At 58.3% G+C, this 82,779-nt stretch carries 65 protein-coding genes and 3 tRNA genes (1 of these 68 running past the window's edge); 18 read left to right on the plus strand and 50 right to left on the minus strand.

Translation table 11 applies throughout. The features are described 5' to 3' along the window. The 8 genes in view from rpsC to rpsJ are tightly spaced (at most 60 nt apart) and all read right to left on the minus strand, a layout consistent with a single transcriptional unit that may run on beyond the window. Nucleotides 1–5, minus strand: the 5' end (the start) of a protein-coding gene (rpsC, locus tag HMPREF2971_RS01975; RefSeq protein WP_005504966.1) for a 30S ribosomal protein S3. The gene continues 793 nt to the left of window position 1, outside the view; only the first 5 of its 798 coding nucleotides appear in the window; its start codon is at nt 3–5; its stop codon lies beyond the left edge, outside the window. Continuing rightward, nucleotides 6–371: a 50S ribosomal protein L22 gene (gene rplV, locus HMPREF2971_RS01980; RefSeq protein WP_005504964.1), complete on the minus strand. Its 366-nt coding sequence runs from the start codon at nt 369–371 to the stop codon at nt 6–8. Nucleotides 372–431: 60 nt separating this feature from the next. Then, entirely contained in the window at nt 432–713 is a 282-nt protein-coding gene (gene rpsS / locus HMPREF2971_RS01985) for a 30S ribosomal protein S19 (RefSeq protein WP_004005282.1), read from the minus strand. Nucleotides 714–725: 12 nt separating this feature from the next. Beyond that, nucleotides 726–1,562: a 50S ribosomal protein L2 gene (gene rplB, locus HMPREF2971_RS01990; protein ID WP_005504961.1), complete on the minus strand. Its 837-nt coding sequence runs from the start codon at nt 1,560–1,562 to the stop codon at nt 726–728. 40 nt (nt 1,563–1,602) lie between these two features. Further along, on the minus strand, nt 1,603–1,905 hold the full coding sequence (gene rplW, locus HMPREF2971_RS01995) for a 50S ribosomal protein L23 (protein ID WP_005504959.1): 303 nt from the start codon (nt 1,903–1,905) through the stop codon (nt 1,603–1,605). After that, a complete protein-coding gene (gene rplD, locus HMPREF2971_RS02000) occupies nt 1,905–2,522 on the minus strand; it encodes a 50S ribosomal protein L4 (RefSeq protein WP_005504957.1) in 618 nt (205 codons plus the stop codon). The genes rplW and rplD overlap by 1 nt, the downstream gene beginning before the upstream one ends. 6 nt (nt 2,523–2,528) lie before the next feature. Further along, on the minus strand, nt 2,529–3,185 hold the full coding sequence (gene rplC, locus HMPREF2971_RS02005; RefSeq protein WP_005504955.1) for a 50S ribosomal protein L3: 657 nt from the start codon (nt 3,183–3,185) through the stop codon (nt 2,529–2,531). A gap of 13 nt (nt 3,186–3,198) precedes the next feature. Further along, nucleotides 3,199–3,507: a 30S ribosomal protein S10 gene (gene rpsJ, locus HMPREF2971_RS02010; RefSeq protein ID WP_004005287.1), complete on the minus strand. Its 309-nt coding sequence runs from the start codon at nt 3,505–3,507 to the stop codon at nt 3,199–3,201. Between the two features lie 576 nt (nt 3,508–4,083). Here rpsJ and HMPREF2971_RS02015 point away from each other — a divergent pair. Continuing rightward, complete coding sequence (locus HMPREF2971_RS02015; RefSeq protein WP_246825015.1) at nt 4,084–7,413, plus strand: Fe2+/Zn2+ uptake regulation protein; 3,330 nt, start codon at nt 4,084–4,086, stop codon at nt 7,411–7,413. A gap of 586 nt (nt 7,414–7,999) precedes the next feature. Here HMPREF2971_RS02015 and tuf read toward each other — a convergent pair. The 22 genes from tuf to modA form a co-directional block, all read right to left on the minus strand. Further along, the gene (tuf, locus tag HMPREF2971_RS02020; protein WP_005508397.1) at nt 8,000–9,190 is read right to left on the minus strand and encodes an elongation factor Tu; all 1,191 of its coding nucleotides are present in this window, start codon (nt 9,188–9,190) and stop codon (nt 8,000–8,002) included. Nucleotides 9,191–9,390: 200 nt separating this feature from the next. After that, a complete protein-coding gene (fusA, locus tag HMPREF2971_RS02025; protein ID WP_049349249.1) occupies nt 9,391–11,505 on the minus strand; it encodes an elongation factor G in 2,115 nt (704 codons plus the stop codon). A gap of 72 nt (nt 11,506–11,577) precedes the next feature. Beyond that, nucleotides 11,578–12,048, minus strand: coding sequence for a 30S ribosomal protein S7 (rpsG, locus tag HMPREF2971_RS02030; protein WP_005504941.1), 471 nt, complete (start codon nt 12,046–12,048; stop codon nt 11,578–11,580). Continuing rightward, nucleotides 12,048–12,422: a 30S ribosomal protein S12 gene (gene rpsL, locus HMPREF2971_RS02035; RefSeq protein WP_005504939.1), complete on the minus strand. Its 375-nt coding sequence runs from the start codon at nt 12,420–12,422 to the stop codon at nt 12,048–12,050. The genes rpsG and rpsL overlap by 1 nt, the downstream gene beginning before the upstream one ends. A gap of 689 nt (nt 12,423–13,111) precedes the next feature. After that, nucleotides 13,112–15,142, minus strand: coding sequence for a neutral/alkaline non-lysosomal ceramidase N-terminal domain-containing protein (locus tag HMPREF2971_RS02040; RefSeq protein WP_070690936.1), 2,031 nt, complete (start codon nt 15,140–15,142; stop codon nt 13,112–13,114). 591 nt (nt 15,143–15,733) lie between these two features. Continuing rightward, nucleotides 15,734–19,636, minus strand: coding sequence for a DNA-directed RNA polymerase subunit beta' (locus HMPREF2971_RS02045; RefSeq protein WP_070541440.1), 3,903 nt, complete (start codon nt 19,634–19,636; stop codon nt 15,734–15,736). A gap of 110 nt (nt 19,637–19,746) precedes the next feature. Then, nucleotides 19,747–23,253: a DNA-directed RNA polymerase subunit beta gene (gene rpoB, locus HMPREF2971_RS02050; RefSeq protein ID WP_070690940.1), complete on the minus strand. Its 3,507-nt coding sequence runs from the start codon at nt 23,251–23,253 to the stop codon at nt 19,747–19,749. Between the two features lie 257 nt (nt 23,254–23,510). Then, the gene (locus HMPREF2971_RS02055; protein WP_053091087.1) at nt 23,511–25,007 is read right to left on the minus strand and encodes an L-serine ammonia-lyase; all 1,497 of its coding nucleotides are present in this window, start codon (nt 25,005–25,007) and stop codon (nt 23,511–23,513) included. A 276-nt stretch (nt 25,008–25,283) separates the two neighbouring features. Next, nucleotides 25,284–26,402, minus strand: coding sequence for a glycine cleavage system aminomethyltransferase GcvT (gcvT, locus tag HMPREF2971_RS02060; protein ID WP_044150203.1), 1,119 nt, complete (start codon nt 26,400–26,402; stop codon nt 25,284–25,286). A 172-nt stretch (nt 26,403–26,574) separates the two neighbouring features. Further along, nucleotides 26,575–29,415 (minus strand): aminomethyl-transferring glycine dehydrogenase, encoded by a 2,841-nt coding sequence (gene gcvP, locus HMPREF2971_RS02065; protein WP_012903038.1) that lies wholly within the window; start codon nt 29,413–29,415, stop codon nt 26,575–26,577. Between the two features lie 284 nt (nt 29,416–29,699). Continuing rightward, a complete protein-coding gene (locus HMPREF2971_RS02070; RefSeq protein ID WP_070690944.1) occupies nt 29,700–30,920 on the minus strand; it encodes an MFS transporter in 1,221 nt (406 codons plus the stop codon). A 30-nt stretch (nt 30,921–30,950) separates the two neighbouring features. Next, nucleotides 30,951–31,784 (minus strand): respiratory nitrate reductase subunit gamma, encoded by an 834-nt coding sequence (gene narI / locus HMPREF2971_RS02075; RefSeq protein ID WP_070690948.1) that lies wholly within the window; start codon nt 31,782–31,784, stop codon nt 30,951–30,953. Nucleotides 31,785–31,810: 26 nt separating this feature from the next. Further along, nucleotides 31,811–32,551, minus strand: a complete 741-nt coding sequence (gene narJ, locus HMPREF2971_RS02080; protein WP_070690952.1) for a nitrate reductase molybdenum cofactor assembly chaperone — start codon at nt 32,549–32,551, stop codon at nt 31,811–31,813. Nucleotides 32,552–32,554: 3 nt separating this feature from the next. Further along, nucleotides 32,555–34,168: a nitrate reductase subunit beta gene (gene narH, locus HMPREF2971_RS02085; protein ID WP_012903032.1), complete on the minus strand. Its 1,614-nt coding sequence runs from the start codon at nt 34,166–34,168 to the stop codon at nt 32,555–32,557. Continuing rightward, the gene (locus HMPREF2971_RS02090) at nt 34,168–37,887 is read right to left on the minus strand and encodes a nitrate reductase subunit alpha (protein ID WP_049363174.1); all 3,720 of its coding nucleotides are present in this window, start codon (nt 37,885–37,887) and stop codon (nt 34,168–34,170) included. The genes narH and HMPREF2971_RS02090 overlap by 1 nt, the downstream gene beginning before the upstream one ends. Nucleotides 37,888–37,965: 78 nt before the next feature. Further along, complete coding sequence (locus HMPREF2971_RS02095) at nt 37,966–39,159, minus strand: ThiF family adenylyltransferase (protein WP_044150199.1); 1,194 nt, start codon at nt 39,157–39,159, stop codon at nt 37,966–37,968. 120 nt (nt 39,160–39,279) lie between these two features. Beyond that, on the minus strand, nt 39,280–39,786 hold the full coding sequence (locus tag HMPREF2971_RS02100) for a molybdenum cofactor biosynthesis protein MoaE (RefSeq protein WP_044150198.1): 507 nt from the start codon (nt 39,784–39,786) through the stop codon (nt 39,280–39,282). Then, the gene (locus HMPREF2971_RS02105) at nt 39,776–40,294 is read right to left on the minus strand and encodes a MogA/MoaB family molybdenum cofactor biosynthesis protein (protein WP_070541425.1); all 519 of its coding nucleotides are present in this window, start codon (nt 40,292–40,294) and stop codon (nt 39,776–39,778) included. Before HMPREF2971_RS02105 ends, HMPREF2971_RS02100 begins: the two co-directional genes overlap by 11 nt. A gap of 49 nt (nt 40,295–40,343) precedes the next feature. Further along, complete coding sequence (moaC, locus tag HMPREF2971_RS02110; protein ID WP_005508376.1) at nt 40,344–40,844, minus strand: cyclic pyranopterin monophosphate synthase MoaC; 501 nt, start codon at nt 40,842–40,844, stop codon at nt 40,344–40,346. A gap of 108 nt (nt 40,845–40,952) precedes the next feature. Further along, nucleotides 40,953–42,332 (minus strand): molybdopterin molybdotransferase MoeA, encoded by a 1,380-nt coding sequence (locus tag HMPREF2971_RS02115; protein WP_070690956.1) that lies wholly within the window; start codon nt 42,330–42,332, stop codon nt 40,953–40,955. Nucleotides 42,333–42,456: 124 nt separating this feature from the next. Further along, a complete protein-coding gene (locus HMPREF2971_RS02120; RefSeq protein ID WP_012903025.1) occupies nt 42,457–43,329 on the minus strand; it encodes an ABC transporter permease in 873 nt (290 codons plus the stop codon). 37 nt (nt 43,330–43,366) lie between these two features. After that, entirely contained in the window at nt 43,367–44,176 is an 810-nt protein-coding gene (modA, locus tag HMPREF2971_RS02125) for a molybdate ABC transporter substrate-binding protein (protein WP_044150191.1), read from the minus strand. Between the two features lie 229 nt (nt 44,177–44,405). Between modA and moaA the strand changes: the two genes are divergently transcribed. From moaA to HMPREF2971_RS02150, 5 genes are all read left to right on the plus strand, one after another. Beyond that, nucleotides 44,406–45,617 carry a GTP 3',8-cyclase MoaA gene (gene moaA, locus HMPREF2971_RS02130; RefSeq protein ID WP_070541421.1) on the plus strand — a complete coding sequence of 404 codons (1,212 nt, stop codon included), beginning with the start codon at nt 44,406–44,408 and terminating at the stop codon, nt 45,615–45,617. 104 nt (nt 45,618–45,721) lie between these two features. Next, the gene (locus tag HMPREF2971_RS02135; protein ID WP_049338071.1) at nt 45,722–45,988 is read left to right on the plus strand and encodes a MoaD/ThiS family protein; all 267 of its coding nucleotides are present in this window, start codon (nt 45,722–45,724) and stop codon (nt 45,986–45,988) included. Continuing rightward, on the plus strand, nt 45,988–46,692 hold the full coding sequence (locus HMPREF2971_RS02140) for a molybdenum cofactor guanylyltransferase (RefSeq protein ID WP_049338070.1): 705 nt from the start codon (nt 45,988–45,990) through the stop codon (nt 46,690–46,692). The genes HMPREF2971_RS02135 and HMPREF2971_RS02140 overlap by 1 nt, the downstream gene beginning before the upstream one ends. A gap of 141 nt (nt 46,693–46,833) precedes the next feature. Beyond that, on the plus strand, nt 46,834–48,147 hold the full coding sequence (locus tag HMPREF2971_RS02145; protein WP_049347311.1) for a molybdopterin molybdotransferase MoeA: 1,314 nt from the start codon (nt 46,834–46,836) through the stop codon (nt 48,145–48,147). A 98-nt stretch (nt 48,148–48,245) separates the two neighbouring features. Continuing rightward, on the plus strand, nt 48,246–49,322 hold the full coding sequence (locus HMPREF2971_RS02150; protein ID WP_070690959.1) for a LacI family DNA-binding transcriptional regulator: 1,077 nt from the start codon (nt 48,246–48,248) through the stop codon (nt 49,320–49,322). Between the two features lie 108 nt (nt 49,323–49,430). Here HMPREF2971_RS02150 and HMPREF2971_RS02155 read toward each other — a convergent pair whose 3' ends face one another. The 12 genes from HMPREF2971_RS02155 to HMPREF2971_RS02210 form a co-directional block, all read right to left on the minus strand. Further along, on the minus strand, nt 49,431–50,084 hold the full coding sequence (locus HMPREF2971_RS02155; protein WP_070604068.1) for a GNAT family N-acetyltransferase: 654 nt from the start codon (nt 50,082–50,084) through the stop codon (nt 49,431–49,433). A gap of 274 nt (nt 50,085–50,358) precedes the next feature. After that, complete coding sequence (locus tag HMPREF2971_RS02160) at nt 50,359–52,356, minus strand: PTS sucrose transporter subunit IIABC (RefSeq protein ID WP_049349209.1); 1,998 nt, start codon at nt 52,354–52,356, stop codon at nt 50,359–50,361. 241 nt (nt 52,357–52,597) lie between these two features. Then, the gene (locus HMPREF2971_RS02165) at nt 52,598–54,139 is read right to left on the minus strand and encodes a glycoside hydrolase family 32 protein (RefSeq protein WP_070690962.1); all 1,542 of its coding nucleotides are present in this window, start codon (nt 54,137–54,139) and stop codon (nt 52,598–52,600) included. A 326-nt stretch (nt 54,140–54,465) separates the two neighbouring features. Continuing rightward, nucleotides 54,466–54,843: a 50S ribosomal protein L7/L12 gene (gene rplL / locus HMPREF2971_RS02170; RefSeq protein ID WP_060824400.1), complete on the minus strand. Its 378-nt coding sequence runs from the start codon at nt 54,841–54,843 to the stop codon at nt 54,466–54,468. A 156-nt stretch (nt 54,844–54,999) separates the two neighbouring features. Beyond that, nucleotides 55,000–55,530 (minus strand): 50S ribosomal protein L10, encoded by a 531-nt coding sequence (rplJ, locus tag HMPREF2971_RS02175; protein WP_070690966.1) that lies wholly within the window; start codon nt 55,528–55,530, stop codon nt 55,000–55,002. 399 nt (nt 55,531–55,929) lie between these two features. After that, a complete protein-coding gene (locus HMPREF2971_RS02180) occupies nt 55,930–57,057 on the minus strand; it encodes an ABC transporter ATP-binding protein (protein WP_070506967.1) in 1,128 nt (375 codons plus the stop codon). Between the two features lie 101 nt (nt 57,058–57,158). Continuing rightward, nucleotides 57,159–58,133: a TDT family transporter gene (locus HMPREF2971_RS02185; protein WP_012903013.1), complete on the minus strand. Its 975-nt coding sequence runs from the start codon at nt 58,131–58,133 to the stop codon at nt 57,159–57,161. Between the two features lie 240 nt (nt 58,134–58,373). Continuing rightward, nucleotides 58,374–59,069, minus strand: a complete 696-nt coding sequence (rplA, locus tag HMPREF2971_RS02190; RefSeq protein WP_005504876.1) for a 50S ribosomal protein L1 — start codon at nt 59,067–59,069, stop codon at nt 58,374–58,376. Between the two features lie 137 nt (nt 59,070–59,206). Further along, complete coding sequence (rplK, locus tag HMPREF2971_RS02195; protein ID WP_005504870.1) at nt 59,207–59,635, minus strand: 50S ribosomal protein L11; 429 nt, start codon at nt 59,633–59,635, stop codon at nt 59,207–59,209. 267 nt (nt 59,636–59,902) lie between these two features. Further along, entirely contained in the window at nt 59,903–60,649 is a 747-nt protein-coding gene (gene nusG / locus HMPREF2971_RS02200; protein ID WP_049338063.1) for a transcription termination/antitermination protein NusG, read from the minus strand. A gap of 104 nt (nt 60,650–60,753) precedes the next feature. Next, complete coding sequence (gene secE / locus HMPREF2971_RS02205) at nt 60,754–61,032, minus strand: preprotein translocase subunit SecE (protein ID WP_012903011.1); 279 nt, start codon at nt 61,030–61,032, stop codon at nt 60,754–60,756. Nucleotides 61,033–61,109: 77 nt separating this feature from the next. Further along, a tRNA-Trp gene (locus tag HMPREF2971_RS02210) sits at nt 61,110–61,182 on the minus strand. 354 nt (nt 61,183–61,536) lie between these two features. Here HMPREF2971_RS02210 and HMPREF2971_RS02215 point away from each other — a divergent pair. Together HMPREF2971_RS02215 and HMPREF2971_RS02220 are read left to right on the plus strand one after the other, a co-directional pair. Next, on the plus strand, nt 61,537–62,739 hold the full coding sequence (locus HMPREF2971_RS02215) for a pyridoxal phosphate-dependent aminotransferase (RefSeq protein WP_005508355.1): 1,203 nt from the start codon (nt 61,537–61,539) through the stop codon (nt 62,737–62,739). Nucleotides 62,740–63,199: 460 nt separating this feature from the next. Beyond that, nucleotides 63,200–64,231 carry a 6-phosphofructokinase gene (locus HMPREF2971_RS02220; RefSeq protein WP_005504866.1) on the plus strand — a complete coding sequence of 344 codons (1,032 nt, stop codon included), beginning with the start codon at nt 63,200–63,202 and terminating at the stop codon, nt 64,229–64,231. Nucleotides 64,232–64,372: 141 nt separating this feature from the next. On the opposite strand, the gene HMPREF2971_RS02225 is transcribed toward HMPREF2971_RS02220, so the two are convergent. After that, nucleotides 64,373–65,608 (minus strand): CAF17-like 4Fe-4S cluster assembly/insertion protein YgfZ, encoded by a 1,236-nt coding sequence (locus tag HMPREF2971_RS02225; RefSeq protein ID WP_070599003.1) that lies wholly within the window; start codon nt 65,606–65,608, stop codon nt 64,373–64,375. Between the two features lie 65 nt (nt 65,609–65,673). Continuing rightward, complete coding sequence (locus HMPREF2971_RS02230) at nt 65,674–66,363, minus strand: nitrobindin family protein (protein ID WP_049349557.1); 690 nt, start codon at nt 66,361–66,363, stop codon at nt 65,674–65,676. Between the two features lie 622 nt (nt 66,364–66,985). Here HMPREF2971_RS02230 and HMPREF2971_RS02235 point away from each other — a divergent pair. The 7 genes from HMPREF2971_RS02235 (at nt 66,986) to asd (ending at nt 75,602) form a co-directional block, all read left to right on the plus strand. Further along, nucleotides 66,986–67,663 (plus strand): winged helix-turn-helix transcriptional regulator, encoded by a 678-nt coding sequence (locus tag HMPREF2971_RS02235; RefSeq protein WP_080976894.1) that lies wholly within the window; start codon nt 66,986–66,988, stop codon nt 67,661–67,663. 180 nt (nt 67,664–67,843) lie between these two features. Further along, on the plus strand, nt 67,844–68,908 hold the full coding sequence (gene mshD, locus HMPREF2971_RS02240) for a mycothiol synthase (protein WP_049360528.1): 1,065 nt from the start codon (nt 67,844–67,846) through the stop codon (nt 68,906–68,908). Nucleotides 68,909–68,974: 66 nt separating this feature from the next. Beyond that, nucleotides 68,975–71,248, plus strand: a complete 2,274-nt coding sequence (locus tag HMPREF2971_RS02245) for an RNA degradosome polyphosphate kinase (RefSeq protein WP_083314070.1) — start codon at nt 68,975–68,977, stop codon at nt 71,246–71,248. 251 nt (nt 71,249–71,499) lie between these two features. Continuing rightward, the gene (locus tag HMPREF2971_RS02250; RefSeq protein ID WP_070690968.1) at nt 71,500–72,507 is read left to right on the plus strand and encodes an NUDIX hydrolase; all 1,008 of its coding nucleotides are present in this window, start codon (nt 71,500–71,502) and stop codon (nt 72,505–72,507) included. Between the two features lie 153 nt (nt 72,508–72,660). Then, the gene (locus HMPREF2971_RS02255; RefSeq protein WP_070690973.1) at nt 72,661–73,542 is read left to right on the plus strand and encodes a thymidylate synthase; all 882 of its coding nucleotides are present in this window, start codon (nt 72,661–72,663) and stop codon (nt 73,540–73,542) included. 22 nt (nt 73,543–73,564) lie between these two features. Then, nucleotides 73,565–74,215 carry a dihydrofolate reductase gene (locus HMPREF2971_RS02260; RefSeq protein ID WP_070690976.1) on the plus strand — a complete coding sequence of 217 codons (651 nt, stop codon included), beginning with the start codon at nt 73,565–73,567 and terminating at the stop codon, nt 74,213–74,215. Nucleotides 74,216–74,462: 247 nt separating this feature from the next. Then, a complete protein-coding gene (gene asd, locus HMPREF2971_RS02265) occupies nt 74,463–75,602 on the plus strand; it encodes an aspartate-semialdehyde dehydrogenase (RefSeq protein ID WP_049327531.1) in 1,140 nt (379 codons plus the stop codon). 91 nt (nt 75,603–75,693) lie between these two features. On the opposite strand, the gene HMPREF2971_RS02270 is transcribed toward asd, so the two are convergent. Further along, the gene (locus HMPREF2971_RS02270; protein ID WP_012902998.1) at nt 75,694–76,083 is read right to left on the minus strand and encodes a PGPGW domain-containing protein; all 390 of its coding nucleotides are present in this window, start codon (nt 76,081–76,083) and stop codon (nt 75,694–75,696) included. Nucleotides 76,084–76,298: 215 nt separating this feature from the next. Between HMPREF2971_RS02270 and HMPREF2971_RS02275 the strand changes: the two genes are divergently transcribed. Beyond that, a complete protein-coding gene (locus HMPREF2971_RS02275) occupies nt 76,299–77,726 on the plus strand; it encodes an MFS transporter (protein ID WP_070690980.1) in 1,428 nt (475 codons plus the stop codon). A gap of 132 nt (nt 77,727–77,858) precedes the next feature. Next, nucleotides 77,859–78,818, plus strand: coding sequence for a histidine kinase (locus HMPREF2971_RS02280; protein ID WP_070690986.1), 960 nt, complete (start codon nt 77,859–77,861; stop codon nt 78,816–78,818). 117 nt (nt 78,819–78,935) lie between these two features. Here the strand turns inward: HMPREF2971_RS02280 and HMPREF2971_RS02285 are convergent, their stop codons facing one another. From HMPREF2971_RS02285 to HMPREF2971_RS02295, 3 genes are all read right to left on the minus strand, one after another. After that, nucleotides 78,936–80,042, minus strand: coding sequence for a UDP-N-acetylmuramate dehydrogenase (locus HMPREF2971_RS02285; RefSeq protein ID WP_070690990.1), 1,107 nt, complete (start codon nt 80,040–80,042; stop codon nt 78,936–78,938). Nucleotides 80,043–80,289: 247 nt separating this feature from the next. Beyond that, nucleotides 80,290–80,751: a MaoC family dehydratase gene (locus HMPREF2971_RS02290; protein ID WP_005508334.1), complete on the minus strand. Its 462-nt coding sequence runs from the start codon at nt 80,749–80,751 to the stop codon at nt 80,290–80,292. After that, nucleotides 80,751–81,203: a MaoC family dehydratase N-terminal domain-containing protein gene (locus HMPREF2971_RS02295; RefSeq protein WP_005504824.1), complete on the minus strand. Its 453-nt coding sequence runs from the start codon at nt 81,201–81,203 to the stop codon at nt 80,751–80,753. The genes HMPREF2971_RS02290 and HMPREF2971_RS02295 overlap by 1 nt, the downstream gene beginning before the upstream one ends. Nucleotides 81,204–81,404: 201 nt before the next feature. Between HMPREF2971_RS02295 and HMPREF2971_RS02300 the strand changes: the two genes are divergently transcribed. Further along, entirely contained in the window at nt 81,405–82,406 is a 1,002-nt protein-coding gene (locus HMPREF2971_RS02300; protein WP_012902994.1) for an LLM class flavin-dependent oxidoreductase, read from the plus strand. Between the two features lie 159 nt (nt 82,407–82,565). Here the strand turns inward: HMPREF2971_RS02300 and HMPREF2971_RS02305 are convergent. Both HMPREF2971_RS02305 and HMPREF2971_RS02310 read right to left on the minus strand, forming a co-directional pair. After that, a tRNA-Thr gene (locus HMPREF2971_RS02305) sits at nt 82,566–82,637 on the minus strand. A 1-nt stretch (nt 82,638) separates the two neighbouring features. Further along, nucleotides 82,639–82,712 (minus strand) — tRNA-Met (locus HMPREF2971_RS02310). Between the last annotated feature and the right edge of the window lie 67 nt (nt 82,713–82,779).

Genomic DNA, 82,779 nt, shown 5'->3' on the forward strand with positions numbered 1-82,779 from the left:
CCCATTTAGCGGTCCTCCTCCTTCTCCGGGGTAGCAACTACCACGGTGATGTGGCTGGTGCGCTTGTTGATTCGGTATGCGCGACCCTGAGCGCGGGGCTGAATGCGCTTCATGGTCGGGCCCTCGTTCACGAATGCTTCGCTGATGAACAGCTCTTCCTCGCGGAAGGGCAGACCCTGCTGGGTTGCCTTCTGACGAGCGTTAGCTACTGCCGAAGCAACGATCTTGTATACCGGTTCCGAAGCTGCCTGGGGGGCGAACTTCAGAATCGCCAGAGCCTCTTCCGCCTGCTTACCACGGATCAGGTTGACGACACGGCGGGCCTTCATAGGCGTAACGCGAACGAAACGCGCTGATGCCTTGGCTTCCATTGCCTATCTCTCTTTCGTCTATTGCCGAAAGGGAAACGTTAGCTTATCGGTATGAACCGATTAGCGACGCTTACCCTTACGGTCGTCCTTCACGTGGCTGCGGAAAGTGCGGGTCGGAGCAAACTCACCGAGCTTGTGACCAACCATCGACTCGGTGATGAACACCGGCACGTGCTTGCGACCGTCGTACACTGCGATGGTGTGACCGAGCATGTCGGGGATAATCATCGAGCGACGCGACCAAGTCTTGATTACGTTCTTGGTGCCCTTCTCGTTCTGAGCTGCAACCTTCAGGTAGAGGTGCTGATCAACGAAAGGGCCCTTCTTCAAACTACGAGGCATGTTTCAGGCTCCTTAGCGCTTCTTGCCAGTACGACGGCGACGAACGATGAGCTTGTCGCTTTCCTTGTTGGGACGGCGGGTACGACCCTCGGGCTTACCGTTGGGGTTAACCGGGTGACGACCACCGGAGGTCTTACCTTCACCACCACCGTGCGGGTGGTCAACCGGGTTCATGACCACACCACGGACGGTCGGGCGGATGCCCTTCCAGCGGTTACGGCCTGCCTTACCCCAGTTGATGTTGGACTGCTCAGCGTTGCCAACTTCACCAACGGTTGCGCGGCAGCGAACATCCACGTTGCGGATTTCGCCGGAGGGCAGACGGAGCTGACCGTACTTGCCTTCCTTAGCAACCAGCTGTACAGAAGCACCTGCGGAACGAGCCAGCTTTGCGCCGCCACCGGGGCGGAGCTCGACACAGTGAATCACGGTACCAACGGGGATGTTGCGCAGGGGCAGGTTGTTACCGGGCTTGATGTCAGCTGCGGGGCCGGACTCGACGATGTCGCCCTGAGCGAGCTTGTTCGGAGCGATGATGTAGCGCTTGGAACCATCGAAGTAGTGCAGCAGCGCGATGCGAGCGGTACGGTTGGGATCGTACTCGATGTGCGCAACGCGTGCGTTAACGCCGTCCTTGTCGTGACGACGGAAGTCGATCAGACGGTACTGGCGCTTGTGGCCGCCACCCTTGTGACGGGTGGTGATGCGGCCGGTGTTGTTACGGCCGCCGGTCTTGTGAAGCGGACGAAGCAGGGACTTTTCCGGGGTGGAGCGGGTGATCTCGGAGAAATCAGCAACGCTCGAACCGCGGCGACCCGGGGTCGTCGGCTTGTACTTACGAATACCCATTTAGATATTTCTTCCTTCGTTAAAGTGGTCTCCGCGGGGCTTATGCCTGCGGACCGCCGAAGATGTCGATGGTGCCTTCCTTGAGGGTCACAATCGCACGCTTGGTGTTCTTGCGAGCGCCCCAACCGAAACGGGTGCGCTTGCGCTTGCCCTGACGGTTGATGGTGTTGACGGAAGCAACCTTGACGTCAAAGATCTTCTCGATGGCCTGCTTGATTTCCAGCTTGTTGGAATCGGTTGCGACCTCGAAGGTGTACTTACCTTCGTCGAGCTGACCGTAGCTCTTCTCGGAAACGACGGGAGCGATGATCACGTCGTATACAGACTTGGTGGAAACGCTCATTACTTAGCGCCCTCCTTCTTCTGAGCTGCAGCAACGAATGCATCGAATGCTGCCTTGGTGAAGACCACGTCGTCAGAAACCAGCACATCGTAGGTGTTGAGCTGATCTGCGTACAGAACGTGGACGTTCTCCAGGTTACGTGCGGACAGAGCCACAACGTCCTCTGCACGAGCAATCACAAGAAGGATGTTCTTGCGCTCGGTGATAGCTGCGAATGCAGCCTTTGCAGCCTTGGTCGAGGGGGTTTCACCGGAGATGAAGTTCTCGACAACGTGGACGCGGTCGTGACGAGCGCGATCGGAGAGAGCACCGCGCAGTGCAGCGGCGATCATCTTCTTGGGGGTGCGCTGTGCGTAGTTACGCGGGGTCGGACCGTGAACAACGCCACCGCCGGTCATGTGCGGTGCGCGGATGGAGCCCTGACGTGCGTTACCGGTGCCCTTCTGCTTGAAGGGCTTACGGCCTGCGCCGGAAACCTCGCCGCGGTTCTTGGTCTTGTGGGTGCCCTGGCGTGCAGCAGCGAGCTGTGCAACGACAACCTGGTGCAGCAGGGGCACGGATGCCTGCGCGTCGAAAATCTCTGCGGGCAGGTCTACCTTAAGGGTCTTAACAGCCATGATGTATTAGGCTCCCTTCACAGCGGTACGAACCAGAACAACGCCGCCCTTGGGACCAGGGATTGCACCCTTGATCAGCAGGACATTGTTCTCTGCGTCCACACCCTGGATAGTCAGGTTCAAGGTAGTGTGACGTGCTGCGCCCATACGGCCAGCCATGCGCATACCCTTGAACACGCGTGCGGGGTAGGATGCGCCACCGATGGAACCGGGCTTACGGTGGTTCTTGTGCTGACCGTGAGACGCGCCAACACCCTTGAAGCCGTGACGCTTCATAACACCTGCGAAGCCCTTACCCTTGGTCTTACCAACGACGTCGACCTTCTGGCCTGCTTCGAAGAGCTCAACGGTCAGTTCCTGACCGAGGGAATACTCAGAAGCATCTGCGGTACGCAGCTCGACGATGTGGCGACGGGGGGTAACACCGGCCTTCTCGAAGTGACCAGCCAGGGGCTTGGTAACCTTGCGAGAGTCGATTGCACCGAAACCAATCTGAACAGCTTCGTAGCCGTCAGTTTCCTGGTTACGGATCTGGGTAACAACGTTAGAATCAGCCTTGACGACGGTGACGGGCACAAACTTGCCGTCCTCGTCCCAGACCTGGGTCATGCCGAGCTTGGTGCCCAGCAGGCCCTTCACCTGGCGCTCGAATTTGTTAGTCATTAGATGCGATCCTCTACAGCTTGATCTCGATGTTTACGTCTGCCGGCAGGTCGAGACGCATGAGGGCATCAACAGCCTTGGGGGTCGGATCAACAACGTCGATCAGACGCTTGTGCGTACGCATCTCGAAGTGCTCGCGGCTGTCCTTGTACTTGTGGGGAGAACGGATAACACAGTAAACGTTCTTCTCGGTCGGCAGCGGCACGGGGCCAACTACAGTTGCGCCTGCGCCCTTTACCGTTTCGACGATTTTCCGTGCCGAAGAATCGATGACCTCGTGGTCATAGGACTTCAGACGGATGCGGATTTTCTGTCCCGCCATCTGTCGGACTCTCTTTCTTGATGTATTCCCTGTATCGGAGCTTTTGCCCCTTTGTTATAGCGCTTAAGGAACGCGATATATTCATCACGTGCGCCACTCAGAACGGACTGAATCCGGCTTTGCCGGGTTCCTCACCCCGCCTGAGTACCGACCCCCGAACTCGGGCGTGTCGTCTATTTTCTAGACAGACTCATCCCGTCATCCTTCGGACCGGGTCATACGTGGGCCTACCTTTAGTGCAGGTAGACGCTTTGACAACGTCGTCAATTCTCTCAGAGATAGAGCGCTTGCGCAATATAAACACGAGTTAAGTGCTTAAGAACACTTAACTATCTCTGTCAACCTGGGGGTACTCCCGCGATGTAACTCTCAGGGAGCTTTCAATCTACTTTCAGTAAGTTCCATGCGCTTTATTGCTCTTAATAAAGCTTTTAGATCTAAAGACTCTCGTATCGTAGAAGTATCACTACAGCCTAAGGAGAAACCATGTCTCAGCCGACACAACCTCATCAGGCATCCTCTAGCTCTCACTCTTCGTCTCAGAGCCCTCAGCATGTTCAGCCGCAAGGTCTCGGCTTGTACGTTCCCCCATCCCTGTCGGGTCCGTATCCTCAGCCTCCTGCGCAGCGACGCCGAGTCAATGAGGATATCTTCCTCAATATTGTTCTGTACATTGGTTCGCTCCTGCTCATTGGTGCTGCGGGCCTTTTTGTCACCTCGGTAACTTCTTCTCAGGATGAAACGGCTATCTTCCGTGTACTCGCAATGGCGCTTGGAGCAATTGTCTTCTACGGAGCCGGTCTGCTCACCTACCGTTTCGTAGAGCGCCTGCGTATTGCCTCCTACTCTTTTGCAGCAACGGGTCTTGCGTTTATTCCTCTGACCGGCGTTGCTATCTATGTCCTCAAGATTTGGACTGAAGGACGCTACATTTGGCTCCTCACGTCTCTGGTTGGCACTGCAGCCATTATTGGAGCCTGCGCCCTCATGCGTAACCGTGTGATGGCGTACCTGCTGATTTCGTTCATCGTTTCGGACTCGTTGGCAGCTACGAAGGTGGCGGCTCTGCCTTTCGTCTGGTATTTCGTTTCTCTGACTGCCGTTGCCACTGTTCTGGGTTTGATTCTGCACTTTGCGCCGAATGCTGCTCCGAAGGGTATCCGCGAAGGTCTTGTTGATTCCTCGCGTATTTTTGTTCCGGCTACTGCCGTCGCTATTTTCTTCTTCACCAACGATTTGAGCTACACGGACGCGGGTATTGCTTTTGCGGTTATGTCTGTGCACGCCATTCTGTTCACCTGGCTGAACGGCACGGCAGATTACTACGCCCAGGCACGCATCTACCCGATTGCTTCCATTCTCTCCTTCATCATGGACTCGGATCACGGCCCGTGGTTCCCCAGCTTCTTCTTCGTCTCGGTCCTGGTTGTTAACCTGATTTCTGCGTACGTATTTATTCCTCGTCTGCAGAAGACTATTGCTGGTTCCGCTCCTGCTACTGATGAACAGCCCGAGCAGGTGCAAAGCACCCCGGCTATCCCCTGGGCGAAGGAAGCTCTTCACCAACCCGCTCGCAAGATAGAGTGGTTGCCGGCAATTGACGCATGCGTCGGCGTATTCTTCTCCTTCTTTGCTCTCCTTGATGCCTTCTACACTGCTCACGTCGCTGATAGCGTTACCTACGCAACGCGCTGGAGCGCCTTCCTTCCCTACGCAGAAGGCAATCAAGGTATCTTCCCCGCCCCCTGGGTTATCGGTGTCCTCTGCATCGTGAGCTTCTTGCTGTACCGCAAGGCAATTCAGCCTCTGGTGCTCATGAGTTTTGTAGCGCTCATTCCTGTTATTGGCATGTACGCCTCCCCTGGCAACCAGGGAACGTTCTACCTCTTCTTTGCCGCGGCTGTAGTCATCTATCTGGTCAGTGCTAAGGCTCCCGAGGCACGTACCGCTGGAGCGGTACTGAGCAACATCGGTTATGCCATTGGTATGATTCAGCTCTTCCTCGCTCTCATTCCTGAGATGCAGACTTCTGAGTCGCTTTTGATGTTTGCGTTGGTCTGCGCCGCTATTGCGCTGCTGACTTTTGTCCTCTCTCAGGGCGTTGCAGTACAGAACGCAAGCTACCGTCTTGTAGAGATGTCGGTCTACCTCTTCTTGGGCGTTTTTGCTCTCTTCGTTGGGTACGTAGCTAACCATGCTGATGGCGGAGCACATGGCCGATTCTGGGTTGGTTTCCCGCTCTTCTCGGGTGCCGTCCTCTTCTTGAGCGTCCTGAGCGCTCTTATTCTGGCCCGCGCGCTACGACTTTCGGATGTTGGTTCCTTCCGCTCCACGCTTGTCATGTTTGTCCGTATCGCGTTCTACGCGACTCTGCTTATCGCGACGATTGGCTCGCGACACTACCTGCTGTACGACTTGCAGAAGGAGTACATTGCTGTAGCACTGCCGGCGCTCCTAACCGTCGTTTATGGTGCGCTTGGTTTCTTTATGCCGGTTGGCTCTTCGATTCGTTCGGAGCTACTCACCGTTGCGCGATTCCCCATCTGCTGGTCGGTCATTCTGCTCGCGATTACCGGCAATATGAAGGAATCGCTCGTAGACTTCCTCGTACTTGCACTGCTGGCGGTTCAGGCGCTGTGCAGCGTGCTACTCTATGCGTACTCCAAGCGAAACTACGAAGCATACGCGGCGGCGATTTTCTTCACCCTTGGTTCTGTCCTGAGCGCAGGCCGTTTCATTGGCGATTTTGATAATCTTCTGTTCGCGGTAGCAACTCCTGCTATCTTCATCGCTGTATGGGTGCTTGCCCTTATCTTCAGGGTCTCCCGCATGCAGATTGGTGCCTCCATCAGCATCACGACTTTCTGCATCGGTGCTCTGTGGAATCTCTTCAACACGAGGGAAAGCACAATGGAGATGACTCTTCTGGGCTACTACGCTCTGATTGCCGTCATCATCCTGTTCGTCCTGAAGGTCACGCTCCCGATTGAGGTCTTCGGTGTGAACGCTAATGTTCGTCCGCGCATCGCTGTCCCGGTTGGTAATACGATGGTTGATTTGCCGATGCACGGCCCGTTGGGTGCCCCTTACGCGCGTTTCCTGTCTCGTCGTCCCCTGAGCCAGGGTATCTATGCACCGGTCAATACGCTGCTGATGATTCCCGCTCTGGCGACGCTGGGATTCTACACTTTCGTTGGGCTGGTTTTTGAGCCCAGGCAGGTGGAGCTCAACGCACTTCTCTGGGGTCTAGGCGCTCTGTCCTTCGTGTCTGTCACCAAGGCGAAGAACCTGCCGATCGTCTGCACCACGGCGTTCAGCCTCTTCATTGCCCGTCTGGTCATTGATTACTCGAAGTCCAATCCTCTGAGCGTCATTCTTGAGGTTGCTCTCCTGATTATGCTGGCTGTTGTGGCCGCCAAGGTCCTCAAGAACTTCATCGCAAAGAGGCCTGTAGATACGCAGGTATCGGATTCTCCTCTGTACTGGGCTTTGGGCCTGCAGGTATTCCTCACCCTGGTAACGTGGGCAGTTCCCGCTGACGGTCCGGATATCGTGGTGCTGGTACTCGGCATTGCCCTGACTCTCCTGAGCGCTCTGCTGCTCGACCGAGTCTGGACCTATATCGCAACTGCGCTAGTCACCCTCGACCTGGCAATTTTGCTCAACGGTCTGAACCCGCTGACTCTGCTGATTACCTCTATTCTGCTCATTGCCGGCGTTATCTGGCGTCTGTTGGTTCGACAGAACAAGCAGGATGCAGCAGCTCCGCACCAGGGTTCTGAGCAGCTTGAGGACTTCCCGCCGCCTCAGAATCAGCCGGTTATGTACCCTCAGAGCAATGTCCAGATGCAGCAGCCCCCGGCTCCTCAGCAAGGCTACGAGCCTCGCCACGAGGAAAACATCTAGCTATCAGCACGTATAGCTTCTATTCCTACGGCATTCTGTAGTAGGATTACCTATGTCCCTTCCGAGGGGCAGTCATTCGAATTGCGGTTCCCAGCCTTCGGGCTGGGAACCGTTTTTCTTTGGCCGCAAACCCTATTCGCATCTGCAACGTCTATCTCGCGTCCTTTTGCCAGCTCCTTGAAAGTGTGTGGGCGTTCAAGAACGGTAAGCCAATGACAGCGCATCTGTTCCCCTATGCCCTGCTACAGGTCTGAGGCACGGGTGTGCGATACTGCTACCGCTCTGAGGATTCCTCACCATTGGCTCCTCACCGCTGAGGATCCGATCTTCTCCCCTATCTTTTAGCGTGGGTTTCTGCCGCACAATAGCGCTGAGAGCTTGTTGAGGGGCGTCTATAGCGCCCAGGACGTGGTTACGAGGTTCTCCCAGCAGAGAGGGATATACCTGCCTCTTTGCTGCCTTCAGCAACCCACAAAAGGGCATAACAAAAGGACCCCCGCAGATGCGGGGGTCCTTGAGTATCGCTACCTGGTGGAGAGTTTCCCCTCCGGCAAATCTTTAGCGAATTGTCGTAAACTTACGGCAATTACTTGATGATCTTGGTAACGCGACCCGAACCAACGGTGCGGCCACCCTCACGGATAGCGAAGCCGAGGCCCTCTTCCATTGCGATGGGCTGGATCAGGGTAACGGTCATCTCGGTGTTGTCACCGGGCATAACCATCTCGGTGCCCTCGGGGAGGGTGATAACGCCGGTCACGTCAGTGGTACGGAAGTAGAACTGAGGACGGTAGTTGGAGTAGAAGGGGTTGTGACGGCCACCCTCATCCTTGGAGAGGATGTAGACGTTTGCCTCGAACTCGGTGTGGGGGGTGATAGAGCCCGGCTCCACGACAACCTGACCACGCTCAACATCGTCACGCTTCAGACCACGCAGCAGCAGACCACAGTTCTCGCCTGCCCATGCTTCGTCGAGCTGCTTGTGGAACATCTCGATACCGGTAACGGTGGTCTTCTGAATCGGGCGGATACCGACGATCTCGACCTCGGAGTTGATCTTCAGGGTACCGCGCTCTGCACGACCGGTAACAACGGTGCCACGACCGGTGATGGTGAAGACGTCCTCGATGGGCATGAGGAAGGGCTTGTCCTTCTCACGCACGGGGTCCGGAATGTAGGTGTCGACTGCGTCCATGAGCTCCTCGACCTTAGCAACCCACTCGGGGTCGCCTTCGAGAGCCTTCAGTGCGGAAACGCGAACAACGGGAGCGTTGTCGCCGTCGAACTCCTGCGAGGAGAGGAGGTCACGGACCTCCATCTCGACGAGATCGAGGAGCTCTTCGTCGTCAACCATGTCTGCCTTGTTCAGTGCAACCAGCAGGGTGGGGACGCCAACCTGGCGAGCGAGCAGAACGTGCTCGCGGGTCTGTGCCATGGGGCCGTCGGTAGCTGCAACCACGAGGATTGCGCCGTCCATCTGAGCCGCACCGGTAATCATGTTCTTGACGTAGTCAGCGTGGCCGGGAGCGTCAACGTGTGCGTAGTGGCGCTTCTCGGTCTGGTACTCGATGTGAGCAATGTTAATGGTAATACCGCGCTGGCGCTCCTCGGGAGCGGAGTCGATCATACCGAAGTCGCGCTTCTCGTTCAGGTCCGGGTACTTGTCAGCCAGAACCTTGGAGATTGCTGCGGTCAGGGTGGTCTTACCGTGGTCAACGTGACCAATGGTACCGACGTTAACGTGAGGCTTGGAGCGCTCGAACTTAGCCTTAGCCAAGAGTGTTCCTCCTAGAACGATTGAAAACATGCACGCGGATCTTCGCTCCGGCGCATCCCGTTATAAAACGGTCTAGCGTCTACAATAGCGGATTACGCCGCAGAGATGAAACTGTTCATGCTCTCAATAATGGATTTAATTGAAAATTTTAGCGTGGGCCACAGGTTTTTAGCCCGTGGCCCACGGGTGAGACGCGAAAATTACTCGCCGCGGCTCTTCTGAATGATCTCGTCAGCGACGTTCTTGGGAACCTCGCCGTAGCTATCGAATGCCATCGAGAACACTGCACGACCCTGGGTCTTGCCACGCAGGTCGCCAATGTAACCGAACATTTCGGTCAGGGGCACGATAGCCTTGATGATCTTAACGCCGGATGCGTCCTCCATGGAACGAACCTGGCCACGGCGGGAGTTCAGGTCGCCGATAACGTCGCCCATGTACTCCTCGGGGGTACGAACCTCAACGTCCATCAGCGGCTCGAGCAGGACCGGGTTAGCGCGCTTAGCGCCTTCCTTGAAGACCATCGAACCAGCGATCTTGAACGCCATTTCGGAGGAGTCGACGTCGTGGTAAGCACCGTCGATCAGGGTTGCCTTCACGCCCACCATCGGGTAGCCAGCGAGGACACCGAACTTCATAGCGTCCTGGATACCAGCGTCGACCGAGGGGATGTACTCGCGAGGAACGCGGCCACCGGTGACCTTGTCCTCGAACAGGTACAGCTCTTCGCCATCCAGGGGCAGGGGCTCGAAGGAGACCTGCACCTTTGCGAACTGACCGGAACCACCGGTCTGCTTCTTGTGGGTGTAGTCGACCTTCTCGACTGCCTTCTTGATGGTCTCGCGGTAAGCAACCTGAGGCTTACCAACGTTAGCCTCAACCTTGAACTCACGCTTCATACGGTCAACGATGATGTCCAGGTGCAGCTCACCCATACCACCAATTTCGGTCTGACCGGTTTCTTCGTTCAGCGAAACGGTGAAGGTGGGGTCCTCAGCGGAAAGCTTCTGGATAGCGGTGGACATCTTCTCCTGGTCACCCTTGGTCTTGGGCTCAATAGCCACGAAGATCACGGGATCGGGGAAGGTCATCGACTCGAGGACAATCGGGTGTGCGGGGTCGCACAGGGTGTCACCAGTGGTGGTGTCCTTCAGACCGATTGCTGCGTAAATGTGACCTGCGGTAATCTCCTCAACAGGGTTCTCCTTGTTGGAGTGCATCTGGAAGAGCTTACCGATACGCTCCTTCTTACCCTTGGTGGAGTTCAGAACCTGCTGGCCCTGAGCTGCGGTACCGGAGTACACACGGGTGTAGGTCAGCTGACCGTAGAACGGGTGAGCTGCAACCTTGAACGCCAGTGCTGCGAAGGGCTCGTCTGCGGATGCCTTACGGGTCAGCTTCTCTTCCTCGTTGGAGGGGTTGGAGCCGACAACGTCCGGAACGTCCAGCGGGGAGGGCAGGTACTCGATCACAGCGTCCAGCATGGGCTGAACACCGCGGTTCTTGAATGCAGAACCACAGAGAACGGGGAATGCCTCGCCGGAGATAACCAGCTGACGGATACCCGACTTGATCTCGGGGATGGTCAGCTCGCCCTCTTCGAGGTACTTCTCCATGAGCTCTTCGTTGGCCTCAGCAACAGCCTCAACCAGCTCAGCGCGGTACTGCTCAGCCTTCTCAACCAGGTCAGCAGGAATGTCCTGAACCTCGTAAGAAGCACCCATGCTCACGTCACCCTTGGCGTCGCCGGGCCAGACGTATGCCTTCATTTCGAGCAGGTCAACGACACCGATGAAGTCGCTCTCAGCACCGATGGGGAGCTGGACAACCAGCGGGCGTGCACCCAGGCGGTCGATGATGGTCTGAACGGTGAAGTAGAAGTCAGCACCCATCTTGTCCATCTTGTTGACGAAGCAGATACGGGGGACATCGTACTTGTCAGCCTGACGCCAAACGGTCTCAGACTGGGGCTCAACACCTTCCTTGCCGTCGAACACAGCAACTGCGCCATCGAGGACGCGCAGGGAGCGCTCAACCTCAACGGTGAAGTCAACGTGACCGGGGGTGTCGATGATGTTGATCTGGTTGTCCTTCCAGAAGCAGGTGGTTGCTGCGGAGGTAATGGTAATACCTCGCTCCTGCTCCTGAGCCATCCAGTCCATGGTGGAAGCGCCGTCGTGGGTCTCACCGATCTTGTGGTTAATACCGGTGTAGAACAGAATGCGCTCAGTGGTGGTGGTCTTACCGGCGTCGATGTGCGCCATAATACCGATGTTGCGGACCTTGTTAAGGTCGGTGAACACGTCAAGTGCCACGTTATTCTCCCTAAATGAGATACTCCGAAAGCCTGCCGACTCGAATCGACTCGGCAGGCTCTAAACGGAGAATTACCAGCGGTAGTGTGCGAAGGCCTTGTTGGACTCGGCCATCTTGTGAGTGTCCTCGCGACGCTTCACAGCGGCACCGAGACCATTGGATGCATCCAGGATCTCGTTCATCAGACGCTCAGTCATGGTCTTCTCGCGGCGCTGCTTGGAGAAGCCAACGAGCCAGCGGAGAGCCAGAGCGGTGGAACGGCCGGGGCGAACCTCAACCGGAACCTGGTAGGTTGCACCGCCAACGCGGCGGGAGCGAACCTCGAGAGAAGGCTTAATGTTGTCCATAGCCTTCTTCAGGGTTGCGACCGGGTCAGAACCGGTCTTCTTCTCGACGCCCTCGAGGGCACCGTAGACGATGCGCTCTGCGACGGACTTCTTGCCATCCAGCAGAACCTTGTTGATCAGCTGAGTGACCAGAGCAGAACCGTAAACAGGATCGTTTACGAGGGGACGCTTGGGAGCGGGACCCTTACGAGGCATTACTTCTTCTCCTTCTTAGCGCCGTAGCGGGAGCGAGCCTGGCCGCGACCCTTAACACCCTGGGTATCCAGAGCGCCACGAACGATCTTGTAGCGAACACCGGGGAGGTCCTTCACACGACCACCGCGAACGAGCACGATCGAGTGCTCCTGCAGGTTGTGACCCTCACCGGGGATGTATGCGGTAACCTCGACGCCGCCGTTGAGCTTGACACGAGCGACCTTACGCAGTGCCGAGTTCGGCTTCTTCGGGGTGGTGGTGTACACACGGGTGCACACGCCACGCTTCATGGGGTTGCCCTTCAGTGCGGGCGCCTTGGTCTTAACGACCTTGGGAGTCCGGCCCTTACGGACCAGCTGCTGAATAGTAGGCACGTTTTCTCCGTTGCTTGATCGGGTTCTTCGTTAGAAAATCCCGTATAAACTTACTGGCCCCCATCACGTTGGATGGGTGCTCTCGGTTATCAGAAACGCTCGGATGCATATCCGGTTGGTTTCTATAGGTTCCTCGACATCTCGGCGAGTTCTCAAGGCTAAAATTCCCCACCATCAGAGGTGAAAAAGTTTTTGGGCACGCTTAAAAATGGCATTTAGGCGTCAGCAAAAAGCAACGCCAAAGGACGGTATCCATACTGCCATTGATTCATCATGCCCGTGCCCTCGGGAAATATCCCGCGTAAACCCACCGGGGGTGGATCCTTGTGCACCGAGCTCAAGTACTTCGGATAAGACTATACAGGTTAAATCCCGCTTAATCTAGCGCCAGAGCAGGGATTCTTTGCTTTTAAGCCCCCATCTAAGGGTAAAAACTGATGATTTACCTCACTTAATTACATCTTTGGGATTTACCGCTCCCCCGCGGCCTCCTCCACCATCTCTGTTTCTTTTGCCTCTTTGACGCAATTTAAAGCAGAAGGCCGCCAAGAACCTCTCAATGATTCTTGGCGACCCCAACAGATACGGGAGGCGAGCGCATATCTACACCCGCCTCCCGCAATCCCGCAAGAGAATATTCAGTTATTGGTCTGCCACAGTAGCTACTGGGCTAGGCCACCTGGAAGAGACTACGCCACCTGGAAGACTCGAGTCTGACCCTCAAACGGGGTGATAGTCTTCGAATTCTTCTTAGCATTGCCGTAGTAGCGGATGCGGTACTGCCCCTTAGGAGTATTAGCCGGCACCTTCCAGCGAACCGTCACCTGAGACGCCGAAACGCCAATACGCTTCCATTCAAAGAAAGTATCCGGGTTGTTATCCGCAGTATAGTACTTCCAGGTATTACCCACACGACGCTCAATTACAAAGTAGCTACCGTCGTGATGCATGTTGTTATTCGGGTGAGCACCAGCAAAACGAGCCGTTACCTCTTCGCGGCCGGCAATAGCGTCCTGAGGCTGCTGAGTGACCTGACCGTAACGCATACCAAACATGGGGGTATCGTAGACGACCTTACCCTGCAGGCTGGCTACCGGGCGACGATCATTCGGACGGTCGCCAATACCCAGCGGAGTGCCGTTCTTCAGCGAAGTTCCAACAACATTAATGGTCTGACGGAACGCACTGGAGGTGTAACGACCGAAGAGGGTCGCACCACCTTCATACTGCTGAGAGTCGTACTCCTCAGGGGTCGTCACGTAGTGATCGTAGGCGTTGGTGTAGCCCTGCAGAATAATATGCGATTCGGGAACACCGAAAAGCTTGGCGGCATCCTGGCGGTATTGCACACCTACCGCACCGGTGAACTCACCGGGCATACCCAGCAGGTAGTAGTCACCGAAGCGCATAATCTGCACCGGATACTTTTCCTGAATGATTGTTCCATTTTTTGCAGAGAAGAGAATGCCCTTCGGCTGCTGGCAACGCGTCTGCGCTGCACTCGGAGTGAACACCAAAGTACCCAGAATAGAGGGGCGACCAGAGCCTTCCTTATAAACAGCCCAACCACCACCGCCGTCCTCAGTGGAACCGGCACCAAACGGAGTACCCAGGAAGCCCTGGCAGGTGCGCTCATTATGACCACTACCGGTGTACTTGGCATCCACAGTCATACCCGAGAAATTGAAGTACGAAATACGCGAATCCAGGCCCTTACCCACAGGGGTACCTGTGCTCTTCAATTGAGAACGCACAGCGTTAGCCTGCTTCTCACCCTGAATCTTCACGTTCTTGAACTGGTCATTAGTGGGACCCTGACCAGGCTTCAACCAAGTATTCGGGGAAACATCACCAGCATTAGCATTTGCAAACGCCGCAACGAAACCATCACCACTACCGGGAACATTGCGGTCAACGCCGTGATCCTGAGTCTCCAGCAGATACTCCGCATAACCCTTGTTATCACTCGAAATCAGAGTATTCTTCGAGGTCAAAGAAGTCGGGTGAATCGCATACCAGTTCAGCACCGCACGAGTCTTACCGTTGCGCTCCAGACGCAGAGTCATATTGGTCGGATCGGTACCGCCGGGCAACTTAGAACGCAACTGGGGAGAATCCAGATTAAACGCCTCGCGGGAACGGTTAGCACCAACACCGGTCAGCTTCGAAGACGAAATCGTCAGGTTACCCGGTGCCAGATCCTTGGTCGCCTGGCGGATTGCCTTCAGCGAACCGTCCACCTGGGCATTGAAGGTGTCCTGATGGAAACCCAGAGTCGTAATGTTGTACAGGCTCTGGTGCGTAATGCCACCCGGAGTCGCATGAGTGTGGGTCGCGGTAATCATAATGTTCGACTCGTCGTACGCGGAGCCAAACTCTGCACGGATGCGCTTCACCAGTTCATCACGCAGAGACTGCCAACCGGTCAGAGAGTCCAGAACAACGATGAGGTTGCGCTTACCCGAGGCGCGATCCACCGCAATAAAAGCACGAGCATACTGGCGAGTATGCACACCGCTACCCTTCTGGGAAGAGTCACCATAGCCCATGAAGCCGACTTCACCGGGCTCACCGGTAATATCCGCCGCACCCGCACCCACCAGGTAGGGGGTGGCGCTAGAGCTCTGAGAAGCAGGGGCTGCGGTCGCAACCTGACCGGCAGGAAGAACTGCGGAAGCCGCAATAAGGCATGCTGCACCAATACGAGTGAGAGAATGCACAGGCGCCTTAAAGCGCGAAAAAACAGAGGAGCGCTTTTGCTCCCCAGCAGTCGAGGAGGGATTCTGTTCAGATTCGTGAGGCTGTGCCGTTCCGGAAGACAGTTGGGTGCCACCAGTAGTCACCCGTCCGGAAGTGATTGGAGTGATATGCATGCCTTCAAGAATAGAACCTAGTCAAAAGGCTTTCCAGTTGAATTAGCACTGTTCAAATAAAGAACATTTATTCCATGTATACCCCAAAGAAAAACGAGTGAATATTCTATATATTGCAGTCCTAGTGCGGTTTCTAGGGAGATTTAGAATATTTGACCGCCATCTAATTTCTTGCCCAGTCAAGAAATTTTCCCAGTTTGAAAAAATAATGCACTCTAATGATTTTTTATAAATAGATTCGTCCACTAGGCAAAAAATATACAACCTTCCCCTGAAGGATAAAGAATATTAAAGTACCGCTTAAAAGAATGCCACCCTCCCCCACCTATTCGTTAAACACAGAACGCGGATACCCGAGACAAACTCGAGTATCCGCGTTCTTTATCAAGGACCAGGCCGGGAGCCTAAACCCCCAACCTGCCCCTCATGGCAGAAGCCTTAGTCCAGACCACGACCGTACTCATCCAGCGAAACAGCCATAAAGCCGCCGTTGCCGTAAGTGTACACCTCGTTATCCATCTGGAACGCGCTCTGGTAACCACCGAAAGTGTCCAGAGCCTGCATACGCTCAGCAGTAGCCTGGGGGCTGGGCTCAACCTCAATATCGTTGTAACGTGCCAGACCGGTACCGGCGGGAACCAGCTTACCGATGATCACGTTCTCCTTCAGGCCGAGCAGCGGGTCAGTCTTCGCCTCCATAGCAGCCTGAGTCAGGACGCGGGTGGTCTCCTGGAAGGAGGCCGCCGACAGCCAGGACTCGGTAGCCAGCGAAGCCTTGGTAATACCCATCATTTCCGGACGGCCAGCTGCGGGCTTCTTACCCTCAACCAGTGCCTTACGGTTAGCAGTCTGGAAAGCAATGTTATCAACCAGCTCACCAGGCAGCAGATCGGTATCACCAGACTCAATCACGGTCACGCGACGCAGCATCTGGCGAACAATAACCTCAACGTGCTTGTCGTGGATTTCCACACCCTGCGACTTGTACACGCCCTGAACCTCGCTCACCAGGTGCTTCTGAGCCTCACGAGGACCACGAATACGCAGAACCTCCTTCGGATCAACAGAACCGGTAGCCAGCTGATCGCCAACCTGAACGTGATCGCCGTTCTGCAGCTTAGAAGCTGCACGACGCAGAACAGTGTAGGACTGGGGCTCGGAACCATCGTCCGGGGTCACCACAATCTTGTAGGACTTCTCGGTATCCTCAATGGTCACGCGACCAGACACCTCAGAAATCGGGGCAACACCCTTGGGGGTACGAGCCTCGAACAGCTCCTGAATACGGGGCAGACCCTGAGTAATATCGTCAGCCGAAGCCACACCACCGGTGTGGAAGGTACGCATGGTCAGCTGGGTACCGGGCTCACCAATCGACTGAGCCGCAATAATACCAACAGCCTCACCAATGTCCACCAGCACGTTCGAAGCCATCGAACGACCGTAGCACAGTGCACACACACCAATAGCGGACTCACAGGTCAGAACCGAACGGACGCGAACATCCTTCACGCCTGCCTTGAAGAGCTTCTCGATGAGCTCATCAGAGACATCGGAGCCAGCAGCAGCCAGAACGTTGCCAGCCTCATCCTTCACGTCAACCGCAAGGGTACGACCGTGAATTGAAGTCTCAACATCCTGGTGCAGACCGCCATCCTCATCAATCAGAGGCAGAACCAAACCGCGGCGAGTGCCACAGTCGTGCTCGCGAACGATAACGTCCTGCGAAACGTCCACCAGACGACGAGTCAGGTAACCCGAGTTAGCGGTACGCAGCGCGGTATCAGCCAGACCCTTACGTGCACCGTGGGTCGCGATGAAGTACTCCAGAACCGACAGGCCCTCACGGTACGAGGACTTAATCGGGCGAGGCATAATCTCACCCTTCGGGTTCGACACCAGACCACGGATACCCGCAATCTGACGGACCTGCATCCAGTTACCACGTGCACCGGAGGTCACCATACGGTAAATGGTGTTCAGACCACCGTGAGAGCTCAAGTTCTCACGCATAGCCTCTGCAACCACGTCGGTAGCCTCGGTCCAAACCTTAATCAGCTCCTGACGACGCTCTTCGTCATCGATGGTACCAATCTCGAAGTCGTCCTCAATTGCAGCAGCCTGCTTCTCGTAGCGCTCCATAATTGCCGGCTTCTCAGAAGGAGTAGCAATATCGGAAACAGCCACGGTCACGCCCGAACGAGAAGCCCAGTAGAAACCGGAGTTCTTCAGGTTATCCAGGGCACGAGCCACAACATCCATCGGGTAACGCTCAGCCAGATCATTAATCAGGCTACCCAGACCCTTCTTATCTGCCACGCCAGAGAACCAGGGGTAATCCTTCGGCAGAGCCTGGTTGAACAGAACCTGACCAACAGTGCAGTCCAGCAGCACAGAATCGCCGGGCTGGTAACCCTCCGGTGCTTCCCAATCCTCGGGAGCAACAAACTGGTCACCATCAAGGCGAATCTTCACCTTGGTGTACAGCTCAATCTCATGACGATCCATCGCCATCAGAGCCTCAGACACCGAGGAGAATGCATGACCCTCGTTCTTCTGACCATCGCGAGGAGTAGTCAGGTGGTACAGACCAATAATCATATCCTGCGAAGGAACAGCCACAGGGCGGCCATCCGACGGCTTCAGGATGTTGTTCGAGGACAGCATGAGGATACGAGCCTCAGCCTGAGCCTCAGGAGACAGCGGCAGATGAACTGCCATCTGGTCACCATCGAAGTCAGCGTTGAACGCGGAGCAAACCAGCGGGTGCAGCTGAATAGCCTTACCCTCAACCAGCTTCGGCTCAAACGCCTGAATACCGAGGCGGTGCAGAGTAGGTGCACGGTTCAGCAGAACCGGGTGCTCAGCAATAACCTCTTCCAGCACGTCCCAAACCTGCGGGCGGAAACGCTCAACCATACGCTTAGCGCTCTTAATGTTCTGAGCGTGGCTCAGCTCCACCAGACGCTTCATAACGAAGGGCTTGAACAGCTCCAGCGCCATCTGCTTGGGCAGACCACACTGGTGCATCTGCAGCTGAGGACCAACCACAATCACGGAACGACCCGAGTAGTCAACACGCTTACCGAGCAGGTTCTGACGGAAACGACCCTGCTTACCCTTCAGCATGTCAGACAGAGACTTCAGGGGGCGGTTACCGGGGCCGGTCACCGGGCGACCGCGACGACCGTTATCGAAGAGCGAGTCCACAGCTTCCTGCAGCATACGCTTCTCGTTGTTCACGATAATCTCGGGAGCACCCAGCTCCAGCAGACGCTTCAAACGGTTGTTACGGTTGATCACACGACGGTACAGGTCGTTCAGGTCGGAGGTCGCGAAACGGCCACCATCCAGCTGAACCATCGGGCGCAGTTCCGGCGGAATAACCGGAACAACATCCAGGACCATACCCAGCGGGGAGTTGTTAGTGGTCAGGAAGGCGTTAACAACCTTCAGGCGCTTCAGGGCGCGGGTCTTCTTCTGGCCCTTACCGGTCTGAATAATCTCCTTGAGAGCCTCAGCCTCAGCCTCCAGGTCGAAGGACTCCAGACGCTTCTTAATAGCCTCTGCGCCCATCGCGCCCTCAAAGTACAGGCCGTACTTATCAATCATGGAACGGTACAGCGCCTCGTCACCCTCAAGGTCAGCGACCTTCAGGTTCTTGAAGCGATCCCACACACGATCCAGGTGCTCAGCCTCACGCTCGTAACGCTTACGTACCGACGCGAGCTGACGCTCAGCGTTATCACGCAGCTTACGCTTCTCAGCAGCCTTGCCGCCTTCTGCCTCAATACGAGCCAGCTCCGCCTCAACCTCACGGCTAATAGCGTTCACATCAGCGTTCAGAGCAGCCTCAAGCTCCTGCTTCTCACGGTCGTGAGCAGCCTGCAGCATGGGCAGATCCTCGTGACGAGCTTCCTCATCAACCTTAGTGATCATGTACGCAGCGAAGTAAATGACCTTCTCCAGGTCCTTCGGAGCCAGATCCAGCAGGTAACCCAGACGGGAAGGAACACCCTTGAAGTACCAAATGTGGGTAACAGGAGCAGCCAGCTCAATGTGACCCATACGCTCACGACGTACCTTAGAGCGGGTCACCTCAACACCACAGCGCTCACACACAATGCCCTTGAAGCGCACGCGCTTGTACTTACCGCAGTAGCACTCCCAGTCCTTGGTGGGGCCGAAGATACGCTCGTCGAAGAGACCGTCCTTCTCGGGCTTCAGGGTACGGTAGTTGATGGTCTCGGGCTTCTTAACCTCACCAAAAGACCAACGACGGATGTCGTCGGCGGTGGCGAGGCCAATTCGCATCAAACCAAGCGAAGATTCGTTGGACATATCGGTCCTAATCTCTTTCTGTAAGTTTCTGAAGACTTGGGTTAGCGGGCAGGAACCCCACAACGCACGCGAGCGCATGCGGGGTTCCCCACCCTAGAAGGAGGCGGTGCTTATGCCTCGTCGACGGAGCTAGGCTCGTCGTGGGTCAGGCTCACGCCCATATCTTCTGCTGCCCGGAAGCCTTCTTCCTCCGAGTCGCTCATCTCAATAATCTTGCCGTCGGTGGAGAGCACCTCGACGTTCAGGCACAGAGACTGCATTTCCTTGATAAGAACCTTGAAGGATTCGGGGATACCCGGCTCAGGGATGTTCTCGCCCTTCACGATAGCCTCGTAAACCTTCACACGGCCCGCCACGTCATCGGACTTGACGGTCAGGATTTCCTGCAGGGTGTATGCGGCGCCGTATGCTTCCAGCGCCCACACTTCCATCTCACCGAAGCGCTGACCACCGAACTGCGCCTTACCACCCAGGGGCTGCTGGGTAATCATCGAGTACGGACCGGTGGAACGAGCGTGAATCTTGTCATCCACCAGGTGGTGCAGCTTCAGGATGTACTGGTAACCAACCGAAATCGGGTCCGGGAACGGCTCACCGGAACGGCCGTCAATCAGACGTGCCTTACCGGAACGGTTGATCAGACGGTCGCCATCGCGGTTCGGGTTCGAGTGATCCATGAGGTCGAACAGCTCGTCCTCGTGGGCACCGTCGAACACCGGGGTTGCCAGGCGGGTCGGGCCGGATTCCTTCGGGAAGTTCGGCATGTGCTTGAGCCACTCGGGCTCGCCCTCAATCTTCCAACCCTGCTTAGCCAGCCAACCGGTGTGGACTTCCAGAACCTGACCAATGTTCATACGACCGGGCACGCCCAGCGGGTTCAGGATAACGTCCACGGGGGTACCGTCTTCCAGGAAGGGCATATCCTCGATCGGCAGGATCTTGGAAATAACACCCTTGTTACCGTGGCGGCCTGCGAGCTTGTCGCCGTCGGTAATCTTACGCTTCTGAGCCACGTACACGCGGACCAACTGGTTCACGCCCGGGGGCAGATCGTCCTCATCGTTGCTCTCGCGGTCGAAGATGCGGATACCGATGACGGTACCGGACTCACCGTGAGGAACCTTCAGGGAGGTGTCGCGAACCTCGCGAGACTTCTCACCGAAGATTGCGCGCAGCAGGCGCTCCTCGGGGGTCAGCTCGGTCTCACCCTTAGGGGTGACCTTACCAACCAGGATGTCGCCAGCCTCAACCTCAGCACCGATGTGGATGATGCCGCGCTCGTCCAGAGCCGAGAGAACATCCTCGGACACGTTCGGGATATCGCGGGTAATCTCCTCGGGGCCCAGCTTGGTGTCGCGGGCGTCAATCTCGTGCTCCTCAATGTGAATCGAGGTCAGCACGTCCTCAGACACCATGCGCTGGGAGAGGATGATCGCATCCTCGTAGTTCAGGCCTTCCCACGGCATGTATGCCACGAGCAGGTTCTTACCCAGTGCCAGCTCGCCGCCGTCGGTGGAGGGGCCGTCAGCAATAACGTCGCGGTATTCGACGCGCTGGCCTTCCTTCACCACAACGCGCTGGTTGTAGCAGTTACCCGGGTTCGAACGGGAGAACTTCATGATCGGGTAGGTGGAGACAGAACCGTCGTCATTACGGACGATAACAGTCTTAGCGTCCACGGAGGAAACCACACCGGGCTTCTTCGCGAGCACGGAGTCACCGGAATCCAGTGCTGCGTACTTCTCCATACCGGTACCAACCACGGGAGCCTCAGACTCCAGCAGGGGCACAGCCTGACGCTGCATGTTAGCACCCATCAGTGCTCGGTTAGCGTCGTCGTGCTCCAGGTAAGGAATCAGGGCGGTAGCCACAGACACCATCTGGCGCGGGGAAACGTCCATGTACTGTACGGCGCCGGGAGCAACCATAACAGCTTCACCAGAACCGTCACCCGCACGGCAGAGAACCTCGTTCTCAGCGAAGGTACGGTCAGCGTTCAGCGGCGCGTTTGCCTGCGCAATGACGACACCCTTCTCATCGTCAGCGGTCAGGTAGCGGACCTCATCGGTCACGCGGCCGTCAGTCACGACGCGGTAGGGGGTCTCAATGAAACCGAAGGAGTTGATGCGACCGTAGGTTGCCAGCGAACCAATCAGACCAATGTTCGGGCCTTCAGGGGTTTCAATGGGGCACATACGACCGTAGTGCGAGGGGTGGACGTCTCGAACTTCCATGCCTGCACGGTCACGAGACAGACCGCCCGGGCCCAGTGCGGACAGACGACGCTTGTGGGTCAGACCTGCCAGCGGGTTGTTCTGGTCCATGAACTGCGACAGCTGAGAAGTACCGAAGAACTCCTTGATAGCTGCCACGACGGGGCGGATGTTCACCAGGGACTGCGGGGTGATAGCGTCCACGTCCTGGGTGGTCATGCGCTCGCGAACCACGCGCTCCATACGGGACAGACCGGTACGGATCTGGTTCTCAATGAGCTCGCCCACGGTGCGGATACGACGGTTACCGAAGTGGTCGATGTCGTCGATGTCGATCTTGAGGGAGATCTCCTCGCCGTCACGAACACCGGGGATGGTGGTCTCGCCTGCGTGTAGAGCGCAGAGGTAACGAATCATCTGGGCGATGTCGTCCTGGCTCAGAACGGAAGCCTCGGGGGAATCCATGGGAACGTCCACGCCGAGCTTACGGTTCAGCTTGTAACGACCAACCTTCGCCAGGTCGTAGCGGCGCGGGGTGAAGTACATGTTGTCCAGCAGAGCCTGGGCAGCTTCAACCGTCGGGGGTTCGCCCGGACGCAACTTGCGGTAGATGTCCAGCAGAGCCTCGTCGCGGTCCTTGACGGAGTCCTTCTCCAGGGTTGCGCGGATGGAGTCGTACTGACCGAACTCAGCCAGAATCTTGGACTCGGTCCAGCCCAGAGCCTTCAGCAGAACAGTCACGGACTGCTTACGCTTGCGGTCCAGACGCACGCCAACCTGGTCGCGCTTATCAATCTCAAGCTCGAACCATGCACCGCGGGAAGGAATCACGCGGGCAGAGTAAATGTCCTTATCGGAGGTACGGTCCGGAGCCTTCTCGAAGTAAGCACCGGGGGAACGCACCAGCTGAGAAACGACCACACGCTCAGTACCGTTAATAACGAAGGTACCGGCCTCGGTCATCAGGGGGAAGTCACCCATGAACAGGGTCTGCTGCTTGACCTCGCCGGTAGCGAGGTTCATGAATTCAGCCTTAATGTACAGCGGAGCCGAGTAGGTTGCGTCGCGGTCCTTGCACTCCTCAACAGAGTACTTGGGGTCAGCAAACTCAGGCTCAGAGAAGGAGAGCTGCATAGTCTCCTGGAAGTCACGAATCGGGGAGATTTCTTCAAAAATCTCAGCCAGACCGGACTGAGCGGGGACAGAAGTGTCACCAGCAGCCTGCGCCTTCTCCAGACGCTCCGCCCAGCGCTCGTTACCAACGAGGCGGTCGAAGCTATCGGTCTGGATAGCAAGCAGGTTGGGAACCTTCAGCGGTTCGTTAATCTTCGCGAATGAAATTCGGCGCGAGACGTTCTCTGCGCCGTTAGCGGCGTCATGGTTAGAGGTGCTCGAAGCGACCAAAATGGGGATCCTTCCACAGACATGTCTGTTAGCAATCAGCCTCCCGGCGACATTACCGGCGACACGACAACCTCAGCCCCCGAATAAAACGGTGCTCGAAGCTATAGAGTCGGACGGAAAAACGTCACCTTCAGCCCGTGCCCACCGCTATATGAAGGCACAAAGGTTAGGGAAAGCGTAAATACTAACAATACAGGAAGAAAGCCTTTCTGTCTACCACACCCACATCAGGAGTGCAAACCTGCCACGGCATGCACCTAGCATTCCACCACATTCACAGCCAAACCGCCCATAGACGTCTCCTTATAGCGGTGAGACATATCCAAACCGGTCTGACGCATCGTCTCAATCACCTGATCCAACGACACACGGTGCGTACCATCACCACGCAACGCCATACGAGCAGCCGTCACAGCATTCGACGCCGCCATTGCATTACGCTCAATACACGGAATCTGCACCAAACCACCCACCGGGTCACACGTCAGACCCAGGTTGTGCTCCATCGCAATCTCAGCAGCATTCTCAACCTGCTCAGGAGTACCACCCATCACCTGCGCCAAACCGGCAGCAGCCATCGAGGAGGCACTACCCACCTCACCCTGGCAACCAACCTCAGCACCAGAAATCGACGCGCGCTTCTTATACAGCACGCCCACAGCAGAAGACGCCAAGAAGAAATCAACAACCGCCTGGTCACGGGCAGCCTGACCGCAATGGCGAATACCCTGCGTGTAGTTCATCGCATAATGCAACACCGCCGGGATAATACCCGCAGCACCATTCGTCGGAGCAGTCACCACGCGACCGCCAAAAGCGTTCTCCTCATTGACCGCCAAAGCAATCAGATTCACCCAGTCAATAGCGAACTCAGGAGACTTCGAAGGATCCTCCACCATCAAATCGCGATGCCACGCGCCCGCACGGCAACGCACCTTCAGCGGGCCCGGCAAATAACCCACACGTGCCAGAGAAGAGCCAATGCACTCCTTCATCACACGGTAGATATGCAAGATGCCATCACGGACCTCCTGCTCAGAACGCAGAGAACACTCATTCGCCATCTTCAACTGCGCAATCGACAACCCAGCCTCATTCGCCATCTCCAGCAGCTCAGTAGCCGAACCGAACGGATACGGAGGGTTCATCAGCGACGCGCCACCGGTCGCCTCCTCATCACCCTCAACAATGAAGCCACCACCAATCGAATAGTAAGTGCGCTCCAACAACAGCTGCTCACCCGCAAACGCCGCAATCTTCATACCGTTCGTATGGCGCGGAAGAACCGTCAACGGACGCAGAGTCATATCCAGCTCACGGTAATTCACCACCGGGCCGTACACCTTCTGCTCCTCACCACCGGGCGCAGTCACACCGTACGCAGAGGACGGGTAACCAGCAAGCGGCAAAGTACCATCCACGCTATTGCGCTCAATCATCGCCTCAGAATCAGCGATATTGATAGTCTCCGGAACAAAACCACACAGGCCCTTCAACGCAGCACTCATCGTACCGTGACCAGCACCCGTAGCCGCCAACGAACCATACAAATCAACATGCACACCCGTCACACGGTCCAGCAGACCCTCATCAATCAGCTCCGCCACAAAACGGTTCGAAGCGCGCATCGGCCCCACCGTATGCGAACTCGAAGGGCCCACACCAACGCTGAACATCTCAAAAACACTGATGTCATACGGCAGAGCCTCTGCCTTCTTCTGGGCGCTGCTGGGCGCGCTCTGGTTAATAGCCACATTCTGTCCTTCAAATAAATAATGTCTGTGCACCGCACCAAAAGATACGCGCCCCTGAATGGAGGAACCACACATCAATCTGCGGTCTATAAGTGCGGACAATCACCCTTGACTGGCCGCTCTAATCCTAACGCACTTCAGAACCATCACAAACTAAGGTTCAGAACACCTCACGCCCTCCCTCGCTATTCAACGCCCACCTCACGGCGCAGAAAAGGCGCCGTGCCCACACGGGACACGACGCCTCTACCCTACAGATTATCTGCAGAAAAACTCTTACTTCTCACGCTTGTAGAACGGCAGAGCCACAACATCAAACGGAGCACGCTTACCGCGGATATCAACATCCACAGTAGAGCCAACCTCAGAGAACTCACGGTTCACCAGCGCCATAGCAATCGGGAAGCCCAAAGTCGGGGAAGGAATACCGGAGGTAACCTCACCAATCTCATTACCTTCAGCATCCACCAGCTTAGAACCGGCACGAGCAGGACGCTTCGCCTGAGCCTTCAGACCAACCAGGATACGCTTCGATTCACTCTTAGCCAACTCAGTCAGAGCCTCACGACCCACAAAGTTAGCAGCCTTCTTCTCCAGAGCAATCTCAACCAGGCGACCCAAACCGGACTCAAACGGAGTAATCTCAAGACCCAGCTCGTTACCGTACAGCGGCATACCAGCTTCAAGACGCAGGGAGTCACGAGAAGCCAGACCGGCAGGAATCATACCGAAAGGCTCACCGGCAGCAGCCAGCTTATCCCACAGCTCAACAGCGTTCTCATTCGGAACGAACAGCTCGAAGCCATCCTCACCGGTGTAACCGGTACGAGCCAGCAAAACATCAACGCCGGCAACAGTCAGCGGTACCGAAGCGTAGTACTTCAGCTCACGGACAGCCTCTTCATCAGACACGCCAGCAACCAGCAGAATCTCCTCAGCACGAGGACCCTGAACAGCCACCAGAGAAGTCTGCTCCGACTCATTCACAAACTCAACGTTGAAATCACCCAGGCGCTCGCTCATCGCCGCGAAGTCAGTGTCAATGTTCGCAGCGTTCGGAACAACCATGAACTCTTCATCGCCCAGACGGTAAGTAATCAGGTCGTCAATCACGCCGCCCTTGTCGTTGACCAGGATCGAGTACTTTGCCTTACCGACCTTCAGGATGGACATGTTCGACACCAGAGCGTAATCCAGGAACGCACCCGCATCCGGGCCGGTCACACGGAACTCACCCATGTGAGACAGGTCGAAAATACCGGCACGAGTACGGACAGCCTCGTGCTCAGCAACGTCGTTAGCATACTTCAGGGGCATATCCCAGCCACCAAAGTCGGTGAAAGAAGCGCCCAGCTTCTCGTGAACCGGGTACAGGGAGGTCTTCTTGGGGGACATTAGGTTCTCCTCACGCACAGCCTTGTGCTGTTATCGTTCAATCGTCGTAGATTTAGTTCACCCCCACAGACACGAGATACGCTGCGGAGGCGACCCCCACCCGTCCCCAGAAATCTGAGGACGGGTGAGGCGGGTAGACCGCTACAGCCTACCCAGGAGCGTTATAGGCTCCTTATGCTTCCAGATCGAAAGCCTCCATCGGGGGGCATTCGCACACGAAGTTACGGTCACCGCCAGCGCCATCAATACGACCCACCGAAGTGAAGTACTTGTTAGCGCGCAGGCTCGGAACCGGGAAAGCTGCCTGGGTACGGCTGTAGGGGCGATCCCACTCATCAGCGCTTACCACATCAACGGTGTGCGGTGCGTTGCGCAGAACCGAATCCTCCACAGCGACCTTGCCCTCAGCCACCTCGATAATCTCGTCGTAGATGGTCTCCATTGCCTCAATGAAACGGTCCAGCTCTTCCTTCGACTCAGACTCAGTCGGCTCAACCATCAGGGTGCCCGGAACCGGGAACGCCAGAGTCGGAGCGTGGAAGCCGAAGTCCATCAGACGCTTGCAGACATCCTCAGCGGTCACATGAGACTGATCGGTCAGCTGACGCAGATCCAGGATGCACTCGTGAGCGACCAGACCGCCGGGGCCGGTGTACAGCACCGGGTACTTGTCGTTGAGCTTCTTCGCAATGTAGTTAGCGTTCAGCACCGCGTACTGCGAAGAGTCCTTCAGACCCTGAGCACCAGTCATCGCAATGTACATCCAGCTAATCGGCAGAACACCGGCAGAACCGAAGAACGCCTGAGAAATCGGCAGTGCAGCATCGTTGGGGAGCTTACCTTCAGCATCAGCGCGGTATGCGTCGCCGGGCAGGAACTTCGCCAAGTGCTCACGAACAGCCAGCGGGCCAACACCGGGGCCGCCACCACCGTGAGGAATGGAGAAGGTCTTGTGCAGGTTCAGGTGCGAAACGTCGCCGCCGAACTTACCGGGCTGAGCGAAGCCCATCTGAGCGTTCAGGTTCGCGCCATCCAGGTACACCTGGCCGCCAGCCTCGTGAACCAGCTGGCAAACCTCAGCAACCTGCTCCTCAAACACACCGTGAGTGGAAGGGTAGGTAATCATGATGCCGGCAACCTTGGGGCCGTACTTCTCAATCTTTGCCTTCAGGTCGTCAACATCAATCGAACCGTCAGCCGCAGTTGCCACACCGGCAACCTTCAGACCAGCCAGAGCAGCAGATGCCGCGTTGGTGCCGTGAGCAGACAGCGGAATCAGGACGGTATCGCGCTCGTGGTCACCGTTAGCCTCATGGAAGGAACGGATAGCGCGCAGACCAGCGTACTCACCGGTCGCACCCGAGTTCGGCTGCAGCGAGATAGCATCGTAACCGGTAATAGCAACCAGCCACTCGCTCAAATCCTTAATCAGCTCGTGCCAGCCCTCAGCCTGATTCTCCGGGACCAGCGGGTGGATGTTCGCGAACTCAGGCCAGGAGATGGGCTCCATCTCAGCGGCCGCGTTCAGCTTCATAGTGCACGAACCCAGCGGAATCATGGTGCGGTCAAGTGCCAGATCCTTGTCAGCGAGGTGACGCAGGTAGCGCATCATCTCGGTCTCGGAACGGTACTTGTGGAAAATCGGGTGCTGCATGTAGTCATCGGTACGCAGCAGCTCAGCGGGCAGATCGTACTGTGCATCTGCCTCACCCAGGGTGCCGCCCAGAGCCTCAACCAGGCCCTTGAGCAGCTCCTCACCGTGAGACTCACCCACGGAAATACCGATGCGGTTCTCGTCGAAGCGGCGGATGTTCACGCCAGCTTCCAGAGCCTTCGCAACCAGCTCGTCGGCACGGCCAGCAGCCTCCACCACGACGGTGTCGAAGAAAGTATCGTGAGCGATACCGTAGCCCGCAGACTTCAGCGCGGTAGCAACACGAGCGGCATTAGTGTGCAGGCGGTTCGCGATAGCGCGCAGACCCTCAGGACCGTGGTACATCGCGTAAGCACCAGCAACAATCGCCAGCAGAGCCTGAGCAGTACAAATATTGGAAGTAGCCTTCTCACGGCGAATGTGCTGCTCACGAGTCTGCAGAGCCAGACGGTACGCAGGCTTACCAGCCGAATCCTTAGAAACACCCACCAGACGGCCAGGCATGGTACGCTCCATGCCCTTGTGAACAGCCATGTACGCAGCGTGGGGGCCACCGAAGAAGAAGGGCAGACCGAAACGCTGAGTGTTACCAACTGCGATATCAGCACCCAGCTCACCCGGAGACTTCAGCAGGGTCAGAGCCAACAGGTCAGCGACCACAGTGACCAGGGCGTTACGCTCCTTAGCGGCCTTAATCAGCGGCTCAATATCGCGAATATCGCCTTCATTGCCGGGGTACGCCAGGACGATACCGTACAGGTCGCCCTCAGGCAGACCCTCAGAGAAATCAGTAATGACGAAGGGAATGCCGAGCATCTCTGCACGGCCGCGAGTCACCGAAATAACCTGAGGCAGGCAACGGGAGTCAATCGCGAAGAAGCCATTCTTCACCTTGCGGTTCGCACGGTGCATCATGACAGCTGCCTCAGCTACTGCGGATGCCTCATCCAGCAGGGAGGAGTTTGCAATCTCCAGGCCGGTCAGCTCCATCACGGTGTTCTGGAAGTTCAGCAGAGCCTCCAGACGGCCCTGAGAAATCTCAGCCTGGTACGGGGTGTAAGAAGTGTAGAAACCGGGGTTTTCCAGAATGTTACGGCGCAGAACCGCGGGAGTTACTGCATCGTAGTATCCGGCACCAATCATCTGGGCGAGAACCTTATTCTTCGCAGCATAGCCGGCAATCTTTGCCTGAGCCTCATGCTCCGACAGCGGAGCAGGCAACTGCAATTCGCCGTCAAGGCGAATCTGCGAGGGGACAACAGCGTCCATCAGCGCATCCAGGGAAGAGTATCCCAGGGTTTCGAGCATCTGCTCTGCGTCTGCGGAACGGGGGCCGAGATGACGATCAATAAAGGACATAGGATTCTCCTATTAGTCGGCGCAAACCGTAGAGGGGTCACGTCGCGCTATTGCGACGAGTCGAACATCTTAAGTGTCCCACATCTCCACAAAGTTTTGCTAGCTTTACCAACATTTGACATGCCTAAACATCAAAGTCTTTTGCCCCGCTAAGCTCCCTCCCTGTTAGAGGAAAAACAGCAGAAACGCACAAAGCCCGGCTCGTTCTCTCCGAAGAGAAAACGAGCCGGACTCAGTCAAAGCAAACTTCACATACATCCCGCAGAAGGATGTATTAGAAGACCCTACTTAGCGTGGTTGGGCTTGCCACCGTGCGGCACGAGGAATGCCGACAGAAAGGCGAGGAACGCGGTCACGGCCAGCAGCATCAGACCGATGAAGTAGTTGTTCTCAGCCTGGTTGTAGGTTGCACCCATCACCAGCGGCGGGAAGAAACCACCCAGAGCGCCAGCAGCAGCAACCACACCGGACACCGCACCAACGTTCTTCGGATCAGCCGCACGAGCCACCCAGCCGAAGACCGAGCCGTGGCCCAGACCCAGAAGAGCAGCCATCAGGATGAAAACAGCACCATACACGTGCTCAGCATCAGGCTGGAACGCGGTAATAACTGCCAGGATCACCACACCACCCAGGGAGATGAGGGTGATAATCTTCGGACCGAACTTATCAGCCAGCACACCACCGAAGGGACGAGCAATCACAGCAGCAACCGCAAAGCCAGCCGCACGCATACCAGCGTCGTTAGCGTTGAAGTTGTAGATGTTGCTCAGGTAAGTAGGCAGGTAGTTCGAGAATGCCACGAACGCACCGAACACAACAGCGTAGAGGAAGCACAGCTGCCAAGTGGTCTTCACCTTGAATGCCTGAACAATCTTCGGCATCAGCGGAGTAACCTCACGGCCGATGGTTGCCGGGGAATCCTTCAAGAAGAAGAAAGAGATAGCAGCGGTTACAGCACAGATAACAGCAATCAGAACGTGAGTCTGGAAGTAACCAATACCCTGCACCAGGCGGGGGGTAGCGAATGCAGAAATTGCAGTACCCACCATGCCGGCACCGAACACACCGGTCGCAAAACCCTTCTTGGAAGCGTCATACCATGCGGAACTGAAGGGAATACCCACAGCGAACACGGTACCCGCAATACCCAGGAAGAATGCCACAACAAGCAACATGGGCAGCGAGTTCATCTGACCAGCAACACCAACCAGGAAGACCAGGGGTGCGCTAATCGCCAGAACAGCGGTGAACATAATACGACCACCGTAGCGGTCAGTCAGACCACCAACGGGAATACGGCCGATAGCGCCGATGAAAATCGGCATAGCAACCAGAAGGCTGGTCATACCAGCGTCCAGGTGCATCTGCTTTGCGTACATCTTCGCCAGCGGGCCAACGATGGTCCATGCCCAGAAACCAATGGTAGAGACGAAGGTAGCCAGCAGAACGTTACGGAGCTGACCATTCTTTAGGTCGTAGCTCGGTGCAGCAGGGGTGCTCATATTTCCTCTTTTGCAATATGGATATGTGTATTAGCGGTCGGCGCGCTCACGTGGGAGAGTACCTACCGGATCCCAACCTCGACGTGCACCAACACGCTGGCCGCCACGAGTGCGGTACACGGTGTAGGGGCGGAAGAGGTAGTGCAGGGGCACAGTCAGTGCATGCACCAGGCGGGTAAAGGGCCAAATGATGAACAGAACCATAGCCACCACGATGTGAATCTTGAAAGCCACGGGAATATTCACCATCAAAGCTACCTCAGGGTGGAAGTAGAACAGCGAACGGAACCAAACAGCGATGGTCTCACGGTAGTTGAAGTGAACCTCGTGACCATTCACCGGAGGCAAACCGCCCGAGGGGTTCACAGCCGAAACCAGAGTAGCCGCAGTGCCAGCGAGAATCACCAGGACCAGAATGACGTACATGAAAACGTCATTACGGGTGGTAGCCGAACGAACACGAGAGTTCGAAGCACGGCGACCAATCAGAATGAACATACCAACAATGGTTGCAATCGCGGCTGCAGAACCTACAACCAGCGCCATCATGTGGTAAGCGTCCTCCGACAAGACCAGGTCGGTAAACGACTTGGGAACCACCAGGCCACCAACGTGACCAAGGAAAACGGCCGCAAGACCGTAGTGGAACAGGGGCGAAGCAATGCGCAGCAGCTTCGATTCATAGACCTGGGACGAGCGGGTAGTCCATCCGAACTGGTCAGTACGGTAACGCCAAATGGTGCCACCAATCAGAACGACCAGCGCAACATAGGGCAGAACGCCCCACAGCAGGATGTCCACAATACCCGGATCGGCTACAGCCTGTGCAGCATGTCCTGCGTTCTCAGAAGCAAGTACGTACACGTGTTGTCTCCTCACAAGGGATAAAACTAGTTAGAACGCGCCGAAGCCTGCTGGAGCAGCTGATGATCAGCGTAACCATCCAAGCCAACAGTCTCGACGGGAGGGCCGTAGCCAGCCATCTTCTGAACCTCCTCCTGAGTCTGCGGAGAGACGCCAGGAAGGGTATCGCAGATGCTCTGCAACAACCCGTAGTGGGGCAGATTTCCGTCCTTCATGGACAGACGAAGAAGCTCAAGGGACGGACGGTACGCCTGCAAAGCGGAACGGCCCTTACGGCGATCCACCAACGCACAGAACTCCAGCACCAGCGGCAGGTAGTCCGGAAGCTCGCCATTCAAAACAGTAAACATACCGGAGTCGCGGTACATCTGCTTAAAACGCAGAAGAGTCTCACCACGGCGGCGGGTATCGCCATCGGTCCAGTAGGACAGATGCAGAGAATGACGACGCGAAAGGTCATACTCCTGCACGTACTCGGACTGCACATCCTCCAGGTCCTTAGAAGTCAGCCACTGCTGAACCGCATCAACGGCAGCAATGAAAGCCTCATCCTGAGTGGAAGCGGTAATCTCAACCAGTTCAGGCAGAACCTTCAGAGTTTCCTCATCGGGGTAGCCCAGGAGCATAGCGCTCACCTGGTAGATTACCGAGTCCTTATCCTCGCCGGGACCGTAATCGATATCGAACGGGTTCTCCGGCTGAGCCGGCTCCGAGACAGCAGCCTCGGAACCGGCTTTGCCCATGAGCTTGGAAAAGAATCCAGCCACTTATTACTTCTTTCCGGTGGTGTTCGGGAAGAGGCCGTCAGGACGGGAAGAACCGTCCCAGCTGAACAAGCTGACCTTGTTGTTAGCCTCGTAGACACCGGTGGACACGGGGGTCGGGCGACCCTCCATGTCGTTGAACGCATCGCCGTACATGCCGGGTCCGCCATCCACGCTCAGGGAGCAACCCATTTCCTCAAGGTTGTGGGCGTCCTCCATGTGAGCCTTCGGAATGACGTAACGCTCGTTGTACTTAGCGATAGCCATCAGGCGGTACATCTCGTACACCTGCTGACCGGTCATACCAACAGCCTGAGCAATCTCTTCGTTGCCTTCGCCACCGAGGTTGATATCACGCATGTACGAACGCATCGCAGCCAGACGGCGCAGAACGTTAGTAACAACCTCAGTATCGCCTGCGGTGAACAGCTCAGCCAGGTACTCAACCGGAATACGGAGAGACTCAATAGCACCGAACAGGTTGTTGCTGTTCTCTGCATCGTGTCCCTGCTCCTTGAGCAGATCAACAATCGGAGACAGCGGCGGCACGTACCAAACCATGGGCATGGTGCGGTACTCGGGGTGCAGGGGCAGAGCAACCTTCCACTCCTTCGCCAGCTTGTACACGGGCGACTTCTGAGCTGCAGTAATCCACGCATCGGGGATGTCGTTCTTACGAGCCTGCTCAATCACAGCCGGATCCGAAGGATCAAGCATCAGCGACAGCTGAGCCTCGTAGAGGTCCTTCTCATCCTCGACCGAAGCAGCCTCAGTCACGCGGTCTGCATCGTAGAGGAAGATACCGATGTAGCGCATACGACCAACACAGGTCTCCGCACACACGGTCGGGATACCAGCCTCAATACGGGGGTAGCAGAAGGTACACTTCTCAGCCTTACCCGTCTTGTGGTTGAAGTACACCTTCTTGTAGGGGCAGCCGGTGATGCACTGACGCCAACCGCGGCAACGGTCCTGGTCAACCAGAACGATGCCGTCCTCAGCACGCTTGTAGATAGCGCCGGAGGGGCAGGAAGCCATGCAGGAGGGGTTCAAGCAGTGCTCACAAATACGAGGCAGGTAGAACATGAAGGTCTGCTCGAACTCGAACTTAATCTTGTCCTCAGCCTTCTTGCGAACCTTCTCCACCAGCGGGTCCAGGTGACCGTACTCGGTCGCACCAGCCAGGTTGTCGTCCCAGTTCATACCCCACTCAACCTTGGTGTCCTCACCGGTGATGAGGGAGATCGGCTTAGCAGCCGGGAAGTCATCACCCAGAGGAGCACTGGTCAGGTTCTGGTAATCGTAGGTCCAGGGCTCGTAGTAGTCGTTCAGCTCGGGCTGAATCGGGGAAGCGAAAATCGTGAAGAGCTTCTGGAAGCGGTTACCGCTCTTGAGCTCCAGACGACCGCGCTTGTTCAGCACCCAGCCGCCCTTCCACTTCTCCTGATCCTCGTAACGGCGGGGGTAACCCTGACCGGGACGAGTCTCAACGTTGTTGAACCAGACGTACTCGGTACCGGCTCGGTTCGTCCATGCCTGCTTACAGGTCACGGAGCAGGTGTGGCAGCCGATGCACTTATCGAGCGCCATCACCATAGCAACTTGTGCCATAACGCGCATTAGAAAGTTACCTCCTGGGACTTACGGCGACGGATGTACGAGACGATATCTCGCTGGTTACCGGTCGGTCCAAGATAGTTGAAGGCGAACGCCTGGTGAGCGTAGCCACCAATCATGTGGGTAGGCTTCAGAAGAATACGGGTCACCGAGTTGTGAATACCACCGCGCTTACCGGTGACTTCAGACTTCGGGCTAACCATACGCTCCTGAGCGTGGTAAACGTAGCAGACACCCTCGGGCATACGGTGCGAAACGACCGCGCGGCCGACGAAGACACCGTTGGTGTTCACACACTCAATCCACTCGCCGTCCTTGACGCCAATCTTCTCAGCGTCCTGCGGGCTCATCCACGCAACCGGACCGCCACGGAACATGCTGAGCATGTAGTGGTTGTCGAAGTACTGCGAGTGGATTGCCCACTTGTTGTGCGGGGTCAGGTAGCGAACAGCAACCGAAACACCATCGGTAGTACCGAGCTCGGGCTCGTTGTACAGGCCGGTCATGTCCAGCGGCGGACGGTAAATCGGCAGAGCCTCGCCCATTTCGTGCATCCAGTCGTGGTCGAGGAAGAAGTGCATACGGCCGGTCAGAGTGTGGAACGGCTTCTTCTTCTCGATGTTGACGGTGAACGGAGCGTAGCGGCGACCGCCGGTTTCCGAACCGGACCACTCGGGGGAAGTCATCACGGGCTGCGGTGCGGCCTGGGTCATGGGGAAGGTGATACGACGTTCCTCGTTACCTTCTGCCAGGTCCATCAGGTGCAGACCGGTCTGCTTCTCGAGCTCCTTGAAGCCCTTGACAGCGACCGCGCCGTTAGCGGTACCGGAAATCATGAGGATTGCTTCAGAAATCTTCACGTCGGTATCCAGTGCCGGACGGCCTGCGCCCTTACCGGAGTCCATCACACCGAATTCCTTAGCCATCTTCGCGACTTCGTCCTTCAGATCGTAAGTGATGAACTTAGTGGTGGCACCGAGCTTGTCGAACAGCGGGCCAACGGTGGTGTACATGTCGTACAGTGCGCCGTAGTCACGCTCGACAGTGACGAAGTTCGGCATGTTCTTGCCGGGCACGCCCACCATACCGGGGGTGTTCTTCCAGTCGGGTGCGTGACCGCCGGGCTGAGCAATCTGGCCGGGGGTGTCGTGCAGCAGCGGGACCGAAACGATGTCCTTGCGGACGCCGAGGTGCTTCTTAGCCAGGCGAGAGAACTCGTATGCCAGAGCCTTGAAGGTCTCGTGGTCGGTCTTTGCCTCCCACGGCGGGTCAATCGCCGGGGAGAACGCGTGCAGGAACGGGTGCATATCGGTCGAGGAGATATCGTGCTTCTCGTACCAGGTAGCAGTCGGCAGAACGATGTCAGACAGCAGGGTCGTGGTAGTCATACGGAAGTCCGAGGTGACCAGCAGATCCAGCTTGCCCTGAGGTGCGTCGTCGACCCACTTCACTTCGTTCGGGTGCTTCTCCGCGTCGGAACCCTGGACGTTGTCCATACTACCGACCAGGTGCTTCAGGAAGTAACTCTCACCCTTAGCGGAGGAACCGAACAGGTTCGAACGCCACAGGGTCAGGGTACGAGGCCAGTTGACGGGGTTGTCGACGTCCTCAACGGAGAACTCCAGGTCACCGGAGTTCAGGCGCTGTGCAATGTAGTCCGCGTTCGAGGAAGCCTCGCCGCGTGCCACTGCCTGCTCTGCCTTATCAGCCAGTTCCATCGGGTTCTCGGGGAACTGCGGGAAGAACGGCATCCAGCCCATGCGCACGGAGCGTGCCACAACGTCAGCAGTGTGCACATCGCGCAACTCACCCTTAGCCAGCGGGGACTGCAGGTAATCGGTGGAGTATGCATCCTGACGGAACTGGTCAGTGTGCATGTACCAGAAGCCGGTACCAATCATGTGACGCGGCGGGCGGCTCCAGTCCAGAGCGTTAGCAATGTTGGTCAGACCGGTCAGCGGACGTGCCTTCTCCTGGCCCACGTAGTGAGCCCAACCGCCACCGTTACGGCCCTGGGAACCGGTCAGGTTCAGCAGGGCGAGGATAGCGCGGTAGGTGGTGTCAGCGTGGTACCACTGGCAGATACCTGCACCGAAGATGATCATGGAGCGGCCGCCGGAATCCAGGGCGCTCTTAGCGAACTCGCGGGCAACGCGGATAACAGCCTCGGCGGGGACAGAAGTAATCTGTTCCTGCCATGCCGGGGTGTTCTGGACGTTCCAGTCCTCGTAGTCCTTAGCCCAGGTACCGGGCAGGCCCTCGCGGCCCACACCGTAGTGTGCCAGCATGATGTCGAAGACAGTGGTGACTTCGTGGCCTTCAACGTAGGCTACGGGCACACCGCGGGTAATGACGTCGCCGTGACCCTTCGGGTTATCGAAGGTCGGCATCTTGATTTCCACGGCTGCGGTCTGGCCCTGGGGCAGGTCGCGAATCGACAGAATCGGCTTACGACCCTGCAGGTCCAGGTTCCACTTGCCCTGGTCTTCCTGAGCGTAACGGTGACCCATGGTGCCGTTGGGCACGAAGACCTCACCGGTCTCGCGGTCCATCAGGACAGGCTTGAAGTCAGCGTTCTGCTGCTCAGCCTCACCAGCAAGCTTTGCAGCGGTCAGGAACTTGGAGGGGACCTTCACGCCGTCTTCGCGGGTTTCCAGGGTGACCAGGAAGGGAAGGTCGGTGTAGGTCAGGGAGAAGTCCTCAAAGAACTCGACACGCTGGTCGACATAGTTCTCCTTGAGGATGACGTGACCCATTGCCATAGCCAGTGCCGCGTCGGTACCTGCCTGTGCGGGCAGCCACTCGTCAGCAAACTTGGTGTTGTCGGCGTAGTCGGGGCTCACGGTGACAACCTTGGTACCGCGGTAGCGGACCTCGGAGACCCAGTGAGCATCCGGGGTACGGGTCAGCGGAACGTTTGCACCCCACATGATGAGGTATGCAGCGTCCCACCAGTCGCCGGACTCGGGAACGTCGGTCTGGTCGCCGAAGACCTGCGGGGAAGCCACGGGAAGGTCGGCATACCAGTCGTAGAAGCTGGTCATGACACCACCGGTCAGCTGGATGTAGCGAACACCCGCGCTGAAGGAGGTCATGGACATTGCCGGAATCGGGGTGAAGCCGGTGTTACGGTCGGGACCGTAGTACTTGATGGTGTGCACGTGAGCAGCAGCCATCAGCTCAAGAGCCTCAGCCCAGGTCGAGCGCACCAGACCACCCTTACCACGTGCGTTAACGTAGCGTGCACGCTTGGCGGGGTCGGACACGATGGAGTGGAAGGCGTCCACGGGATCGTTGTGGATTGCCTTCGCTTCGCGGTACATCTCCAGCAGGAGACCGCGAACGTAGGGGTACTTAACGCGAGTGGGAGAGTAGGTGTACCACGAGAACGCTGCACCGCGGGGGCAGCCGCGGGGCTCGTACTCGGGGCGGTCGGGACCAACCGTGGGGTAGTCGGTTTCCTGTGCTTCCCAGGTGATAATGCCATCCTTGACATACACCTTCCAGGAGCAGGAGCCGGTGCAGTTCACGCCGTGGGTAGAGCGAACTTCCTTATCGTGGCTCCAACGGTCGCGGTAGAAGGCGTCACCTTCACGGCCGCCTTCACGGAAGACGGCGCGGCCGTCTTCAGTCTCATCCCAGCGGGAGAAGAACTTACCGAACTTAATCAGCTGATCGGTAAGGGGGCCATCCGGGCCCTTAATCTGTGATGCTTGTTCCATACTGCCCAATATATCTGAAATTTGGCATGGAAAATACGAGATAAAAACCTTGCCTAATTCATGCGAAATAAGGGTGTTTTAGACCGTAAGCCAGGCAGAAATTCCGCCCTCCAACATATACACAGAACGCCCTACCAAAGGGGCAATTTCGCGAGCCGCCTCAACCGTTCTAGCGTATCCAGTGCAGTAAATAACGATTTTCTGGGCATTTGCGGGGATTTTACGCTCAATCAAGGCCTTTAAAACACTATTCCGACCGGCCTCCAGCAACTCAGTCAGAGGAAGATTAATAGCCCCATCAATAGCAAAAGCTTCGAATTCCACCTGCTCACGGACGTCCAAAAGGGCAATATTTTCATCCGATGACAGCTTTTTAAGGTCCTGGGCACTTATGGGACGAGGCGTCGAATCAGTAGAAGAGCTAGTAAAATCCTGAGAAATATTACGAATTGTTACATAATTTTTGGGCTTATAACTCGTTTCTTGAGGCAAAACGACACTTTTCTTAGGTACAGCTTGCACGCTAGCTACGAGAGGTATATATTCCCACCTCCCGCTTAACGCCGAATATAGGCCAACCTCACCCATGAGTGGCTCCCCCACCCCGGTCAACAGCTTCACGGCCTCCATAGCCATAGCAGCACCCACCACACCAGCCATAGCGCCCACCACGCCAGCAGTACTACACGAAGGCACACTACCGGCAGCAGGAGCATGAGGGTACAAATCCTCATACACCGGACCGTGTCCCGCCCAAAACACACTCAACTGCGCATCAAAGCCAAGAATCGCAGCCCACACATGCGCAATCCCAGCACGCGCCGCCGCCGCCGACACCATATAACGCGACTCAAAATTATCGCTACCATCCAGCACCAAATCAGCGCCAGACAGCAAATCATCAACATTCGCCTCCGTTAAACGCTCACGCACCGGCACAACCTCAATAAAAGGATTCAGCGAGCGCAAAGACTCAGCGGCAGAGTCAGCCTTAGAATTACCCACCCTGGCGTGCGTATGAATCACCTGGCGGTGCAGATTCGAAGCATCCACGACGTCATCATCAACCACCACAATCTGACCGACCCCGGCACCCGCCAGGTACAGCAGCGCGGGAGCACCCAAACCGCCAGCGCCAAGCACCACCACTCGCGCACGCTTGAGTGCCAGCTGAGCTTCGTACCCCATTTCGGGCAGAATCAGCTGACGAGAGTAGAACGCACGCTCAGCGGCAGAGAGCTCGCTCGTGCTACGAGAGGTGTGAGAAGACATAGGGGTTCCTCGCATCAAATAGTAGAGGTGGCTTGAACTTTAGGGATCCAAGCGTCAAGGAGAATAAGCCTGCCCGAGAGAAATCCCCCTGACAGGCTTATATTCAGAATATTCAGAAGGCTAAGCGGGCGAAGTATCCACGCCAACCCACTCGATGCTTCCATCGAGCAGTTCCTGTTCCTTCCAAATCGGTACACGAGCCTTCACCCGGTCAGCCACCAGCTCGCAAGCATCAAACGCACGGCCACGGTGAGCAGCCGCAGCCATCACGGTCAGAGCCGACTCGCCAATAGCAATCGGACCCACACGGTGCACGGCCCACAGACGCACGCCATCCAGCTCGGCGGCAACCTCAGCAGCAACCTCCGCAATATACTCTCGAGCCTGCGGATGCGCGCTATAAGACAGCCCGCGCACCGCGCTACCGTGATCATGGTTGCGCACAATGCCGTCAAAAATTACCAGGGCACCCATGGCGTCAGTCATGACCTCAGCCTTAGCCGCCGCGTACAGCGGTTCCAGGGGCGCCTCCGTAATATCGGTGAACACCACGGTCGAGCCGCTCGGCTCAGCACCGTGGGCGCCCGAGTGGTCCAGGGATTCTTCCTTCTGCGGCTTAGTGGTCATGGTAGTCCTCCATCTGACGGCAAATGTGCTCAACAAGCGGGTCTAGGGTCGCCACGCCGTCCTTCACGCCACCGCGCGAACCGGGCAGGGTCATCACGAAGGTACGGTCAATCACGCCCGCCACGCCGCGTGAAAGCACAGCCGCGGGAACGTTCTTCAGACCGTTCATCCAGAAGGCATGCATAACGCCGGGAACTTCCTTATCCAGGTGGGGGCGAACCGCCTCCACGGTCTGGTCGTCAGAGTTCAGGCCGGTACCGCCGCTGGTCAGGATGAACGTCGGCAGGTTACCGTTCTTCTTGCCCTCGGCCACCAAGGTGTTGAAGTACTCGACAATCTCACGGTCTTCAATGACCACGGCATCCGGGGTGTCAAAGCCGCGCGAGCGCAACCACTCCACGGCGATGGGGCCGGACTTATCCTCGTACACGCCGCGGGCTGCGCGGGTGGAGGCGACAATAACCAGGCCGGTGAGGTTCTCGGGCATGGTGTAGTCTTCGCTACTCATTGGCTTTCCTTTTCTGTATCTATCAGGTGACGGGGTGTGCCGCCGTAGCTTAGGAGTCCTCGCGGACGGACCAGTCGCCGGACTTGCCGCCACTCTTCTCCAGAACACGGATATCGGTAATGACGGCGTACTTATCGACTGCCTTGATCATGTCGAAAACGGTCAGTGCCGCCGAGGAGACGGCGGTGAGCGCCTCCATCTCTACGCCGGTGACGCCGCGGGTCTTCACGGACGCCTCAATACGCACGAAGTCGGTACCGCGCTCAAAGTCCACCGTGATCTTGCCCAGGGGCAGCGGGTGGCAGAGAGGAATGATTTCCGGGGTGCGCTTAGCACCCATAATGCCGGCAACACGTGCAACCGGAAGCGCGTCGCCCTTGGGCAGGTCTGCATCAAAAATCATGGCGATGACGTCTTCGCGGGTGCGCACGGTTGCCTCCGCCAGGGCGGTGCGGGTGGTGACCGACTTCTCCGTAACGTCCACCATGTGTGCTGAGCCGTCGGCGCGCACGTGGGTCAGTTCCTGGTTGGGCTGCGAGGTAGAGGTCATCGTTTCTCCTGGCTTCAGCGCGGTATTCTTCTGCCGCGAATCGTTACTTAGTATGAGTCTCAATTATTCCTTGTCGTTCACGCAAGGAACAACGCGGGTGTGTTTCGCTTAGTTATCGGTGAGGCGAATGCGGTGGTAGGGTACCGCTTCTCCCCCGGTGTAGGTGGTTCCGGGCGCCAGCTCGATGAGCACATCCGCCTGGGCGGCGCGGTGCAGCAGGTGCGAGCCTGAGAGGACGTCCGGGTAGAGCTCCACCCGGTAGGTTCCGGGTTCCACCTCGACCATGGCGAGGGTGCCGCGCAGGAACTGGCGTTTGGCCGCCGGTGCGGTGAGCGGGGTTTCGGTGACGAGCACGCCTCGCGGTGCGTTATTCAAGGTCGCTTGTTCGGAGGCGACCGCGTAGGGCACACCGTAGGGACCGCCAGCACGCAGGTAGGGGCGCAGAATCAGCGCGTACGAGATGAGCGTGCTCACTGGGTTTCCGGGGAAGGAGATCATGGGCACGCGGTGGCCCTTGAAGTCGAGCAGGTTCACGCCCTGGGGGCCGCCGGGCTGCTGGCTGACGTGGCCAAACCAGGAGACGGGCACCAGAATATCGGCTTCGTGTGCCTTGGCGATGGCGTTACGGACCACCTCGTATTTGCCGTGGCTAATACCACCCGAGGTGATGATGATGTCCGGTTTGAAGCTCTCGTACTCTGCTACGAGGCGGTGCACCAGCTCTACCGGGTCGTCACCGATAGCGATGCGGCGCACCTCCGCTCCGTCTTCGCGGAGCATGGCGGTGAGCATGGGTCCGTTGGCGTCAAAAATCTGGCCCTGGCCAAGTTCCTGAGTGGTGGCGCTTCCATCTTCTTCAACGCCGGAGAGGATCTCGTCGCCGCCGGTGCACACGAGCACGCGAGGACCAGCCGCAACGGTCAGGCGTGCGTAGCCCTGGGATGCGAGCGCACCAAGCATGGCGGGGGTGATGCGTTCACCGGCGCGTGCGAGGACCTGGCCGGTGACGACGTCTTCGCCGCGGCGGCGCACGAATTGTCCGGGCTTGCCGGGGGCGAGTTTGACCTTTTCGCTGGGGCTGCCGAAGGACTCGGGTAGGTCGGGATATTCGATGCGTTCAGACTGTTCGACGGGGATGACGGCGTCGTAGCCCTTAGGCATGGGCGCGCCGGTCATGATGGGGTAGGTCAGGTCGTCAGAGGAGCGGGAACGTTGGAGGGGGCGGCCAGCGGGGATTTCGCGTCCGACGGTGAAGATGCGGTCTTCGCGTTCTGCGGCTTCGGCGGTGAGGGCGTAGCCGTCCATTTGGGAGTTGTCGAAGCTGGGTACGTCCATGCGTGCGGTGACGTCTTGGGCGAGGATGCGTCCTGCCGCGTGGTAGAGGGGAACCGTTTCTGCGGTGCCGATGAAGACTTCGCGCAGCAGTAGCGCCAGGTAGGCGCGGTATTCCTCGGTGCTGGGGGTTCCGTTGAATTCGGGGGCAATCATGGCGGTTCCAATCGTGCGGCGGCGGTTATGACTAGTGTAGGTGTGTTTTTGTGGGCTGGTAAATGCAGTTTCGCCTAAGGACCGGTATGCTCCCGGTGGTGTGCGGGGCAAGCGACGGGGTGGTTTATCGGGTGCTTTCGCGTAGTTTTTTCAGAGCGCGGATCAGGCCGAGGACCCCGAAGATTCCTAGGTAGAGGCTGATGAGAATCAGGGCGCTTCCGAGGGCGCTGGGGATGTCGCTGCTGTTGATGGCCAGGTCGATGGCGAGGGGTATGGTTTGGGTTTTGCCTTGCACGTTGCCGGCGAAGGTGACGGTTGCGCCGTATTCGCCGAGGGCACGGGCGAAGGAGAGCAGGAAAGCGGTGGCAAGGCCGGGCGCAGCGAGGGGTAGCAGCACTTTGAAAGTAATTTCTGCGGGTTTAGCGCCTTCGACGAGGGCAATTTCTTCGTATTCGCGGGGAATAGCCTGCAGGGTGGTGACCGCAGTGGCAACGAAGAAGGGTAGGGCGACGAATACCTGGGCGATAATCACCGCGTTGGGGGTGAATGGAATAGAGATTCCCGACTGGTAGAGGTAGGTGCCAATCATGCCTTTGCGTCCCCAGAAGAAGAGTAGCCCGAGGCCGGAGACAACCGGAGAGAGAATCACCGGGGTGTAGATGATGGCGTAGAGGACCGACCCAAACCGGTGTAGCCGCGAGCGATTGAGCACTTTGGAGAGCACAAGCGCCAGGGGCGCGCCGAGAAGCCCGCAGATGAGGGTGGATGCGGCGGCGGTGCTGAGGGAGAGGTTCGCCGCCCCGAGCACCTGCGGGGTGAAGATACTGCCGAGCTGGCTCCAGGGGATGTTGAGGAAGAGCCCGAGGAGCGGTCCGGCAATGAGGAAAATACCCAGCGACGCCGGAACCAGGAAGAGCACGGGCACGGAGGCGAAGAGTCTGCTTCCGGGTGTGCTTGAGGTTCCGGCGTTGCGGCGGGTAGCGGTAGTGTCTGTCATGGGTGGTGAGACGTGGGTTGTTCCCTACTGTGTTGAATTACTGTGCGGTGTTGAAGCCGTACTCGGTGAGGATCTTCTTCGCCTCGTCGGAGTTCTTCAACCATTCGTTGAACTTCTTCGCGGTTTCGGAGGAGGAGCCGGTCTTGCTCAGCGCTGCGGGGTATTCGTTGCGTTCCACGTCGGTCAGTTCGACGGAGCCGAGGTTGACGCCCTTCTTCTTGGCTGCGGCGAGGTCGGTGGTGTAGATGAAGCCTGCATCGGCGTTACCGGTGGTGACCTTGGTTGCTACGTCGGTGACCTTGCTTTCGGTGGTTGCGTTCTTGAGGGTGATGTCGTGCTTCTTCAGTTCCTGGTGGGCGATGGTGCCGCAGGGGACGTCTTCTTTGCAGACTGCGACGACGCCGTCGGTGGTCTTGAGGTCGTCGAGGCTGTTGATCTTGCCGGGGTTGCCTTCAGCGGTGACGAGCACGAGCTTATTGGTGACCAGAACGTTGGTTTCGGAGCCGGAGAACTGGTCGAGTTTCTTTGCCTTGTCCATGTTCTTGGTGTCTGCGGTGATGAGCAGGTCGGGGGTTGCGCCCTGCTCAATCTGGTTGACGAGCTTTGCGGAGCCTTCGTAGACGAAGGTGACGTCCACGCCGGGGTTGGCGGCTTCGTATGCCTTTTCGAGGTCTGCGCCGGCGTTGTTCAGGGAGGCTGCGGCGAAGACTTCGACCTTGCCGGAGGCAGCCTGACTGCTTGCCGCAGACGAGGAGGAAGATGAGGAGGAGCTCTGGGGGGCGCCGCATCCGGTGAGAGCGAGGGTTGCGGCGGCGAGCGCGCTGAGGGCTGCGAGGGGGGTCTTCATGAAATTTGTTTCCTTGATGGTTTCGTACTCTTGCGGTGGTGAGGTGCGTCCATGTGTGGGCTCTGTATGACGTTTTGTGTACTTCCCTAGCTTGTACACGTTGTTTTCCTCGTGGTGGTCTGCGGTGGCGCAGTTGTAACTTACCCTGCACACACTATGTACGGGGCGCCGGAACATGGAATAATCATATTGTCACCTGAAATATGCAAATTTTCCACATAGGTTTTACATGGCGTACACGGCAAATTCGACCTCTTCTGAGCTCATTGCGGGCCCAACGTTAAGCACCTTATCTTCTGCGGAGGGTAACGGGGCTGCTTTTGTGACACCCCAAAAATCTGAGAATGGCGTAAATGTACAGCGTAAGCTCCCGAATATTACGAATAGCGGTCCGCTCTTGGACCGTTGGGGTCGTGTGGCGACTGATCTTCGTATCTCGCTGACCGATAAATGTAATCTTCGTTGCATTTATTGCATGCCGGCGGATGGTTTGCAGTGGCTCCCGAAGGAGAATCTGCTCTCCGCCGAGGAGATTGCGCGCCTTGCCGATATTGCGATTACTGAGCTGGGCGTTGAGGAGATCCGCTTTACCGGTGGCGAGCCGCTGGTGCGCGCCGATTTGGTGGATATTATTTCCCGCATCCACCAGGCGCATCCGGATGTTCCGCTTGCTATTACGACGAACGGTATTGGTTTGGAGAAGCGTGCCGCCGCGCTGGCGGAGGCTGGTCTGACCCGCATCAATGTTTCTCTGGATACGATTTGCCGTGAGACCTTTGCCGAGCTGACCCGCCGCGATAAGCTCGACGCCGTGCTCAAGGGCATCGATGGTGCAGCGGAGGCTGGCCTGTGGCCGATCAAGATTAATGCTGTGCTGATGCCGGGTCTGAATGATGATCAGGCTCCGGAGCTTCTGCGTTGGGCGTTGGCGGGCGGCTATCAGCTGCGTTTCATTGAGCAGATGCCGCTGGATGCTGATAACCGTTGGACCCGTGAGGGCACGATTACCGCCGCTGAGATTCGCGAGAAACTGTCGGCTGAGTATGTTCTGGGTTCGGTGGCGGAGGCGCGCGGCGACTCCCCCGCTCAGCTGTGGGAGGTGTACCCGCTCGGTACTGCCCTGGATGAGGCGGGCTTCCCTGCTGACGGTACCGAGTCGCTGGGCCGTGTGGGTATTATCGCCTCGGTCACGGAGTCGTTCTGCAATGCATGCACCCGCACCCGCCTGACGGCGGACGGTAAGATTCGTTCCTGCTTGTTCTCCGACACCGAGACTGATTTGATGCAGCTTCTGCGTTCCGGTGCCGACGATCAGCAGCTGGCTCTGCGCTGGCGTGAGGGCATGTGGTTTAAGCCGCGAGCTCACGGCAAAGAAGACGCTGACTTCGATATTGAGGAGTTCGCCAAGGCGAGCCGCTCGATGAGCGCTATTGGTGGCTAGGAAAGCCGCTGATTCATCAGCCGAAGGTGCGCGGATAAGGCTTTTTATTGGCATCTTGCGCCCGTGATTTTCGGCTGTCCCCTGACTTAGGATTGAGGAGCATTATGCAGGTTCATTTTTTCGCTGCCGCACGTTCTGCGGCGGGTACCACGCAGCTGTCGGTACCTTTGGCTGAGTTACCGTCGGCAACTCTTGGCGCGCTCGTTGAGCATCTGGGTCAGAGCTTGGAGGGTACGACCCCGTCGGGTCTGACTCTTGCGCAGGTGATGGAGCAGTGCTCGTTCCTGGTCAACGGCGCCCGCTCGGATGCGCAGGCACCTCTGCAGGATGCCGACCGTGTGGACGTTCTGCCTCCCTTTGCGGGTGGATAATGCGGGCGGATAAAATGCCCGGTTCTGTACTTCCCGCTGGGGGCGATTTTTCGTGCGCCGCGGTCGTTGTTGCCGGAGGTGCTTCTCGCCGCCTGAACCACGTGCCGAAGGCGTCCCTGTCTGATGGTACGAATACTCTGCTGGATTGTGCTCTGGAGGCGGTGGCCGCCGCATCCCCGCGCGTGGTGGTGGGTCCTGAGAGCCTACCCTTGCCGTCGGGGGTGTTGCGTACTCGTGAGGATCCGCCGTTTTCGGGTCCTGCCGCGGCGATTCATGCCGGTTTGGAGTGCATTGCGGCCGATTGCGAGCGCTCGCAGATTCCTGTGCCCGACTGGTGCCTGATTTTGGGTGTGGATACTCCGCGTATTGCCCCGGCGGTTCAACAGCTGATTACTGCGGCGCAAAGTGCTGAGCGCACGGCGGGCTTCTCCCCTACTGATTCGGAATCATTTGAGGGTGCTGAATCATCTGCAGGTTTCTGGGGTGTTTCTGAGGGTATCTATCAGCCGCTGGTTGGTATCTACCGTTTTGAGGCAATTCGTTCGGTCTTTTCGGCCGGCACCACCAACGCTTCTGTTCGTTCTTTTTTGCGCCGTTTGAACCCGGTGGCGGTTCAGATGTCTGCCGCTGATACCGCCGATGTTGATACGTGGGAGCAGGCGCAGGCGCTGGGTTATACGACTTCGCTTTGGTCAAGCTATTAGTAGCTGAGCTACCGCAGTGTGATATTAGGGCCTGACTACGAGTACCCTAGGTGATAAGTCTTGGCTTTAGATGCCGTGTACATGTAGCGTTTTTGAGCTCGCGCGCTGTTGCGCGTCCCGCACACACTTTTACGAGGTACGATGTCTCACCATATTCCTTCTGTTTCGTGGCAGCAGGCCCGCCAGATTTTGCATGAGCAGGGCCTGGAGATTGCACACCATGTGAAGACGGAGTCTTTGCCGCTGCTGGCGACAATTGACCACTATTTGGCGGATGATGTTTATTCGATGATGCCGGTGCCCCACTATAGCTCCTCGGCGATGGACGGTTACGCTGTGGCGGGTGCACCTCCGTGGCGTCTGGTGACTCCGGCGTATCCGGAGGATTCTCGCGCTAATATTCACCGTCTGACGGTGCCGATTGCTCCGGGTGAGGCGACCCCGATTTTGACGGGTGGTTTGCTCCCTGAGGGCGCTGAGGCGATTGTGCGCGAGGAGCATTCGCGCCTGTATGAGGGTGCGGAGGCTTCGTCTCGCCCTGGTGTAGCTGCTCATTTGGAGACTCAGTCCAGTATTCATTACCTGGATATGGCGGAGGGTTTTGAGCCTCCGGCGCCGGGTGCTGATATTCGCCATGCTGGTGTTGAGCTGGAGCGTGGCGAGTTGTTGGCGCGCCACGGTGACCGTATTTCTGCGCGTATGGCGGCGTTTTTGGGCATGAATGGTTTTGATGAGTTGCCGGTGTACGCCCCGATTCCGGTGCGTTGCGCGTTTACGGGTAATGAGGTCATTACGTTTGGTGTGCCTGCGCCTGGTCAGGTGCGTGATGCGTTTGGCGGCTTCATGGAGCATGCGATTATTTCTGCAGGCTGCGAGGCGCGCCCTTCGATTCGTTTGGCGGATGTTGAGTCTGAGTTCCGCACGTTCTTGTCCACGTCGACGGCTCGTGTGCTGGTGTTTACGGGCGGGTCGAGCACCTCGGGTGTTGATTTGGTGCGTAAGGTGCTCAACGACATGGGCGCAACCTATTTGTTTGAGTCGGTGGATGTGCGTCCGGGCCATCCGGCATTGGCTGCGCGTCTGCCGGTTCCGGAGACTGGCCCGAATTCGGGTCGTGAGCGTTTTGTGCTGGGTCTGCCGGGTAATCCTTTGGCGGCTTACACTGCCCTGTATTCGTATTTGCCGCCGCTTCTGGCTGGCATGAGGGACATGCCTCTGCCGGAGCTGGATTCGGCGGTTCTGGGTGAGCCTGTTGATACTTTGCGTAAGCCGGCGGGGGCTCGTCTGCTTCCTGTGTCGGTGCATGATGGTGTGGCGTATCCTCTGCCGAAGTCGGCGTCGCATATGCTGTCCTCGTTGGCGGCGGCTACTCACTGCGCGGTGTTGGATGATTCTTCGGTTCGGGGTTCTGCCCATGAGGTGGGAGCTCGGGTTCCGATTATTCCGGTGCTGTAGTAAGGCGCTATTTTCCGGCGTTGAAATGTTTATGCGGTATGCGGTCGGGGTATAGTAGAGAGATATGTCAATCGTTTAGCATACCGAAGGGAGCCCCCGTGGCTAAGCCCAAACTCAGCGACGTTGCAGCCCTGGCGGGAGTCTCCCCCACCACGGTCTCCCGCGTGCTCAACAACCGCGGCTACCTGAGCGAAAGCACCCGCACCAAGGTCCACGAGGCAATGCGGGAACTCGGCTACCGCCCCAACGCCATCGCCCGCAGCCTGCAGGGCCAGCGCTCGCAGATGGTGGGCCTCATCTTCCCCACGGTCGCAAACCCCTTCTACGGGGAGATGGTGTACCGCCTCGAAAGTTACCTTGCTGAAGCAGGCTACCGGGTCATTCTCTGCAATAGCGATGACCACCCCGAACAAGAGAAGCGCTACCTGGAGATGCTTTTCTCCAACCAGGTGGACGGCATTATCAGCGGCGCGCACTCTGACGCGCTGGTGAATATTCCGCACGCCCAGGCTCCCCTGGTGACCGTGGACCGCCTCGAAAGCGGCTTTTACCCGAATGTCCGCTCCGATAATTACGGAGGCGCTCGCGCCGCCACGGAGCACCTCATCGCCACGGGTGCGCAGAATATTGTGCACGTAACTTCTACCCTGGGTGAGCACAATGAGCGTCAGCGAGGCTACCGTGAGGCAATGCTTGAGGCTAATCTAGTGCCGGAGTTCGTGGAGCTGGGCTTCCGCCCCCCGCTGGGCATCAAGCGTGAGGTGCTCTACCGCTACCTGGATGAGCGTGCCGATAGCCCCGAGCCGGTGGACGCGGTCTTCGCCTCCAACGATAATTACGCCGCACTCACCCTGGGCTGGGCGCGTGCTCGAGGCATCCGTGTTCCTGAGGATTTCCAGGTGATTGGCTATGACGGCACGCAGAGCGTTCAGTTGCTCATGCCGGAGCTTGCGACGGTGGTTCAGCCGATTGAGGGCATGGCAGAGCGTACCGCGCAGCGTCTGCTGGAGCTCATTGAGCTACAGCAGCAGGATTCCCCCGCCGATCAGGTTCCTCCGATTACGCAGGCAGCTGATGTACTCCCCGTTGAGCTTCATTTGGGGACTACGGTGCGCACTATTCCAGCGTTGGACCAAATTCAGCCTGATACCTCTGCCCCGGACGAGCTGCAATAAGATTATTCAAGAATTATAGAAACATAAAAACCGCCCCACCGTGCGAGTGCTCACGGTGGGGCGGCTTTTGTATATACATTTATCGGTTTGTATTAGCGCCCGGAAGTTTTAGGAGTTGCGCTGCACAATTTCGGTGGGGCCGGTACCGGGGTAAACCATGCCAACGGCGTGCGCCTTGGAGAAGATACCGTGGAGCGGGCCGAGGGAGAAGAATCCGCGGCGCTCGTAGAGGCGAGCGCTGTCGTAGGTCGAGGCTTCAAGGTAGGCGGGGTAGTCGCCGATGCGTTCGGTGCCGTAGTCAAGTAGCTTCGAGCCGATGCCGCGACCGCGGTACTCTTCGAGAACACCGATATTGAAGAGGTACCAGTGCTTGTAGGCGGGGCGGTACTTGAGCAGATGCAGCTCCATCGTGATGGCTCGCATCAGGGTTTTACAGCCGAGAGCCTTGTAGTAGGCGCCTATCTGCTTGAGTTCGTTGAGGAAGGATCCTTCCTGGGATTCGGGGGTGCTCCAGAGGCAAACACCCACAATCTTTCCAGTGGATTCGTCGATGGCGATGTCGATACGTCCGCGATCCTGGAAGTTGCCGTAGACCTGCAGGGTCATAATGGCGCGGAGTTTGGCGAGCTCCTGTCGGCGGCTACCGCCCGCGATGATTGCCATCATGGCAGGGTCACCGTCGAATGCGGCAATCAGCACTTCGAGCGCGTCAGCATATTCATGAGGCTCGGCGGTGCGGACAGTATAGGAAGCTAAGGTCATATTCACCCTTTACAAAAGCTTGAAAGTATACATAAATATTAGCTGGATTATTCACTCCTGGCCAATAAATCATGCCTTATCAATACATTTTTCACAGTTATGCACTAAATGTGCATCGACTAATATTGCACCATTATGCATAATTTTTGCGCATATTTATTCATAACCATTTTTCACACTTTTGCAGGAAAAAATGTACACCCCGCACCAACTCTAGGAAGAGGGGTACGGGGTGTACATCACGTTGAGGTTATCTACTCATTAAGAGTGCAGACTATGCGTTAGCCTTTGCCTTCAGTGCAACCTTCAGCAGCGAATCTGCGCTGGTCACCGATGCGCCCGAAGCCTGAACATCTTCAACCGAAGCAGCCGCCTTCTTGGCGTTGGTAATCACCATGGGGGTTGCCAGCGGGTAGCCAGCAGCCTTGATGGCGGGGATATCGAACTCAGCGATGACGTCGCCGCGCTTGACGGTGTCACCCTTAGCAACCTTGGGCTCGAAGTGCTTGCCGTCGAGCTCAACGGTGTCCATGCCGATGTGCATCAGCAGATCCAGGCCGTCCTCGGTGCGCAGACCGTATGCGTGGCCGGTAGGGAATGCAACGGTGATCTTGCCGTCAGCCGGTGCGTAGAGCTTACCTTCGGTGGGCTCCACTGCGGTGCCTGCACCCAGTGCGCCGGAGGAGAAGGTGGGATCCTTGACGTCAGCCAGCAGAACCACGGAACCGACCATGTGGGAACCGATTTCGACGCTCTCGCCAGCCTCAGATGCTACAGCGGCGGCGGGAGCTGCGGCAGCAGCTACGGTGGCAACGGGAGCGGCAGCAGCGGGTGCAGCGGGTGCCTCAGTGTTGCCAGCCTCAACCTTCTTACCCCAGATAAAGGAGGCAACGAAAGCGATAACGGTGGTCAGGATGAGGCAGCCGAAGAAGCCAGCCCAGCCCGCGCCGGTAGTGGGGCTAATGGAGGGGAAGCCGATGTAACCAGCGGCGCCCAGAGCAATTGCCTTCACATTCAGGATGGAAGCGACCATTGCACCGATACCTGCGGAAACAATAGCAATGTAGAAGGGCCAGCGCAGAGCCAGGTTCACACCGAACATTGCGGGCTCAGTAATACCCAGGAATGCCGAGGGTGCAGATGCCGAAGCAATACCCTTAATCTTCTTGTTCTTGGTGGTCAGCGCAACACCGGCTGCAGCAGCACCCTGCGCCACGTTAGACATCGACGCGACAACAAAGATGAAGGAACCACCGGTAGCCCACAGGCTCATCTCGATGGGCGGGAATGCCTGGTGCATACCGGTCATCACGATGAATGCGTAGAAGGTACCGAAGACCAGACCGCCGAGCGGGCCGGCAACGGTGTAGAGCCAGTTCACGCCCTCGCCCAACCAGGTACCCAGCTGGAACATCGGGGGACCGACCAGAATAAAGGTCAGGAAGCCGGTGATGAGGATGGTCAGAGTGGGGGTGAAGATGAAGTCGATGGTGCCCTTGAGGACCTTGTGGAAGAACTTCTCGATATTCGCCAGGATGAAGGCGACCAGCATAATGGGCAGCACGGTACCCTGGTAACCCGCTTGCTGAACCTGCAGACCGAAGAGGTTCCAGTACTTCATCGGGTCGGTGCCTTCAGCACCCGCCAGGGATGCTGCGACACTGTAGCCGTTCATTAGGGCCGGGGAAACCATCGCGGCACCCATGGTCAGACCGAGGTAGGGGTTACCACCGAAGACCTTAGTAGCGGAGAAGCCGACCAGCACGGGCAGGAAGGCGAAGGGAGCTGCGGAGAGCAGGTTGATGATGTCTGCAAAGTCAGCCCACTCGGGGTGCATTGCGATGAAGCTCTCGGGACCAAAGATACCCTTGGAGGTCAGCACGCTGTTGATTGCCATCAGCATACCGCCACCGACCAGAACCGGAATCAGCGGGACGAAGATATCAGCAATGGTCTTAATGAAGCGGGAAACGATGTTGCCCTGCTTGGAGGCGATTTCCTTGAGATCATCCTTAGATGCTTCGGGTGCGCCAGCGGCGATAAGGTGCTTGTGTACCTCGTTAACGTCGCCGGGGCCGACGATGATCTGGAACTGGCCAGCGTTAAGGAAGCTACCCTTGAGGTCTTCGTCGTTGTCGATTGCCGCCTGGTCGACCTTGTCCTGGTTCTTCAAGACGAGGCGAAGGCGGGTTGCGCAGTGTGCGGCTGCAACGATGTTGCCGGCGCCACCGACGTCCTTCAGCACGCGCTGTGCCACTGACTTGTGGTCCACGCTCGCTCTCCTTTGTTTGGAGCACCACCGTATGATGCTTTGTAAATGGGGTGGGGTGACATGTCTGTGTGTGCATGTCATGCATATGTCATACGTTTGACATATCAGATGTAAAACATGGTATCACGGGAAAGTTCTTAAAAGCGAGGGCCCACCCTCCATGCGGAGAGTGAGCCCTCAGACATATTCAGAAATTACCGGAAAGCCCCGTGTAGGCATCTCCCCAGGTTTAGAAAACGGCTTAGAGACGGCCGTACTCCAGGGACAGCACCTCGCCACCGGTCAGGCGGACGCGGCGCTTATCGCCCTTGAAGAAGGTGCGAGCGGTCATGACCTCAGCGCCCATGGAGGCAACCAGCTTGCCACCCACGTACAGTTCGGTAGCCGAACCGTCCACAAGCAGGTCAAACTCGCGAATCTTCGAACGCTTCAGGGTTCGACGGCGCAGGCTGCCACCCTCGGTGTAGCGGGTACCGCCACGGTCCATCTGCACAAAGTCCTTATCCAGAACGATGCTCAGTGCCACGCCGTGAGTGTCCTTGATCTTCAGCTTCACGCACTCGTCAGAGACGTTCACGCGGCCGCGCAGACGGAAGGTCAGGGCATTCTTCAGCTCGACGAGCTTACCCTTCTCCTCCTCGCGGTACAGCGGGGTCATCTCCATCGCATCGTTGAGCTGCGGCACCGGGCGCTGGAAAATCTTGCCGTTGCGCAGGTGCAGTTCGCGCGGGTAGGTGAACATGTGCACCCAGCGGTGGCTCCACGAGGGCAGGTCGTCCTGGTCTGCATTGCCCAGCCAAGCAATCATTACCGGGGCGTCACCGCATACATCGTGCGGTACCTCCGGATCGGCGGTCAGGCCGGTACCGGAGATGGTCTGCGGTGCGTAGAACTCGAAACCTGCATCCAGCTCGGTGAAGGGGGTCTCCACGGTGAACTTGAGGGTCTTGTTATCCAGCGAACCAACAATGTAGCCGCTCTGGAAAATGTTGTTGTACTTCTCGCCGAGGGGATGCATGCCCTGCGGGCTGAAAATCAGCACGTCGCGGATTTCGCCAGTCAGCTCATCGCGCATGCGCAGCAACGAGGGGCATTCATACATGTAGGTGCCCTTGAGGCTCTTATCCTTGATGTCCAGCTCGCCGCGGAAGGCCCACTCGCGGCGGTCAGCGGAGGTGTACACGACCACGGCGCCGGTCTTGTCTTCACGCTGAGCACCAATAACCATCCACCACTCGCCGTTACGCTCAAAGACGTGCGGGTCGCGGTAGTGCGCGGTGTAGCCCTTCTCAGGACCGGAAATCAGCGGGGGCAACTGGCGGGTCGGCTTCGCGTCCTCACCCGCAGTTGCGAGAATCTGGTAGGTTTCGCGGTTGCCCTTCTCATCCTTCACGTTGCCGGTGTAGAAGAACTCAAAACCGCCGGGCACCTTAATGCCGGAGCCGGAGTAGCAGCCGTGCGAATCGTAGCGGCTATCGGGAACCAGTGCGGTCCCCTCATCGGTCCAGTGAGTCAGATTCTCACTCACGGCGTGACGCCAGTAAACCATACGCTCCGGATGCAGGGGCGAGTACTGGTAGAAGGCGTGGTAGCGCTTACCATCAAAGACCAGACCGTTCGGGTCGTTCAGGCGACCTACCGGAGGCGCCAGGTGCAGCGCCGGGTAGTCGCGGTCTTCACGAACACCAGCGCCGAAAGCATCCAGAACCTGCTGTGCTTCAGCCGCCAGATCGCGGTCGGGTCGCTGAGTTACGCTCTTCTTCTTTTTCTTCTGCTCGCTCATGTCTATCCGTTTTCGTGCAAGGGGAATGTCTGGGTTGTCTCATCCCATCATACGGCACCGCTCCCCCGTTACCGGGCTCTAGGAGAGAGGCGCCACAGTGCTCTCAGCCTCTCTCATCCGAGGCACAGAGCGGTCACAGCGGCTTATACCGCCGCCTGCCGAGTATATGGCATATACCCCGTTTGCTACAGGAGAAAAAGGGCTGATACGGCAAAACCCGCCACCTCGCCTAAGCATAGTGGGGCGAAGCGGCGGGTGCCGTTAAAAGCCGCGAGGCGGCGCATCCAATAGATGCACCGCCCGCGTAAGAATCGAGAAGAAGTCGATTACTTGAGGGTGATGGTTGCGCCAGCAGCCTCGAGCTGCTCCTTAGCCTTCTCAGCGTCTTCCTTGGAAACGCCCTCGAGCAGAGCCTTGGGAGCGCTGTCAACCAGGTCCTTTGCTTCCTTCAGGCCGAGGGAGGTCAGGGCACGAACTTCCTTGATCACTGCGATCTTCTTGTCGCCAGCGGACTCCAGGACAACGTCGAACTCGGACTTCTCTTCAGCAGCGTCGCCGCCTGCTGCGCCGCCTGCTACAACTGCAACGGGAGCAGCTGCGGTGACGTCGAACTCTTCCTCGAATGCCTTGACGAACTCGGAAACCTCAACGAGGGACAGTTCCTTGAATGCTGCAATGAGTTCTTCGATGGACAGCTTAGCCATTGTTTGGCTCCTTCACTATCTGGTGCGGGCTGACGCCCGCGGTGTAAATCTTCAGTACCTACCCCGAAAGGGTCGGTCAAATTTAGGGTGCGTTACACGCTATTCGCGTTCACGCTGCTGAGTATCTCAGCGCTGGTGCAGTAGCACGAAAGGGGCTTATGCCTCTTCCGAAGCCTCCTCGGCAGCAGCGGGAGCTGCGCTTTCCTGCTCCTCCAGCTTGACGCGCAGTGCGTCTGCAACCTGTGCGATGCGTGCGATGGCTGCCTTTGCGCCACCTGCAACCTTGGACAGCAGAACCTCGCGGGATTCCAGGTCAGCGTAGCGCTTGACGTCGTCCTCGGAAAGAGCGGCACCTTCGTAGTAACCGTTCTTCACAATCAGCTGGGGGTTAGCCTTGGCAAAGTCACGCAGGCCCTTAGCAGCATCAATCAGGTCGCCCTTGATGAATGCCAGTGCGGAGGGACCCTGGAGGTGGCCTTCGAATGCGTCGATGCCAGCTTCCTTAGCTGCAATAGCAGCCAGCGTGTTCTTCACCACGGCGTATTCGGTCTCTGCACCGAGTGCGCGACGCAGCTCCTTGAGCTGTGCAACAGTGAGACCGCGGTATTCGGTCAGGATGACTGCGTTCGAAGCTTCGAAGAGTTCCTTCAGCTCGGATACTGCAGCGATCTTTTCCTGAGTCGCCATGGTAGTTCCTTCTTCCGATTCTTGTAAGGTCGCCGGTAGAGCCTCGAAGCATTTATTGCAAGCAATAAAAAATGCCCCGACGCGTAGGCGTACGAGGCACGATAGACGGCACCCTGAATGAGGGCAACGGCTATTCACTTCGAGTTACCTACGCGGGCGGCGATTTCTAGTGAAATCTGCTCTTATCAGAACTCTGTTCTTCGTCTCCACCGAGGTGGCGATAGAGGACATAGTTCTAGACCGGCGGTCTTTGGTTCATTCATCATCTCAGGTTAAAGCCCGAGTCGCAAGTTAAAAACGTGATTAAGCGGGATTAATCACTTAAAGACCCCTTTTAAGCCAATTAACCGCTCTTTCTCCCGCCTAAAAGGCCCGATTGAAAGGCCCAGAAACCGTGTTCTAGAGGTAAAAGCGCTTTCCACCTGAGAACAAGAAGCAACGCTCCGCTGCCACACCCAGGTGCACCTGCTCCCCTACGCTGAGCGAGGCGCCAATCAGGGAGGTGCCCTGCGCATCCGAGATAAAGAACTCAAGCTCCTGACCGGCACGCACTCGGGCACTCAACTCAGAATCCACCGAAGCCCGTCGAGATTCCAGAGGTAGGGACACCGCCTCTAACAGACGCGCACTGTACAGCATGCCGCCCACCAGATGGCGGCTGCCAAGCACCTGCACCGGCAGAGCATGAGCAGCGTCTGCTGCCACAGGGCACAGCGCGGTCGCACGAATCGCCAGCTCACACCCGGCAGGAAGCGACTCAGAATCCTCAAGATTCAAAAGGTTCAGCGCGGGCGCCGCCAAAAGCTTAGCCACCTGCAGAGTATGCGGATGCGCCAGCAGCCGCTCCGGAGTATCCACCTGCACCAGGTAGCCAGCATCCATCACCGCCACCCGCTGACCCAGCATGAGCGCCTCATTCTGATCATGGGTCACGTACAGGCCCGTAAAACCGTAACGCTCATGCAAGCGCACAATATCGGCGCGGATACTCGCGCTCATCTGCTCATCCACACTCGCCAGCGGCTCATCAAAAAGAACCACCGGGGCACGACGAATCAAAGCACGCGCAATACCCACACGCTGAGCCTGACCACCCGACAGCTGCGAAGGCTTACGAGCCTCCAACCCTTCAAGCTTCAACGCCTCCAGCAGCTCACGGTAGTAGTCCATATCAACCCGACCGGCGAACGCACCCAGCCGGGTCGGGAACAGAATATTGTCCTTCACGCTCAGGTGCGGGTACAGAATAGGGCGCTGAAAAACCACACCCACCGAGCCGCGTTCCAGAGGCTGACCGGCGTAGGTCACCCGACCCGCGCTCGGTTCCTCCAAACCGGCAATAATACGCAGCAGAGTGGACTTACCGGTACCCGAAGAACCAACCAGAGAAATCAACTCGCCAGGGTGAACATCCAGGTCAATCTCATTCAGAACCGTCGTATCAGTGCCAAAGGTCTTAGCGACGCCTCGAATACGCAGGCCTTCAAAAGGCTCCGCCGCGGCAGAAGAGTAGGATGCAGAAGTCATTCCCCCATTATCGCCGAAACTTGTGCCCGGCACGCGTGCAGAAGATAAGCACCGTCATAAAACAGCGCGCGAACCTCGCACCAGAGTCTCATGTGAGCGCCCTAGCTCGGTCGTACCAGCAAACGCCCCTTCAACGCCAAATGCAGCGTACCCACCCACAGGAAAATGAGGAAAGCCGTACCCGCCACCGTTAGCGCAGGACCCACCAACCCCAGCGAGCCAGCAGCCGTCAAGCGAATACCGCTCGCCGCCATGGAAGCCATACCGAACGAGAAACCCCACATGCTCATCGAGAAACCACCCTCAAGAGTCCACGGGAGCAAACGCATCAAGAAGAACAACTGCAGAATGCCATAACCGGTCAGCACCAAAAAGAACCAGTCCACCATACCGCCATTAGCCGCCAGGTACGCGTTACCACCCACAAAAGGCGGCGCCATCTGAATACCAATAATGCCGCGCTCCCCCTGAGGTAGCGGGGCCAGGGTGCGCAGGCGGCTCAGAATCGCGGCCTCGACACTGAACCACGAAATCAGACCCGCACCGAAGAAGAGCATCGCCATATCGTGCCACCCCACAAAACCCATCGCCGTAGCGGTCGCAAAATTCGTCGCCACAGTCGGCAGATACAGCACCGGCGAGGCAGCCTCAGGCACATACCCACCACGCCACGTACCGGCAATGCGGTGAGAGGCAAAGTACAGCTGCCCCACAGCTCCCAGCACCACCAGAGTCAGCGCCGGAACCTCCGCATACGGGTAGAGAGCCGCACCCACCTGCGCCGTCGTCGCCGGAATCAGCGAAAAGAAGCAGGTACGCGCCGGATGCTCCCAAAAACTACGCACCCACGCACGGTACTTCACCACCGAATGAATCAAAAACCCCACAAGGAGCAGCCACACCACAGCGTTAAAAGCCAGGATACTCTCCCCTACCCAATCAGGTGCCATTCCCTTCGACGCACCGGTACGCCAGGCAGCGCCCAAAGCACCGGTGCCCAGCGCTACCGCAAAATAATTGACCGGCACGCTGAGACCGCGACGGGCGCTCTGCTCGCTCTGAAGGGAAGAAGGCATTAGGTTTTACCTCTCATGGTTGTAGGGCAGGTTGGGGACACGCAGCCCCAATATTGTCTCGAGAGCTCCGGGCAGAGATAACGTCAAAGCCAGCTAGAGTCAGAACTCGGGGCCAGAACTCAGAGCCAGAACCCGGGGGCTAAAAATCGCTCTATCGTTTCAATCCTATAAAAAATCGCCCCCGACGCCTAAACGTCGGGGGCGACTACTAGCTCATGCTAGAAGCTACAGGTGCATACCTTATGCAGCAACGGCAGCCGGATCAACGGGGATGCCGGGGCCGAAGGTGGTAGCAACGGTTGCCTTGGAGATGTAACGACCCTTAGCCGAAGAGGGCTTCAGGCGGTTAACCTCTTCCAGAGCTGCCTGGAAGTTCTCCTCCAGCTGCTCAGCGGTGAAGGAAGCCTTACCGATGATGAAGTGCAGGTTGGAGTTACGGTCAACGCGGAAGTCGATCTTACCGCCCTTGATGTCTGCAACAGCCTTTGCAACATCCATGGTCACGGTACCGGTCTTGGGGTTCGGCATCAGGTTACGGGGACCCAGGATCTTACCCAGGCGGCCGACCTTGCCCATCATGTCGGGGGTTGCAACCGCTGCGTCGAAGTCAGTCCAGCCGCCAGCGATCTTTGCGATCAGCTCGTCGGAACCAACGTAGTCAGCGCCAGCTGCCTCAGCCTCAGCAGCCTTGGGGCCTGCTGCGATAACGACCACGCGAGCGGTCTTACCGGTGCCGTGGGGCAGGTTCACGGTACCGCGAACCATCTGGTCTGCCTTACGGGGGTCAACGGACAGACGCATTGCAACCTCAACGGTTGCGTCGGTCTTGGTGGAAGAGGTTTCCTTCGCCAGGGCAACTGCCTCAGCGGGGGTGTAGAGCTTACCCTCTTCAATCTTGGCTACAGCTGCCTTGTACGCCTTGCTGCGCTTTGCCATCTGCTTTTCTCCTTATGCAGTTGTGGTCTCGTGAGCCGCGCTCGGCTCTGCCACATCCCGTCCATACGACGGGCATTTACAAGTTCTGTGTAGAAAAATCTACGGTGCCGATTACTCGGCTATTCGGCGAGCCGAAATTACTCGACGGTGATACCCATGGAACGAGCGGTACCTGCGATGATCTTGGATGCAGCATCCAGGTCGTTTGCGTTCAGGTCGGGCATCTTGGTCTCAGCGATCTCGCGCACCTGAGCCTCGGTCAGCGAACCAACCTTGGTGGTGTGAGGAACAGCGGAGCCCTTAGCAACGCCAGCAGCCTTCTTGATCAGCTGGGAAGCCGGAGGGGTCTTGGTGATGAAGGTGAAGGAGCGATCCTCGTAGACGGTAATCTCAACGGGGATGATGTTACCGCGCTGCGACTCGGTTGCAGCGTTGTATGCCTTGCAGAACTCCATGATGTTCACACCGTGCGAGCCCAGTGCGGGGCCGACGGGGGGAGCCGGGTTAGCGGCGCCTGCCTGGATCTGCAGCTTAATGAGGCCAGTGACCTTCTTCTTGGGAGCCAATGTAGGGTCCTTTTCTTAGCTGGGAACCGACGCACAGGAGCGTACGCCGGCAAGACGGTGACCGTGGCGCGGTCACCCGTGCATCCACATGAAAGCGTGACATGCGCATACACAAACCAACATTCTAGCGTTAATCAGCGACTTAATCCAGCCCCAGCTAACAGAAAGATTAAACCTCGTCTGCACAACTAATGCCGCTTACAAAGCCGACACAAAATATGAGCCCCGCACCAACAGTGCGAGGCTCATATTCACACGCTAGAAGCGTTAAATCTTTTCGATCTCGGTGAAGCTCAAGGTCACCGGGGTGTCGCGACCGAAGACGGAAATCATCACGACAATCTGCTGGGACTCGCCCTTGATCTCCGAAACGGTAGCATCCATGCCCTCGAAAGCACCGGACTTCACGCGGACGTTCTCGCCCACAGTGTAGTCGGACTCGATAACGGGCTTGGAAACGGGCAGGCCCTGGCTCTGCTGCTGCTCTTCGAAGACCGGCAGGAGCATGTCGAAAACCTCGTCCATGCGCAGCGGGACCGGGTTGTACGCATCCTGACCCACGAAGCCAGTCACACCGGGGGTGTGGCGAACAACGCCCCACGAGTGGTCGGTCAGTTCCATACGCACCAGAACGTAACCGGGAACACGCACGCGGCGGATGGTCTTCTTCACGGTGTTCTTGAACTCAACCACGGTCTCCATGGGAACCTGAACCTCGAAGATCTCATCTTCAGCTTCCAGGTTCTGGATACGGGTCTCGATACCGGTCTTCACCTTGTTCTCGTAACCGGAGTAGGTGTGCACCACGTACCAGTCGCCCATCTGACGGCGCAGCTTGGACTTGAATTCTTCCAGAGCGTCGACTTCCTCAGCAGCCTCAGCAGCTGCTTCAGCCACCTCGACAGCCTCGGTAGCTTCCTCAGCCTGCTGCTCAATAGCCGCAGACTCCTCAGTAGCCTCAGCAGCGGCTACCTCGACCTCTTCAATCTCGGATACCAGTTCCTGCTCGGACACGTCGCTCCTACTTTCTATCGTTAATCATCTAGAGGGGACTTCCACTCACCAATGCGCTGAGGGAAATCACTGATGGGGCACCCAGAATAAGGATGCAGCCAGTACTAGTTACGCTGAATGGTTCCGTTACCGAAAATCCAGAATGCTCCCTGGCCGAAAAGATAATCCAGACCAGAAATAAGAAGGAGCATCACCACGACGAAGAACAGAACTCCGAAGAAGTAACCAACCAGTTCACGTCCGGTGGGAGTAGTAACCTTCTTCAACTCCGCAATAACTTCACGGAGGAATGCAAAAATACGGCCGAAGAAACCGAGCTTCTTATCGCTCTTCGACGATGCGCCGGGCTTAACAACCTTCTCGGCGGTAGCAGACGATGCCATTTCTTCTGCCCCTTTCTGAGTCTAAAAAAGTACGCCCGGGGAACGGGCGTACGAAGATGTTATTGAGGCAATAAAAGCAGGGCGGACAGGACTCGAACCTGCAACCTGCGGTTTTGGAGACCGCTGCTCTACCAATTGAGCCACCACCCTTTGAAGCGTTAACTTCAGGTGTGAGAGTTGCTTCTCACTTGTCTACTCCTCCATTGCCTCCTAAGCCGTGGGCTTTAGAGGGGCAAACAATTACACCCTTGCGGGTGCAGAACTAACTGTAAACCATCTTTCGGGGCCGATGCAACTTCAGAATGTAATATTTTTCGAAAAACCTCTTGAGATACCTTGACGAAGGGTTCCGCATCACTACTAGTGGACCGTATCCTAATAAGAGGAATGCCGCACACACCCGCGCCCATCAGGCGCAGATTGGTCCCACACGTGCATTCCCATCACCTATTTCCTTGTCGACTTCACGCCGGCAGCGCACAAGAAGAAAGAGAAGAGAGCCCCATGGCGCGTATTTCAAGCCGCATCGGTGCCATCGCACCCTCCGCAACCCTTGCCGTCGACGCAAAGGCAAAAGCACTCAAGGCTCAGGGACGCCCCGTCATCGGTTTCGGCGCAGGCGAACCGGACTTCCCCACCCCCGCGCACATTGTGGACGCCGCACGCGAAGCGCTCAACGACCCCAAGAACTTCCGCTACTCCCCCGCCTCCGGTCTTCCCGAACTGAAGAAGGCAATCGCGGAAAAGACCCTGCGCGACTCCGGCGTAGAGATTGACCCCTCCCAGGTTGTCATCACCAACGGCGGCAAGCAGGCGGTCTACCAGGCATTCGCAACCGTCATCGACGAAGGCGACGACGTCCTGTTGCCCGCACCCTACTGGACCACCTACCCCGAGTGCATCCGCCTGGCCGGCGGCAACCCCATCGAGGTATTCGCCGGTAGCGACCAGCACTACAAGGTCACCGTCGAGCAGCTCGAAGCAGCCTACACCCCCGCCACCAAGGCGCTCATCTTCGTCTCCCCTTCCAACCCGACCGGTGCCGTCTACACCGAAGAGGAAACCCGCGCCATCGGCGAATGGGCTTTGTCTAAGGGTATTTTCGTGCTGACCGACGAGATTTACGAGCACCTCACCTATGACGGTGTTCAGGCAGTCTCCATCCTGAAGGCGGTGCCCGAGCTCGCTGACCTGTGCGTCATCCTCAACGGTGTGGCAAAGACCTACGCCATGACCGGTTGGCGTGTGGGCTGGATGATTGGCCCGCGCGACGTCATCGCCGCAGCCTCCAACCTGCAGTCCCACATGACCTCCAACGTCAACAACATCGCCCAGCGCGCAGCCCTTGCCGCACTGACCGGCCCGCAGGACGACGTAGAAATCATGCACGCCGCCTTCGACCGCCGCCGCCGCACCATCGTAGATGGCCTGAACGCTATTGAAGGCGTGCACTGCCCCGTACCCACCGGCGCGTTCTACGCCTACCCGGACGTACGCGAACTGCTCGGCAAGGAAATTGAAGGCGTACGCCCGCAGACCACCGCAGAGCTGGCTGAGCTCATCCTCGAAAAGGCTGAGGTCGCCGTAGTTCCCGGCGAGGCATTCGGTCCCAGCGGCTACCTGCGCCTCTCCTACGCCCTGAGCGACGAGGACCTGGCGGAGGGCCTGGCACGCCTGCAGAAGTTCCTCGGTCAGGCACGCGACTAGTTCGCAGCTCTCCGAACCGCGTCTCTTGCCCCGGCGGGAGGTGCGGTTTAGGTGTTGGGTGAACCGGCACAAAACAATCAAACACAGGGCTATTGACCGTTTTATGTCCTAAAAACCGGGAATCCCACAAAGATTTAAAAATATTTTTAAAACGTTCGAGGCCTCCCGCATCTTTTCGGATGCGCGGAGGCCTCGTTTGCCTCTTCGGTGCCATAGGTGGGAAGCGGCGGCTATTTGTACTTCAAACCCAAACATACAGGTTTCAAAAACCTGAACTTTTATGCCGCGATTTGGGCATTCCCACGCCTTTCCACCACTACCAACACAACCCAAACACCGCTAAAATAGAGACCAAGAGAACGACCTCCCGACCGGCACACATTCCCGTGCCAAAATCGCGGAGGTCATAGTTATATACGCGCGCACAACACCTAAAACGCGCAGACATTAGGAGCCAACCATGAAGATCGGTCTGCTTACTTCCGGCGGCGACTGCCCCGGCCTGAACGCTGTCATCCGCGGCGCCGTGCTCAACGGTGTCAAGAAGTACGGCTACGAATTCGTCGGCTTCCGCGATGGCTGGCGCGGCGTCGTTGAAGGCGACTACATGGACCTGCCCCGCCAGAAGGTCCGCGGCCTGGCAGCCCAGGGCGGCACCATCATCGGTACCTCCCGCACCAACCCCTTCGACGGCCCCAACGGTGGCCCCGAGAACATCGAAATCATGATGGAACGCCACGGCATCGACGCAATCGTCGCTATCGGCGGTGAAGGCACCCTCGCAGGCGCAAAGCGTCTGGCAGACGCAGGCCTGCCCGTCATCGGTGTCCCCAAGACCATTGACAACGACCTGCGCGCAACCGACTACACCTTCGGCTTCGACACCGCAGTGTCCATCGCAACCGAGGCTATGGACCGCATCCGCACCACCGGTGAATCGCACCACCGCTGCATGGTTGCAGAGGTCATGGGCCGCCACGTCGGCTGGATCGCACTGCACTCCGGTATGGCTGCAGGCGCACACGCAATCCTGATCCCCGAGGTCAAGGTCTCCATGGAGCAGGTTGCTGAATGGGTCAAGGAAGTACACGACCGCGGCCGCTCTCCCCTGGTTGTTGTTGCTGAGGGCTTCATCCCCGAAGGCTTCGACGACGTCATGGCAAACAAGGGTACCGAGAAGGACGGTCGTCCCCGCCTCGGTGGTATCGGTGAGTACATCACCCACGAAATCGAGAAGATGACCGGCGTCGAAACCCGTAACACCATCCTGGGCCACATCCAGCGCGGTGGCGCACCCACCGGCTACGACCGCGTGCTCGCAACCCGCCTGGGCATGGGCGCAGTCGACATGGTCGCTCAGAAGCAGTGGGGCAAGATGGTCTCCGTTCAGGGCACCGAGATCAAGTACGTACCCCTTGAAGAGGCACTGGACGGTCTGAAGTCCGTACCTCAGGAACGTTGGGAAGAAGCAGCCGTCCTCTTCGGCCGCTAAACCCCGCAAGCTCAGCAAGCTCAGCAAGCTCGCTGAGCACTCATACTAAAACCGCGGAGGCGGGCACTCGCAACGAGTGTCCGCCTCCGCGGTTCTAGTTGGGATGGGTTCTAGTTCAGGCGGTTTTGGGTCGGGGAGCGCCTAGCGCTTCAGGAAGTCCTGACCCGCCAAAGAACGACGCGCCACCTCACCGGACTCCGGCGAAACCACCGTCGTCTGAGCCACCGCGTACTCGGTCGCCGGCGCCGGCGAACCATCGGGCAGGAAATCGCCGCCATCAACCGCACGCAAAGGCGCCTGCGGGTCAACGCCGCGTTTAATCACAGCCAGAGCAATCGGGCCCGCCTCGTGATGCAACGCCACTGAGGTAATACGACCGACCGGGCGGGACTTGCCCTCCACGAACAGCTCACTACCTGCCGCCGGCAGGGTGTGCTCCGAACCGTCAATATCCAAGAACACCAGGCGGCGCGGCGGGCGGCCCAGGTTATGCACACGAGCCACCGTCTCCTGCCCCTTGTAGCAGCCCTTATCAAAATGCACCGCCGTACGGGTGTAATCCAGCTCCTGCGGGATGGTCTTATCGTCAGCCTCGGTGCCATAGCGGGGGCGCCACGCCTCAATACGCAGAGCCTCCGCAGCCCACAGACCCGCAAAACGCGCGTCCGAAGATTCAGCCAGGGCGGGCAGAACAGAGCGCGGCACGATGCTCAAGAAACGCACGTAGTCCGCGCCAGGGTGAGCGTCACCCGCCTCATCGTAACGGTAGCTGCCAGGTGCCGGAGTGTGCCAAGAGTCCTCCCACACCAGCGGCTTAGTCTCGGCGAGCGCCGGATGCACCGAACCGTCCTGCAGAATCGGGTTGCGGGCGCTCTCCAGCACGGCGTACTCGTCGCTGAGGTTCTGTACCTCAACACGCATCATGAACTTCATGCGGTTCAGGTAATCGGTCAGCGGCTGAGCCTGGTCGCCCTCCACGATGAGCCAGAGCGCCTCGCCATCTTCGATAGCAGCCGGGGCATACTCCACGCGGCCCTGAGGCGAAAGCAGCAGGAACTCGCGGCTCTCCCCGGCGGTCATGCCGGTCAGAATCTGAGAAGCGATGGAAGTCAGCCAAGTCTGGCGGTCCGGACCCGCAACACGCACTACGCCCAGGGAGGAGCGGTCCACTAACACTAGCGGCTCATCCGCACCGGCGGAGCGGTCGAAGCTGAGGGCGCGCTGCTCCAGCATGGGGTTGCCGTAGTGTGCGGCGACGCCGGCATCCAGCCCGGAGGCGGCAAAAGCGCCGTGCAGGCTCAGCAGGGGGCTCACCGGGCGGGAGGCATCGGGCTGGGGTGCCTCAGCCTGAGGCGCTTCAATCGAAGATTCAGTCACGGAAGGTGCACCTTTCACGCAAAGAGTCTGCCCCGCCGACCGGCGGGGCAGACACAAGTTAGTTATTAGGCGGTGGGCTCAGAGCCGGGCTCGCCGGTGGGCTCTTCGCCGTCCAGGGAACCGAACATCGAAGTGCCCAGGGAGTCGCCGGTCATCGAAGAGGTCTTACGCAGCTCAGCGGAAGCGTGCTTGTGCAGCTTGCCCTCGGCGTCTGCGACCTCCCAGTCCCACATGAGGTTGCCGTTGACCAGGCCCCACAGTCGCACGGAGCCTGCGTATTCGTGGGAAATGTCGTCGCGCAGTAGGTTGCCGGTCTGCATGCGGATGACCGGACCCTTAACCATGCCCACGTAGTTTTCGCTAATACCGCCGGGGTGCGCAATGGTTGCCAGCAGGGAGAAGCCGTCGTCGGCGTTGCGGAGAGTCTCTACGCTTGCCGCGTCAGCGAAGGCGGGAACAACGTCCTTGGGGACGATACCGAAGCCGCCGTCAGCGTCGGTGAGGGGGCGGTCAATCTGCCAGAAACCGGTTTCAACGGTGATGGGGCGCAGCTTCTGACCCTCGTCATCGAGCAGGAAAGACTCAGCGCGGTATTCAATGAAGGGCAGACCATCCTGCTCAAAAGTAATAATCTGGCCGAAGGGGGTGTTTTCCTGGCCTTCGTACCACATGGTTCCGGTGCCTTCCCAGGTGCCGAGCAACCATGCGAAGGGAACAAGTTCAGGGGTTAGGTTGGTAGGGATTTCAATAGCCATACCTTCCATTTTAGTATCCTGCGTACAACAGTAGCCTGTTCGTTCGCTCACGGCACGGGGTAGCACCGCCGTCTGCAGAGTAAACGGTACGGCGGGCAACATAAAGAAAACCCCCAACCGGAGGGGACCGGGTGGGGGTTCACGCCGCCATTGGCGAGGCGGTACGAACCGTACGACCGCCTAAAGCCCTGTGTGGGCGATGCTTCTGCTCTGTGCGGGAAGACTACTTCTGTCCGCTGAAGAGGCCACGCAACACTGCGAATGCACCGATACCGATGCACACGGAGATAATAGCCATCAGCGACATGAAGAGAGCTTCAAGAGCCATAAGATTGTTTTCCATGCCTTAAACCTACCACAGACCCACCCCGAAAGGGCGCAGAATCAACGGCTGAAACATAGTGAACAGCACGATTCTCAACAGGCATACGCCCCACCCGGCGCCAGCAAAATATTAGCCCCGCAGAATCCGGGTAGGTGCCCCATCATAGCCAGCTGAGAAGCCTGTACGAACAGTCCGGAATACGATATTAGGCCCGGTCTACACCGGCGCCCACAGCCGCGTCACAGCCTGGCGAGTACACTAGAAAGAGCCTAATATTTTACCGGGAAAGGAGAGGGTGTGTACCGTATTGCGCTTCTGAGCGATACCGCCGCGCAGGATATGATCCCCTCGCTGAGTCTACTCAGCCACAAGGTACACGTTTTCCCCCTCGACACCGCCCATACCACCCTTGAAACCGAGACATTCGACCTGCTCATGGTCGATGCCCGCACCGCCCTCGTCAAAGCACGCCACTGCGCCCAGCTACTGCGCGCCGCAGGTGTGCAACTGCCGCTCATCGCACTCCTGAACGAAGGTGGCATGGCGGCTGTTGCCGCCTCCTGGCAGGTGGACGATATTGTCTCTGACCAGGCCTCCCCTTCCGAAATGGATGCGCGTCTGCGTCTTGCCATCAAAAGGGAAGCAACCGCTGAAGAAGAAAACCAGCAGGAACGAGTGGTACGCGCAGGCAACCTCGTGATTGACACCCAGGCGTACTCCGCGCATCTTTCCGGTACCGCACTGAACCTGACCTTCAAAGAGTTTGAACTGCTCAAATTCATGGCGCTACACCCCGGACGGGTCTTCTCCCGCGCCCAACTGCTCTCCGAAGTGTGGGGTTACGACTCCTACTACGGCGGCACCCGCACCGTGGATGTGCACGTGCGTCGTCTGCGTTCCAAGCTCGGCACCGAGTACGAGCAGATGATTTCGACCGTGCGTAATGTGGGGTATTCCTTCAATAGCACCCGCTAAATTTCGCGGCGCCAACCCCTCATTTGGTGTACCCGCTCTGCGAGTTGCCCCGGTGCTGCGCCGAGTACCAGAATGCGTAAATGTTCCGGTTCTTGTCATATTCGCCCAGGACGGAGAACAAACTCTCCAAAGAGCAACTATCCCCGGTAGAGTTGAATCAGAAGGCTACGAAAGAAGGCGATGATGGTACACAACCAGACACCCGATTCCTCCACCCTGTCCACTGCAAGCACCCCGGTCTACGCAGAACCGCAGCTCACCGAAGAGCTGCTGGAACGCTTCGATTCCTTCGCGCAGAAGGTTGCCCGCCATGACGGCGTCTCGGCGTTCTCTGAGCAGACCCGCATTGAGCTGAGTAAGGCACTCCGCGAAAGCACCCTGACCCCTCCGCGTTTCTTTGTCGCCGAGGATAACGGCACCCTCGCTGCCGTCTTTGTGGCGCTCACCCCCGCCAACGACGAAGACACCGGCGTGATTGAGGCAGCCGTCGCCCCCGAATACCGCGGACAAGGCGTAGGTAGCGCATTCTTCGACCACGCCGTCCGCCAGCTGGGCGATGACGCGACCCGCTACCGCCTCTGGGTTCACGGTAGCGCCACCGACACCGGTATTGAAAGCCCCGCCCACGCGTTTGCAACCCTGCACGGTTTCGAGCCGGTGCGTGTGCTGTACAAGATGGTTCTGCCCCTGGACGCGCAGACCCGCGAAGAGCTTGTGGAACGCTCCGATGCGCGCACTCTGCCGGAGAACCTGCGCATGCGCACCTTCACCGGCGCGGACGAGTTCCCCTGGCTGCGCGTGAACGCCGCCGCTTTTGCGCACCACCCGGAGCAGGGCAAACTCACCCTTGCTGATTTGCGCGAGCGCACCGGCTCCCCCTGGTTCCGCCCCGAGGGTTTCTTCATCGCCTCCGAGGTGGATGATGATTCCGCTATTGCGGCGTTCACCTGGACGAAGATCCCGACCGGTCAGGAGCAGGGCGAGCTGTCCCCCTCCGGCGAGATTTACGTGGTGGGTGTGAACCCGCAGGCTCAGGGAGGCGGCCTGGGCCGAACCCTCACCCTGCGCGCGCTGGCGTACCTGGCGTGCGCTGAGGACGAGAACGGCGAGCCGCTGCGCGCCATCGACCTGTACGTGGATGCTGACAACACCGCCGCATACTCCCTCTACACGTCGTTGGGTTTCGGTGTGGCGACGGTTGACCGCATGTACGCCCCCGCCCAGCAGGCTGAGCCTGCCGCCTAGTTTTTGGTGCGCCACAGTTGGCGTGCCTCTTCACGACTTATCCCCGATCAGAAAGGCAAGTACAGTATGGTACCCGCCCCCAATGGCCTGAATAAGGCGCCTAAGCCTAAGCCGTCTGAGCCTGCGCCCATGACCGGTGTCATTCACATTGGCCACGATATTTCGAAGATTGAGCGTGCCGAGTCCCGCGGTGACCGCATTGAGAAGGGCGAGAAGCGCTCCTACTTCAGTCTGGAAGAGGAGTTCGGCCCGGAGCGTTTCTTCGACCGTGAGAGCAGCTGGCTGGACTTCAACACCCGCGTGCTGGAGCTGGCGGAGGACCCGAACCTGTTCCTGCTGGAGCGTCTGAACTTCCTGTCGATTGTGGCCTCTAACCTGGACGAGTTCTTCATGGTGCGTGTGGCGGGTCTGAAGCGTCGCATTGCGACCGGTCTGGCGGTTCCTTCGGCTGCCGGTCTGAGCCCCGAGGAGCAGATGGAAGAGATTGCTGAACGCGCTCACCAGCTGCAGGCTCGTCACGCTGATGTGTTCCACAACCAGGTGCTGCCGGCTCTGGAGGAGCAGAACATCCGCATTGTGGGTTGGAACGACCTGGATGCGGATGCTAAGCAGCGTCTGCGTCAGGATTTCATGCGCGACATTTTCCCGATTCTGACTCCGCTGGCGGTTGACCCGGCGCATCCCTTCCCCTACATTTCGGGTCTGTCGCTGAACCTTGCGGTGCTGGTGCGTAACCCGCAGACCGGCAAGGAGCTGTTCGCGCGCGTGAAGGTGCCCGATCAGCTGGACCGTATGGTCTCTGTGGATGGTTCGCGCGCCGCCAACACTGCGGGCCGCGAGAGCCGCTACATTGCTCTGGAAGACATCATTGCTGAGCACCTGGATACCCTCTTCCCGGGCATGGAGGTTGTGGAGCACCACGTCTTCCGCGTGACCCGTAACGAGGATCTTGAGGTGGAAGAGGACGATGCAGAGAACCTGCTGAAGGCTCTGGAGAAGGAGCTTCTGCGCCGTCGTTTCGGTCCGCCGGTCCGACTGGAGGTTGAGGACACCATCAACCCGACCATCCTGGATCTGCTGATTTCTGAGCTGAACATTGACGAGTCCGAGGTGTACCGCCTGCCGGCTCCGCTGGATTTGCGCGGCATGAGTGCGATTGTTCGCGCGAACCGCCCGGCTCTGCACTACCCCAAGCACATTGCGCACACTTCCCGCTGGCTCAATGCTACCGAGACTGCGAAGGCTGCAGACGTTTTCGCTGCCGCCCGCGACCACGACGTGTTGCTGCACCACCCGTACGATTCCTTCGCGACCAGTGTGCAGGCGTTCTTGGCGCAGGCTGCCGCTGACCCGCGTGTTCAGGCGATTAAGCAGACCCTGTACCGTACCAGTGGCGACTCCCCCATCGTGGATGCGCTGATTGAGGCGGCTGAGGCTGGCAAGCAGGTTGTGGCGCTGGTGGAGATTAAGGCTCGCTTTGATGAGGAAGCCAACATCTCCTGGGCTCGTAAGCTGGAGCGCGCTGGCGTGCACGTGGTGTACGGCATCGTGGGTTTGAAGACTCACTGCAAGCTGTCGCTGGTGGTGCGCCGCGAGGGTAACCACCTGCGTCGTTACGCTCATATTGGTACCGGTAACTACCACCCGTCGACCGCTCGTTTCTACGAGGATTTGGGTCTGATTACCTGTGACGAGCAGATTTGTGAGGATGTCTCCCGCCTGTTCAACCAGCTGTCCGGTTACGCGCCGAAGACCAACTACCAGTCGCTGCTGGTGGCGCCGCGTACTCTGCGTAGCGGCCTGATTGAGTGCATTGATCAGGAGATTGAGAACCACAAGGCTGGCCGCCCTGCGAAGATTCAGTTCAAGTGCAATTCCATGGTGGATGAGGCCATCATCGATTCGCTGTACCGCGCATCGCAGGCTGGTGTGCCGGTGGATGTGGTGGTTCGCGGTATTTGCGCTCTACGCCCGGGCGTTAAGGGTCTGAGCGAGAATATTCGCGTCCGTTCTGTGCTGGGTCGTTTCTTGGAGCACTCGCGCGTGTTTGCTTTTGAGAATGGTGGCGATCCGATTGTCTACATTGGCTCTGCCGACATGATGCACCGTAACCTTGACCGCCGTATTGAGGCTCTGGTACCGGTGAAGGATCCGCGCCACGTGAAGTATCTGCGTGATATGTTCACCATCTACATGAGTGATTCTTCGCGTACTTGGCACCTGGATTCTGAGGGTAACTGGACCCGCCACGACACCGACGATCAGGGCAACCCGCTGCAGGATGTGCAGTCGTACTACCTGAGCTCGCGTTCCCGTAAGAACGTGGTGGATAAGGTCTAAGGAAGTACCGCTGACCTACCGGTGATTTCTGGTTGTGAACCCCGTCTGTTCTCGCGCTTTATGGCGTGGGGCAGGCGGGGTTTTCCGCGTGTCGTGCAAAAACGTGCGGTGGACTAGTGCACTTAGCGCAAAAGTGAACAACAGGTTACGTTGAGATTACAACTTGACGCTTCTCTCCCCTACAATTAGACGCGGAGCATGGTGCCCTCTGGCATTGTGCACAAGCCTAGCGAAGAGGTTCAGAGAGAGATATGGCACCGCTGGATTCCCCCTCCATCTACTACTCGGCACGACGTTTTGACGCGGTCAACAGCATTGACCGTTCCCCCGCGAACACTGCGGATATTGTTGCTTCTGGCGCACTGATTTGGCGTATGCGCGATGGTGCGCTTGAGGTCCTGATCATTCACCGCCCTCGTTATGACGACTGGTCCTGGCCTAAGGGCAAGCAGGATCCGGGCGAGTCCCTTGCTGAGACCGCTATTCGTGAGATTCGCGAAGAGGTCGGTCTGCAGGTTGTTCTGGGTGTGCCCCTGGCGGTGACTTCCTACCCGGTGGGTGGCCGTCCGAAGGATGTTTTCTACTGGGCTGCTGAACTGCCCGACGGTGCCCGCGCCCTGGCTGATGAGGGTGAAGTGGATGAGCTGCGCTGGGTAACCACTGACGTGGCTCGCGCTCTGCTGACTAACGAGGATGATTTGGCGCCTCTGGAATCTCTGGAAGCCCTGGCTGAGGCGGATGCACTACGTACCCGCCCGATTCTCATTGCCCGCCACGCGAAGGCTAAGCCGCGTTCGAACTGGGCTGCTGCTGAGGATGACCGTCCGCTCGCGGCGACCGGCAAGCGTCAGGCGCTGGCTTCTAGCCGTCTCTTTGCGGCGTGGGCTCCGAGCCGTATTATTTCTTCCCCGTGGCTGCGTTGCGTTCAGACCGTGACCCCGTACTCGGTGGATTACGGTGTATCGGTGAAGGAGAAGAAGTCCCTGTCGGAGGCTGGCGCTCAGCGTCACCCGGCGCGTGTTGCCCGTGTGGTGGCGTCGCTGTTCGATAAGGATTCTTCCTCGCTGCTGTGCACTCACCGCCCGGTGCTGCCCCAGGTGATGGATGTTCTACGTGACTACCTGTTTGAGGGTTCCGCGGAGGTTCTTCCGACTGAGGACCCGTACCTGGAGCCTGGCGATGCCCTGGTTCTGCAGGTGACTGAGGGCGATAACCCGCGTATTGTCTCGGTGGAGCGTGTACGCGCGGCTCTGGACTAGCATCCATATACTTTGATCTTCTAACAGCGAGCGCGCTGGGCTTTATGCTCAGCGCGTTTGCTCTACCTGCGCCCATTCGGGGGTTTTACAATAGAGGGGCGGTTGATTTGTGACCGTCTCTCACGTCTACTGACAGGATTCAAGGTTTTTCTTATGACTCACGCAATCCCCACTCCCTATGAAGATCTTCTGCGCGAAATCCTCGAGGAGAACAAGGACGCCATCGCGGCGGATGCGCAGCGTTCCGACCGTACCGGCACCGGCACTTTCGGCGTGTTTGGCCGTCAGATGCGTTTTGACCTGCGTGAGTCGTTCCCGCTGATTACCACCAAGCGCGTACACTTCAAGTCTGTTGCCATTGAACTGTTGTGGTTCTTGCGCGGTTCGTCGAACGTGCGCTGGTTGCAGGAGCGCGGCGTGACCATTTGGGATGAGTGGGCTGATGAGAACGGCGATTTGGGCCCGGTGTACGGCGTGCAGTGGCGTTCCTGGCCGACCCCCGACGGTGGCACGATTGACCAGATTGCGAAGGTTATCGATTCGTTGAAGAATAACCCGAGCTCGCGCCGCCATATTGTTTCGGCGTGGAACCCTGCCGAGGTGGACAACATGGCGCTTCCGCCCTGCCACGCACTCTTCCAGTTCTACGTGCACGAGCGCCCGGACGGTGTGAAGGAGCTGTCCTGCCAGCTGTACCAGCGTAGCGCGGACATGTTCCTGGGCGTGCCCTTCAACATCGCCTCCTACGCCCTGCTGACCTACCTGATTGCCGAAGAGGTGGGCATGGAGCCGGGCGAGTTCGTGTGGACCGGCGGCGACTGCCACATCTACTCGAACCACCTGGAGCAGGTGAAGAAGCAGCTGGGCTACGGTACCGACCCGGAGGGTAACCCCTACCCGCCGCGCGAACCCTACCCCTACCCGAAGCTCGTCATTAAGACGAAGAAGCCTTCTATTTTCGATTACGAGTATGAAGACTTTGAGCTGGTGGATTACAAGCACCACCCCGGTATTGCCGCCCCGATTGCGGTCTAACTGCAGGTAACGAGGAGGCATGATGTTTCGTCTGGGCGCTATTTGGGCTCAAACTGATGCCGGCATCATTGGTCGTGACGGGGATATGCCCTGGTACGCGCCGGAGGATTTGGCGCACTTCAAGAAGGTGACGCTGGGCGCTCCGGTGATTATGGGTCGCCGCACCTGGGAGTCGTTCCCGCCGCGTTTTCGCCCCCTGCCGGGCCGTACGAATATTGTGATTAGCCGTTCGGTTACCGAGGCGGAAGAACGCGACGGTGCCCTGTGGGTTCCTTCGCTGGATGCGGCGCTGTACGCGGCTCGTGACGCTGCGGGCGCGCCGGTCGAAGCTACCCCCGCAGATACCGCCGCGGTTGATGCTTGGATTATTGGTGGCGGCTCCGTCTACGCGGAGGCGCTCTCCCGCACCGACCTGCCCGCCTTCGGTCGGGTGAAGACGGTGGAGCGGACCCTCTTCTACTGCCAGGAAGGTAACGAGATTACCGGCGATACGCGAGCGCCCGAACTGCAGCTTGCAAATTCTGCGGGTAGCTACGAAGGCGGCTCACCGAACGGGTGCTGGCGGGTCACCTCCGAGAGTGCATGGGAGAATAGCGAGAAGGGTTACCTGCTCGATGAGTCGGGCACGAAGAACCCCATGTACTTCTCGTTCCAGCGGCTCGAACGTATCTAGTTCAAGCTTCCCTCGTTCACTCGCTGATATAGACATGCATTTCAAGCCTGCGGCTACTCCCCTCCCGGAGTGCCGCGGGCTTGAGTGTTTAACGCACCCTATTGCGGCCCCCTGCTGACCCGTCTGTTCATCTCCATCTGAGCGCCCCTATTGCAGTGGGCACCTGCGCAGATTATTCCGTTCCGAATATCAAATTTTTTGTACGGTGTTAGTCCGCACCCGCCAGCCTGAGAGTACACTGGGAACCATGAACTTTAATCCCGGTGACTCTGTAGGTTTTGTTGGCTGGCGCGGCATGGTGGGCTCCGTCCTCATGAAGCGCATGGTTGAGGAAGGCGACTTCGAGGGCATTACCCCCGTCTTCTTCACTACCTCTAATGTTGGTGGCGCTGCGCCCACCTTCGACGGCGTAATTGAGCCGTCCGAACTGAAGGACGCATACGACATTGATGAGCTGCGTAAGCACTCGATTATTGTGACCGCTCAGGGCGGTGGCTACACCGAGGCTGTGCACCCAAAGCTGCGTGCAGCCGGCTGGGACGGCCTGTGGATTGATGCCGCTTCCACCCTGCGTATGAACGATGACTCCATCATCGTGCTGGACCCCATTAACCGCGACGTCATCGACCGCGGCCTGGCATCCGGCGTGAAGGACTTCGTCGGCGGTAACTGCACCGTCTCCTGCCTGCTGATGGGCCTGGGCGGCCTCTTCAAGAACGACCTGGTCGAGTGGGCTACCTCCATGACCTACCAGGCAGCGTCCGGCGGCGGTGCCCGCCACATGCGCGAGGTGCTCGCACAGTTCCGCGACCTGGGCAACGAGGTCTCCGAGGAGCTGAACGACCCCGCATCCGCAATTCTGGACATTGACCGCAAGATTCTTGCTAAGCAGCGCTCCGGTGAGCTGGATTCCTCCCAGTTCGGTGTGCCGCTCGCTGGCTCCCTGATTCCCTGGATCGACTCGGATCTGGGTAACGGCCAGTCCCGCGAAGAGTGGAAGGCTGAGGTTGAGACCAACAAGATCCTGGGCCGCTCCGAGGACGAGAAGATTACCATGGATGGTCTGTGCGTCCGCATCGCTGCGATGCGCTCGCACTCTCAGGCGCTGACCATCAAGCTTAAGAAGGACCTGCCGCTCGAGGAGATTGAGCGCATCATCGCTGAAGACAACCCCTGGGTTCGCTTCGTGCCGAACGAGCGTGAGGCTTCCATGGAGCAGCTGACCCCCGTGGCTGCTTCCGGTTCTCTGGAAATTCCGGTTGGTCGCGTGCGTAAGCTCGCGATGGGCCCCGAGTACATTAGCGCGTTCACCGTGGGTGACCAGCTGCTCTGGGGTGCTGCTGAGCCGATTCGCCGCATGCTGCAGATTGCTGTTGGCAAGCTCTAAAGCTCACTGACAAGCCATAAGAAAGCCCTCGCTACCGTTCTTTTCGGATGGGAGCGAGGGCTTTTTGTGCCTGCGTATAGCGCGTGTGGGGTTAGCGCTGGTTTGCGGCGGCGGCTTTGCGTTCTGCCTTGCGTGCGGCTTTGCGTTCCTTACGCTGCTGTCGCCAGGCGCGGTAGCGGTACCAGGCGGTGAGCACCACGTGCTTCATGAAAATATTGGCGCGGCGTGCCCAGGTGAATTCGGTACCCCAAATGCCCAGGCCGATGAAGATGAACAGCCAGCCGGGGCCGGGGGTGACGAGCATAATCAGTCCGGCGATGAAGCAGAAGGCGCCCACGCCGATGACGAGGGGCTTGTAGAGATGACGCATGACCGGATGCGCGTGCATACGCTCCTTGCGGGCTTCGAGCCAGCGGTGGAAGCGGCTGGTTTCGCTTTCCTTGACTTCATCTTCAATGGTTTTCAGGGGTGCTCCTTCCAAACGTGCCGTAGGTGAGTTTCACCGGGCGGCGGTGGTTAGAGAATAGCACCTACCGCTGGATGGGTGCTGTGAAAGATTTCTTCATGTTGAGATTTTTCCGTCATCTTCAAAATTTTTTCGTTTCAATAGTGTTCAAGTCGAAAGTACCTTTATACACTGTAAGGGAACAATTCGCCCGGCACTACGCCTAAACACTAAGGAAGCGACCCACTACCGTGTCCTCCTCACGTCCCGTATCAACGGACTCCCCCCGCACCAACGCTGCTGCGCCCGCTGGTAACTCTGCGCCGGCCGCTGAACGCAACGCCGCACCGACGCTCAACGAACGCCTTGAAAACCTGCCCTTCACCCACGCCCACGGCAAGCTCCTGGGTATCTCGGGTCTCGGCTGGGCGCTGGACGCCATGGACGTCGGCCTCATCTCCTTCGTTATGGCGGCGCTCATCAAGGAATGGCATCTCAGCCCCACCGAAGCCTCCTGGCTCGGATCCATCGGATTCGTCGGCATGGCACTGGGCGCAACCTTCGGCGGTCTACTCGCCGATAAGCTTGGCCGCCGCTACATCTTCGCCCTCACCCTGCTGGTGTACGGTCTGGCGACCGGCGCCTCCGCCCTGGCAACCTCCCTGGGCATGCTGCTCGTCTTCCGTTTCTTGGTCGGTCTAGGCCTGGGAGCGGAACTGCCCGTGGCATCCACCCTGATTTCTGAATTCTCGCCGCGCGCTATTCGCGGCCGCGTCGTGGTCGCTCTGGAGGCGTTCTGGGCACTGGGCTGGATCCTCGCCGCTCTCATCGGTACCTTCATCGTTCCGCAGGCGAACGGCTGGCGCTGGGCACTTGCTATCGGTCTGATTCCCGCCATCTACTCGCTCGTGGTCCGCATGGGTACCCCCGAGTCGGTGCGCTTCCTGGAGTCAGTCGGCAAGCACGACCAGGCACGCCAGGTTGTTGAACGTTTCGAGGCATCCCCCGCGCTCTTCTCCCGAACCGCCAAGAAGCAGACTGAAGATGCTTCCGCACACGGGGCGGTAGAAAGCGCCGACAACGCAGAATCCGCGAAGATTCACTCCATCTGGGCTGCAGGTCAGCGTCGCAAGACCATCGCCCTGTGCGTCATCTGGTTCTGCATCAACCTCTCCTACTACGGCGCGTTCATCTGGATTCCGGCGCTGCTGAACGCCCAGGGATTCAGCCTCGTGAAGTCCTTCGCGTTCACGCTCATCATGACCCTCGCCCAGCTGCCCGGCTACGCGGTCGCCGCCTACCTCATCGAAAAGTGGGGTCGACGCGCAACCCTGGCGGCCTTCCTGCTTGGCTCCGCGCTGGCGGCGGCTGGGTACGGCATGGCGCACGCCGAGGTATTCATCATCCTCGCCGGATGCATGCTCTCCTTCTTCAACCTGGGTGCGTGGGGTGCCCTCTACGCCCTGAGCCCGGAAATCTTCCCGACACACCTGCGCGGAACCGGAACCGGTGCCGCCGCCGGTATCGGCCGTATCGCCTCCATCGCGGCGCCGCTCATTGTGCCGCCGCTGGTCGCATTCGGTGGAACCCCGCTGCTCTTTACGCTCTTCTCCACCGCGTTCCTGGTAGCGGCAACCACCGTGTTCCTGCTGCCTGAACGCCGCGGCGAATCCCTCTAACGAGCCGCCCAGCCTACATGATGGGCTGTCCCTCCTGAACACTCTTTCCGAGCAACCAGAAGGGACAGCTCATTTGTCATTTAAGCCCCCTATCCATGCGCCACAACCTCAAACTATGAGAGGATACGTTCTATGCTCGATTCCTTCCTCTCCAGCCCCTACCGCACAGAGTTCAGCCCCTGGCCCGTAAGCGAACACTACGCCACCGAACGTGCCGGCGGCGTGCCCGAAGCCATGCTGCTGCCGGGCGAACTCACCGTGCACCGTGGCGACGGGGCAAAAATGAGCTACTACCTGGACTGGCCCGAGGACTTCAACGCATACACCCGTGCAATCATCCTGCGCCCGCGCACCAAAAACGGCTACCCGCAGGACTTTACGCTCAGCGTCGCCGTACGCGACGGTCAGGCTGTCTTCACCGCAACCGCCCTCAGCTTCTGGGAGCAGCGCGACGGCCGCCCCTATGACCGTGAGCCCATCGCCCGCGGCTACGTGGATGTCGCCTCCTACGAATCCTGCGAGGAATACGCCGGCATTTCCGCCGCGCCCACCCTCATCGGCTGGGATATCGCAGACCCCTACCCGGCACGCATGGCGCTCATCCGCGCCCTCTGCGAAGGAGTCGCCAGCAGCATCACGATGGGCACCCGAATCCTCGCGGACGGGCAGGTACAGATCGACCACAAGGACGGGGACCTACTCGCCCTGCACGTGAACGCGGTCAGCACCGTAGGCGGCATGGTCCGCGCCCTCATCATCGAGCAAGACCGCGTACCCAGCGGCGTATCTACCGGCACCTCCGAGCGTGCCGACCTGCAGACGCGCGCCTACTACGCCAACGTGCTCTCCCCCGTTCCCGGCGAGTTTGGAAATCTCGTCTGGTCCCACAGCGAGGACGCGGAATACTACCCGTACCGTCCCACGCGCCACAAGCCGATTTTCCACGCCCCCTGCCCGCCTCAGAAGCTTCCCCTGGCGATTCAGGTGCTGATGGAGCACCTGCCTGCCGCTCCGCTGGCTGCAACGCGCACAGCGCCCAAGCGCAGGCCCTACCTGCCGGGGCAGGCACGTATCTCCTCCCCTCGCCACTAGCTCAGCGGGTCAATACAACGCTTCGGGCGGCCTCTTTATCAGAGACCGCCCGAAGCGTTTATTCTGAAGCGTTTATTCTATGCGTCCTAGCGCTACGAAAGGCGAGAAGTTAAGCGTTTAGATTTCGCCGTTGACCACGACAGGCTCAGGCACCAGGGTCACGCCGAAACGTTCACGCACGCCGTCACGCACAGCGCGGGCGATAGCGAAGATATCCTCAGCGGATGCGCCGCCGCGGTTCGTAATCGCCAGGGTGTGCTTGGTCGACAGGCTCGCACGGCCCTGAGCAATCTCGCGAGACTCACCCTCCAGGCCAAAGCCCTTCTCGAAACCGGCGTGCTGAATCAGCCAAGCAGCCGAAAGCTTCACGTGATCGGGGTCCTCGACACCCGCGGTGAACGGGGAAGTCTTCACGACCACCGGGAAGTTCGGGGCGCCCTCCGGCAGGGAATCCAGGGTCGAGCGCGGAACGATCGGGTTGGTGAAGAAGGAACCGGTGGAGAAAGTGTCACGATCCTCGGGGTTGAGCACCATGCCCTTGGAGCCACGCAGCTGAAGCACCTTTTCGCGTACCAGTGCGGATTCGGCGCGCTGACCGGGCTCAACGCCCAGGCTCCTCGCCAGCTCAGCGTAACGAATCGGGGAAGACAGGCTACCGAGGGTGAACTGGAAATCAACGGTCAGCACCACGTAGCGGGGCGAGCCGTTGACGGTTGCGCGCTTGAGCACCGAGTCGCGGTAGCCGAAGCGCAGGTCTGCGCTCGCGAAGGTCTTCCGAGTGTTCTTTTCGCGGTCCCAGGTGCGTACGGAGGCGATGAACTCGCCCACCTCAACGCCGTATGCGCCGACGTTCTGCACGGGAGTTGCACCCACGGTGCCGGGAATGCCGGAGAGAGCCGCGGGGCCAACCCATTCATTCTCGATGCTGAGCTTCACGAAGTCGTCCCAGATGGTGCCTGCCTGCACGCGCACGTTCGCGCCGCCGCATGCGGGGATGGGCAGAACCTCTACGCCTTCGGAGGCGATGTGCACGACGGTTCCGTTGAAGCCTTCGTCGGAAACCAGCAGGTTGGAGCCGCCGCCCACGATGAGGACGGGTTCGCCTGCGGCGTCTGCAGCGGAGACTGCTTCGATAATTTCTGCTTCGGAGGTGGCGCGGACGTAGGTCTTAGCGGGGCCGCCTACCTGGGCGGTGGTCAGTTCGCTCAACAGCTTTTCAGTCATAGGTTAAGAATACCGGTCGTTGTGCGGGGTCAACACCCGCCACGCGTTAAAGTCACAAAAACCTTATGGTGATTTTGCCTTCATTTTCCGGCGCGCCTCCCACACAAAAGAAGCGCCACCACCCGCCGGCGAGCGCGCAGCCGAACACACAGCCGAGCATGCAAAAGCCCCGGCACCACCGCATCGCGGTAGCACCAGGGCTTTCACATAGCTACTTTCACGCGGTTATCTACCCGCACAGAAAAATCTATGCCGAGAGACGAACCACAGCCTGGCTCTTCATCAGAACCTTCTGTTCCTTGCCTTCCTCATCACGAGCGGTGACGGTCAGGTCAATGCGGGCGGTGCGCTCTTCCTCGTTCAGGGCACCCACCTTACCGCTGATGGTCAGGGCGTTCGTGGGGGTGTCGGGGTTTTCACCGCCGGGTGCATCCGCCACGGGAACGGGCTTGGTGAATCGAGTCTGGTAGTCCACAATCGCACCGGGGTCGCCTACCCAGTCGCTCACAAGCTGCACTGCGGTACCCATGGTCAGCATGCCGTGAGCGATTACGCCGGACAGGCCCACCGACTGAGCGAAGCGCTCGTTCCAGTGAATCGGGTTGAAGTCACCGGATGCGCCAGCGTAACGCACCAGCGAAGCGCGGGAGAGCTCCACGGTACGCGAACCGATGTCCTGGCCCTTTTCAAGATCTTCAAAACGCACCATTAGTTTTCCTCCTCAGCACGAACCAGCAGGGAAGAGATGCAGGTGGTGACCGGCTCGCCCTGCGCGTCAACGATTTCTTCGCGGGTGGTCAGCATTGCGCCGGCACCCATGACGCGTACGGAGTCCACGTGAACTTCGGTGCGCAGCTCATCACCGGCAACGATGGGGCGGTGGTGGGTGAAGCGCTGGTCGGCGTGCACCACGCGGGAGAAATCAATACCGGCGGAATCGTCGTTGATGAGTGCCGCGTCAGCTGCCTGCGCCAGGATAATGGCGAAGGTCGGCGGGGCAATCACATCTGCGTACCCTGCCGCGCGGGCTGCCTCAACGTCGTGGTGGAGGGGGTTTTCTGCGTGAACTGCTCGGGCAAATTCGCGGATCTTTTCACGGCCGACAACGTAGGTGTTCTCGGACGGGTAGACCCTGCCCACAATCTCAGGGTTAATGCTCATGGTTTCAGTCTACCGTTCTTATGCACAGTGTTCAGCTCGAACGCGCAGAGTGGACGCATCAGCAAACAGCCAGCATGGATGCACGCAGTATTTCTTAGCATTGTTTACCTTCTAGCGAAGGCGCCCGGCGCGCCCCTACCCCTACAGCCTGAGCAGGCGTAGACTGAATGGGTACCCGCAATCAATCAAGAAGGAAAAGTTGTGTCTTCCAACGTAAAAATTTCGGTGCTTGACCTGATGCCGCACCGCCCCGATCAGCGTCAGCACCAGACCATGCTCAACACCATCGATGCCGCCCGCGCGGCTGAGTCCTACGGCTACGAGCGTTTCTGGGTCGCTGAGCACCACAATGCCGGTTCCCTGCTGTCCTCGGCGACCGTCGTGGTCATGGCGGAGATTGCCGCCGCAACCGAGCGTATTCGCGTGGGTTCGGGAGGCATTATGCTCCCCAACCACGCACCTTACGTGGTAGCGGAGCAGTTCGGTACCCTCAACGCGTTCCATCCCGGTCGTATTGACCTGGGTGTGGGCCGTGCGCCCGGCACTGACCCGATGACCGCCGCCGCTCTACGCCGCGACGATTCTGCCGCCATGAGCTTCCCCGCCGAGGTGCAGCAGCTGCAGCGTTTCCTGGGCGAGCCCTCCCCCATGCACCGCGTGCACGCCATTCCCGGTCAGGGCTCGAAGGTGCCCCTGTACATTCTGGGTTCTTCCCTGTTCGGTGCGCAGCTTGCCGCACAGCTGGGTCTGCCCTACGCATTCGCTTCGCATTTTGCGCCCGCAATGCTGCAGGAGGCAGTGGACACCTACCGCGCGAGCTTCAAGCCCTCGGAGCATCTGGAACAGCCCTACGTCATGGTGGGTGCAACCGCGATGCTCGCCGATACCGACGAGCGAGCACGCTACCTGTACACGACGCAGCAGCAGCATTTCCTGGGTGTGGTGCGCGGCAATTTGTCTTTCGCACCTCCCGTGGAAGATATGGACGCCGTCTGGACCGACGCAGAGAAGATGCACGTTGAACGCATGACCGCTGAGGCAATCGTAGGCTCTCCCGCCACCGCGCAGGCTCGTATTGAGGACCTGGTGGCGCGCACGGGCGCTGACGAGCTTATCGTCATGACCGAGGCGTGGGAGCACGAGGACCGCCTGCGCTCCTACGAGCTGCTGTCCCAGCTGCCGGTGGTGCGCCGCGCCTCCTAACGCTTAGATCAGAGCATAAAGACGAAGCCCCCGAGTTTTTCTCGGGGGCTTTGCTATATCCGGTATAGAGCCCGTGCACTAAGCGCCTGCAGACCGGGCTTTAGGCAAACAAAATAGGTAAAACAAAAAAGCCTGCCTCCGAAGAGACAGGCTTATCTGAGCCCCGACCGGGAATCGATCCCGGGACCTCCATCTTACCAAGATGGCGCTCTACCACTGAGCTATCGGGGCGTAGCGGTGGACGGGCTCGATCCGTCGACCTCACGATTATGAGTCGTGCGCTCTAACCAGCTGAGCTACACCGCCACATCATTAATACGTGCTCTCGCATGAATTAATGAGAGAGCCCCGACCGGGAATCGATCCCGGGACC

Origin of the sequence: Rothia sp. HMSC066G07 (assembly GCF_001814485.1) — a bacterium.
GTDB lineage: Bacteria > Actinomycetota > Actinomycetes > Actinomycetales > Micrococcaceae > Rothia.

Bases quoted from the DNA above. Each gene is read 5' to 3' on its own strand.
- rplV (WP_005504964.1), bottom strand. From the start codon at position 371: ATGGAAGCCAAGGCATCAGCGCGTTTCGTTCGCGTTACGCCTATGAAG.
- rpsS (WP_004005282.1), bottom strand. From the start codon at position 713: ATGCCTCGTAGTTTGAAGAAGGGCCCTTTCGTTGATCAGCACCTCTAC.
- rplB (WP_005504961.1), bottom strand. From the start codon at position 1,562: ATGGGTATTCGTAAGTACAAGCCGACGACCCCGGGTCGCCGCGGTTCG.
- rplW (WP_005504959.1), bottom strand. From the start codon at position 1,905: ATGAGCGTTTCCACCAAGTCTGTATACGACGTGATCATCGCTCCCGTC.
- rplD (WP_005504957.1), bottom strand. From the start codon at position 2,522: ATGGCTGTTAAGACCCTTAAGGTAGACCTGCCCGCAGAGATTTTCGAC.
- rplC (WP_005504955.1), bottom strand. From the start codon at position 3,185: ATGACTAACAAATTCGAGCGCCAGGTGAAGGGCCTGCTGGGCACCAAG.
- rpsJ (WP_004005287.1), bottom strand. From the start codon at position 3,507: ATGGCGGGACAGAAAATCCGCATCCGTCTGAAGTCCTATGACCACGAG.
- rpsG (WP_005504941.1), bottom strand. From the start codon at position 12,048: ATGCCTCGTAAGGGTCCCGCTCCCAAGCGTCCCCTCGTAAACGATCCT.
- HMPREF2971_RS02045 (WP_070541440.1), bottom strand. From the start codon at position 19,636: ATGTCCAACGAATCTTCGCTTGGTTTGATGCGAATTGGCCTCGCCACC.
- gcvT (WP_044150203.1), bottom strand. From the start codon at position 26,402: ATGTCCCCCAAGAAGACCTCCCTGTACCCGGTTCACGAGAAGCTGGGC.
- gcvP (WP_012903038.1), bottom strand. From the start codon at position 29,415: ATGTCCTTTATTGATCGTCATCTCGGCCCCCGTTCCGCAGACGCAGAG.
- HMPREF2971_RS02070 (WP_070690944.1), bottom strand. From the start codon at position 30,920: ATGAGCACCCCTGCTGCACCGAGCTACGACCTAAAGAATGGTCAGCTC.
- narH (WP_012903032.1), bottom strand. From the start codon at position 34,168: ATGCGCGTTATGGCACAAGTTGCTATGGTGATGGCGCTCGATAAGTGC.
- HMPREF2971_RS02090 (WP_049363174.1), bottom strand. From the start codon at position 37,887: ATGGAACAAGCATCACAGATTAAGGGCCCGGATGGCCCCCTTACCGAT.
- HMPREF2971_RS02095 (WP_044150199.1), bottom strand. From the start codon at position 39,159: ATGTCTTCTCACACCTCTCGTAGCACGAGCGAGCTCTCTGCCGCTGAG.
- HMPREF2971_RS02100 (WP_044150198.1), bottom strand. From the start codon at position 39,786: ATGACCACTAAGCCGCAGAAGGAAGAATCCCTGGACCACTCGGGCGCC.
- HMPREF2971_RS02105 (WP_070541425.1), bottom strand. From the start codon at position 40,294: ATGAGTAGCGAAGACTACACCATGCCCGAGAACCTCACCGGCCTGGTT.
- moaC (WP_005508376.1), bottom strand. From the start codon at position 40,844: ATGACCTCTACCTCGCAGCCCAACCAGGAACTGACCCACGTGCGCGCC.
- HMPREF2971_RS02115 (WP_070690956.1), bottom strand. From the start codon at position 42,332: ATGATTGCCCCCGAATTCAACGGAACCCCCAGCACCGAGGAATACCGC.
- HMPREF2971_RS02120 (WP_012903025.1), bottom strand. From the start codon at position 43,329: ATGACAGACACTACCGCTACCCGCCGCAACGCCGGAACCTCAAGCACA.
- modA (WP_044150191.1), bottom strand. From the start codon at position 44,176: ATGAAGACCCCCCTCGCAGCCCTCAGCGCGCTCGCCGCCGCAACCCTC.
- moaA (WP_070541421.1), top strand. From the start codon at position 44,406: ATGGCGTACACGGCAAATTCGACCTCTTCTGAGCTCATTGCGGGCCCA.
- HMPREF2971_RS02135 (WP_049338071.1), top strand. From the start codon at position 45,722: ATGCAGGTTCATTTTTTCGCTGCCGCACGTTCTGCGGCGGGTACCACG.
- HMPREF2971_RS02140 (WP_049338070.1), top strand. From the start codon at position 45,988: ATGCGGGCGGATAAAATGCCCGGTTCTGTACTTCCCGCTGGGGGCGAT.
- HMPREF2971_RS02145 (WP_049347311.1), top strand. From the start codon at position 46,834: ATGTCTCACCATATTCCTTCTGTTTCGTGGCAGCAGGCCCGCCAGATT.
- HMPREF2971_RS02155 (WP_070604068.1), bottom strand. From the start codon at position 50,084: ATGACCTTAGCTTCCTATACTGTCCGCACCGCCGAGCCTCATGAATAT.
- HMPREF2971_RS02165 (WP_070690962.1), bottom strand. From the start codon at position 54,139: ATGAGCGAGCAGAAGAAAAAGAAGAAGAGCGTAACTCAGCGACCCGAC.
- rplL (WP_060824400.1), bottom strand. From the start codon at position 54,843: ATGGCTAAGCTGTCCATCGAAGAACTCATTGCAGCATTCAAGGAACTG.
- rplJ (WP_070690966.1), bottom strand. From the start codon at position 55,530: ATGGCGACTCAGGAAAAGATCGCTGCAGTATCCGAGCTGAAGGAACTC.
- HMPREF2971_RS02180 (WP_070506967.1), bottom strand. From the start codon at position 57,057: ATGACTTCTGCATCCTACTCTTCTGCCGCGGCGGAGCCTTTTGAAGGC.
- HMPREF2971_RS02185 (WP_012903013.1), bottom strand. From the start codon at position 58,133: ATGCCTTCTTCCCTTCAGAGCGAGCAGAGCGCCCGTCGCGGTCTCAGC.
- rplA (WP_005504876.1), bottom strand. From the start codon at position 59,069: ATGGCAAAGCGCAGCAAGGCGTACAAGGCAGCTGTAGCCAAGATTGAA.
- secE (WP_012903011.1), bottom strand. From the start codon at position 61,032: ATGGCATCGTCTGCTACCGCCGAGAAGGTTGTTAAGCCCGGCGCATCG.
- HMPREF2971_RS02215 (WP_005508355.1), top strand. From the start codon at position 61,537: ATGGCGCGTATTTCAAGCCGCATCGGTGCCATCGCACCCTCCGCAACC.
- HMPREF2971_RS02220 (WP_005504866.1), top strand. From the start codon at position 63,200: ATGAAGATCGGTCTGCTTACTTCCGGCGGCGACTGCCCCGGCCTGAAC.
- HMPREF2971_RS02230 (WP_049349557.1), bottom strand. From the start codon at position 66,363: ATGGCTATTGAAATCCCTACCAACCTAACCCCTGAACTTGTTCCCTTC.
- mshD (WP_049360528.1), top strand. From the start codon at position 67,844: ATGATGGTACACAACCAGACACCCGATTCCTCCACCCTGTCCACTGCA.
- HMPREF2971_RS02245 (WP_083314070.1), top strand. From the start codon at position 68,975: ATGGTACCCGCCCCCAATGGCCTGAATAAGGCGCCTAAGCCTAAGCCG.
- HMPREF2971_RS02250 (WP_070690968.1), top strand. From the start codon at position 71,500: ATGGCACCGCTGGATTCCCCCTCCATCTACTACTCGGCACGACGTTTT.
- HMPREF2971_RS02255 (WP_070690973.1), top strand. From the start codon at position 72,661: ATGACTCACGCAATCCCCACTCCCTATGAAGATCTTCTGCGCGAAATC.
- HMPREF2971_RS02260 (WP_070690976.1), top strand. From the start codon at position 73,565: ATGTTTCGTCTGGGCGCTATTTGGGCTCAAACTGATGCCGGCATCATT.
- asd (WP_049327531.1), top strand. From the start codon at position 74,463: ATGAACTTTAATCCCGGTGACTCTGTAGGTTTTGTTGGCTGGCGCGGC.
- HMPREF2971_RS02280 (WP_070690986.1), top strand. From the start codon at position 77,859: ATGCTCGATTCCTTCCTCTCCAGCCCCTACCGCACAGAGTTCAGCCCC.
- HMPREF2971_RS02285 (WP_070690990.1), bottom strand. From the start codon at position 80,042: ATGACTGAAAAGCTGTTGAGCGAACTGACCACCGCCCAGGTAGGCGGC.
- HMPREF2971_RS02290 (WP_005508334.1), bottom strand. From the start codon at position 80,751: ATGGTGCGTTTTGAAGATCTTGAAAAGGGCCAGGACATCGGTTCGCGT.
- HMPREF2971_RS02295 (WP_005504824.1), bottom strand. From the start codon at position 81,203: ATGAGCATTAACCCTGAGATTGTGGGCAGGGTCTACCCGTCCGAGAAC.